This window comes from Pseudomonas sp. 05N431 (assembly GCF_056397005.1).
This window is the reverse complement of the sequence record NZ_JBFTMN010000002.1, coordinates 284,930-393,720: the sequence shown is the minus strand read 5'-3', so window position 1 is coordinate 393,720 and position 108,791 is coordinate 284,930. Positions and strand designations below refer to the sequence as shown.

Genomic DNA, 108,791 nt, shown 5'->3' with positions numbered 1-108,791 from the left:
AGATTGGCTTCTCTGTCCTGGAGAAGCCCTGCGCTTTTCGCGTGCACAGTGCGTATTACTTAACCCAGTCGAATATTCAGGCTTTGAGCATTCCCGGTACGGGCGGCGCTGATCAGCTGTTGGCGCGCACTGGAACTCAACGGGTTCAGCCAGCTTACAACGGTGTGACTGCGGCCCAGGCGCAAGGCTTCGCAAGCCAGTTGCTGGGCGCTTTGTGTTCCCCGTGGTTGTAGTAACAGAATGCGTTCACGGTTCAGGCCGGCATCTCGCAGCCAGGCTTGAGTCAGGCTGGCGGGTGGCGCGATCAGCGTCAGCCAGCGAGCGTCCTTGTCCTGGCTCAGCTCTCTGAGGATAGGGGCCAGAAGGTTCAGGCAGTTCCCGGCCGCACCACGCAATGACAGCTCACTGAATGCTTCGGGTTCGGCGCTCCAGGGTGTCTCGACCACGTCTTTGAGAATCGGCGCCAGCGGCTGAGCCATGAACGCTTCGAACAGCGGAAGTTGTGTGTGCTGTGGTGTGTGAGGGAACTGCATAACGCCTCCTTTAGCGGCGAATGACGCCGACACTCAAGCCTTCGATCACCAGGTCCTGATCTTTCAGGTTTACTTCGATCGGGGCAAACTCGGGGTTTTCGGCAATCAGCCAGACCTTGCTGCCGTCGCGCTTGAAGCGCTTGACGGTCACTTCGTCGCCGATCCGCGCAACCACGATCTGGCCGTTACGGGCTTCGCGCGTGGTGTGCACGGCGAGCAGGTCGCCGTCGAAAATCCCCACATCCTTCATGCTCATGCCGTGAACGCGCAACAAATAGTCGGCGCGTGGATGGAAGAAGGAAGGATTGATGTTGCAGGATTCTTCGATGTGCTGTTGAGCGAGAATCGGAGCGCCAGCAGCAACCCGGCCAATGATGGGCAGGGTGGACTCGTCGGCCTTGGCTTCGAAGCCCGGGATGCGAATGCCGCGCGAGGCGCCGGGGGTCATTTCGATTGCACCCTTGCGCGCCAGTGCCTTGAGGTGTTCTTCAGCTGCATTGGGCGACTTGAAGCCAAGCTCCAGGGCGATTTCTGCGCGGGTTGGCGGATAGCCGTTGTCTTCGAGGCAACGTTTGATAAAAGCCAGAATCTCAGCTTGGCGTGGCGTCAGTTTTAGCATGTCGATCGCTCTGTCTTTTTATACAGTGACTGGGATTATATACAGTGGAGTGGTCTTGGCAATCCTCCTTTTTTATCCGACCGCTGGACGGTCGGTTTACAGATCGCTTGCTCGCAGTCTGTAGGACTGGCTACAGCTCCCGACTTGTATGGTTAAATAGCTGACCGACCGTTCGCAAAACGAACAGGCAGGCTTGACAATGCCCAGGCTGAAACGTATGTTTCAAACAAGTGTTTGTCAGGCGGAGTAGCCATGGCCCAGTCGGAAACCGTTGAACGCATTCTCGATGCTGCCGAGCAATTGTTCGCGGAAAAAGGTTTTGCCGAAACTTCATTGCGGCTGATCACCAGCAAGGCTGGGGTCAATCTGGCGGCGGTGAATTATCATTTCGGCTCCAAGAAGGCCTTGATTCAAGCAGTCTTCTCGCGTTTTCTCGGACCTTTCTGCATCAGCCTCGATCGTGAGCTGGAGCGCCGTCAGGCCAAGCCGGACAGCAAGCCAAGCCTCGAAGAGCTGCTGGAAATCCTCGTCGAACAAGCCCTCGTCGTGCAGCCACGCAGCGGCAATGACTTGTCTATCTTCATGCGTCTGTTGGGGCTGGCATTCAGCCAGAGCCAGGGGCACTTGCGGCGTTACCTGGAAGACATGTACGGCAAGGTATTCCGTCGTTACATGTTGCTGGTCAATGAAGCCGCACCGCGTATTCCTCCTATCGAACTGTTCTGGCGCGTGCACTTCATGCTCGGCGCAGCGGCATTCAGCATGTCGGGGATCAAGGCCTTGCGCGCTATCGCCGAGACCGATTTCGGGGTGAACACCTCGATCGAGCAGGTGATGCGTCTGATGGTACCGTTCCTGGCTGCTGGAATGCGCGCAGAAACCGGCGTCACCGACGAGGCCATGGCGTCGGCCCAGTTGCGTCCTCGCAGCAAATCCGCACACGTCGCCGCCAAGGTTTAACGGCTCACGGGTGGGCGCGGCAGCTTACATCCGCTAAGCTAGCCGCCCATGCCGACTCCTGTTTCAGACCCGCTCCATTTCTCCTTTGTCGACCGCGATCCGCCGGGCATTGCCCTTGGCGGTGAAGTCGTGTGTCTGCGTCGGGCCGGGCTATTCAAAAATGCGCCGCGCGCGCTTTTCGTTATCAAGGAATTTTTATGACTGCTGGCCTGCAAGGCTCGTTGATGGTGGACGTCGCCGGTACCTGGCTGACGGCCGAAGATCGCCAACTGTTGCGTCAGCCCGAAGTGGGCGGCCTGATCATTTTTGCACGCAACATCGAGCATCCGCGCCAGGTCCGCGAGTTGAGTGCGTCGATTCGTGCGGTGCGCCCGGACCTGCTGTTGGCCGTGGATCAGGAAGGTGGCCGGGTGCAGCGCCTGCGTCAGGGCTTTGTGCGTCTGCCAGCCATGCGGGCGATTGCTGACAACCCGAACGCCGAATACCTGGCCGAGCAGTGTGGCTGGATCATGGCGACTGAAGTGTTGGCCGTCGGTCTCGACTTGAGCTTTGCCCCGGTGCTGGACCTCGATTACCAGCGCAGTGCCGTGGTCGGTACCCGTTCGTTCGAAGGCGACCCGGAACGTGCGGCCGTGCTGGCAGGCGCGTTCATTCGCGGCATGAACAGCGCCGGCATGGCGGCGACCGGCAAGCACTTCCCTGGCCATGGCTGGGCGGAGGCAGACTCGCACGTCGCGATTCCGAATGACGAGCGCAGTCTTGAGGAAATCCGCGCCAAGGACCTCGTGCCGTTCGCACGGTTGAGCAAGCAGCTGGCGGCGGTGATGCCGGCTCACGTGATCTACCCGCAGGTCGACTCGCAGCCGGCCGGCTTCTCGCGCCGCTGGTTGCAGGACATTCTGCGCGGTGAATTGCAGTTTGACGGGGTGATCTTCAGCGACGATCTGTCGATGGCCGGTGCCCATGTGGTCGGCGACGCTGCCAGCCGGATCGAAGCGGCACTGTCGGCCGGTTGCGACATGGGGCTGGTATGCAATGATCGCGCGGCCGCCGAGCTGGCCCTGAGCGCAGCTCAACGCCTGAAAGTCACACCGTCTGCACGCATTGCGCGGATGCGCAGCCAGTCGTTCGCCAGCACCGATTACCGGCAGGACCCACGTTGGCTTGTTGCCCTTGGCGCGCTCAAAGATGCCCAACTGATTGATTAAGGACTTTTTGCAATGACGGTTTACGCGATTATCGGTGGCACCGGCCTGACCCAGCTCGAAGGCTTGAGCATTCGCCAGTCATTGGCTCTGGACACGCCGTACGGCGCACCGTCGGCCGAGATCCAGGTCGGTGAATACGCCGGGCGTGAAGTACTGTTTCTCGCCCGTCACGGCCATCCGCACCGTTTTCCGCCGCATCAGGTGAATTACCGGGCCAACCTGTGGGCCTTGAAGCAGGCGGGCGCGCAGGCGATTCTGGCGGTCAACGCGGTCGGCGGTATTCATGCGGCCATGGGCACCGGGCATTTCTGCGTGCCTCATCAACTGATCGATTACACCAGCGGTCGCCAGCACACCTATTTTGCCGATGATCTGGAGCAGGTGACCCACATCGACTTCAGCTATCCCTACAGCGAACCATTGCGCAAGCAGCTGATTGCCGCCTTGGCGGCTGAAGGCTGTGCCTACAGCAGTCACGGTGTGTATGCCTGCACGCAGGGCCCACGCCTGGAAACTGTTGCCGAGATCGCCCGCCTGGAGCGTGATGGCTGCGATATCGTCGGCATGACCGGTATGCCGGAAGCAGCGTTGGCACGCGAACTGGAGCTGGATTACGCGTGTCTGGCGCTGGTGGTGAACCCGGCAGCAGGCAAGTCGACGGCGGTGATTACCATGGCGGAGATCGAACAGGCGCTGCATGACGGGATGGGCAAGGTGAAGTCGACATTGGCGCGAGTGCTTAAAGGTTAAGAATTCGTTGTATTGAGTCGACTCTTCGCGAGCAAGCCCGTTGTGCGGGCTTGCTCCGGGCGGCGATCCGGCGAAGAACGATAACGCGGCCCAATGTCTTACGCGTTATCCAGCTTCTTCTCATGCGCCGTCACTTGCTGGCACAACTCGATCATCTGCTCGCGCATCCAGCGGTTGGCCGGGTCCTGGTCGGTGCTTTCGTGCCAGTAGAGGTGGGTCTCCACCGGCGGCACATCATTGACCGGCAGATGAAAGGCGTGCAGGTCATGACGCCGGGCAAAACGCTCCGGCACGGTCATCACCATGTCGGTTTGCTGCAACACCTGGGAGGCCATCAGGTAATGCTGCGAGCGCAGGGCAATCTTGCGCTGGATGCCCATTTTACCCAAGGCCAGGTCGACATAACCCAGGCCGCTGCGGCGGCTGGAAATGTGTACATGGGTCTGTGACAGGTAGTCGTCGAGGGTGAATTTTTCCTTGCTCGCCATTGGATGGCCCTTACGCATGGCACACACGTAGCGATCTTCCATCAACTTGACGTGACGCACTTGCGGGTCGGTGTTGAGCGGTGCATCGACGGCAAAGTCCAGGCGGCCAGCGGCGAGTTCCTTGGTAGTCTCGCGGCGTTTGGACAGAAAACTCTCGATGATCACCGTCGGCGCCAGACGTCGCAGGCGCTGGAACAGCGGCGGCAGGATCACTGCCTCGGTGAGGTCTGTCATGCTGATGCGGTAGGTCTTGACCGCCTGCAAGGGGTTGAAAATCCGGCTTTCCTGTACCGATACCCGCAGCAACGACAGCGCGTTGCGCACCGGGCCGATGATGTTTTGCGCCATGGGCGTGGGCACCATGCCCTGCGCGGTACGCACGAACAACGGGTCGTTGAAAGTCTCGCGCAGACGGGCCAGAGCGTTCGACACCGCAGGCTGGGTAATGCCGACAATTTGCCCGGCGCGAGTCAGGTTGGCTTCGGTGTAGATCGCGTCAAAGACGATGAAAAGGTTGAGGTCGACCTTGCTCAGATTCATGGCGATTCGCTCTTGGCTCTTGTTATAGGGAGAGGGCTCGATCAGTCGATCATATATCGGTGATGAATGTTAATACACGCTGAGAATAGGCTAGGTAAATTATCAACGCTGATCTAGCATCAATTCATGACCTCAACAACGTCTTCAACACCTCGTCAAAAAAGGTAGCTACCCATGGATTTCGCCTATTCCCCCAAGGTCCAGGAACTGCGTGAACGCGTGACTGCGTTCATGGACGCGTACGTTTATCCTGCCGAAGCAGTGTTCGAACGTCAGGTCGCTGAAGGCGATCGCTGGCAGCCGACGGCAATCATGGAAGAGCTGAAAAACAAGGCCAAGGCTGAAGGCTTGTGGAATCTGTTTTTGCCGGAATCCGAATTGGGCGCCGGCCTGACCAACCTGGAATACGCGCCATTGGCGGAAATCATGGGCCGCTCCTTGCTCGGACCTGAGCCGTTCAACTGCTCGGCGCCAGACACCGGCAACATGGAAGTGTTGGTGCGCTACGCCAATGAAGAGCAAAAGCAACGCTGGCTGGAGCCGCTGCTGCGCGGCGAGATCCGCTCGGCGTTTGCCATGACCGAACCGGACGTGGCGTCCTCCGACGCCACCAACATGGCCGCCCGTGCGGTGCGTGATGGCGACGAGTGGGTGATCAACGGCAAGAAGTGGTGGACCTCCGGCGCATGTGATCCACGCTGCAAAATCCTGATTTTCATGGGCTTGAGCAATCCCGATGCACCGCGTCACCAGCAGCACTCGATGATTCTGGTGCCGGTGGATACTCCTGGCGTGAAGATTGTCCGTCCGCTGCCGGTGTTCGGTTACGACGATGCGCCTCACGGTCACGCCGAAGTGCTGTTCGAGAACGTCCGCGTACCTTATGAAAACGTGCTGCTGGGTGAGGGTCGTGGCTTCGAGATCGCCCAGGGGCGCCTTGGCCCAGGCCGGATTCACCACTGCATGCGCTCGATCGGCATGGCGGAGCGCGCACTGGAGTTGATGTGCAAGCGTTCGATCAACCGCACCGCCTTCGGTAAACCGCTGGCACGCTTGGGCGGCAATATCGACAAGATCGCCGACTCGCGGATGGAAATCGACATGGCGCGGCTGTTGACCCTCAAAGCGGCCTACATGATGGACACTGTGGGTAACAAAGTGGCGAAAAGCGAAATTGCCCAGATCAAGGTGGTGGCGCCGAACGTCGCCTTGAAGGTGATCGACCGGGCGATACAGATCCACGGTGGTGCGGGTGTCTCCAACGATTTCCCGCTGGCCTACATGTACGCCATGCAACGTACGTTGCGCCTCGCCGACGGCCCGGACGAAGTGCATCGCGCAGCGATCGGCAAGTTTGAAATCGGCAAATACGTGCCGAATGAAATGCTGCGCAGCGGGCACTAAGCTTCGGCGCTGTACCTCACCCGCAAACGCAGTATTGCTGTGTTTGCGGGTGAGTGCGTTTGCAATCACTCCTCACATCGACAGCGCTTTCACTTCGCGGCCAAACCGCTCCCGATACACCGACGGCGGCAGCCCGACCACGCTGCGAAACGCCACGCGGAAACTCTCCACCGAGCGGTAACCACATTGCAGTGCGATGGACTCGGTGTTGTGTGCGCTGCTTTCCAGCAGCTCTCGGGCGCGAGCCAGCCGTTGTTGTTGCAGCCAGGATTTTGGCGAGGCGCCGGTGGCTTCGCTGAACCGTCGTAAAAAAGTTCGCTCGCTCATGGCCGCTTGGCTCGCCAGTTCGCGCACGCCCAGCGGTTCATGCAGGCGTTCGCGGGCCCACTGCATGACGCGTGACAGATCACTGCGAGGTGTGCGGCTGACGGGGGCGGGAATGAACTGTGCCTGCCCGCCGGTGCGTTGCGGCGACATCACCAGCCGGCGTGCTACCGAGTTGGCGACCTGAGTGCCGAAGTCCCGTGCCACCAGGTGCAGGCAGGCATCAATGCCGGCGGCGCTGCCGGCGGAGGTGATCAGTTGTCCCGCATCGACATACAGCACGTCGGGGTCGACCAGAATGTTCGGGAAACGCTCGGCCAGTTCTTCGGTATAACGCCAGTGAGTCGTTGCGCTCAGCCCGTCGAGCAACCCCGTGGCTGCGAGTACAAACACCCCGGAGCAGATCGATAGCAGCCGCGCGCCTCGGGCATGGGCCTGGCGCAAGGCGCACAGTAGCGCTTCCGGCACCGGCTCACTGCGGTTTCGCCAGCCGGGGATGATGATGGTTCGCGCGGTGTCCAGCAGTTCCATGCCACCGTCCGCCAATACCTGAATGCCGCCCATGGCGCGCATCGGTCCCTGATCGACAGCGACGATCCGGTGTTCGTACCAGGGGAAGTCGAACTCTGGCCGCGCCAGTCCGAAAATCTCCACGGCGATCCCGAACTCGAAGGTGCAGAGACCGTCGTAGGCCAGAATCGCGACTAATCCGGGGTCGGTGTGCATTTGGCGGAAAATTCCCGGTGAGTGTCTTGTGCGCCACTGTAGCGGTATTGGCGAGTTGGATACAGTCCTCTCACGCCCACATACGCTTTGGAGAGCACCCATGACCAGTCTGGTTCGCGAAATTCCTGCCGCCCCATCCGCCGTTGCTCTGTTGCATTTCAGCAATCGCCTGACCTTTGAAACCGACTGTTCCGACGTCTTTGGCAGCCAGCAGGCCGGTGACGTGGACTTCGTTCTGGTGGATGTACGGGGGGCACTGGCGTTCGAGCGCGGTCATGTGCCGGGTGCGATTAACATTCCCGGGCGCTTGATCAGCGCTGAGGTACTGGCGGCTTACCCGAAAACCACGCTGTTCGTGGTGTATTGCGCCGGTCCGCACTGCAACGGCGCGAACAAGGCTGCGGTGAAGCTCGCGGCGCTGGAGTACCCGGTCAAGGAAATGATCGGCGGAGTGGCGGGGTGGCTGGATGAAGGCTTTGAGTTGAGCCGCACGGTTGAACGACCGGCCAGTGCGGCAATCGGATGCGAGTGCTGAGCCTTCGATGCCCCGTAGCAGCTGTCGAGCCCGCGAGGCTGCGTTCGAGGACGAAGTCCTCGTAAATCCTGATTCCGCGGTTTGCCTGGATGAGCGCATTACCTGATTCAACGACTGCTCCGCAGCCGAACGCAGCCTCGCAGGCTCGGCAGCTGCTACAGATTTTTTGCGTGCCACTCATCCAGCGTCGCCTGCAACCAGTCGAACACTTGGCGGTAAGCGGCGCTGTCCTCCTGATCGCGGGGCAAGGGCGATTCGTCGCCGAAGTGGGCGTTGAGCAGGGCTACCGACTCGGCGTTCCATTCCGGATGAAACTGCAATCCCACGCGCGTCGAGCCGACGGCGTACATCTGCTGCTCACACTGGGCGCTGCTGGCCAGCAAGCGGGCGTCTGGCGGCAGATCAATCGCATCCTCATGCCATTCCAATACGTTCAATGCGCGCCCATCGGCGAACGTAACCGTGGTCCAGCCAGTTTCGGTCCGGGCCATTCGCCGCACGTTTCCACCCAGGCTCAGGGCCAGCAATTGTGCGCCCAGGCAAATGGCGAACACCGGCGCACCTTGCGAGATGCTTGCCGCCAGCCACTTGCGCTCTTCTGCCAGCCACTGCGGACCTGCGTTGGCCTCGTAAGGCCCGCCCAGAATGATCACCGGCGCAGCGCCTGCGGGCGGAAGCTGGCCAAGGTCCGCGCGAAACACTTTCAGCGTCAGCCCCCGGGACTCGGCCCAATCGTCAATCGCACCCGGGCCTTCAGCGGGGTGGTGCTGGATCAGGTTCAACGAGGTCGATTGCTCGGACATGACGCGGCTCTCTGGTGGCGGAGGGGGATGGTCGGTTTTTTTCGTCGGAACGTGCGGCATCTTGACTGAAAACCAGGCGTTTCTGAAGGCCGTTGCAGCGCGTTGGCGCAGTCTATTACTGCGGGAAATACCTTGGCTTATTTTCTATAACTATTTGTCGCATAAACACAATTTGCATCCTGAGTGCGGCTCTAGACTGCCGGCCACTTCGATTTTTACCAGCCACAAGCTACTAATCGAGTGCTGCCAATAAGAGTCTCCGCACACAGGAGTTATAAATGAAGAAGCTAGTGATGTTCGGTGCTCTGGCACTGTCCGTGTTGTCCCTGTCGGCCGTAGCCGAGGATGCCAAACCGATCCGTCTGGGGATCGAAGCCGGCTACCCGCCGTTCTCGTTCAAGACCCCTGAAGGCAAGCTCAGCGGTTTTGACGTGGACATCGGCGACGCGCTGTGTGAGCAGATGAAAGTCAAATGTACCTGGGTCGAGCAAGAATTCGATGGCCTGATCCCGGCGCTCAAGGTCAAGAAGATCGACGCGATCCTGTCGTCCATGACCATCACCGACGACCGCAAGAAGAACGTCGACTTCACGATCAAGTACTACCACACCCCGGCACGTTTCGTGATGAAGGAAGGTACCGCCATCAAGGACCCGCTGACCGAACTCAAGGGCAAGAAAGTCGGTGTGCTGCGCGCCAGTACCCACGACCGCTTCGCCACTGAAGTGCTGGTGCCGGCCGGGATCAACCTGGTGCGCTACGGCTCCCAGCAGGAAGCCAACCTGGACATGACCTCCGGCCGCCTCGACGCGATGCTGGCTGACTCGGTCAACCTCGACGACGGCTTCCTGAAAACCGACGCCGGCAAAGGCTTCGCGTTCGTTGGCCCGGAATACGAAGACGCCAAGTACTTCGGCGGTGGTGCCGGTATTGCCGTGCGCAAAGGCGATAAAGAGCTGGCGGACAAATTCAACACCGCCATCAACGAAATCCGCGCCAACGGCAAGTACAAGCAAGTGCAGGACAAGTACTTCAAGTTCGACGTTTACGGCAAGTAATTTCACCGTTCAAAAAGGTGGCTACTGTTGATGCGGTGGCCACCTTTTTTATGCACCTTTGATTTACCCCGCCCGACACATTTCTGTAGGAGCCCGCCATGCAACGTATCGACCATCAACTGCCCTGGAGCCACCTCGGCACCGAGCGCAGCCTCAGCGTGTTTCGTTTTGGCGCGGGTTCGCGCAAGGTCTACATTCAGGCCAGCCTGCACGCCGATGAACTGCCGGGCATGCGCACGGCCTGGGAGCTGAAAAAACGTCTCACCGCACTCGAAGCCCAGGGCCAGCTCAACGGCGTTATCGAACTGGTGCCGGTGGCCAACCCGATTGGTCTGGATCAGCATCTGCAAAGCGCCCACATGGGCCGTTTCGAGCTGGGCAGCGGGAAGAATTTCAACCGGGCGTTCTACGAACTCAGCGGCCCGGTGGGGGAGTTGATCGGTTCGCAGTTGGGCAGTGACGCCGAGGCCAACATCGCGTTGATCCGTCAGACCATGGGTCAGGTCCTCGACCGGTTGCCGGCCCCGGCTTCGCAGTTGGAAACCTTGCATCGGTTGCTGTTGCGTCATGCCTGTGAAGCCGACATCACTCTGGATTTGCATTGCGATTTCGAGGCGGCCATCCATCTTTATGCGCTGCCGCAACACTGGCCGCGCTGGCAGTCCCTGGCGGCGCGGTTGAAGGCCGGTGTTGCGTTGTTGTGCGAAGACTCTGGAGGCAGCTCGTTCGATGAGTCCTGTTCGTCGCCGTGGTTGCGGCTGGCCAAGGCGTTTCCAGAGGCGTCGATTCCACCGGCCAACCTGGCGACGACGCTGGAATTGGGGAGCATGGGTGACACGCGGGTTGATCAGGCTCAGGCCAATTGCGAGGCGATCCTCGGGTTCCTGTCGGAGCAGGGTTTTATTGCCGGGCAGTGGCCGCAAGCGCCGGATGAGTGTTGTGAGGGGATGCCGCTCGAGGGGACCGAGTATCTGTTTGCACCGCATCACGGGGTGGTGAGTTTTCTGCGTGAGGCGGGGGAGTGGGTCGAGAAGGGCGATGCGTTGTTTGAGGTGGTCGATCCGTTGAGTGATCGAGTGACGGTGGTGTGTGCCGGGACCAGTGGGGTGTTGTTTGCGCTGGATCGCGGGCGGTATACGCAGCCGGGAATCTGGCAGGCGAAGGTGGCCGGACGTGAGGCGATTCGGGCGGGGAAATTGGTCAACGATTGAGTCTGGCCTCGCCGCCCCATCTCCTGTGGGAGCCGAGCTTGCTCGCGATGGCGGCCTGACAGCCGACTAATCTCCCACAGGTGTACACAGTTCACCCGTGGGGGCAGGCTTGCCTACGATGGCGGCTTGATAGCCGGCACAAAAAAGCCCCTGAATCTTTCGATTCAGGGGCTTTTTGATGTTGCTGTCTGGCTCCACGACCTGGACTCGAACCAGGGACCCAGTGATTAACAGTCACTTGCTCTACCAACTGAGCTATCGCGGAATGCGCCGTATGTTACTGATTAAAAAGGACAAGTCAAGCGCTAATTGCTCGAATGGCAGATTTTCAGGTGGGCGGTGATGATTCTGGAGGCGAGGAGGGGGTTGTCAGCCATTGGCGGTTACCAGAATCGTGGCAGAGGTCTACCATGGCCCCCCGGAAGTGGTTTCACGCGCTACCGGCCCTCAGCCGAAAAGGTACGCGTCATGACTCACCCATCACTGTTCACTGCTTCCCTGCTGCGCGAGGTGTTCGTATGAGCATTGCTCAGATCAGCCTGCCCAAAGGCGTCGGGCCGCATGCCGAGAAGCTCTTCGATGCGATCACTCAGGCGAGCACCGCTGATGAGCTGAATCGCGCTGGCGGCAAGGCTGAAGGGTTTGTGTTGGGGCTGGAAAGCACCAAGGCGATCAAAAGCCAGGTTGCCGAATCGTTGTATGTGGCTTATGACGATGCCGCCAGTCAGCGTTCGAGCGAACTGGCGGGCTGATCGACCTTAACCGCCGAAGGTGAAGGTGCCGAGCAGGAACTTGGCGTACAGCGACGTGGCGGCCAGTTGCACCAGCCACAGGGCCAGGCCGCCAAGAAATACGCCCAAGGCAACCTGCCATACCAGCCCGCTGCTGCGTTTGGTCTGGTTGCGTGGCACAAAGCGGTCCAGGTCCAGGTCGTCATCTCGGTCAGCGCGTAAGTCATCGTTTTTCATGTCGGTTCTCTAAAATATCGGAAATACGCAGTACGTGTGGGAGCGAGCCTGCTCGCGATAGCGTCATCCCAGGCGGCCTATTCATTGTGGCATCTAGCGCATCGCGAGCAGACGAACGTCGCCCGGCTGATCCCACATTTGATCTGTGTGCAGTCTAGAGTGCTCGTTCGCAGTGTTGATAATTATCTGCTCGCCAACGAAAAGGGGAAGCCAGACGGCTTCCCCTTTTCTGTCGCGCGTGTGGCTTAGATCACCTGAGCGATGGCCTTGGTCACTACGTCGATGTTGCTCTGGTTCAGTGTGGCAACGCAGATGCGGCCGGTGTCCAGGGCATAAATGCCGAACTCGTTGCGCAGACGGGTCACTTGCTCAACCGTCAGGCCCGAGTACGAGAACATGCCGCGTTGACGGCCGACGAAGCTGAAGTCCTGGTGAGGCGCGTTTTTCGCCAGCAGATCGACCATCTGCTGGCGCATGCCGCGAATGCGCAGACGCATTTCAGCCAGTTCCTGTTCCCATTGGGCGCGCAGTTCAGGGCTGTTCAGTACGGCCGCAACGATCGCTGCACCGTGGGTCGGCGGGTTGGAGTAGTTGGTGCGGATCACGCGTTTGACTTGCGACAGCACGCGAGCGCTTTCTTCTTTCGATTCGCTGACGATCGACAGTGCGCCAACACGTTCACCGTACAGCGAGAACGATTTGGAGAACGAGCTGGAAACGAAGAAGTTCAAGCCCGACTCGGCGAACAGGCGCACGGCAGCGGCGTCTTCGTCGATGCCGTCGCCAAAGCCCTGATAGGCCATGTCGAGGAACGGCACGTGGTTTTTTGCCTTGATCACGTCCAGCACGTTGTTCCAGTCTGCGGGGCTCAGGTCGACGCCAGTCGGGTTGTGGCAGCAGGCGTGCAGCACAACGATGGAGCCAGCCGGCAGGGCGTTCAGGTCTTCCAGCAGGCCGGCGCGGTTCACGTCGTGAGTCGCGGCGTCGTAGTAGCGATAGTTCTGAACCGGGAAGCCGGCGGTTTCGAACAGCGCGCGGTGGTTTTCCCAGCTTGGGTCGCTGATCGCAACGACGGCGTTCGGCAGCAGTTGCTTGAGGAAGTCAGCGCCGATTTTCAGTGCGCCGGTGCCGCCGACGGACTGGGCGGTGACAACCCGGCCAGCGGCTAGCAGTGGCGAGTCTTTGCCGAACAGCAGCTTTTGCACAGCCTGGTCGTAGGCCGCGATACCGTCGATCGGCAGGTAGCCACGGGAAGCGTGTTGAGCTGCGCGAATCGTCTCGGCTTCGACAACGGCTCGCAGGAGTGGAATTCGCCCCTCCTCGTTGCAGTAAACACCGACCCCCAGGTTGACCTTATTGGTACGGGCGTCAGCGTTGAATGCTTCGTTGAGGCCCAGGATTGGATCGCGTGGTGCCATTTCGACAGCGGAGAAGAGGCTCATTATTGCGGCGGCTCTGAATGGAATGTGGAGGGACGTGTGGCGCTCCAGCCGAATGCACTAGAGCGGTGCACAAACGGGGAGCTAGTATAGAGGCCTACGCCGGGCGCGGCGACAGGCGTTTCCGCTTTTCGGGCAGGTTTTTTCGGATTATTTTTTGCTCGTTAGCCTTATTGTCACGTCGATGGCGTAGGGGCATGTAGGACGTTTGCCTTGAAACTAGAGGTATTCGGCACCACATCAACGGTTATCATGATTTTTCCCTGCGACATTCGTCGTGAGCGGCCTTCACCGTTCTGGCGCGCCTGCCAGCGCCGGAATGAGCCGTTCCTTGGAAACCAATAGGTACGATATGTCTGAATTCCAGCTAGTCACCCGCTTCGAGCCCGCCGGCGATCAGCCGGAAGCCATCCGTCTGATGGTCGAGGGCATCGAGGCCGGGCTGGCGCACCAGACGTTGCTCGGTGTGACCGGTTCGGGCAAGACCTTCAGTATCGCCAACGTGATCGCCCAGGTGCAGCGACCGACGCTGGTGCTGGCGCCGAACAAGACCCTGGCCGCGCAACTGTACGGCGAGTTCAAGGCGTTCTTCCCGAACAACGCGGTGGAGTACTTCGTTTCCTACTACGACTACTACCAGCCCGAAGCCTACGTGCCGTCGTCCGATACCTTCATTGAGAAAGACGCCTCGATCAACGATCACATCGAGCAGATGCGACTGTCGGCGACCAAAGCGTTGCTGGAGCGCAAGGACGCGATCATCGTCACCACGGTGTCGTGCATCTACGGTCTGGGCAGTCCGGAAACCTATCTGAAAATGGTGCTGCACGTCGATCGCGGCGACAAGCTCGATCAGCGCGCCTTGCTGCGCCGTTTGGCCGACCTGCAATACACCCGCAATGACATGGATTTTGCTCGCGCGACCTTCCGTGTGCGCGGCGATGTGATTGATATCCACCCGGCGGAATCCGATTTTGAAGCGATCCGTATTGAGCTCTTCGATGATGAAGTGGAGAAGATCTCTGCCTTCGATCCGTTGACCGGCGAAGTGATCCGCCAGCTGCCGCGTTTCACCTTCTATCCGAAGAGCCACTACGTAACGCCGCGAGAAACCCTGCTGGGGGCCATCGAAGGGATCAAGGTCGAGTTGCAGGAGCGCCTGGAATACTTGCGCTCCAACAATAAACTGGTGGAAGCGCAACGGCTGGAGCAGCGCACCCGTTTTGACCTGGAGATGATCCTGGAGCTGGGTTACTGCAACGGTATCGAAAACTACTCGCGCTACCTCTCGGGCCGAGAGTCCGGTGAGCCGCCACCCACCTTGTTTGACTATCTACCCGCCGATGCCTTGCTGGTGATCGACGAATCCCACGTCAGCGTGCCGCAGGTCGGCGCGATGTATAAGGGCGACCGTTCGCGTAAAGAGACGCTGGTCGAGTACGGTTTCCGTCTGCCGTCGGCACTGGACAACCGGCCGATGCGTTTCGATGAATGGGAAAGTATCAGCCCGCAGACGATTTTCGTCTCGGCCACCCCGGGCAACTACGAAGCGGAACACGCCGGTCGAGTGATCGAGCAAGTGGTGCGGCCAACCGGTCTGGTCGACCCGCAAATTGAAATTCGTCCGGCGCTGACTCAGGTCGACGACTTGCTCTCGGAAATCACCAAGCGTGTGGCGCTGGAGGAGCGGGTACTGGTCACTACGTTGACCAAGCGCATGTCCGAAGACCTGACCGACTACCTCGCCGACCACGGTGTGCGAGTGCGTTATCTGCACTCGGACATTGATACCGTGGAGCGGGTCGAGATTATCCGCGATTTGCGCCTGGGTACTTTCGATGTGCTGGTGGGGATCAACCTGCTGCGTGAAGGCCTGGACATGCCTGAAGTGTCGCTGGTGGCGATTCTCGATGCCGACAAGGAGGGCTTCCTGCGCTCCGAGCGTTCGCTGATCCAGACCATCGGCCGTGCGGCGCGGAACCTCAATGGCCGGGCGATTCTGTATGCCGACCGGATCACCGGGTCGATGGAGCGGGCGATTGGCGAGACCGAGCGTCGTCGCGACAAACAAATCGCTTTCAATCTGGCCAATGGCATTACCCCCAAAGGTGTATTCAAGGACGTTGCCGACATCATGGAAGGCGCCACCGTGCCCGGCTCGCGCAGCAAGAAGCGCAAAGGCATGGCCAAGGCAGCCGAGGAAAGTGCCCGGTACGAAAACGAACTGCGTTCACCGAGCGAAATCGCCAAGCGCATTCGTCAACTGGAAGAGAAGATGTACCAGCTCGCCCGCGACCTGGAGTTCGAAGCCGCCGCGCAGACGCGCGACGAAATCACCAAGATGCGCGAACGGTTGTTGACCGTCTGATTCCCGGTGCCTGAAATGGCCTCATCGCGAGCAAGCTCGCTCCCACAGTTGATCGCGTTGTCCAGGCGTGCGCGGTCCAATGTGGGAGCGAGCTTGCTCGCGATAGGGGCGCCGCGGTCTCAATGCGCTTCGCCAGCCTTCAACCCGGGCGGCAACGCCTTGGTCAGCAGGATCGCCAGCATGCTCACCCCCAGCGCAATCCCGACAAAGTGAAACGCATCGTTGTAGGCCATGATCAAGGCTTGCTGATGGGTAATCTCACTGAGTTTGCCCAGCGCCGCCGTTTCGCTGCCAAATCGATCGATCATGCTCGCCATGCGCTCGGCCACCTGCGGGTTGGTCGGCACGATCGATTCGCGTAAATAGTCAAAGTAGGTCTTGGTTCGCGCATCCAGCAGGGTCGCGAGCAGGGCGATGCCAATCGCGCCGCCGAGGTTGCGCAGGATATTGAACAGGCTCGAAGCCGAGCCTGCATCCTGCGGCAGGATGTAGGCGGTGGCGATCAGCGAAATGGTCACCATGATCAGTGGTTGGCCCACCGCGCGGACGAGCTGGATCTGATTGAACTGTGGTCCGGCGAAGTCGGGGTTGAGTGCGCCCGAAAGAATGCTCGCCAAGCCAAACAGGCCGAAACCGAGCGTGCACAGCCACTTCGGCGAAACGAACTTCATCAACTTCGGCACCAGCGGAATCAGGAACAGCTGCGGCACGCCCATCCACATGATCACTTCGCCGATCTGCAAGGCGTTGTAGCTCTGGATCTGCGCCAGGTACAGCGGCAGCAGATAAATCGAGCCGTACAGCCCCACGCCCATGCCCAGGCTGGAAATACTCGATAAGCCAAAGTTGCGGTTGCGCAAGATGCCCAGATTGATCAGCGGATTGGGCTTGGACACTTGCACGATCACAAAGGTGATCAGGCTCAGCAGGGCGATGCAGCCCAGCGTCACGATAAGGTTCGACTCCAGCCAGTCCTTGCGATGGCCTTCCTCAAGAAATACCTGCAAGCACCCCAAGCCAACGCCCAGCGTGAGAATGCCCATGTAGTCGGTGCTTTTGAGCAATTCCCAGTGGGCTTCTTTTTTCTCCAGGCCATACATGAGGCCGGCGATCATGATCAGCCCCGGCGGGATGTTGATGTAGAAGATGTACTTCCAGCCCCAGTTTTCCGTCAGCCAGCCGCCGAGGGTCGGGCCGATGGAAGGCGCGAAGGTCGCGGTCATGGCGAACATCGCCATGCCTTTGGCGCGATGGTGTTCGGGGAGTTTGATCAGCGTCAGGGTGAACGCCAGCGGGATCAGTGCGCCGCCGGTGAAGCCCTGCAAGGCGCGGAACACGATCATGCTCTCCAGGCTCCAGGCCATCGAGCAGAGCAGGGAGGAGGCCAGAAAACCCAGCGAAACCCACACCGCCAGGCGTCGTGCCGAGAGCAGTTGCACCAGCCACGCGGTGAGCGGAATCATGATGATTTCCGCCACCAGGTACGAGGTGGAAATCCACGAGCCTTCTTCCAGGGTCGCTGACAGCGCGCCTTGAATGTCCTTGAGCGAGGCGTTGGTGATCTGGATGTCGAGCACCGCCATAAAGGCGCCGAGCATCACGCTCATCACTGCAATCCAGTCCCGCCGGGTCGGTTCGCCGACCGGGCGGATCAGTTGATCACCGGCCATCGCCAGGGTCTTTGATGTTGACTTTGACGGTGACCGACATGCCCGGGCGGATCTTGCCGTGCAGCGGGTTGTCGGCAGCAAACGTCAGTTTCACCGGAATCCGTTGCACCACTTTGGTGAAGTTGCCGGTGGCATTGTCCGGTGGCAGCAGGCTGAACTGCGCGCCCGAGGCGGCGAACAGGCTGTCGACCCGGGCTTCGATCGGTGTGTCGCTGTAGGCATCGAAGGTCAGTTCGGCTTTCTGGCCGGGTTGCATGTGGCCAATCTGGGTTTCCTTGAAGTTGGCCTGAATCCAGATGTCCTGGTCCGGGACGATCGACAGCAGGTAAGCGCCCGCCTGCACGTATTGGCCATTGCGGGCAGCACGCTGGCCGATCAGGCCGCTGATCGGTGCGTGAATCTCGCTACGGGTCAGGTTCAGTTGGGCCTGCGCCAGATCGGCTTTGGCGTTGGCGATTTGGGCGTCCAGGCGCTTGATCTCGGCCGTCAAGGCATTGACCTGCTGGCGCTGGCCCTGGGCATCAGCCTGGGCTTTGGCGACTTGCGAGCGAGCGATGCGGTTGTCGGCGGAGAGGGTGGTCACCCGTTCTTCCGAGACATAACCCGGTTTGCGCAGGGTTTGCGCGCGGGACAAATCGATTTGCGAGCGGCCGAGGGTGGCCTGGCTGGAGGCGACCTGAGCTTCGCTGGCGGCGATCAGGCTGGCTTGTTGGGTCAGTTTGCTCTGGGCTTGCAGGCGCTCGGCTTCGCGGGTGGCGAGGGTCGCGTTGGCGCGGTCGACGGCGAGATGAAAGTCATCGCCTTCGAGTTTGATCAGCAACTGGCCTTTTTCGACATGCTGGTTGTCCTGCACCAGCACTTCCTCGATGCGCGCGCCCAACTGGCTGGAGACGCGGGTGATTTCACCCTGGACATAAGCGTTATCGGTGCTTTCGTAAAACCGTCCCTTGAAGAACCATTCAGCGAAGAAGCCCCCGGCAACCAGCAGGACGATCAGCAGGAAAGTAAACAGGCGACGCTTGAGTTGGGCAGGCATGAGCAGACTGTAGTCGAGAAAGTGTAAGGAGATTTATCAGTACTCGAATCTGTCATATAGCCGATAAGCGGTAAATGCCACTTATTGATAATCAGCCATTGAGCGGTGCCAGAGCCTTTTGTAGCCCCAACGTTGGCTTAAATGCCCTGCTCACTGGAGCCGGGCGGGTAACGCCTGTTACCATTCGCCCTTTGTTTCATCTCCGCTTTTTATATTCTTTCGAGACATGCCATGACCACCGTCCGCACTCGCATCGCGCCATCGCCTACCGGCGATCCCCATGTCGGCACCGCTTACATCGCTTTGTTCAACTACTGCTTTGCCAAGCAGCATGGCGGTGAGTTCATCCTGCGGATTGAAGACACCGACCAATTGCGTTCGACCCGCGAGTCCGAACAGCAGATTTTCGATGCCTTGCGCTGGTTGGGCATCAACTGGAGCGAAGGCCCGGATGTAGGCGGCCCGCACGGTCCGTATCGCCAGAGCGAACGTGGCGACATCTATCAGAAGTACTGCCAGCAGCTGGTCGACCTGGGGCACGCGTTCCCGTGCTTCTGCACCGCTGAAGAGCTGGACCAGATGCGCGCCGAACAAATGGCCCGTGGCGAAACCCCGCGTTACGACGGCCGTGCGCTGTTGCTCTCCAAGGAAGAAGTGGCGCGTCGTCTGGCCGCTGGCGAGCCGCACGTCATCCGCATGAAGGTGCCGACCGAAGGCGTCTGCGTGGTGCCGGACATGTTGCGTGGCGACGTCGAGATCCCGTGGGATCGCATGGACATGCAAGTGTTGATGAAGACCGACGGCTTGCCGACCTACTTCCTCGCCAACGTGGTCGACGATCACCTGATGGGCATCACCCACGTATTGCGTGGTGAAGAGTGGCTGCCATCGGCGCCGAAGCTGATCCTGCTTTACGAGTACTTCGGCTGGGAGCAACCAGAGCTGTGCTACATGCCGCTGCTGCGTAACCCGGACAAGAGCAAGCTGTCCAAGCGCAAGAACCCGACCTCGGTCACGTTCTATGAGCGCATGGGCTTCATGCCGGAAGCGATGCTCAACTACCTCGGCCGCATGGGCTGGTCGATGCCGGACGAGCGCGAGAAGTTCTCGCTGCAGGAAATGGTCGACAACTTCGACCTGAAGCGCGTTTCCCTCGGCGGGCCGATTTTCGACATCGAGAAGCTGTCGTGGCTCAACGGCCAATGGCTGCGTGATCTGCCGGTGGAAGAGTTTGCCAGCCGCGTGCAGACCTGGGCGCTGAACTCTGAGTACATGATGAAGATCGCACCTCACGTGCAGGGTCGGGTTGAAACCTTCAGCCAGATCGCACCGTTGGCCGGATTCTTCTTCGCCGGTGGCATGACCCCGGATGCCAAGCTGTTCGAATCCAAGAAGCTCTCGGGCGATCAGGTTCGCCAGTTGATGCAGTTGATCCTGTGGAAGCTCGAAAGCCTGCGTCAGTGGGAGAAGGACAGCATCACGGCGACCATTCAGGCGGTGGTCGAATCCCTGGAGCTGAAATTGCGTGATGCCATGCCGCTGATGTTCGCGGCCATCACTGGCCAGGCCAGCTCGGTGTCGGTGCTGGATGCGATGGAAATCCTTGGTCCGGACCTGACGCGTTTCCGTCTGCGCCAGGCGATCGACTTGCTCGGTGGCGTGTCGAAGAAAGAAAACAAAGAATGGGAAAAGCTCCTGGGCGCTATCGCCTGAGGTGTTTGACCCCGTGCAGGAACCGCCGGAGGCTGCGATCTTTTGATCTTGCTCTTCGGCGTCACCCCCCATTTTTCGGGGGGAGGGCGGTAAGTGATTGTTATGGCGGCAAAAAATTTTGAAAATTGTTAAAAATAAGTTTGACAGCTTTCCGATGCGCCATTAAGATTCGCCCCGTCCTCAGCGATGAGGGGCTATAGCTCAGCTGGGAGAGCGCTTGCATGGCATGCAAGAGGTCGACGGTTCGATCCCGTCTAGCTCCACCAATTTACACTTCAAGGCCTGGCCACACCGGTCTTGAAGCGATCAACACTCAGCGTTGATCTGTTGTATAGAAGGGTTTGCGTCCCCTTCGTCTAGTGGCCTAGGACACCGCCCTTTCACGGCGGTAACAGGGGTTCGAGTCCCCTAGGGGACGCCAGTTTTACAGAAGTGATGTTGCAAGATGTCACTCCGCCGCGAGGCGAAAAATCCGGGGCTATAGCTCAGCTGGGAGAGCGCTTGCATGGCATGCAAGAGGTCAACGGTTCGATCCCGTTTAGCTCCACCAATTTTACAGTTCAAGGTATGGCCACACCGGCCTTGAATCGATCAGTACTCAGCGCTGATCAGTTGTATAGAAGGGTTTGCGTCCCCTTCGTCTAGTGGCCTAGGACACCGCCCTTTCACGGCGGTAACAGGGGTTCGAGTCCCCTAGGGGACGCCACGATTACCCGCTCTGCGGGATTTATAAGGGTCATTCAATTATTGAATGGCCCTTTTGTTTGTCTGGCGTTTGACCATTCCCCCATTCTCCCAAAACTGTTCTTCTGACCAACGGTCACATCAACGACTTGCGTAAAATTATTATGAGAATAATATTTTAATCGTAATATTCGGAGGCAACGATGAACGACAAAAAAGCTCAAACCCGTGAACGCATTCTCCAGGCCGCCAGCTCTGCACTGATCCAGCGCGGCCCGGCAGAGCCTAGCGTGGGTGAAGTGATGGGCGCTGCCGGCCTGACCGTCGGCGGCTTCTACGCCCACTTCGAAAGCAAGGACGCCATGATGCTGGAGGCCTTCACGCAATTGCTCGGCCAGCGTCGGGCGCTGATCGCCGAAATGGACCCCTCGCTGACCGGTGAAGAACGCCGGGCGCTGGTCGCTGCGTTTTACCTGTCACGCAAACACCGTGATTCCACCGAGCAAGCTTGCCCGATTCCGGCATCGATAGGCGAGCTGGGGCGTCTGCCGGATGACTTCCGTCAGGCCTTGAATGAACACATCGAGCTGATGGTCGCGCAGTTGGCCGCCAGCCCGGAAGACACCGACAAAGCGCTGGCTGACTTGGCGCTGATGGTCGGTGGTTTGGCCCTGGCGCGGGCGCTGGGAGCCGGTGAGTTGTCCGATCGATTGCTGCGTGCCGCCAAGTCGGCGGTGCTATGACCTGAAGCGCAAGCCTTTGGAGATGAGCGATGAGCACGTTAAGTTGGGTTCGTGGCGTTAACGGCACCTTGGGCTGGGTTGCACCGCAATGGGTGGCGAGCAAGATGCGTTCGGTGTTCATGACGCCGCGCGAGCTGCCTCTGCGTGATTGGGAAATGCCGCTGCTGGCGAAGTCCGAGCGGATCACCCTGCGCTTCGGCCTTTCAGCGTTGCGCTGGGGGCAGGGCCCGACGGTGCTGCTGATGCACGGCTGGGAAGGTCGGCCGACGCAATTCGCCAGCCTGATCACGGCGCTGGTAGACGCCGGCTACACCGTGGTCGCGCTGGATGGTCCGGCTCACGGTCGCTCGCCTGGCCGCGAGGCCAACGTTGTGCTTTTTGCTCGGGCGATGCTTGAGGCGGCGGCAGAGCTGCCTCCTTTGCAAGCGGTCATCGGCCACTCCATGGGCGGCGCCAGTGCGATGCTTGCCGTTCAATTGGGTTTGCGCACAGAAACCCTGGTCAGTATCGCCGCGCCGGCACGGATTCTCGCCGTATTGCGCGGTTTTGCCCGCCACGTTCGCATGCCACCCAAGGCGCGTTCGGCGTTTATCCGCAAGGTTGAACGGGATGTGGGTATCCAGGCTTCACGACTGGATGTCGCCCATTACCAGCTGGATATGCCGGGGCTGATCGTACACGCCGAAGACGACGTCTTTGTCTCGGTCAATGAATCGCAATTGATTCACGACGCCTGGTTTGACAGTCGTCTGTTGCGCCTGGAGGAGGGTGGGCATCAGCGGGTGCTGGCGGATCCGCGAGTGATCGAAGGCGTGCTGTCGCTGCTGTCCGGTCGTAGCTTGCAGGCGCGCCAATCGGCCTGATCATCCGTTACACTGCCCCGGTCGAATAATCTGACCGGGAGTGGGGCATGGGCTGGGATCGGGCAACGCCGTTTATCATTGACCTGCAGGTCGCTGCCGAGGACATCGATGGGCTGGGGCACGCCAATAACGCGGTGTACGTCACCTGGCTCGAGCGCTGCGCCTGGCGCCATTCGCAGCGCCTCGGGCTGGACCTGACCGAATATCGGCGATTGGACCGGGCGATGGCCGTGGTGCGTCACGAAATCGATTACCTGGCCGCTGCCTATGAGGGTGATGAGTTGCAGTTGGCGACCTGGATCGTCGACTGGGATCAGCGCCTGAAAATGACCCGGCACTTCCAGCTGAAACGCCCCAGCGATAACTCCACGCTGTTGCGGGCGCAAACCACGTTTGTCTGCATCGAGCTGTCCAGCGGCAAACCCAAGCGCATGCCGGCGGAATTCATCGAAGGCTACGGCCCTGCGTTGATCTAATGTGGGAGCGAGCTTGCTCGCGATGAACGATAACGCGGTGTGCTTGATAAACCGCGCCGCCTGAATCGCGAGCAAGCTCGCTCCCACAAGGGATCAGCGATGTTCTGCAGATTTCTCGTGCAATCCAGTAAACTGCCGCACGTTTTTCGTTGAGTGTTTTCCATGCAAATTGCTTTGGCGCCCATGGAGGGGTTGGTCGACAACATCCTGCGGGACGTGTTGACCCGTGTTGGCGGTATCGATTGGTGCGTGACCGAGTTCATTCGGATCAACGATCAACTGCTTACGCCTGCCTACTATCACAAATTCGGCCCTGAACTGCTGAACGGCGCCAAGACCGCTTCAGGCGTGCCGTTGCGCGTGCAATTGCTCGGTTCCGATCCGGTGTGCCTGGCAGAAAACGCGGCGCTGGCCTGTGAGCTGGGTTCGGAGGTGATCGACCTGAATTTCGGTTGCCCGGCCAAGACCGTGAACAAGTCCCGTGGTGGCGCGGTGCTGCTCAAAGAGCCAGAGCTGCTCAACGAAATCGTCGAACATGTGCGCCGCGCAGTGCCGGCGCATATCCCGGTGACGGCCAAGATGCGTTTGGGTTTTGACAGCCCCGACGGCGCTCTGGTCTGTGCCACGGCATTGGCTGAGGGCGGTGCTGCGCACATCGTCGTGCACGCACGGACCAAGACGGACGGCTACAAGCCGCCAGCGCATTGGGAATGGATTCCGCGGGTGCAGGAAGTGGTCAAGGTGCCAGTGTTCGCCAATGGCGATATCTGGAGCGTTGAAGACTGGCGCCGTTGCCGCGAAATCAGCGGCGTGGAAGACATCATGCTCGGTCGCGGCCTGGTGTCGCGCCCCGATCTGGCGCGGCAAATCGCTGCCGCACGGGCCGGTGAAGAGGTGGTCGAAATGACCTGGGCCGAGTTGCTGCCGCTGCTTCAGGACTTCTGGCTGCAAGCCAAGGCGCAGATGACGCCACGCCAGTCGCCGGGTCGCTTGAAGCAGTGGCTGGCGATGCTGACCCGCAATTATCCCGAAGCGGTTGAGCTGTTCACCGTCCTGCGTCGTGAGACTGAGCTGGATCAGGTCTCGCGCTTACTAGGTCTGCAGGCGTGCGAAGCAGCCTGAAACCTTTGTTGAAAAAAAACACAAAATAATCTCTTGAAATGCAATCAGCGGTCCTTATCTAAGGAGTACGCGATGCCGAATTCGGGTCGCGGAGACAAAAAACTTGCTGATTATTTTCAGGAGATTTGAATCATGAGTACTGCATTTTCCATGGCTCCACTGTTCCGTTCCTCGGTGGGCTTCGATCGTTTCAACGATCTGTTCGAGTCAGCGCTGCGCAATGAGCCAGGCAGCACCTATCCACCGTACAACGTCGAAAAACACGGCGACGACGAATACCGCATCGTCATCGCAGCCGCTGGCTTCCAGGAAGAAGACCTGGAGCTGCAAGTGGAGAAAGGTGTGCTGACCATCAGTGGCGGCAAACGTGACGCCAATGAAGCTGTCACCTATCTGTACCAAGGCATCGCCCAGCGCGCCTTCAAGCTGTCCTTCCGTCTGGCGGACCACATTGAAATCAAGTCCGCGGGCCTGAGCAACGGACTGTTGAACATCGACCTGCTGCGGGTCGTGCCGGAAGAAGCGAAAGCCAAGCGTATCCCGATCAACGGGACGCAAAAACCGGCTCTGGAACACTGAGTCATCGCGATGAGAAAGGGCGCCACTGGCGCCCTTTTTTGTGCCCGTCATTTGAGCAGTTTCAGGAAACCCTCCAGCGGCAACGGCTGGCTGTGCAAGTAGCCTTGATACAAGTGGCAGCCCAGCCCCTGCAAGAACTCGAGCTGTTCGGTGGTTTCGACACCTTCGGCAATTACCGTCAATTCAAGGCTGCGGGCCATGGCCACGATGGCGCGGATGATTTCCGCGTCGTTCGGATCGCTGGTCGCATCGCGGATGAACGACTGGTCGATCTTCAAGGTATCCACCGGCAGGCGCTTGAGGTAAGTCAGCGAGGAGTAGCCAGTACCAAAGTCGTCCATGGCGAAGCTGACGCCGAGTTTTTTCAGGCGGCGCATCTTGCTGATGGTGTCGTCCAGGTTCTGGATGACGATGCCTTCGGTGATCTCCAGCTTGAGCAGCGAGTACGGCAGTCCATGGTTGCTCAGGTTGTGTTCAATCCGTTCGACAAAGTCGTTCTGGCGAAATTGTCGTGGGCTGATGTTCACGCAAAGGCTGAAGTTCAGCGGGTCGATCAGGCCTCTATCGATCAATTGCCTGAAGGCCTGGCAGGCTTCATCGAGGATCCAGGTACCGACCTCAAGGATCAGCCCGCTGTCTTCCAGTACCTTGATGAATTCGGTGGGCGATTGCTCCCCCAACAGCGGATGACGCCAGCGCACCAGGGCTTCGGCACCGATAATGCGGTTGTCCTGGGCGTCCACTTGAGGCTGGTATTGCAGGCTGAACTCACCTCGCGTAAGGGCCAGGCGCAGGTCGGTTTCCATCCGCAGGCGTTCACTGGCCGCTTTTTGCATGGTGTTGTGGAACATCTGTGTGGCATTGCGTCCCGAATCCTTGGCTCGGTACAGGGCAATGTCGGCACGCTTGAGCAGGTCGGTCGGGGTTGAGCCGTGATCGGGGATCAAGGCCACGCCGATGCTCGGTGTGACTTGCAGGCGCTGACCGTCGAGGAACATCGGCTCGGACAGCAACTCGCGAATCGTGTCGGCGAGTTCGCGAACCTGTTCGCTGACCGCGTTGCGCGTCCCTTCCAGGCCGCTCAACAGCACCACAAACTCATCGCCACCCAGTCGCGCCACAGTGTCTTCCATTCGCACGCTGGCTTCGAGGCGCGCAGTGATGATTTTCAGCACGGTGTCGCCCACCGGGTGACCGAGCGAGTCGTTGATATGCTTGAAATGGTCGAGATCGAGGAACAGCAAGGCGCCGCGCAGGTTGTGGCGTTTCAGCAGGGCGATCTGCTGGCTCAGGCGATCCATCAGCAGGGCGCGGTTGGGCAGGTTGGTCAGTGGGTCGTGGTAGGCGAGGTGGCGGATCTGCGCTTCGGCGTTTTTCAGCAGGCTGACGTCCCGGGCGGTCATCAGCAGGCAGGCGGTTTCGTTGAGGGTGATGGGTTCGATCGAAACCTCGACGGTGAGAATTTCACCGCGCTTGTTGCGACCAAGCATTTCCTGGTGATGAACCCGGCCTTTGGCTTTCAACTCGGCCAGCAGGTTTGAGCGTTGTTTTTCTTCGGCCCAGATACCGACCTGATACACGGTTTTACCCACCACTTCATCGGCGTTGTAGCCGGTCAAGCGGCAGAAGCCGTCGTTGACCTCCAGGTAGCGTCCGCTGTCGCGCTCGGTGATGGTGATGGCGTCGGGGCTGGAGTGAAACGCCTTGGCGAATTTCTCTTCACTGGCCTTCAGTGCAGCCTCGGAGCGCTGTTGCTGGGTGATGTCGCGCAGAGTGGTCACGATGCATGGCTCGTTGCCGACGCTGATCTGACGGCTGGAAATCACGCAGGTCAGGGGTTGCCCGTCCTTGTGGTGAACGATGATTGCGACGTTGTTCAGCGCCTGTTCGCGGATCACCTGCTCAATGCGTTGCTGACGCTTCACCGAAGCGTCCCAGAGGCCAATCTCGTCGGCACTGCGGTTGATGACGTCGGTGGTGGTCCAGCCGAAGGTCTGAGTGAAGGCTGGGTTGATCTCGATGAACTGGCCGGTGTCCTGGCGCGTCACGCAGATCGGGTCCGGGCTGACCTGGAACAGGCTGGCGAATTTTTCTTCGGAGGTGATCAGGCGCTGCTCGCGCTCCACCTGGTCGGTGATGTCGAGCAACGTACCGGCCATGCGCAGAGGGGCGCCGGACTCATCGCGATAGAGCCGTGCACGGCTTTCCAGATAGCGCGAACTACCGTCGGCCAATTGCACGCGGTAGGTCAGCTGATAATTGCCGGCCGGACCTTCGCGGAGGCTGCGGTAGGCGTCGCGCATGCTGCCGCGTTCATCGTCGGGCACGCCTTCGAAAAACGCATCGAAGGGTTCGTGAAAGGGCACCGGGTCCAGGCCGTGCAGCTGTGCGGCGCGGGCCGAACCATAGAGCATGCCGCTGGGAATGTGCCAGTCCCAGGTGCCGAGTTGCGCTGAATCCAGGGCCAGGTCCAGGCGCTCCTGGCTGTCTTTGAGCGCTTGCTCGGCGAGTTTGCGTTCACTGGTGTCGAGGAAAGTGCTGAGCAGGTAGGCCTGGCCTTCGAGTTCAACTTTTTGCGCGCTGAGAATGCCGTCGTGGACCTGGCCGTTGCTGGCGCGAAACTGCACCTCCATGCTGACCAGCTCGCCCTTGGCCTTGGTTGCCTTGACCAGTTTGGCGCGTTGCTCCGGGTTCACCCAAAGGCCCAGTTCCAGTGTCGTGCGGCCGATCACGCTGTGCACGGGCCAGCCGAACAGGCTTTCGAAGTATTGATTGGCTTCGCTGATCAGGCCGTCCTCCTGACGGGTCAGCAACACCATGTTTGGACTTAGGTGAAATAGTGTTGCGAAACGTTTCTCCGAGCTGCTCAGGGCCTGTTCGCGCTGGCGTTGATGGGTGATCTCGCGGATCACCCCGATCATCCGTGGCCGGCCTTGTTTGTCCGGTATCAGGCTGCCGTTGATCTCCAGCCAGTGCAGGCTGCCGTCGGGCCAGCGGATCCGGTGATGCATCGCCTGTTCCAGCGGTGCGCCAGCGACCACAGCGTTAAAGGCCCGCAGCGTTTTTGCGCGATCCTCCGCCGGCAACAGATCCAGGTACTCCAGGTTGGCTGGCAGCGGCTGCCTTGGATCAAACCCGAACAGGGCCTGAGTTCCCCGCGACCAACTGATCAGCCCGCGTTCAATGTCCCAGTACCAGGCGCCCAAGCGTGCACCGTTCAAGGCGGCGAGCAGTTGTGGCGCGCTCTCCCAAATCTGCTCCGAGGTACGCGGGTCGAGCGCCTGAATGCGCGGCATTGAGGGCGTGCGTGAGCGAGTGCGGTCAGCAGATTTGGGCATGGGTAACAAGCCTTGGGCTGAATGGGGTGTTTGGCGCTGGGATTTTCAACCTTAAAGGATTAGCACAACTTAGCCGTGAGTCCGTGGCAAATCGATTTGTGCGTCCAACAAGGCCATGAAAGCCCGTGCAGCATTCGACAGCGTCCGTTCGGTGTGCACGATATAGCCTAGCTGGCGAGTGAGTTGTATGCCCGGTAAAGGAATGCGTGCCACTTGATCGTCGAGCATGGTGCGCGGCAACACGCTCCAGGCCAGGCCAATGGAAACCATCATCTTGATAGTTTCCAGATAGTTAGTGCTCATCGCGATGTTCGGCGTCAGCCCCTGGGCTTCGAATAGTCGTTGCACGATATGGTGGGTAAAGGTGTTGCCACCGGGGAAAACCGCCGGATGGCGGGCGATATCGGCCAGGCTGACTGCGCCGTTGCTGATCAGCGAGTGTTCCGGGGCCGCCACGAAATCCAGCGGGTCGTCCCATACCGGCGTGGCTTTCACTAGTGTATGCGGCTCGGGTGCCAGGGTAATTACCGCCAGTTCGGCGCGGCCGTGAAGTATTTCCTCGTAGGCGACTTCCGAATCGAGGAACTGAATATCCAGCGCGACCTCGGGATAGCGTCGTGTGAACGCCCGCAGCAAGGGCGGCAGGCGGTGCAGGCCAATGTGATGACTGGTCGCCAGTGTCAGGCGGCCAGTCACTTCGCCGGTCAGGTTGGTCAGCGCACGACGCGTGTCATCCAGCACATTCAGAATCTGATAGGCGCGCGGCAGCAGGGCGCGTCCGGCCTCGGTCAGGCCGACTTCCCGGCCCAGTCGATCAAACAGCCGCACCTTCAACTGCTGCTCCAGCCCGGCGATGCGTTTGCTGATGGCGGGCTGGGTCAGGTGCAGCCGTTCACCTGCGCCGGAGAAGCTGCCGGTCTCGGCGATGGCTATAAAAGCATTGAGGTTGGCCAGGTCCATGGTTGTATTCCAGTTGGTTATCCAAAGCATAAAAAATATGAATTTGAGTTATTTAATGTAACCCCATAGGATCGACCTCACAAGCCAAGGGGTTATTGAATCGCTTCAAGCCCGGGGCATAGAAACAAGCTGATGAGGAAACGTCTGATGGCCGGCAAAACGCTCTACGACAAGCTCTGGGATTCGCATTTGGTCAAGCAGCGCGACGATGGTTCGGCGCTGATCTACATCGATCGTCACATCATTCACGAAGTGACCTCGCCGCAAGCCTTCGAAGGTCTGCGTCTGGCCGGGCGCAAGCCGTGGCGCATCGATGCCAACATCGCGACCCCGGACCACAACGTACCGACGACTCCAGAGCGCAAGGGCGGCATTGCTGCCATTGCTGACGAAGTCTCGCGTTTGCAGGTTCAGACCCTCGATGACAACTGTGACGAATATGGCATCGTCGAATTCAAGATGAATGACGTGCGTCAAGGCATCGTCCACGTCATCGGCCCGGAGCAGGGCGCAACCTTGCCGGGCATGACCGTGGTCTGCGGTGACTCCCATACCTCGACCCACGGCGCGTTCGGCGCGTTGGCTCACGGTATCGGCACTTCCGAGGTCGAGCACGTGCTCGCTACCCAGTGCCTGGTCGCCAAGAAAATGAAGAACATGCTGGTCCGCGTCGAAGGCAAATTGCCGTTCGGCGTGACTGCCAAGGACATCGTCCTGGCTGTTATCGGCAAGATCGGCACCGCTGGCGGTAACGGCCACGCGATCGAATTTGCCGGTAGCGCGATTCGCGAGTTGTCGGTTGAAGGCCGCATGACCATCTGCAACATGTCCATCGAAGCCGGTGCGCGGGTTGGTTTGGTGGCTGCTGACGAAAAGACCGTTGCCTACGTCAAGGGTCGTCCGTTTGCACCGAAAGGCGCTGAGTGGGATATGGCTGTCGAAGCCTGGAAAGACCTGGTGTCCGATGCGGATGCCAAGTTCGACACCATCGTTGAACTCGACGCTGCGCAGATCAAGCCGCAAGTCAGCTGGGGTACGTCCCCGGAAATGGTCCTTGCCGTCGATCAGAACGTGCCGGACCCGGCTAAAGAGATGGATCTGGTCAAGCGCGACTCTATCGTCCGCGCCTTGAAGTACATGGGTTTGACCGCCAATCAGGCGATCACCGACATTCAACTGGACCGCGTGTTCATTGGCTCCTGCACCAACTCGCGGATCGAAGATTTGCGCGCTGCGGCGGTGATCGCCAAGGGCCGCAAAGTGGCTTCGACCATCAAGCAAGCCATTGTGGTGCCGGGTTCGGGCCTGGTGAAGGCGCAAGCCGAAGCTGAAGGGCTGGACAAGATTTTCCTCGAAGCCGGTTTCGAATGGCGTGAGCCGGGTTGCTCGATGTGCCTGGCAATGAACCCGGACCGTTTGGAGTCTGGTGAGCATTGCGCATCGACCTCCAACCGCAACTTCGAAGGCCGTCAGGGCGCCGGTGGCCGTACGCACCTGGTGAGCCCGGCAATGGCCGCCGCCGCCGCTGTCAACGGTCGTTTCGTCGACGTCCGTGAATTGATCTGAAGGAGCGCAGCATGAAAGCTTTTACCCAGCACACTGGTCTTGTCGCGCCTTTGGATCGTGCCAACGTCGACACCGACCAGATCATTCCCAAGCAGTTCTTGAAGTCGATCAAGCGCACCGGTTTCGGTCCGAACCTGTTCGATGAGTGGCGTTACCTGGATGTCGGGCAACCGTATCAGGACAACTCCAAGCGTCCGCTGAACAAGGACTTCGTACTCAACGCCGAGCGTTATCAAGGTGCCAGCGTGTTGCTCGCCCGGGAAAACTTCGGCTGCGGTTCGAGCCGCGAGCACGCGCCATGGGCCCTGGAAGAGTATGGTTTCCGCAGCATCATCGCGCCGAGCTACGCCGACATCTTCTTCAACAACAGCTTCAAGAACGGCTTGCTGCCGATCATTCTGAGCGACGCTGAAGTCGACGAGTTGTTTGCGCAAGTGGAAGCCAATCCGGGCTACCAATTGCAGATCGACTTGCAGGCCCAGACCGTGACCCGTCCTGACGGCAAGGTACTGAGCTTTGAAATCGATGCGTTCCGCAAACATTGCCTGCTCAACGGCCTGGACGATATCGGCCTGACCTTGCAGGACGGCGATGCGATTGCCGCGTTCGAAGCCAAGCACCGCGCGAGCCAGCCATGGTTGTTTCGCGACGCGTGATTGATCCGGCATTTCGGTAGGTAGTATTAGCCTCATCGCGAGCAAGCTCGCTCCCACATTGGATTTTCGGTGTTCACGAACCCCTGTGGGAGCGAGCTTGCTCGCGATGACGGCAGCCCAGACAACAAAAGACTCACCAAAAATGGAAGTCATCATGACCAGCACTGCCCAGCACAGCGACGTAGTACAAAAGCAATTCGGTGAACAGGCTGCCGCCTACCTGAGCAGCGCTGTACACGCCCAGGGCACCGAGTTTGCGCTGCTACAGGCTGAACTGGCAGGTCGCGGTGATGCACGAGTGCTGGACCTGGGCTGCGGCGCCGGTCATGTGAGTTTTCATGTGGCGTCGCTGGTGAAAGAAGTAGTGGCCTACGACCTGTCGCAGCAGATGCTTGACGTGGTGGCTGGCGCTGCGGTCGATCGTGGTCTGAACAACGTGACCACCGTGCTGGGGGCGGCGGAGCGCCTGCCGTTTGCCGAGGGTGAATTTGATTTCGTCTTCAGCCGTTATTCGGCGCACCATTGGAGCGACCTCGGCGTGGCCCTGCGCGAAGTGCGCCGGGTGCTCAAGCCGGGTGGGGTGGCTGCGTTCATTGATGTCTTGTCGCCGGGCAGTCCGTTGTTCGACACTTACCTGCAAAGTGTCGAGGTACTGCGCGACACCAGCCACGTGCGTGATTATTCCGCCGGGGAGTGGTTGCGTCAGGTCAGCGAGGCGGGGTTGCATACCCGTAGCACCACGCGCCAGCGGCTGCGCCTGGAGTACAACTCCTGGGTCGAGCGCATGCGTACGCCGCAAGCGCTGCGCGTGGCGATCCGCGAGTTGCAGCAGGCGATGGGCAATGAAGTTCGCGAGTATTTCGAGATTGAAGCCGATGGTTCGTTCAGCACCGATGTACTGGTGCTGATGGCTGAACGATAAGCGCCGAGCGCTGGAATTTTTCCGGGCGCGCCCATGAGCGCGCCGACTGATGACATGAGGAACGCATGAGCAAGCAGATTCTGATTCTCCCAGGTGACGGTATTGGCCCGGAAATCATGACCGAAGCGGTCAAGGTGCTGGAACTGGCCAATGACAAGTTCGCACTGGATTTCGAGCTGAGCCACGACGTGATCGGCGGCGCCGCCATCGACAAGCACGGCGTGCCGTTGGCCGACGAAACCCTGGCTCGCGCGCGTGCTGCCGATGCGGTGCTGCTGGGTGCGGTGGGCGGTCCGAAATGGGACACCATCGAGCGTGACATTCGTCCAGAGCGCGGCTTGCTGAAGATTCGTGCGCAACTGGGCCTGTTCGGCAACTTGCGCCCGGCGATCCTGTATCCGCAACTGGCTGAAGCGTCGAGCCTGAAAGCCGAAATCGTTGCGGGCCTGGATATCCTGATCGTCCGCGAACTGACCGGCGGTATCTATTTCGGCGCGCCACGTGGCGTACGCGAGCTGGAGAATGGCGAGCGTCAGGCTTACGACACCCTGCCATACAGCGAAAGCGAAATCCGCCGTATCGCCCGCGTCGGTTTCGACATGGCACGCGTACGCGGCAAGAAGCTCTGCTCGGTCGACAAGGCCAACGTTCTGGCGTCCAGCCAGCTGTGGCGCGAAATCGTCGAGCAAGTGGCCAAGGACTACCCGGATGTCGAACTGAGCCACATGTACGTCGACAACGCCGCCATGCAGCTGGTGCGTGCACCGAAGCAGTTCGACGTGATCGTCACCGACAACCTGTTCGGCGATATCCTGTCCGACGAAGCCTCGATGCTCACCGGTTCCATCGGCATGTTGCCGTCGGCCTCGCTGGATGCCAACAATAAAGGCATGTACGAGCCGTGCCACGGTTCGGCGCCGGACATCGCGGGCAAAGGCATCGCCAACCCGTTGGCGACGATTCTGTCGGTGTCGATGATGCTGCGTTACAGTTTCAACCAGGTTGCGGCCGCTGACGCCATTGAAAAGGCCGTCAGCCTGGTGTTGGACCAAGGGCTGCGCACAGGTGACATCTGGTCGCCGGGTTGCGCGAAAGTAGGTACGCAGGAAATGGGCGACGCAGTAGTCGCAGCGCTGCGGAATCTGTAATCTCTCTGGCCCCGCTTGCCGCTGATGCCGGCAAGCGAGCCCACTTTTTGTAAAAGGTGTAGTTGCGATGAAACGTGTAGGTCTGATCGGTTGGCGCGGTATGGTCGGTTCCGTGCTCATGCAGCGGATGCTGGAAGAGCAGGATTTCGATCTTATTGAGCCGGTGTTTTTCACCACTTCCAATGTCGGTGGCCAAGGCCCGTCCGTGGGTAAGGATATTGCTCCGCTCAAGGACGCTTACAGCATTGAAGAGCTGAAAACCCTCGACGTGATTCTGACCTGCCAGGGTGGCGACTACACCAGCGAAGTCTTCCCGAAACTGCGCGAAGCCGGCTGGCAGGGTTACTGGATCGACGCCGCTTCCAGCCTGCGCATGCAGGATGACGCGGTGATCGTTCTGGACCCGGTGAACCGCAAGGTCATCGACCAGCAACTCGACGCGGGCACCAAGAACTACATCGGCGGTAACTGCACCGTCAGCTTGATGCTGATGGGCCTGGGCGGTCTGTTCGAAGCCGGCCTGGTGGAGTGGATGAGCGCCATGACCTATCAGGCGGCCTCCGGTGGCGGCGCGCAGCACATGCGTGAACTGATCAAGCAAATGGGTGTGACCCACGGCGCTGTCGCCGATCAACTGGCCGATCCGGCCAGCGCGATCCTCGACATCGACCGTCGTGTCGCCGAAGCCATGCGCAGCGACGCGTACCCGACCGAAAACTTCGGCGTGCCATTGGCCGGCAGCCTGATCCCGTGGATCGACAAGGAACTGCCGAACGGTCAGAGCCGCGAAGAGTGGAAGGCCCAGGCCGAGACCAACAAGATCCTCGGTCGCTTCAAGAACCCGATCCCGGTGGACGGCATCTGCGTGCGCATCGGCGCCATGCGCTGCCACAGCCAGGCGCTGACCATCAAGCTGAACAAAGATGTGCCGATCGCCGATATCGAAGGGCTGATCAGCCAGCATAACCCGTGGGTCAAGCTGGTGCCGAACCAGCGCGAAATCAGTATGCAGGAGCTGAGCCCGACCAAGGTCACCGGCACCCTGAACGTACCGGTTGGCCGTCTGCGCAAGCTGAACATGGGATCCCAGTTCGTCGGTGCTTTCACCGTCGGCGACCAGCTGCTGTGGGGCGCGGCCGAACCGCTGCGTCGCATGCTGCGGATCCTGCTGGAGCGTTGATTCGCTGATGTAATGAATAAACCCGCATCTCGAAAGAGCTGCGGGTTTTTTTATGGTGGATGCTCTGAGAATTGTTGGGTGCCTGATCGGCCACCATCGCGAGCAAGCTCGCTCCTACATTGTTCACGCGGTCAGTGTGGGAGCGAGCTTGCTCGCGATGAGGCCAGGTCGACCAGCGCAAATCCTCTGCAGAATTGCCTGCATGCCAACCACCCGGTAAAGTGCCGCTCCCCCCGTTTCGCCTGAGGTAGATCCATGAGCCAGTCCTTTGATATCGCCGTCGTCGGCGCCACCGGTACTGTCGGCGAAACCCTCGTCCAGATTCTCGAAGAGCGCGACTTCCCGGTTGCCAACCTGCACCTGCTGGCCAGCAGTGAATCGGCAGGGCATTCGGTGCCGTTTCGCGGCAAGAACGTACGGGTGCGGGAAGTTGACGAATTTGATTTCAGCAAGGTCCAGTTGGTGTTCTTCGCCGCCGGCCCTGCGGTCACCCTGAGCTTTGCGCCGCGTGCCACGGCCGCCGGTTGCGCGCTGATCGATTTGTCTGGCGCCTTGCCGGCGGAGCAAGCGCCGCAGGTGGTGCCGGAAGCCAACAGCCAAATGCTGGACGGCTTGAAAAAACCGTTTCAGGTGAGCAGCCCAAGTGCATCGGCCACCACCCTGGCCGTGGTGCTGGCGCCGTTGCGCGAGTTGCTCGACTTGCAGCGAGTGACCGTCACTGCCAGCCTGGCCGTTTCCGCCCAGGGCCGCGAAGCGGTCAGCGAACTGGCCCGGCAGACGGCAGAGCTGTTGAATGTTCGCCCGCTGGAGCCGCGTTTCTTCGATCGGCAAATGGCCTTCAACCTGCTGGCACAAGTCGGCACGCCGGATGCTCAGGGCCATACGCTGCTGGAAAAACGCCTGGTTCGAGAGCTGCGCGAGGTCATGGCGCGGCCTTTATTAAAGATTTCTGTCACTTGCATTCAAGCCCCGGTGTTTTTCGGCGATAGCTTTAGCGTGACCTTGCAGTCAGCCAAGGCTGTCGACCTGGCGGCGGTGAATGCTGCACTTGAGGCGGCGCCGGGTGTCGAGCTGGTCGAGGCGGGCGATTACCCGACGCCGGTCGGCGATGCGGTAGGCCAGGATGTGGTCTACGTTGGTCGGGTTCGCAGCGGTATCGACGACCCGGCGGAACTTAACCTGTGGCTGACGTCAGATAACGTACGCAAAGGCGCTGCACTCAACGCGGTGCAGGTGGCTGAGTTGTTGATAAAAGACCTTGTGTAAAAGATACTTGGCAACAATTTGCAAATAGATTCTAGTCGTACAGGCCGCGAGGCCTGAATGCTGGAGGCGAGCCGCCATCAGGGGCTTCCAAGGGCATCAGTGAAATAAGCGCGCGCAGAGACTCTTCGAGGCTGCGCGCAATGCCTTACGGCAGCGGTATCAACACCTTCTCGCTTGCCGAGGAAAGTTCAACAAAGGATGAGGCTATGGTTCAAGTTCGCAAACTGGTGTTAGCAATAGCGGCCGCCTCGGCGCTGTCCTCCGGTATGGCGCATGCCCTCGGGCTTGGGGAATTGACCCTGAAGTCGACCCTGAACCAGCCCCTGGTAGCAGAAATCGAGTTGCTCGACGTCAAGGACCTCACCGCTGCCGAAGTGGTGCCGAGCCTGGCATCGCCCGACGATTTCGCCAAGGCCGGGGTTGATCGTCAGGCGTTCCTCAACGACCTGACATTCACGCCAGTGCTCAATGCCAGCGGTAAAAGCATCCTGCGGGTGACTTCAAGTCAGCCACTCTCCGAGCCGATGGTGAAATTCCTGGTTCAGGTGATGTGGCCAAGTGGCCGACTGCTGCGCGACTACAGCGTACTGCTCGATCCGTCCAAATTCTCGCCGCAGACGGCTGACGCTGCTGCGCAATCCGCACCGGCTCAAGCGCCGGCGATCAACGCGCCAGTGACTGGCGCGAGCAAGCCTGCGCAGCACGTCACGACGCCGCGCGACACCTTGTGGGAAATCGCCGCGAAGGCGCGCAATGGCGGCTCGATCCAGCAAACCATGCTGGCGATTCAGGCGCTGAACCCGGACGCCTTTATCGATGGCAACATCAACCGGCTGAAGACCGGTCAGGTCTTGCGCCTGCCGGACGCCACACAAAGCACCAGCCTGCCACAGCCTAAAGCCATTGCCGAAGTTGCTGCGCAGAACACGGCCTGGCGTCAGGGGCGTCGCTCGGTTCACCGGGTGCAGGCGCAACAGCTTGATGCAACCAAGCGCGGGCATGATGTGCTCGCGCCGCAGGGGACTGCCAAGGACCGCCTGAGCCTGGTCTCGGGCGAGCCTGGCAAAAAAGGTGGTAAAGGCGCAGCGGGCGATAGCAAGGCCATCGGCAACAAGCTGGCGGTAGCCCAGGAAGGCCTTGATACGACGCGTCGCGACAATGCCGAGCTGAAAAGCCGCATGACTGACTTGCAGAGTCAGTTGGACAAGCTCCAGCGCTTGATCGAGCTGAAGAATAATCAACTGGCCAAGCTGGAGGCGGAAGGCTCGGGCGCAGGTGCTGGTGCTGCTCAACCTTCGGCGCCGATTTCGGCTGATCTGGTTGCCCAGCCAGCGGCGGCGCCTGCCCCCGCGGTAGCGCCAGAGGCAACGCCGGCCGCAGTGCCTGCCGAGGCGCCGATTCAGGCAGTCCCGGCAGCGAGTGACGAGCAAAAGTACAACGAACTGCTGACCAATCCGATACTCCTGGGTCTGGTGGGTGGCGGTGCCGTGGTGGTGCTGTTGCTGCTGTTGTTGCTGGCGCGTCGGCGCAAGGCTCAACAGGAAGCCGAGAAGCACAAGCGCATGGCGAAGGCGCTGGCTGAAGAGTCGGACCTGACGGAAGACCTCGATCTGCCGGAAAGCAGCTTCGAAGGCCTCGAAGTGCCGCCGCCAGTCGTCAAGCTTGCAACGGCTCCAGCTCCAGCTCCAGTCGTGGAGCCGGTAGTAGTGACACCGCCGATTGCAGCGCCATTGGTCGCGCCGGCAGCCGAGCGTTCGGACGATGTCCTGGCGCAAGCCCAGTCGCACATCAATGCCGGGCGTCTGAATCAGGCAGCCAGCCTGCTTGAAGACGGTATCAAGCAAGAGCCGCAACGCAGCGACCTGCGCTTGAAGCTGATGGAAGTCTACGGCCAGCAGGGCGATCGCAGTGCTTTCGTGGCACAAGAGCGTCAGCTGGTTGCCAATGGCAAAAATCATGCTGACGTTGAACAGCTGAAAAACCGCTTCCCGGCGATGGTTGCCGTGGCAGCGGTTGGCGGCATCGCCGCCGCAGCGGTGGCTGCCGAACTGGATGCACAGTACGTCAAGGACCTGCTGCACGAGGAGCCCAAGGCGCCGGAACCTGAAGCGGCACCGGCCGATGATGACTTCGACAGCGCCTTCGACCTGAGTCTGGATGATCTGGAAGCAGCATCGCCAGCGTCCGTTACGCCAGAGTCGGCGCTGGATCTGGACGCTTTTCCGCTCGATGACGATCTGAGCTTCGAATCTGTTCTGCAACAGCAGACCGAAGCCAAGGACAGCCTGGATGATCTGTCGGATTTCGACCTTGATCTGGGTGGCGACGTACCGGGTTCGACCCTGGCCGACGACGAGTTCCTGCTCAACCTGGACGACGATCTGAAAGACCTGCCAGCAGTCGAGTCGCCGGCAGTCACTGAAGCGGCGCTTGATGATCTGGAGTTGCCGGCCGATTTCGATCTGTCCCTGGCAGATGAAATCGATGCTCACGCCAAGCCTGAGCCAGACGATTTCATGTCCGAACTGGACGACGTTAATGCTGAGCTGGATCGTTTGTCCGGTAGCCTGGAACATCCGCCTATCGCCGAGCCAAGCTTCACCGCTGAAGACGCGGCGGCGGGGATGGAGATGGAGATGGGTGAGCCCGATTTCGATTTCCTCTCGGGCACTGACGAAGTCGCGACCAAGCTGGATCTGGCGCAGGCTTACATCGACATGGGGGACAACGACGGCGCACGGGACATCCTCGGTGAGGTGCTCAGCGAGGGTAATGACGGTCAGAAGAACGAAGCCAAGGACATGTTGGCGCGTATGGCCTGATTGACCGGTAACGCATAACGAAAACGGCAGCCCATCGAGGCTGCCGTTTTTGTTTTCACGGTGAGCTGATGGCGTTTGTTGGAATGCCATCGCGAGCAGGCTCGCTCCCACATTGGATTTTCATTGAGGCTGTCAGGCCAGCAAATCCTCGTAAAACGCACCAAACGGTCGGGTAGGGTGGGCCAGCTGGATTTCGAGGATCCACAGTCCGACATTCGGGCAGGCTTCGAAATTGCCCAGATCCCCTGCGCGATAGATTGCATGGGGAAAGTCGCTGACCCTGTGACCCTTGATGTCCAGGTTCAACACCCAGCCCATGGCGGATGCCTGTTCTTCGGCGTAGCGATACAGTTCGGGGCCGGCGACCTGGTGGGTTCGCCAGTAATCGTGGACCTGATCGAACAGGGTTTTCGCGGCGGCTGCACAGGCAATCATTTCCGGGTCGTTGCCGGTAGTGAACGTGGCGCCGGAGTCGCCCTCGTGGCGATCCCACACAACGCCGAGGTCAATGAAGAAAATATCGTTTTCAGCCAGCACCGGATCGCCGCTCGAAGGCTGCTTGAAGGTTTTCAGGGTGTTCTCGCCGAAGCGGATCTTGGTCGGGTGCCAGATGCGGTCCATGCCCAGTTCGGTCAGTACTTCAAGCCCCATCACCAGGGCTTCGGACTCCAGCATGCCGGGTTTTATCCGGCGAGCCATTTCTTCGATGGCTTCCCAGGTCTTGCGTTTGGCGTGGAGCATTCCCTCCAGGCTGTAGGCCAATCCAACGGCTTCCTTTTGTATGGCGCTCATGTGTCAGGTCTCGTCAGGCTTTTGGTTTTCGTTATGTATTTGTCTATATAGCGAAACTGCGGCGGCGCATGCAAATGTCATATCGCTTATCGGGGCGCGAACAAAAAACACCATGAACATGGCGTCCCGGCCCTGCGGCCTTATAATGCACGCCTTTGCGTAGATCAGCAGGCTGTCATTCCTTGGCAAATATAGATAACCCGGCCGCCGAAATGGCGGCCGACGGCTTTTTCCGGATCGCGTTGGGCGTTGAATATAAAGGCTCGCGCTATCGCGGCTGGCAGCGTCAGGCGTCCGGTGTGGCCACCGTGCAGCAAATCCTCGAAACGGCGCTGTCGAAGGTCGCGGACTCGCCGGTGTCCTTGCACTGCGCGGGTCGCACCGACGCCGGCGTGCACGCCTGTGGTCAGGTGGTGCATTTCGATACTCAAGTCGACCGCTCGTTGAAGGCCTGGGTCATGGGCGCCAACATCAACTTGCCGCACGACATCAGTGTCAGTTGGGCCAAGGTCATGCCGGCGCATTTTCATGCGCGTTTCAAGGCGATTGCCCGGCGTTATCGGTATGTGATCTACAACGATCAGATCCGCCCGGCGCACCTCAACGAAGAGGTCACCTGGAATCACCGGCCGTTGGATGTCCAGCGCATGGCCGACGCGGCGCAGCATCTGATCGGTACCCACGACTTCAGCGCTTTTCGCGCCGGACAGTGCCAGGCCAAGTCGCCGATCAAGGAAATCCATCACCTGCGCGTCACCCGACACGGCAAGATGATTGTGCTGGATATCCGCGCCAGTGCGTTCCTGCATCACATGGTGCGCAATATCGCCGGTGTGCTGATGACCATCGGTGCCGGTGAGCGTCCGGTGGAATGGGCCAAGGAAGTGCTGGAAAGCCGGGTCCGCCGTACCGGTGGCGTCACGGCCCATCCATTCGGGCTGTACCTGGTGCAGGTCGAATATCGCGATGAGTTCGAGTTGCCCGAGCGTTACATCGGTCCGCACTTCCTGACCGGCTTCTCGGAACTTGACGGCTGACGCCCTCGAATGCATTTGCTACCATCCGGGACTTTCCCGGATTTGCCCTGAGGTTCAAACGACATGTCAGCCGTTCGCAGCAAAATTTGTGGGATTACCCGCATTGAAGATGCGTTGGCGGCGGTAGAGGCCGGGGCGGACGCAATCGGTTTGGTGTTCTATGCCAAAAGCCCACGGGCGGTGACGGTGCAGCAGGCCCGCGCGATCATCGCCGCGTTGCCGCCATTCGTGACCACGGTGGGCTTGTTCGTCAACGCCAGCCGTTGCGAGCTCGGAGAGATTCTCGACGCGGTGCCGCTGGACCTGTTGCAGTTCCACGGCGACGAAACTCCGGCCGATTGCGAGGGTTACCATCGGCCGTACATCAAGGCATTGCGGGTCAAGGCGGGCGACGACATCGCTGCCAGTTGCAATCTTTACGCTAAAGCCAGCGGCATTTTGCTCGATACCTATGTCGAAGGTGTTCCCGGTGGAACCGGCGAGGCCTTTGACTGGTCATTGATACCGCAAGGTTTGAGCAAGCCGATCATCCTTGCCGGCGGGCTGTCGGCGGCCAATGTAGCCGAGGCCATTGCCCGGGTTCACCCGTACGCGGTGGACGTCAGCGGTGGGGTAGAGCAGAGCAAGGGCATCAAGGATCACGCGAAGATTCGCGCGTTTATACAGGCAGTGCGCACTAGCGTGTAGTTGATGTGACGGCTGGCAGTCTGCCGCCGTCCATTGCACTGTACGAAACAGGTGTACTGCATAAGGCAGGCATGGCTGAGGGTTGTTGGGTTGTACGAAGGTCAGTCTTGCTGACCCGGCTATCCACCGATCATCGCCGCACACATGAATTTAGCTCAAGGGCATACGCGGGGCTGCGAACCAAAGCGTTCGGGCCGCCGGTACTGGAGAAAGAAAGCATGAGCAACTGGTTAGTAGACAAACTGATCCCTTCGATCATGCGTTCCGAGGTGAAGAAAAGCTCGGTGCCTGAAGGCCTGTGGCACAAGTGCCCGTCCTGCGAGGCGGTGTTGTATCGTCCAGAGCTGGAAAAGACCCTGGATGTTTGCCCCAAGTGCAACCACCACATGCGCATCGGCGCACGTGCACGGATCGACATCTTCCTTGACGCCGAAGGCCGTGCCGAACTGGGTGCTGACCTGGAGCCGGTTGACCGTCTGAAATTCCGCGACGGCAAGAAGTACAAGGATCGCCTGACTGCTGCGCAGAAGCAGACCGGCGAAAAAGACGCACTGATCTCCATGAGCGGTACCCTGCTGGGCATGCCGGTAGTGGTGTCGGCGTTCGAATTCTCCTTCATGGGCGGCTCGATGGGCGCGATCGTCGGCGAGCGCTTCGTGCGTGCGGCCAACTACGCGCTGGAAAACCGTTGCCCGATGATCTGCTTCGCCGCTTCCGGCGGTGCGCGGATGCAGGAAGCGCTGATCTCGTTGATGCAAATGGCCAAGACCTCCGCGGTACTGGCGCGTCTGCGCGAAGAAGGCATTCCGTTCATCTCCGTGCTGACCGACCCGGTCTACGGCGGTGTTTCCGCCAGTCTGGCGATGCTCGGCGACGTGATCGTCGGTGAGCCAAAAGCCCTGATCGGCTTCGCCGGTCCGCGCGTTATCGAGCAGACCGTTCGCGAAAAGCTGCCGGAAGGCTTCCAGCGCAGCGAATTCCTGTTGGAGCACGGTGCAATCGACATGATCATTGCGCGTCAGGAACTGCGCCCGCGTCTGGGTAACCTGCTGGCACAGCTGATGGGTCTGCCGACGCCTGAGTTCGTGGCTGCGCCCGTCGAGCCAATCGTGGTTCCGCCGGTGCCTGCAAACCTATGACCGAACGTACCCTTGGCGACTGGCTCGCCTACCTTGAGCAGTTGCATCCGTCAGCCATCGACATGGGGCTTGCGCGCTCGCAAGAGGTAGCCTCCCGGATGGGATTGGGCAAGCCGGCGCCTCGGGTGATCACGGTCACCGGCACCAATGGCAAGGGGTCTACCTGTGCGTTCGTGGCGTCATTGCTGCGGGCGCAAGGGCTCACGGTCGGTGTCTACAATTCTCCGCACCTGCTGCGTTACAACGAGCGGGTGCAGATCAATGGCGTCGAAGCCACTGATGCGCAGTTGTGCGAAGCCTTTGCGGCAATCGAAGCCGGGCGCGGTGAAATTTCCCTGACGTACTTCGAGGTGGGCACTCTGGCGGCGTTCTGGCTGTTTCAGCGTGCTGATCTGGATGCGGTGGTGCTGGAAGTCGGCCTCGGCGGACGTCTGGATACCGTCAATCTGGTGGATGCCGATGTCGCGCTGGTCACCAGCATTGGTGTTGATCACGCCGATTATCTCGGCAATACCCGCGAATCCGTTGCCTTCGAAAAGGCTGGCATCTTCCGTCAGGGCGCGCCTGCGCTCTGTGGTGACCTCAATCCGCCTCAGCCTTTGCTGGATAAAGTGCGCGAGCTCAATTGCCCGTTCTTCCTGCGGGGGCGTGATTTTGATTTGGGCGTTACCGAGCAGAACTGGCAGTGGCGGGGTGTCGATCCACAAGGGCGTGCGATAGAGCTGCATGACTTGCCGCTGCTTGATCTGCCGATGGAAAACGCCGCGCTGGCGTTGCAGGCTTATGCGCTGCTGGGTTTGCCATGGCAGGCCGAGCAAATTGCCGCTGCATTGAAAGCGACGACAGTGGTCGGGCGTCTGGATCGCCGCCAGTTCAACTGGCACGGCAAGCGCCTGAACCTGATGCTGGATGTGGGGCATAACCCGCATGCGGCCGAGTATCTGGCTCAGCGTTTGGCTCGCCGGCCAATAGCAGGTCGACGGTTGGCGGTGTTTGGTTTGTTGGCTGACAAGGATCTCGATGGAGTTGTCGGCGAATTGAGTGGTAGTGTCCAGCATTGGGCTGTCGCCCCGCTTGATTCTGCACGCGCGCGTCCGGTTGCGGATTTGCAGGTTGCGTTGCAGAACCTTGGGGCGTCGGTAGCATCCTATGCAAGTGTCGCGGATGCCCTGGAAGGGCAATGTGCGCTGGCAACGGCGGAAGACGAAATTCTGCTGTTCGGATCATTTTATTGTGTTGCCGAGGCCCTCGAATGGTTGGCTCGGCGCTCCACGGAGGAAGCTGCACATGGCTTTGCTGGATAACGCGTACAAGCAGCGAATGGTTGGGGCTCTGGTTCTGGTGGCATTGGCGGTGATTTTCTTGCCAATGCTGTTTTCCCGGGAAGATGAGCAGCGTCAGGTGGTGGTTCATGCCCCGGCTGCACCTCAAGCCCCGGCAATGCCGCAGGTACAGATCGAGCCCGTGGTAGTGCCGGAGCCGCAAGCGTTGCCGCAGGAGCCGGTTCCAGGCGATGACGAGATTGCTGCCGAGAAAGCCCCTTCCAAGCCGGTTGCCCCCAGCGCTCCTGTCGCACCAGCTCCGGTTGTCGCCAAGCCTGTAGCGCCGGCTCCTGCCGCCAAACCGGCACCGGCACCGGCGCAACCGATCGCGGCGGCGCCGAGCAAGCCTGATACCAGTCAGAGTCGCGTCGATGCCAATGGCCTGTCGGTCAGTTGGTCGGTGCAGTTGGCCAGCCTGTCGAGCCGTGAAAGCGCCGAAAGCTTGCAGAAAACCCTGCGCAGCCAGGGTTACAACGCCTACATCCGTACCGCCGATGGCAAGAACCGGGTGTTTGTCGGTCCGTTGATCGAGCGTGCAGAGGCCGATCGCCTGCGTGACCTGTTGGGCCGGCAGCAGAACCTCAAGGGTTTTGTCGTTCGCTTCCAGCCTGAGCGCGGCTAACTGACTGATTTCAAATGCACTTGCAATCGCAGCTTACCGACAGCCATGGGCTCTGCTAAAATGCGCCGCCTTATCCGTCTGTAGGCTGCACTGTGCCATTTACCTGGGTTGACTGGGCGATCGTCGCGATCGTCGCCATCTCCGCTTTGATCAGTCTGAGCCGCGGCTTCGTCAAGGAAGCCTTGTCGCTGCTGACCTGGATCATCGCAGGAGCCGTTGCCTGGATGTTCGGTGGCTCACTGTCCACGTACCTCACCGGATACATCGAAACACCGTCGGCTCGCGTGATCGCGGGCTGTGCCATCATCTTTGTCGCCACCTTAATAGTGGGCGCAATGATCAATTACCTTATCAGTGAACTGGTTCGCGTCACCGGCCTGTCCGGGACCGACCGTTTTCTTGGCATGGCCTTCGGCGCGGCGCGTGGCGCGCTGCTGGTGGTCACCGCCGTCGGGCTCTTGAGTCTGGGCCCGGTACAGCAGGATAAGTGGTGGCAGGAGTCAAGGCTCGTGCCACAATTTCTATTGGTTGCAGACTGGTCCAAAAACCTCATATTAGGGTGGAGCAGTCAGTGGCTGGCCAGCGGTATCAGCGTACCCGCTGACATACCGTTCAAGGAGCATCTCTTGCCGACGGCCAAAACGCCGCAGTGAGATGTGTTCAGTTCAGTTTCATTAAGTAGGGGTTGCGTCGCATGTGTGGCATCGTCGGTATCGTCGGTAAGTCGAACGTCAATCAGGCGCTGTATGACGCGCTAACCGTCCTCCAGCACCGCGGCCAGGACGCTGCCGGTATCGTGACCAGCCATGATGGCCGGTTATTCCTGCGCAAGGACAACGGTCTGGTTCGTGACGTGTTTCATCAGCGTCACATGCAGCGCCTGGTCGGTCACATGGGCATTGGCCATGTGCGTTATCCGACTGCAGGCAGCTCGACTTCGGCCGAAGCTCAACCGTTTTACGTCAACTCGCCGTATGGCATCACCCTGGCGCACAACGGTAACCTGACCAACGTTGAACAGCTGGCCAAGGAGATTTACGAATCTGACCTGCGCCACGTCAACACCAACTCCGATTCGGAAGTGCTGCTCAACGTGTTCGCTCACGAGCTGGCCCAGCGCGGCAAGTTGCAGCCAACCGAAGAAGACGTGTTTGCGGCCGTCACCGACGTGCACAACCGTTGCGTGGGTGGTTACGCGGTCGTGGCCATGGTGACCGGTTACGGCATCGTAGGTTTCCGTGACCCGCACGGCATTCGCCCGATCGTTTTCGGCCAGCGTCATACCGACGAAGGCGTCGAGTACATGATCGCCTCCGAAAGCGTTTCCCTGGACGTGCTCGGTTTCACCCTGATTCGCGACCTCGCGCCGGGCGAAGCGGTCTACATCACTGAAGACGGCAAGCTGCACACCCGTCAGTGCGCGACCAACCCATCGCTGACTCCATGCATCTTCGAGCACGTCTACCTGGCGCGTCCGGATTCGATCATCGACGGCGTTTCGGTTTACAAGGCTCGCCTGCGCATGGGTGAGAAGCTGGCCGAGAAGATTCTGCGCGAGCGTCCGGATCACGACATCGACGTGGTCATCCCGATTCCGGATACCAGCCGCACTGCGGCGCTGGAGCTGGCGAACCACCTGGGCGTGAAGTTCCGCGAAGGCTTCGTGAAGAACCGCTACATCGGCCGGACCTTCATCATGCCGGGCCAGGCTGCACGGAAAAAATCCGTACGCCAGAAGCTCAACGCCATCGAGCTGGAATTCCGCGGCAAGAACGTGATGCTGGTGGACGACTCGATCGTTCGCGGCACCACCTGCAAGCAGATCATCCAGATGGCACGCGAAGCCGGCGCCAAAAACGTCTACTTCTGCTCGGCAGCGCCGGCCGTGCGTTACCCGAACGTGTACGGCATCGACATGCCGAGCGCCCACGAGCTGATCGCCCACAATCGTACGACTCAGGACGTGGCTGATCTGATCGGCGCTGACTGGCTCATCTATCAGGACCTGCCTGACTTGATCGAAGCGGTCGGTGGCGGCAAGATCAAGATCGAGAACTTCGATTGTGCGGTGTTCGACGGCAAGTACGTCACCGGTGACGTCGACGAGGCTTACCTGAACAAGATCGAGCAGGCACGTAACGATGCCTCCAAGGTCAAGACGCAGGCAGTCAGTGCGATCATCGATCTGTACAACAACTGAGTTTCTACCGGCCCTGAGGGGCCGGTTTTGTATCTACCCATAAAGAACAAGGCAAGGAGTGACAGCATGAGTCAGGAGTGGGATGCCGGTCGGCTGGACAGCGACCTCGATGGCGTAGCGTTCGATACCCTGGCCGTACGCGCCGGTCAGCACCGTACGCCGGAAGGCGAACACGGTGATCCGATGTTCTTCACTTCAAGCTACGTGTTCCGTACCGCTGCCGATGCGGCGGCACGCTTCGCTGGCGAAGTGCCGGGCAACGTTTACTCGCGCTACACCAACCCGACCGTTCGCTCGTTCGAAGAGCGGATTGCCGCTCTTGAAGGTGCCGAGCAGGCGGTGGCGACGGCCACTGGCATGGCGGCAATCCTTGCGGTGGTGATGAGCCTGTGCAGCGCTGGCGATCATGTGCTGGTCTCGCGCAGCGTGTTCGGCTCGACCATCAGCCTGTTCGAAAAGTACTTCAAGCGTTTTGGCATCGAAGTCGATTACGTGCCTCTGGCTGAGCTGTCCGGCTGGGACGCGGCGATCAAGGCCAACACCAAATTGCTGTTCGTCGAATCGCCGTCCAATCCTTTGGCCGAGTTGGTGGACATTGCTGCGTTGTCGAAAATCGCTCACGCCAAGGGCGCGATGCTGGTGGTCGACAACTGCTTCTGCACGCCAGCCTTGCAGCAGCCGCTGAAGCTCGGTGCGGACGTGGTCGTGCATTCGGCTACCAAGTTCATCGACGGCCAGGGCCGTTGCATGGGCGGCGTAGTGGCCGGTCGTAGCGAGCAGATGAAAGAAATCGTCGGCTTCCTGCGTACTGCCGGGCCGACCTTGAGCCCGTTCAACGCCTGGATCTTCCTCAAGGGGCTGGAGACGTTGAGCCTGCGCATGAAGGCGCACTGCGCCAATGCTCAGCAGTTGGCCGAGTGGCTGGAGCAGCAGGACGGCATCGAGAAAGTCCATTACGCCGGCCTCAAGAGCCATCCGCAGCATGAATTGGCCCAGCGTCAGCAGAAAGGTTTTGGTGCCGTGGTGAGTTTCGAGGTCAAGGGTGGCAAAGAGGGCGCCTGGCGCTTTATCGATGCCACGCGCTTGATTTCGATCACCGCCAACCTCGGCGACAGCAAGACCACTATCACCCATCCGAGCACCACCTCTCACGGTCGCCTGGCGCCGCAAGAGCGTGAGGCGGCGGGGATTCGCGACAGCTTGATCCGCATTGCGGTCGGCCTGGAAGATGTGGCTGACCTGCAAGCGGATCTGGCGCGCGGGCTGGCTGCCTTGTGATCGAGTTGTCCACGCCTGCAAGTGGCACTAATGGCCGTGTTGCACTGGTCACCGGTGCTGCGCGCGGCATCGGTCTGGGGATTGCCGCCTGGCTGGTCAGCGAAGGCTGGCAGGTGGTGCTGACCGATCTGGATCGGGTGCGCGGCTCGAAGGTTGCCAAGGTGTTGGGTGACAACGCCTGCTTCATTAGCATGGACGTGGCCGATGAGCAGCAGGTAGCGCAGGGCGTCGCCGAGGTGCTCGGGCAGTTCGGGCGCATCGACGCGCTGGTGTGCAATGCGGCTGTCGCCGATCCGCACAACATCACGCTGGAAAGCCTCGATCTGGCGTACTGGAATCGGGTGCTGGCAGTGAACCTCAGCGGGCCCATGCTGCTGGCCAAGCACTGTGCGCCTTATCTGCGTGCTCACAGCGGCGCCATCGTCAATCTGGCCTCGACCCGGGCGGCGCAGTCGGAGCCGGATACCGAGGCTTACGCGGCGAGCAAGGGTGGTTTGCTGGCATTGACTCACGCCTTGGCCATCAGCCTGGGGCCGGAGATTCGGGTCAATGCGGTCAGTCCCGGCTGGATCGATACGCGTGATCCGGCAGCGCGACGTGCCGAACCGCTGAGCGATGCAGATCATGCTCAGCATCCGGCGGGCAGGGTGGGGACGGTCGAGGATGTGGCGGCGATGGTGGCCTGGCTGCTGTCGAAGAATGCCGGGTTTGTCACGGGCCAGGAGTTTGTGGTCGACGGTGGCATGACCAAGAAAATGATTTATAGCGATTAACCGAGGTGCCGGGGCAGGGCTGGAGACGGCTTGAGGTTGGGGGTGTCACTGATTGGCGCCCAGGGAGATGACATGATTTTGTCTTTTTCAGAAAAACTTCAAGCAGGCTATTGACTTAGCTTCGGTATCTGCGTAAATTTCGCGGCCTCAGAGAAGCAAAGGGTGATTAGCTCAGCTGGGAGAGCGTCTGCCTTACAAGCAGAATGTCGGCGGTTCGATCCCGTCATCACCCACCACTTCTTGAGTCTTGCGAAAGCAGGAAGGAAGCTGTAAAAAGCCTCCACCGACGCGCAGCGGTAGTTCAGTCGGTTAGAATACCGGCCTGTCACGCCGGGGGTCGCGGGTTCGAGTCCCGTCCGCTGCGCCATATTTTCCAGATCGGGTTTTCCCGGTTTGAGATTGAAAAGCCTGCAAGCTCTTCAGTCCGACAAAGGTTCACACAGACGCAAGTCTGAGCGATACGCAGCGGTAGTTCAGTCGGTTAGAATACCGGCCTGTCACGCCGGGGGTCGCGGGTTCGAGTCCCGTCCGCTGCGCCATATCTGCCTCAAGGCCCACTGAACGCCTTGAAGCACGAAGAGAGCCACTGGCTACTTCGAATCGATAGCAAAGACCCTGGTCGAAAGACCGGGGTTTTTTGTTTCTGGAATTTGGCTTTCGCTATTTCAAGGTGGCGCTTGAGTTCAGTTCCAAAAAAACCGCCAGTTGGCGGTTTTTTTGTGAGCGCGATCAATCAGAAATCGAACTTGTCTCTCAGGCCGTAATACCAGGCGCCTAGCGCCGCAAACGGTGTACGCAACAACTGGCCGCCGGGGAAAGGGTAGTGCGGCAGGTCGGCAAAGGCATCAAAGCGCTCTGCCTGACCGCGCAAGGCTTCGGCCAGGACTTTGCCTGCCAGGTGCGTGTAAGTCACACCATGGCCGCTACAGCCCTGGGAGTAATAGATGTTGTCACCCAGGCGTCCGACCTGCGGCAGGCGCGACAAGGTCAGCAGGAAGTTGCCGGTCCAGGCGTAATCGATCTTCACATCCTTGAGTTGCGGGAAGGCTTTGAGCATCTTCGGTCGAATGATCGCTTCGATGTTGGCCGGATCCCGGGCGCCGTACACCACGCCGCCACCGAAGATCAGGCGCTTGTCGCCAGAAAGGCGATAGTAGTCGAGCAAGTAGTTGCAGTCCTCGACACAGTAATCCTGAGGCAACAGGCTCTTTGCCAGCTCATCGCCCAAGGGTTCGGTGGTGATCACCTGGGTGCCGCACGGCATTGATTTGGCGGCCAGCTCTGGAACCAGATTGCCCAAGTAGGCGTTGCCGGCGACGATGATGAACTTGGCCCTCACCTTGCCTTGAGGCGTATGCACCACCGGATTAGCGCCACGCTCGATGCGTACGGCGGGTGACTGTTCGTAAATCGTCCCGCCCAGCGACTCGACAGCAGCGGCTTCACCCAGGGCCAGGTTGAGCGGGTGGATGTGGCCGCCACTCATGTCGAGCATGCCGCCCACGTATTGATCGCAAGCGACGACTTCGCGAATGTGGCGCTTGTCCAGGAGTTCCAGCTGAGTGTGGCCGTAGCGCTCCCACAGGCGCTTCTGCGACTCCAGATGGCCCATCTGTTTGTTGGTGATCGCTGCAAACACGCCGCCGTCTTTCAGGTCGCACTGGATCTGGTATCTGGCCACGCGGTCACGAATGATCTTGCCGCCTTCGAAGGCCATCTGACCGAGCATTTGCGCTTGCTTGGGGCCAACGCTGCGTTCGATCACGTCGATATCGCGGCTGTAACTGTTAACGATCTGGCCACCGTTGCGGCCCGAGGCGCCGAAGCCGACTTTGGCTGCCTCCAGGACCGTCACCCGAAACCCGCTCTCCAGCAGAAACAGTGCGCTGGACAGGCCGGTATAGCCCGCACCGATAACGCAGACATCGGTCTCTACATCATCCTGCAGCAATGGGCGCGATGGGGCGGCGTTGGCCGACGCGGCGTAATAGGATTCCGGATAAGGGATGTTCGCCATCCTGCAGCCTCTGTTTAATATATTTTACGAGTGCGCCGATCCTACCTGAGTTAAAAATCGACTACCAGCTACCCGGAATATCTTCTTTGCCGTACCAAAATTAAATATTTTGCATATTCATAGGGTTAGGTGAAAAAAAGGTGTTGACACCCCTCCGGAATTCCGTAGAATGCCGCCTCACAGCAGGCACGTAGCTCAGTTGGTTAGAGCACCACCTTGACATGGTGGGGGTCGTTGGTTCGAGTCCAATCGCGCCTACCAAACAAAATCCGCTCTGCTGGGCGGTCTAGAAGGGCTCACCGAAAGGTGGGCCCTTTTTTGTTGCCTGCGATTGGGCAAACTTTGGGAATACTTTGGGCAAACGACCACCGCGCTACACCTTTAGGTCTGCCTTCACCTTCATGTAAACCACCGTTTCATCACCGTGCCCTGCCTGGTAGTGCTCGGTCATCTTCACATCTGCGTGGCCCATCAAAGCCTGAATGTACTCCTGTGCAAAGCCCTGCTGCTCATACAACCACGCGCCGAGTGCACGGATCTCGTGGAAGGTGGGGCGCTCACCGGCCGGCACGTCTTCATAGGCCTTTGAATCGTCCCGCGCTTGGGCGAAAGACTTGGTCAGGTAGTCCGCCGTCACCGCGTTCCAATTCAACTTAGCGTCGAGTTGAGTCCGCTTGCGTGCCTTCGGTGAGTAGTGGATCAGGTACGGGCAGACGACCGGCGACTTCATGCATTCCATGATGACTTCCCGTAGCGCCTGGCTCATGACAATCTCCAGATGCACTGGCTTCCCATAGTTCTGCGTCTTCCCGGGCGACACTTTGATGGTGTTCTGCTCGAGGTCCACGGCTGATTTCGGCCATATCACAATGTCTTCCCGCCGCTGAAGGCTCAGCAATCCCAACCGGATGGCGCGTTTCAGCCAGATCGGCGTCCCCACGTACTCCAGAATCGTGTTCAGCCCCTCGACAGTGTGGCGCTGGCGCTTCTTCTCGGCTTCCTTCTTGACCAGCGTCAGCTCGGCGGAGTTGCGATCGCACAGGCCCTTGGCCACGGCGAAAGCGAACACCTGGACTAGCAGGCCCCGGTGCTTCGTGTAGGCGTTGTTCTCGAAACCATCCAGGTACTCAGCCACCGTAAGCACATCCAGTTGCCCCATCATCAGGTCGCCAAGGTCTTCGCGGTAACGGGCCAACTTGAATTTGATTTCCTTCAGGGTGCTGGCGGCATAGGTCTTAGTGGTCAGCCATTCTTTCTCGAATCGCTCCAGGCAGCCGCTGAACTTCGGTGCAGCGTCACCGGTGAGCATGGCCAGCATACAGCCCAAGCCTGAAGCTGGCGGGGTGCCCATCACCATCGCTGTCGTGGCCGTAGTTGTCCTTCAGCAGTTCATCAAGGCTGTCGTAATCCCAGGAGCCGTTTTCACCAGTGAGCGACCACTTCTCTCGGGTTTCGGGCGCCTCATAGTCCGGTATCAAATTCGCCGCCGCGATCGGCAATGCCGCCTTGAACTGCTTGAGGTAGTCGCCCGACGTTGAGCCCCTGCAATTGACCAGGCAATCATCATCAATCGGCGCGCCCTCATCCTCGGGCTCGCCTGATGGCTCGCCAGGCACCATGAAGAACTCGCGCTCCACGGCGTGCAGCAGATCGGCAAAACGCTTGGTATTTTCGATGTTGACCAATAGGGTCGACAGTTCATGGTTGGAGCTGAGGCCGAACACGTTGTAGATGCTGGCCAGTTCTGGCTTATGTTTGGGCATGACTTCGTCCTTGCCGCTATACCGGCTGATTTAGTGGCTTTTTGGGGTGGTTATGCGAATATCCGCCGCAATTTTTCTAAGGAGCGGATATGAAATGGTCTGAGGTTTTAAGCGTGGTTAGCTCAGTGGCATCAATTACTGGCATGTCACTTCTGACCGCGAATGCGATGTTCGAAGGCTTGAATATAAGGCAAGTTGCATGGGCGGTAGCCGCCACCCTAATCGTTGTGTTAGTGGGGCTCGGGTGCATCTTTGGTGCAGTTCAAGCAGTTCTTTGGGGTGATCGGAAGTGTTACTTCGGTCAGCTCCGCTTTGTGTACTGGTGCTTTTCAGGTGCATTTTTCATTTTTATTTCAGCCATTCTACTAATAGGCTGCTCGTACATCCTTAGCGACGCATTGGCTATCCGGTTCCCATGACGTATACCTTGGGTGTTGGTCCCGCCGGTGTGGGGCGTCCTATATCGGGTCATGCCCGGGCGGTGGAGAGAGTTGTGTTGGAGGTTTATAGGTCTGTGTTCTGCATTTCCGAGTGGGAAAGTCCCCACGGAGAAAATGTATGGCGAAACTTACGGAGTGGGTGGTCTTGCTCAGCGCGGCAATCACGCTGATCAATGAAATCCTTCGATACCTGAATCCTTAACCAGTAACGAGAACGGAAAATAAGAGGCGATACGATGAGCCTTCTCTGAAGCGGGAAGGCTCATGCCGGAGACTTACATCGGTCAGGCTTCAATCTGTCGCAAGATCCGAATCCCGAGCCAGCGAACCACGATTACGGCTTTGGAATTACCGATCGCCTTGTAGCGCGGGCCGTCTGGACATTCGGATGCAGGCTTGCCGCGCCAGGGGATCAGCGTGTAGTTGTCGGTCATGCCTTGGAGACGTTCGCACTCAATGAGTGTGAGGCGGCGCAACTGCTGGCCGGCAACCAGCATGCCGTGCTCGTCCTGGTCGTACACCTCCTGGACGCAGAAGGTTTCCGACGCAAAGTCGTTACGGACGCCATGGGCATTGAGCGAGCCCGCCCGAAACAAGGATTCCGAATTCTCGCCACCGAAGGCCGGAACACCCGCCAACACGCTCACTGCGGGCCCTTCCTCGCCTTCGCAGTTCGGGCAGCCCCATTCGCCTAGCTCGTCGGTGAACAGGTAGCTGCATCCACATTGGAGCGCAGGACCGAATGGAGCGTGTCCGGCAACGTCTTGCCCCTCGCCTCTACGCGGCGCAGTATCCCGGCGCACGCCTTCTCGCTCAAAAAGTACCTCGGTGGGATCGAATCCGTCTCGAGCACTTGCGACAACGAACACACGACGGCGTCGTTGGGCCAGGCCGAAATATTGGGCGTCCAGGACCCGCCATGCGATTGTTCTTTTGGGTCCATACACACAACCAGCGTCTGGCCATTTCTTCCCTGAAGGCTGCAATTCGCAGTCTTCCCCAGCAAGCGTGCCAAGAAAGCATCCGAAGGCGTTCCCTTTGTCACTGAGGACACCGGGGACGTTTTCCCAAACGACAACGGAGGCGGGCTCACCTCGGCTGGCGCGAACATAGTCAGTTGCATCTGCAAGCTCCACGTATTTGATGGTGAGGGCGCCGCGCGGGTCGGTGAGGCCCTGGCGCATGCCGGCGACACTAAAGGCCTGGCACGGAGTTCCGCCGACGAGGATGTCCGGCGCGGCGATCTTGCCGGCCAGCACCTGGGCACCGAGTCGGGTCATGTCGCCAAGGTTCGGCGTATTGGGGTAGTGATGAGCCAGTACCGCGCTGGGGAAGGGCTCGATCTCGGCGAACCAGGCTGCCTGCATGCCCAGTGGATGCCAAGCCATGGTCGCAGCCTCGATGCCAGAGCAAACAGAACCGTATTGAATGGGCATGGGATATCTCGCGGGAAATTAGAGAGTTCGGCATACTCGTCACTCGATCAGGGGAGGGTAGAGGCTGTGACCAAGGACAAGGTGATCTGGGGTGGATGCATTGGTCTCTTTTTGGCCGGAGGTTTGTTCACGCATGCCTTTGCAGGTGCGCCGCCGGCTGAGGGTGTGAAGCTTGTAGATTGGTTCGCGATCCTGTCTGCCGTTGCTACTGCAATAGCAGCATTTGCTGCATGGAGAGCCGCGAGCGCCGCACAAAAGCAATCATTCGATACTGCAATATCGATAAGAAGACAAACACACAAAATGCATGTTGAGTCATTTAATGAATGGCTAGATGGCATGGAGTCTGAGTTCGGTATTAAGTTTTTTCGGCGATATGAGCTGTATGAAACTATGTTTCCGTGTAATAGAAATCCGGCACTTGAATTCAGTGAGGTAGGTAATTCAGAAATACAGTCCTGGCAACGGTCTTTTGCAAAGCTCGCCGATCTATCATGCAATCCAATACAACCAAGTAGACGTGAAGTAGAAAGGTGGATAGGAGATTTCATGTGGTTGGCAGGGTGTATGAAGTATACATTCTTGAGTGTCAGCGAAGTTCAAGTGTATTTAGATAACCGAATACCTTCTGGAATATCCTTCGATAATTACAAGCGCGTCCTGCCAGTCATGGGGATGGTGTTAAACGGGCTTTTAAAGTTTGCGTTCATCAATGGAAGGTCTAGCGATCGTGGAATGTCGGCCGAGTTCGAATTCGCCTTCTCAGATTTCATTGAATCGATATTGAATGACTCTTGGCATCAGCACGCTTACAGATCCTTCGCTTGATAGGTACCTGTGCCGGTTTACGGCTTGTAGCAGATATCCTTAGGCTGGCGTGATTCGTTGAAGTGGGCTATCGGTTTATGTTCGATGCAGCCTGACGGGAGACTGACATGAGATTGCAAAGCGATATCGATGCACTCGCGGCGATCGAGGAAGACGCCCGAGCGATGCTGAAGCGAATAGGAACTCCCGACGACAGGCAGAAGCTTGAGGTCGTTATTTGCTTGCGGCAGATAATATAGCTTGCCACCTACAGGCAGGCGATTGACCTATTTACAGACCATTCAGCGTAATAGGTGAGGGTGGGTCAGGCCGCCGCAGTCGACTCTGGCGAATAGTCCATCCAGGAGATCTTTGTGGGCGACTTTTTCCGCACATCGTTCTGCGGCAGCTTCACCTTCGCTCTGATGATGACGTCGCGGCAGCGCCCCAGTTTGCGAAGGCGCTCGGCGTAGTCGGCGGCGTACTGCGAGGCATCGAACATGCTGCTGAGCTGGGCGATGCGCTTGCCGTCCATGATCTTGACGACACGATCCTCGACCGCCTGGAGCCACTGGCTCATCGAGAGCTCAATCCGGCGGCCATCCTTGATTTTGAAGTCGCGGACTTTCCTTTTCGCCTCCTCGCGGGCGAAGTGCTCATTCATTCCGAATACAGCAAATGTGCTCATGGCATCACTCCAGGCGGTCGAGCGCTTTCTGCAGCAGCGCATTCAGTGAAAGCTCCCGGTCTTCCGGGTCCATGGCTCGCTTGATCCACGTACAGGCCTCTGCCGCATCGTCCTGCAGGGTGTTCAGTTCGTTGGCGTCGTCATCAATCTGGCTTTCGAGGCGCCGGACGTCCTCGCGCAACTCTTCACGCTCTGCGCTCGGGTCGATGCTCTGCGCGGTGAGGCGCCGAGTCAGTTCGGCGGCGACCGCCGGATCGAGCGCCGCGTAGTGCAGGCACTCTTCGTCGCTCAAAGCATTTGCTGGAATGCTCATAGGTTATCTCCAGTCAGGCGCCTGCCTCGCCGGCTGGCGTTATTCGTTGAAGTGGGGTATTGATGAATGCTCAGGAAGGCGATGTGCCATCCTGGTAGGCATGGAGCGATCAGATGGAGCAGTTAAGAGCGGAGTTTTCCCAAGCGATTCTCGATGCCATTCGTGAGTGCCACGAATTCGGCTACCACCCGACAAAATGGGAGTCGATGAATCGAGCACAACATCCCGTTGAGGCGTCGATAAGGCTCGTTCAATCACCTGATTTTCAGGAGGGGTTTCAGAAGCTACTGCGCGAGAACAAAGAGCATCTCACCGTTGAAGCCATAATGCTCAGGCCGAAATTTTCTTCACTGTTCAACGAGCAACTTCTGCAAGCAGCAAGATGGCGCCTTCAAACGGCTAATCGCTAACGCGCACGGCGCTCTGAATAACCAGCAGTTGAAGGCGCCATCGTGATTTGCTCCGTCCGTCGAAGCCAGCGAACAGGTTGATTGATGTTGTCATTAGGCAGACCTACTGTTGCTGTCGAAATTTTTTATGGTGAGGTCATATGTTTGAGGCAATGTTTAAGGCTAAAGTTAATGAGTTAAGGTCATTGTTTTTAGCGACTGCTGGTATTGAACATAACGGTGAAAAGGGAGGGTTTAGAGAAGCGTTCGTGAAAAGCCTGCTAAACCAATTCCTTCCCGTTCAGTTCGGGGTTGGATCGGGAGTGGTGGTGGATATTCACGGTTGTCAGAGTCCTCAAGTCGATATTGTTATTTATGATAAACGAAGACTTCCCCCGATTTTTGAGCGGGACGGCAGTGGTGTGTACCCTATTGACTCTGTTGTCCGAGTTATTGAAGTGAAAAGTATCGTTGACTCATCTGCCATGAATCAGTTCTCGAAACTGGTTGCATCATTCGATCCGACCAATGAAATGGGCTTGAAGTTAGCTAGTCATTTAACGGAAAGGGGGGCGGACGAGTTTTACCCCGTTTGCGCTATGTTTGGTTTTACGAAGAAGATCCCTCATCTGGGGGAGGCTTGTTTCAAAGATGAATTTATTTCGAGGAATGACGCTCTAGTTTATATTGACACCGGCGATTTGTGGGGGGTGAAATATGAGAAAGATCTTTCTGGTATTGACAAGTACGCCGGTAAATTTATGACGTGTGAAGATCTCGATTTTGCTGTTCGTATGTTTTTAGCGGTGCTTCTTGATAAGATTGAGGCTACTGCCAGTTCAAGAAGTGAGTTCGACCCTTTAAAATGGCTGGTATTCGCTAAGTGATTTAGATTTATTTAAATGGCTCGTGGGTAGGTGCTGGTGGGCAACGCGGGAGGGTTAGGCGGCTTTGCGCTGCTGCTCTTCCTCGGCCATGGCCCACCTCTTCGGTTTCGCTAGCCGGCAAACCCAGCCAGGTTGGCCGGCGCCACGCACTGGCCATCTTGTTGATCCGCCTCATGAGGGGGCGGCGAACTTGAAGTTGTTTTCCTGAGCAATCAGCTGCACACACTTGATGTGCATCTTCAGCGCCTTGGCTGCCTCGGCGGCGGTCTTCCTGCTTCGGCTGCAACCGATCTGTGTCCGCCGTTCGGCCCGCGCGCTGAAGCGTGTGACGGCATGCTGGCACGGTAGGCGGCGCGGTCTTCGATGTCCCGGCCATCCCAGCTCTTGCCCATGAACCGAATTCCGTAGGGCGGATCGGTCACGACGCTGTCGACTGAGTTGTCCGGCATCTGCTGCATCAGCTCATGGAGGAACACGCGCCCGACTTGACCCAGCGCATGCTCAAAGAATTATCGGCATCACCGACGACGGCGACCGGGGACTGATTGCTCTGGCTGCGTGTCAAGCGTATGCAATGGATGTTTCTGCAAATTGGGTTTTTTACAAGTATTGATTTCTTTAAATGTCAGCGCTTAGGGTGGTCGACTTAGTGCTGCGAGTGTGGCGTATGTACTAAATAGACTTTCGTAATAGGTGAACAGTACTAGGGCTCTCGCCCAATTTATGTTGGGCGAGAGTCTTGCTGCCTAATAGTCATCCAGTTTATTCGATGTTGAGTGTTGGATCCCACATGCAGCATCCAACGACTTTGTTAAATCTGTCGATGATAATAAAGGACCATGTGTATATTACGGTGCCTCTGGCTCCTGCAGTAGCCTCCCATGCATTTATAGTGATCATCTGTGGGATTGGTGGTCCGTCTGGGTTATTGGGATTAAGCGATGATACGTTGTCAGTGATTGGCGTTAGTCTAGGCTGGTCAATAATTCCAGGGGGGTTGGAACTAAGAATTTTGAATTTATCTAGTATCACCGCAGTGCCGAGGTTCCTTGAGATGTCTGTTGCGCGCCATCGAATGACATCGCCAACTCCTACTGGGAGATATAGGTTGCCTGTTCCTTGATGTTGAAGTCCGTTGCTAAACTTGGCAGTCATGTGGATTGTTTTTTGGGCTAAATCGTAGCTCAGCATAGTTGGTTGGTTGCGGTTAGTGCTGATGTCCGGGTGTCCCTTTTCGTTGTAGTATTGAATGATGGTGTCTACATCTATCACGGTTAGTACATCAACAATAATTCCCATTATGACTTTCCTTTGTCTGGGTTAGAGGGGTGCGATGAATTAAATGCTCAGCGGATTGGCTTTTGTTAAGCAGTTTTCGAGTTGAACTATAGGCCAAAGGTTTAGGGGGTCAAATAATTATCTTAAATATTTGTAGGCAAGAGATGAGCGGTAGCCCAGTATGGGTTGAATAGGTGTTTTTGTTATTGCAAAGGGTTATATTTTATTATTTCAATATTCAGTTTTGGCTTAAAGGTACGGTGCGGAGTTTTGGACTTTGTCAGCTCTGATATTGCTATCAATACACATAAACACGCCAATGGTGCACTTACCCACGGGGCGATCAATTCAGCATACAGCCCTGAATATTCCAATATCCTCGAACGGCCTGCCTTGCTACGTCACCATTTGTTCACATTCGCGCGCCTCCACAAAGCTGATGGGGATTCTGGACGAGATCAATCAACGATGGGGCAGGGGAACGCTTCGTTCGGCCAGCGTGCCGAGCAATCCGGACTGGGGGATGCGGCGCGAAATGATGAGTCAGAGCTACACGACCAGGCTCGATCAGTTGTGGAAGGTGTCTTGTGTTTGAAGGGGATGTGTTCGGTTGGCAGAACGCCGGAGAAAGGAGGAACTACTGTAGGAATATACAACGCTAAGTTATTGATTCTTATAGGGTGATGTGGTTGTTTTGTACCTCGTGAAAAATAATAGTTTTTCCTTAGGTATCAACAACTTGCATAGGTCTAGGGGTCACCTTGACATGGTGGGGGTCGTTGGTTCGAGTCCAATCGTGCCTACCAAACAAAATCCGCTCTGCTGGGCGGTCTAGAAGGGCTCACCTAAAGGTGGGCCCTTTTTTGTTGTCTTGGGTTTCATGCAGAGCGTTCACAAAATATAGGCTTCGTTCACACTGGGCAATGTGAACGCCAGAAAGAAGGGCTAGTTAGCTTGATTCACAAATGCTTCGAACTGGGGGTAGCTCACTGGTTGCTTGTTATGAAGAAATATCTTGGACGTATCGCGAAACGCGATTGCTGGTGTTCTGATGTGATCCTTCACCTTCTTGCGAAGATCTTTGAGTCGGCTATTGCCTCTAATGGCAACAAGGTTGCCCAGAATGGTTTCGGTCATGGCGGACTTCGCTTTCCCAGAAAAATGCTTGATCACGAAAACGGCAAACTCACGGTAAAACCATTCAGTACAAAGGAAGCTCTTGTACTGTTCTCCAAGTTCGCCCATGGCTGCATTCAGGTCGTCGGTCGCCATAATCATTCGGTAGAACGCCGTCATTTCGTCGTCGAGATTGCCGGCCTGCACAGAGGTGTCTGACCCTAAGACAAAGTGAAAGGGGCACGGTTGATCGATTCGCACCAACTTCGTAATCTCAAATCCATGGCAAGAAGCCAGCACCAAACCTGTGTTGTTCCCGCTGGCTGTGTTGATCCCTGACACCAGACGCAACAGGGTTTGCCAGCCAACGTACTCGCCGCTACGGGCGAGAAATAATCCCTTCTCTGCGTCCCCGTGACATTCGAAATGCAGAACCGGCTTGGTGATGCCTGTCTTGCAATCTACCTCAACCATCTTGAGGACTGCGTAAAGCTCTTTGGCGTCGTACACGCGGTATCGAGTGCAGTAACCGGGTCTATGGATTGTGGCGGAGAAGTCGTTCACTGTTTCTTCAAGCCAGCGCCCGTTCTGCTTCTCATCGTCGCTGAGACCGTCAAAGATCACCAAGACGTTGTTCGTGAACGAAGATATGAAGGTGAGATCCGACATGTAATAGCACCGTGCCGTTAGCTGAGAGGTGGTTCAAGCTGGCAACCTTTCTGTGGCATGTCCAGCGGCTTTTAGTGAGGTGTCACCACCTGTCTTCAGTAGCTGGAGCAGCACCGTCTTGCCAGATACTGTGCGCGCGTACGCCGGTGGCTCTGAGCTCTAGAGGTAAGCTGTGACGTAGTGGCTGATTGCCAAGGTGGGCTGTAAGCTCTGGCGACTACTCACAGGGAACTCATCATGAAGGCATGGGTGACAGCGTTTTCGGCAGCGATCCTGGCGTTGATTCAGATTGATGCGTCAGCACGAGAGCTTATGATTTTCGCTCCTGCGCATGCCTATGTATTTTCCATCGACAAGCCTGAGAAGATTGTAGAAGTTATCAAGGGATTCAATCGGTCCCTACACGACACCAACACGCCGGGTTCTGTGGATCAGTGCAGCATGATTGTTGATCTGCCCAAGGCAGCCGGAGGTAGAGGTGACAGCTATGGGGCTATCTGTAATCACGAGGACGGTAAGGCAGTAACGCCCGTTTTCCTCTGTAACGATGATTTGGTGGGGAATTTTTGGATTACGAAGGGCTTCACGGATACAGTCGAGTGGAAAGTACAAGCGATCTACGATCACTGTTTTGGCGGGTGACGTCATGGCTGCGTGCCAATGCGTGCGGTAAGCTTCGACGATCACACTCAAGGATTTCATCATGAAGGCATGGATGGCGTCGGTTGCACTGTTGGCTCTGGCAGGATGTGCCAATCACCCCATGGACTGTGCAACAGGGCTCATTGCGTGGGATGACTGCCTGCCGGGGACCAAGGGTTACGCAATTCGGCAAGAAAGCCTGAAGAACCTTGCGGTTGCCGAAGGGCATCAGGCGAGCAACGATGATGCTGAATGCCAGTCATTCGGCGCTCAGCCGGGTACGGATACATATGTGAACTGCCGTATCCAATTGAAGAAGATTGCCACTGACCAGCAAATGCAAAACTCGGATCAGAAGCAACGTGCTGCTCAGGCGCTCTTACTGAACCTGCAGAATCAGCAGAATCAACAACAAAAGGCGTATGTGATACCTGTCCAGCAACCAGCTGCACTACCAAAGCAAACACACTGCACTTCGACCGCTTACGGTCAGACAGTCGACACCAACTGTTACTGACAGGGCACACATCAGGAAATCACCATGAAAGCAGGGATAGCGGCAGCGGTTGCGCTGGTGGCGGCGATGGGATGCGGTCAGGCCATGGCTGACGGGAATCAGCTACTCAAGCATTGTCAGGTAGCCGTCAGGAACATGGACGCTGGAGTTAGCGGGAATTACGACACGGGTATGTGCTTCGGGATGGTCCAAGGTGTGACGGAATCGATACTAATCCTTAACGACAGCCTGACAAAAGATTTCAAGCTCTGCCTACCAGTTGGCTCCGAGGGTGTCAGCCGTGGGCAGTCAGTGAAGATCGTTACCAAGTTCTTGAAAGACAATCCTAAGCTACTCAACGAGCACGACTCGCTGCTAATCATGATGGCGTACAAGCAAGCCTACCCCTGCAAGAGCCAATCAAAACAGCTTTCCACAGCGCCATGCCCCCCGCTCCAGGTCAAGAGTGTGACGTGATGGCAAGGTGCCCAAAGAGTCGCTAAGATCAACCAATCACTTTCAAGGGTATCGACATGAAAGCAGGGATAGCGGCAGCGATTGCATTTGTTGGGATCTCCATTTCATCGGCTGCCAGTGCCGACTGGAGTACCTCCACTGAAGACGATATCTTCTCAGGTGGCAAGAAAGCGATGCTTCTCGGCAACATTAGCCCGAACCAAATGGTGGCATTCGACTGCGATTCGGAGGGGCTCTCCCTCGCACTCTTGCAGAAAGAAAAATGGCCGAGCGAGCGAACCAGCTCAGCGTGGAAGCTTCTCATCAAAGTAGACAAAGGTGAGATTCATCACTTCACGGCAGAGAGCGCCAAACGTAATGACGATTACGCTCAGTACGTCACTCACGAGAAAGAGGAAATCCTCAAGGTTTTAGCTGACCTTCGTGAGGCGAAGTCGGTGATTCAACTTGGAATCCAGTCGGAAGAGTTTGACTCTAAATGGTCTGGAACCGTGTCCGCAGGTGGATCTACACGAGAAACAGACAAATTCACACAAGCATGCAAACTGAAGTGAGTAGACCGGCAGCGGCTGACCGACATCAAGCCAGGACCTAAGCCAGCCCGAGAAGATGGTGAGGACGATAGAAGGCGTCACGTAAACCCACCAAACAAACCGAAACATACAACGCTCCCGATACACAAACCTACCAAGCAGTAAGTCGAGACCTGCTGTACGCGGTGGGGCTGCCAAATGTGTTGCACCAATCTGAACTGGGCGCGCTCCACTGCTTGAAGATTTCGCCTCAAACTCGCGTTTGGCACAGAAACCTCAGTAGTGAGCGCCTTCACCGTTTTGAGCTTGTCCTCGTTTCCACCGCGGTGCTACATATCCACGTCAGCATTTGCCTTCGCAAATGGCTGAGTTCGAAGCCTTCAAGGGGGGTAGCATAAGAGTCGCAAGTGAGGCGAATACACTGGATTGAACAGAGCCTTAAGACGGTACCGAGGGTGGCAGCATGACCCAGGTTCGGCGTTTCACAATCAACACCGCGGGCCGCGACTTTGCCGTGGGTGATATTCACGGCCATTTCACCAGGCTTCAGGCGGCACTTGATGCTGTCGGCTTCAACCCCGCAACCGATCGACTCTTCAGTGTTGGCGATATGGTTGACCGCGGCCCCGAATCTACCGACGTTGATGTGTGGCTGGCCAAGCCGTGGTTCTTTGCCGTGCAGGGCAATCATGAGCAAATGGCGGTCGATGGCCATCGGCTCAGCCATAAAGGCCAGGCCAGTTACCTGCACATAATCAACGGTGGTGCGTGGCTGTACGCTCTATCCGGCGCTGAGCAGGCCTTCTATGTCGATCTGTTCGCCGAGCTGCCTATCGCAATTGAAGTAATGACGTCTATAGGGCCGGTGGGAATCGTGCATGCCGATTGCCCGTTCGATGATTGGGCGCAAATGCTTGGCGCCCTTGAGCGGGAGCAAGGTGCAATGCAGCGTAGTGTGCAAACTATCTGCCAGTGGTCGCGTTCTCGCATTACCAGCGAAAACGCTACTGGTGTCAGTGGCATCAGGGCCGTGATCGTTGGCCACACGGTGGTCCTTCAGCCTGCGGTGCTGGGCAATGTCTATCACATCGACACTGGCGGCTGGATGGGCGGCCATTTCACGCTGATTGATCTGGCTACTCTCGAGTGGATGCCGACGGTCAATCCAGAAATGTGCAGCCAGTGAGTGTAGGGGTAGCTCAGGAGGTTGTGTACTCGAGATACAGCCTTTCGAGAGCCTCTTGGTACTTGTCTCCCGTTAAAGACTTTTTCAGGGCTTCCACGACTTCGAGTGCTGAAGCTGCAGCCAGGGCTTCGTTATCTCCCCGGCTTGCGGCACGTTGTCGTGCTGCCGCAATGATTGCATCTTCAGTGGTTTGCATAGTGTTGCCCTCGAAGGACTCAGTCTCACTGATGCCGACAATCCACCACTAATTCTACCTCCGAGATCTGCCATGACAACCAGGCCGACTGACTGCGATGCAATCGAGCGCGGCTGCCGATCGGGATTGCTCTCACGCTAAAGATGGCTTTGGCCTGCGTATGCGACAATTCATTCGTCCACCAAATCATGGAGCGTATACACATGGTGCAACTGCTTGCGATCTCAGGAAGTCTTCGCGCAGCCTCTTCAAACTCAGCGCTACTGCGTGCTGCCGAGAGACTCAGTCCTCAGGGGATGTCGATCAGGCACTACCTGGAGGTGGGTCAATTACCTCATTTCGATCCGGATCTGGCTGACGATCCTCCGCAGATCGTCGCAGAGTTGCGTGGGATTATTGCCGAGGCAGACGGCATTCTAATTTCGTGCCCTGAGTACGCTCGTGGAATTCCGGGCTCGTTCAAGAATGCACTGGATTGGCTCGTGGCCAGTCAGGAGTTCCCCGGTAAGCCGGTAGCACTTTTCAACGCATCGCCGCGGGCGAGTCACGCCCAAGCGGCGCTAAGGCTGGTGTTGGAAACGATGTCCGCGATTATTGTCGAGCCCGCCTCGATAACAGTCGACTTGCTGGCTAAAGGAATGGATGAGGCAGATATCGCAGCGAACCCACAGATCAGTCAACAAATCGTTTCGGCCTTGGGCACACTCAAAAATCAAATTGAGGGTGGTCTTTCTGGAGCTGTTCCTGTTTGAAATCGAATGTTTTTGGTTGATTGCCGATGCTCGGGATTGGCAGCCTGCCTGGAGCGAGAATCGGTTGTTGGGGCGGCGTGCGCCAACTGCCAACTCAAGTGCGGCATGTGCGTGGTTCGGGCGTAAAATAGCTGGGCTACCTCATCAAAAGGAGCCGCATATGAACTCCGACCAAATGAACAGACGTACGGCTGGAGAAAGAGTCGTTTGGGATCAGTATTTTTGTGCTGCGCTGATAGCCGAAAGCAATCTCACGGCGCCGACGATAGGGGGCTCGAAGTCGAGTCACGATGAGTGGCAGAGTCTATTGGTCGACAGGGCCAGGATTCTTGCTGACAAGATGATGGAACACCGGCAATAAACTGAGCCCAGCCATCGCGCTGGGCTCTTCACATGCGTCGGGTAACGACCATCACACAGGCGAAAAAAAACCCGCAGGTGGGCGGGCTTTTGATCGATAGGGGCGTTGATCCTTCAACTGATGCAAGTGTGCTCTGCGGCTCAAGCCCAATCAACTGAATGGCGACGAAACGCCGGAATAAAACAGAGTTGTCTGCCCGTTTGATCGCGACCAATTGAAGGCGGGGCAAGATGCTTGTTTGTCTTGTCGGCGAAGCGAGGCATTTTCGGCTACTACTGACAGGCCGATTATTTTTCGTCTTGAATGGGGAGCAATTCGATGCTGGTTCAATGGTTTCTCGCCGCGGTCCATCTCTTGGCTTATGGCCTGGCGCTCTGGGGAGTTCTGACGCGTGGTATGGCTTTTCGTCGAGTTACCTCGGAGGGTGCGGGGGCTCGCAGTGTTTTGCTGGCAGATAACTTTTGGGGGATCTCTGCACTGATTCTTCTGGTTACCGGCGGGATCCGTGCCTTTGGCGGGTACGAAAAGGGGGCGGACTATTACCTGCATCAACCGCTGTTCCATCTGAAAGTGACTTTATTCGTCATCATCCTGCTGCTTGAGATTGCACCGATGGTGGTCTTGATCAAGTGGCGGATCGCTTTGAGTCGAGGTGCGCCGATTGATGTCGGGCGTGTCGGTCTCTTTGCGCGGATCAGTCATATCGAGGCACTGTTGATTATCCTGATGGTCGTGGCCGCGACAGGCATGGCGCGAGGTGTGACGTTTGGATAGTCGGCTAACGTTGCTGAGCTATGGATTGGAGCGTCCAGGCCGGCTGTGAGGTTTTCACCGGGCTGAATCCGAAGCGTCTGACAGCAAGGTTCATGGCTATGCCGTTAGTATCGGCATCACCGGCGGGGGTGTCGGTGCTGCGCCGTTGTCATGGAGACGGGAGGGGGAGGGCGCGCAGAATCTTTAGCCAGCCGTTGCCGTGAGAGAAAGGGCTGGCTACTGATTGCTGACGGGCTCAGGGGGTTTCGCGCTTGTCCGGCGCAGTAAGGCCCGCCTGAATACGTTGGTAGATTTCTTCGCGATGCACCGCAACGTCTTTCGGGGCATTGATGCCGATTCTGACCTGCTGGCCGCTAACGCCCAGAATGGTGATGGTGATGTCATCACCGATGTTTATGCTTTCACCGACTTTGCGGGTGAGTATCAGCATGATCTTCTCCTTGATAGCTTTGTAGGGCACCTGACTCAGACAATGCAGATGTCGGTAGTACCTATAGATTAGTGCTAAGTGTCACGGTTTGGGTGCCTCTTTCTGACGTGCAGACGCTGCATTAATTCCCAAGGTGCGACTATACAGAGGCGAGAAACATCATTCTCGTTGTTTTGAGGCCTGTTTACCGGGTCGCGGGGCATTCCCGGGTGATAAAATCCTGGCTTTTGGCATTCAGAGGGGAAGGTTGTGCGCAAATTGGCGTTGGTGGTCGCGGTATTGGCGTTGACCGGATGTGGTCAGGAAAAGGCCGCGGAGTCGAAAAAACCTCAGGCACCGGTTGTTTCTGCGCCCGCTGTGGCAGCTGCCCCGCAATGGGATGTTCTGGTTCAGGGCGAGACCGTGCAGGCGATCAGCGATCTCACTGGCTGGCTGATCGAACACAGTTTTGTTTCCTACGTGGTCACGCAAGACGGTAAGCAGAGGGTGCTGGTCGGGCCGTTCAACTCGAAAGCCGAAGCCGAGGCAAGGCAGGTCGAGCTGACTACGGCACTGGCCAAGGCGAAGAAGATGAATATTGAATCAATGGTCATCGAGCACAGCACGGCTCAGTGATTGACTCCGCCTGATTAACCACAAGCCTTCATGTCGACGGGGCCGACGAACTCATTGCCGCGCCCCATCACACACGCGACGCGCTGATTGCGTTGGCGCTCCCAGCTTTGTGCCGGGTAAGTCTTGTTCCAGGCTTCGTACAGTTGCCGATCCTGCTTGGACAGTCGCAAACCGTATTGCTTGCTCATGTAGAAGTAAGTGCGAGCGATCATCCCGCGAATGGATGGGCGGGGCATGACCTTCCTGGCCTTGAAGTCGATCTGCGTCAGGCACGAACCGTATTGCCCGGATTGCACGGGGAGCCAGCCGAAGCTGAAATTGCTGCGGTCCCCGTTGACCTCGCCGATGCTTGGCACCAGATTGTGCAGATCGGCTTCGGCGCGCTGATAGGTCGAGTCGTGGCGTGTGCAGTTCTGGCGACCGCCCTGTTGCCAGCACTGGCGTTGGTGACCGATTTGCCATGCCGGAACGATGTGCTCCCATTCGATACGTGCTGCGCGCTTGGCGTTTTTACGCGGCACGTAACCGCAGGCTTTGAGGTCGACCCGATTGCCCGTGTATTTGCAGCCACAGTAGAACTCGGTGGACTGTGGGGCGTAGAGTGTCCAGGCGACCTTTTTCGCTTCGTTGAAAGTGCGAGGCGCATCGGCCTGAGCACTGACGACAACGAAGAGCAACAACAGCAAAGCAAAACAGCGAACAATCATTGACTCAGTCTTCCTTCGGCACAACCCAGAAAATCTGCACGCCGCCATCGTCGCGATAAGCGAGGGTGACGTTGTCGTTCTCGGCGATTTCCTCGAGCAAGCGTTCCCATTCCTCTACCGGCTCGTCGGGGAGGCGGAAGATCAGGGCAGCCTTGGCTTTTTGGGCGGTCGGGGAGTTGATGATTTTTTGAACGCGCAAACCGAGTCGTTCGTAAGAGCCTGGAGGGTTGGTCGCTGCTGAAGAGGTCGTGGCCACAGGGTGCTCCTTATTAAGCTGTACGTGCATACAGTATTTAACTGTAGGCAATTTCGCAACTGCTTAAAATTCAAGAAAATCCTCTGACAGCGAATTTTTCCGTTTGCTGTAAACCGATTGGTGATTATTCAGAAGTAACGGCAGGGAAGGCGCGAGGTAGATCACTCGCCCGAACGGGCGAGTGGAGGGGCAAGCGTCCGACCGGATCAGGCCGGACGCAATCAATCAGTATTCCCAGAACATCCGTTGCAGCTCTTTGCTGTCCGACGTCTTGGTCAGTGCGACCATCGTCAGGATGCGGGCTTTTTGCGGGTTCAGGTCATGCGCAACAACCCAGTCATACTTGTCGTCTGGCTGTTCGGCGTTGCGCAGGACAAAGCCGCCGGCATTGACGTGGGAAGAACGAATGATCTGCACGCCATCCTTGCGCAGTGCTTGCAAGGTCGGGACGACACGCGAAGACACCGAGCCATTGCCGGTGCCGGCATGGATGATGGCTTTGGCGCCAGATTGGGCCAGGGCCTTGTAAGCAGTGCCGTCGACATTGCCATAGGAATAGGCGATTTCGACGTCAGGCAGGCTCTTGATGGTTTTGATGTCGAACTCCGAATCCATGGTGTGACGCTTGGCTGGCATGCGGAACCAGTAGGATTTGCCTTCGACTACCATGCCCAATGGGCCCCACGCGCTTTTGAACGCTTCAGTCTTGATGTTGATCATTTTGCTGACATCACGACCCGACTGGATCTCATCGTTCATGGTGACCAGCACGCCTTTGCCGCGAGCATCTTTGCTGCCGGCTACGGCAACGGCGTTGTACAGGTTGAGCATGCCGTCAGCCGACATCGCGGTGCCTGGGCGCATCGAGCCGACAACGACGATTGGCTTGTCGGTTTTTTCCACCAGGTTCAGGAAGTAGGCGGTCTCTTCCAGGGTGTCGGTGCCGTGAGTGATAACGATGCCATCGACGTCTTTGCTGTCGGCCAGTTCGGCCACGCGGCGGCCCAGTTGCAGCAGGTTTTCGTTGGTGATGCTTTCGGAGGCGATTTGCATCACTTGCTCGCCGCGAACATTGGCCAGTTGGCTCAGTTCAGGGATGCCGGCGATCAACTGCTCGATCCCGACTTTTGCGGCCTGGTACGTAGCACTGTTGGCCGAGCTGGCGCCAGCACCTGCAATCGTGCCGCCTGTAGCCAGGACGACCACGTTTGCCAGTTTCTGTTTGGTTTCGACTTCTTTTGCTTGCAGTGCAGTGGGGAGGAGCAGCAGGAGGGCCAAAGCGCCCGGAATAAAGGTGTTAAAGGCAGATTTCATTGTTTTCTCTCTAGTAGTGATGACGGTGCTGATGCAGGTTCATCTAGAAACACCCCAAGCAGATCTGTATGCCGGGGTACCCAGTAAGAGCAGGATCTGTACCAGTCATACTTTGGATTGAAAATTTTTTTAACCTTATGATTTATATCAATTTATTGTTTGGTTTTGATGGTGATCGAGGCGATTGTCGTCCGGGTTTCCGAATATGTGTAAGGGAAGTGTTCGGTTGCCCGATATCTCCTACAACGCAAATCTAGGATTCCCACATTTTCGACAGGGCATTAGTGCTAAAGAAAATGGTTCAGGGGTCGATGATCCTTTCAGGATCATTTTTTGTGCAGGAGCTTATATGTCCATTTCAGTTGGTTTTCCAAACGCGGGCGGCATCACAATTGCCGGTAAATCGCTCGCTACAATCAACGCATTTAACGATGCGGCGACAGACGCCGCGACGCAACTGGCGGGTGGCAAGGAAGGTGACAGCAAGCAAGTCAGGACAGGCCCGGTAGGGCAAAACCCGGGCGCGGAGACCCAGGCGGATGACGGTGGTAACCAAAGCATCACGGTGAAGATGCTGCTCAAACGCATGAAGGAACTGCAAGAACAATTGCGTCAGCAACAACAGCAACTGGAGGCTGCCCAAGCGGCGTCATATCCGACGCCGGAAGCCAAGACCACCGCGGTCATGGCGATTCAGGGGCAGATCGCTCAAACCAACGGTGCGCTGATGGAGGTGAGCAGCAGCCTGGTCAAGGAGCTGGGCAAGGGGGCCAATAGCGGTTCGGTGGTCAACACCACGGCATAATCGACATTGCCGTTTTTTTCGCCAACCAGATCACAAGACGGCTTTTTCTGGCCGTTGACAAATGTCAGCAGGGTTCGCATAGTTCGGTCTACGCAAACGTTTGCGCGAGCCGGTCGACGGTTTGATCCCAGTTGGCCGGCGATCCTCGTTCCCACGTATCAGAGCGCTGGTGAACGGATTTGAAGCGTATGCATAAGCGTTGCTCACAATAATCATAAGATCGGAGTGAACTCATGAAGCTGCCATTCGCTGGACGTCTTCTCGCTGTCGCTATGCTGGCTGCCGCATCCACCGTTTTGCCCCTCTCTTCGGCCTTCGCCGACACTGAAAAACCTAAAGTCGCGCTGGTCATGAAGTCACTGGCCAACGAGTTCTTCCTGACCATGGAAGACGGCGCCAAGGATTACCAGAAAGAACATCCTGCCGATTTCGAGCTGATCTCCAACGGGATCAAGGACGAAACGGACACGGCTGGCCAGACGCGCATCGTCGAGCAAATGATTCTGGCCAAGGTCAATGCGCTGGTCATTGCGCCAGCTGACTCCAAGGCTATGGTTCCGGTGATCAAGAAAGCTATCGATGCCGGTATCACTGTGATCAACATCGACAATCAGCTGGACCCGGCCGTCGTCAAAAGCAAGAACATGACCGTACCGTTCGTAGGCCCGGATAACCGCAAAGGCGCGCGTCTGGTCGGCGAGTACCTGGCCAAACAGCTGAAGGCCGGTGACGAAGTCGGCATCATCGAAGGTGTTTCCACCACCACCAATGCCCAGGCTCGCACCGCTGGCTTCAAGGATGCAATGGAAGCGGCGCAGATCAAGGTCGTCTCGTTGCAGTCCGGTGACTGGGAAATCGATAAAGGCAACAAGGTTGCCGCCTCGATACTCAGCGAGTACCCGGAAACCAAGGCCCTGCTGGCGGGTAACGACAGCATGGCGGTCGGTGCCGTTTCGGCGGTGCGCGCAGCAGGCAAGGCGGGCAAGGTGCAAGTGGTCGGTTACGACAATATCAATGCCATCAAACCAATGCTCAAGGACGGCCGCGTATTGGCGACTGCCGATCAGTTTGCCGCCAAGCAAGCAGTGTTTGGCATTGAAACCGCACTGAAAATACTCAAGGGCGAGAAGGTCGACAGTGGCACCAATGGCGTAATCGAAACTCCGGTTGAGCTGGTTACCAAGTAGTCATTCTGGCGACACAACGGCGCTCGCTCGGAAGGGCGAGCGCATGGAGAGTTTTTTATGTCAGTTTGTGCCCCGAACGCAGTCCTTTCGGTCAGCGGTGTCGGCAAGACGTATGCGCAACCGGTGTTGACCGGCATTGACCTGACGCTGATGCGTGGTGAAGTGCTGGCGTTGACCGGCGAGAACGGTGCTGGCAAAAGCACGCTGTCGAAAATCATTGGCGGGCTAGTCACTCCGACCACCGGTCAAATGCAATTCCAGGGACGCGATTACCGTCCTGGCAGCCGAACCCAGGCTGAAGAGCTGGGCATACGCATGGTCATGCAGGAGCTCAATCTGCTGCCGACCTTGTCTGTCGCGGAAAACCTGTTTCTCGATAACCTGCCCAGCAATGGCGGATGGATTAGCCGCAAGCAACTGCGCAAAGCGGCAATCGCCGCGATGGCTCAGGTCGGGCTCGATGCGATCGATCCGGACACGCTGGTCGGTGAGCTGGGGATCGGTCATCAGCAAATGGTCGAGATCGCGCGCAACCTGATCGGCGACTGCCATGTACTGATTCTCGATGAGCCGACGGCGATGTTGACGGCTCGCGAAGTCGAGATGCTCTTCGAGCAAATCACCCGCCTGCAAGCCCGTGGCGTGGCGATCATTTACATTTCCCATCGGCTGGAAGAGCTGGCGCGGGTTGCTCAGCGCATCGCGGTATTGCGTGACGGCAATCTGGTCTGCGTCGAGCCGATGGCCAACTACAACAGCGAGCAACTGGTTAATCTGATGGTCGGCCGCGAGTTGGGCGAGCACATCGATCTGGGCCCTCGACACATCGGTGCACCGGCGCTGACCGTCAAAGGACTGAGTCGTTCGGACAAGGTTCGCGATGTGTCTTTCGAGGTGCGCAGCGGCGAGATTTTCGGAATATCCGGTTTGATCGGGGCAGGGCGTACGGAGCTGCTGCGGCTGATCTTCGGTGCCGATGCGGCAGACAGTGGCACGGTCGCGCTGGGTTCGCCGGCGCAAGTGGTGAGCATTCGTTCGCCCGCCGATGCGGTCGGTCACGGCATTGCCCTGATCACCGAGGATCGCAAAGGCGAAGGCCTGCTACTGACTCAGTCGATCAGCGCCAACATCGCCCTGGGCAATATGCCGATGATCTCCAGTGGTGGCATTGTGAATGCGGGTGACGAGATGGCGCTGGCGCAGCGTCAGATCGATGCCATGCGCATTCGCAGTTCCAGTCCTGCGCAACTGGTTAGCGAGCTGTCGGGTGGCAATCAACAGAAGGTGGTGATCGGCCGCTGGCTTGAGCGCGAGTGTTCGGTGCTGTTGTTCGATGAGCCGACTCGCGGTATCGATGTCGGTGCCAAGTTCGATATTTATGCGTTGCTCGGCGAGTTGACGCGCCAGGGCAAGGCGCTGGTGGTGGTGTCCAGCGATCTGCGCGAGCTGATGTTGATTTGCGACCGTATTGGCGTGTTGTCGGCCGGACGCTTGATCGACACCTTCGAACGCGACAGCTGGACTCAGGATGATTTGCTTGCCGCCGCTTTTGCCGGCTACCAAAAACGTGATGCGTTGCTCCATGAAGCGGCGCCTAGGGATCTCCCATGAAAACTGCAATGTCTGCTGGCAAACCCGTAGTGTCTGCTGGCAAGCGTAGTGGCAATTTTTACGGCCTCGGTACCTACCTTGGCCTGGCCGGTGCCTTGCTGGCGATGATTGCGCTGTTCTCGGTCTTGAGCAGCCATTTCCTCTCTTATGACACTTTCAGCACGCTGGCCAACCAGATCCCGGACCTGATGGTGCTCGCAGTCGGCATGACGTTCGTGTTGATCATCGGCGGCATCGACCTTTCGGTGGGTTCGGTACTGGCCTTGGCGGGCTCGACCGTCAGCGTGGCAATCCTCGGCTGGGGTTGGAGCGTCTTGCCGGCAGCGCTGCTGGGCATGGCCGCTGCCGCAGCGGCCGGGACCATCACCGGTTCAATCACTGTGGCCTGGCGCATCCCGTCATTCATTGTTTCGCTGGGTGTGCTGGAGATGGCTCGCGGCGTTGCCTATCAGATGACAGGCTCGCGCACGGCCTACATCGGTGATGCCTTTGCCTGGCTGTCCAATCCGATTGCCTTGGGTATTTCACCGTCATTCATTATCGCGTTGCTGGTTATCTTCATCGCCCAGGCGGTGTTGACCCGTACCGTGTTCGGTCGCTACCTGATCGGTATCGGCACCAACGAGGAAGCTGTGCGTCTGGCGGGTATCAACCCAAAACCCTACAAGATTCTGGTGTTCAGCCTGATGGGGTTGCTGGCGGGTATTGCCGCGCTGTTCCAGATTTCGCGTCTGGAAGCGGCGGACCCGAATGCCGGTTCCGGCCTGGAGCTGCAAGTCATCGCTGCCGTGGTGATCGGTGGCACCAGCCTGATGGGCGGTCGTGGCTCGGTGATCAGCACCTTCTTCGGTGTCTTGATCATTTCTGTACTGGCTGCCGGGTTGGCGCAAATCGGCGCGACCGAACCGACCAAACGTATCATCACCGGCGCAGTGATCGTGGTTGCAGTGGTGTTGGACACCTACCGCAGCCAACGTGCAAGTCGACGGAGCTGAATCATGGCAACGATCAAGGATGTAGCAGCGCTCGCGGGGATCTCCTACACCACGGTTTCCCACGTGGTAAACAAGACCCGGCCGGTCAGTGAAGAAGCTCGGCTCAAGGTCGAGGCCGCGATCAAAAGCCTGGACTACGTGCCCAGTGCCGTGGCGCGCTCGCTCAAAGCAAAAACCACCGCGACCATCGGTCTGCTGGTGCCCAACAGCCTCAACCCGTACTTCGCGGAGTTGGCCCGTGGTATCGAAGATTACTGCGAGCGTAATGGCTATTGCGTGATCCTCTGCAACTCCGACGACAACCCGGACAAGCAGCGCAGTTACCTGCGCGTGCTGTTGGAAAAACGCATTGACGGGCTGATTGTCGCGTCCGCTGGCGGCGATAGCGGGTTGGCGCAAGGGCTAGCGGGCGTGCGTACGCCGATGGTGATCGTCGACCGTGGGTTGGAGGGGCTCGATGCGGACATGGTGCGCATCGATCATGAATACGGCGCTTATCTTGCGACCCGGCATTTGCTCGAACTGGGCCATCGCGACATCGCCACCATCGGCGGTCCGGCACATACCAGCGTGGCGCAGATGCGTCTGGCAGGTTACTGCCGGGCCTTGCAAGAGGCAGGCGTCGAAGTGCCGAAAGAGCGGATGCTCGAAAGTGATTTCACCAGCACCGGTGGTTACAGCGCGGCGACAATATTGCTGGAAAAGAACCCGCCCAGCGCAATTTTTGCCGGCAACGACATGATCGGTATCGGCGTACTGCGGGCCGCCGCCGAGCGCAATGTCCGGGTGCCCAGCGAGCTGTCGGTCATCGGTTTCGACGATATTCAGATGAGCCGTTATGTCTATCCAGCGCTGACCACCGTCGGCCAGTCGATCCTGCAGCTTGGCGAAATGGCTGCGGAGGTCCTGTTGCGACGGATCGCGACCCCTGAACTGGCGACCGATCAGCGGATCGTGAGGCCCAGCATTGTCATGCGAGAGTCGACCGCGCCGCTGGCCGGCGTATTCGACCAATACCGCTGAAGCGAATTGATGAGTAGGGATGTATGCCAGCAAAAGTAGTGGTTGTAGGCAGTCTGAACATGGACCTGGTAACCCGCGCCCAGCGGTTGCCGCATGCAGGAGAAACGCTGCATGGCGAGTCGTTTGCCACCGTGTCGGGCGGCAAGGGCGCTAATCAGGCGGTCGCGTCTGCCCGACTGGGTGCGCAGGTGTCGATGATCGGCTGCGTGGGTGACGATGCTTATGGCGAGCAGTTGCGCGCTGCGCTGCTGGCAGAACAGATCGATTGTCAGGCGCTGACATCGGTCGAGGGTTCCAGCGGCGTGGCGCTGATCGTGGTCGATGACAACAGCCAGAATGCGATTGTCATCGTTGCGGGTGCCAACGGTCAGCTGACACCTGGCATGGTCGCGGGGTTCGATACGGTGCTTGCGGCGGCCGACGTGATCATCTGTCAGCTGGAAGTGCCGATGCACACGGTTGGTTATGTTCTCAAGCGTGGTCGTGAGCTGGGCAAGACGGTGATCCTGAATCCGGCGCCGGCAACGAGCCCATTGCCGGCCGACTGGTATTCGTCAGTCGATTACCTGATCCCCAATGAAAGCGAAGCTTCGGCCCTGAGCGGTTTGCCGGTGGACTCTCTGGAGAGCGCCGAGCTGGCCGCGAGCCGATTGATCGCCGCCGGTGCCGGCAAGGTCATCATCACGTTGGGGCCCCTGGGTTCATTGTTCGCCAACGGACAGAGTGTTGAACATTTTCCGGCACCCAAGGTCAAGGCAGTCGACACCACCGCGGCTGGCGACACCTTTGTCGGCGGTTTTGCCGCGGCCCTGGCCGCTGGCAAAAGCGAAGTCGAGGCCATTCGTTTTGGTCAGGTCGCCGCCGCCTTGTCGGTGACGCGGGCCGGTGCGCAACCCTCGATTCCTTCCTTGTCAGACGTACAGGCCTTTAAAGCATCATGAAAAAAACACCCTTGCTCAATATCGCGTTGTCACGGCTGATTGCCTCTCTGGGCCATGGCGACATGGTCGTGATTGGCGATGCCGGTCTGCCGGTGCCGCCCGGGGTTGAGTTGATCGACCTGGCATTGACCCAGGGCATTCCGGATTTTGTCAGTACCTTGCGCGTCGTGCTCAGTGAGATGCAGGTGGAAAGCCATGTGCTGGCCGAAGAAATCCTGCTCAAGCAGCCGCCGGCGCTGCAGGCGATCGACGAGTTGACGGCCAATGCCGCGATGGGCCAGCGGCGGTTGCTGAGTCATGACGAGTTCAAGCTCCTTAGCCGACAGGCGCGGGCGATTGTTCGTACGGGCGAATGTCAGCCGTACTGCAACATCGTGCTGGTCGCTGGAGTGACTTTCTAGTCCGCCATATCCCGATTTGATTTACCCACGCACAAGGAGTGCGCTATGCACCGCTATGCTCAAAGACTGCATCACCTGATCCGGAGTCTGCTGCTTTTGTCCTTGCTCACCGCTACAGGCGCCCACGCGGCGGAAAAGATTGATCTGATCATCGACACCGATCCGGGTGCCGATGACGTCGTTGCGCTGCTGTTTGCCCTGGCGTCGCCCGAAGAACTGAACATTCGCGCATTGACCACCGTCGCCGGTAACGTGCGCCTGGACAAAACCTCGCGTAATGCGCGGCTGGCCCGCGAGTGGGCTGGGCGCGAAGAGGTGCCGGTCTATGCGGGTGCACCGAAACCGCTGATGCGCACGCCAATCTATGCCGAGAACATTCATGGCAAGGAAGGCCTGTCGGGTGTCACGGTGCACGAGCCGAAGAAAGGTCTGGCCAAAGGCGATGCGGTCAGTTATCTGATTGACACGTTGCGCGCGGCCAGGCCTCACAGCATCACTATCGCAATGCTCGGGCCGCAGACCAACCTGGCGCTGGCATTAATTCAGGATCCGGAAATCACCCAAGGCATCAAGGAAGTGGTGATCATGGGTGGTGCGCATTTCAACGGCGGCAACATTACCCCGGTGGCCGAGTTCAATCTGTTCGCTGATCCGCATGCCGCTGAAGTGGTCCTCAAGAGCGGTGTCAAGCTGACCTATTTGCCGCTGGACGTCACCCACAAGATCCTGACCAGTGATGCTCGTCTGAAGCAGATTGCCGCGCTGAACAATAACGCCAGCAAGCTGGTGGGCGATATTCTCAACGAATACGTCAAAGGCGACATGGAACACTACGGTATTCCAGGTGGCCCGGTGCATGACGCTACGGTGATCGCGTACCTGCTCAAGCCGGAACTGTTTACCGGTCGTGCGGTGAACGTGGTCGTCGACAGTCGCGAAGGGCCGACCTTTGGCCAGACCATCGTTGACTGGTACGACGGCCTGAAAGCTCCGAAGAACGCCTTCTGGGTCGCGAACGGCGATGCACAGGGCTTCTTTGACTTGCTGACGGCGCGTCTCGCCCGTCTCAAGTAAGTCATACCCCCGCAGGTGCCAGCCTGCGGGGTTTTACTCCCTTTACGTGTGGGCGGCGCCCATGTCGTCGATGGGGTACTTCTCGAATACCTGTTCGATGAACTGTTGAGCGGCTTTCGTGCCCAGGTCCTTGACCAGCAGGTCTATGCCAATGATTGCCAGCTCTTCCGGGGTGCTGGGGCTGTAAGAGCTGTGGCCTTGGGGCCAGCTGACTTTGATGTCGGCGTCGATGGTCACGGTGGTCATGAGTGTCTCGCGAGGTCGGGAAGTCTGTCTGTCGAGTTAACCACCTTGCGCAGCTTTTGGCACTCCGACTTAGGCGTGAACGGAGGGCTATGCGACACTTGGGCTTTGTAGATTTCAAGGACAGCGCTGTGCAGATTGATTTGAATACCCCGGACGGCTTGACGCTAGAGGCAGTGCGCCAGCTGCTGGCGTCTGCCAGCGACGATACGCACACCCAGTTACGGGTCACCAAGTCAGGGATTGCCTACATTTCGTCAGGTGTTGTCGGCGGAACGGATATCGACGGGCTGCTGTTTCGCCTTGAGACGTGGGCCAAGGGCTCCGGGTATGTAGGCATGGTTGCCGCCAGTGATGAGGTCTGGGTCATGCAGATATTCAACGCATTGAAGCAGAACTGGCCGAAGCCACCCTTTGATTACATCGATATCTACTGAGCCTGCTCATATTCAGTCACGATTGCGCACTGAACAGCAGGTGATAGCTCAGGCAAACTTGCGTGTTTGACGGCTTTGAAGGCGGGGGGATGGTACTGACCATGAAACCAAACGCCCAAACGACTGTCGCACGAATGCAGTTCAACTATTGAAAAGGAGGCGTCATGCCTTGGAAGCTCGCGTCATTGGGTACTTTGCTGGTCGCCGGCATGTTGGCGGGTTGCAGCAGTACCTCCGAGTCGGCAAAAAGCCCTGTGGTGGCCGAGGCTGGTAGCGGCCGTTGTGAGGCAAAGGCTGCTGAATTCACCGTTGGCCAAAAGGCTTCGCCAGAATTGCTGGAGCAGGCCCGCACGCGTTCCGGGTCGCAGACTGCACGAGTTCTCAGGCCGAACGACATGATCACTCTGGAATACCGTTCGGATCGTTTGAACCTCAACACCGACGCCAGCCTGATCATTACCCGCGTCAACTGCGGCTGATCGCTTCAGGCTTTTGTTGCGTCCATAAAAAACCCCGTCACATGGACGGGGTTTTTTTAGTGCGCCAGGAAATTACTCTGGGCGAACTTGTGCAGCTTGCATACCCTTTTGGCCTTTCTCAGCCACGAAGGAAACGGTTTGGCCTTCTTTCAGGCTTTTGAAACCGTCGCTTTCGATAGCTTTGAAGTGTACGAACAGGTCGTCACCGCCACCTTGAGGAGTGATGAAGCCGAAGCCTTTTTCATCGTTGAACCATTTAACGGTGCCGGTTTGGCGATTAGACATGGTGTATCTCCAAGAAACATATATTTTCAGTAGTGCTGTGCTGCTCAGGCCAACTGGGCACACCGGAGTATCATAGTCGAAATGTTCGATTTGGGAGCCCCCCGGACGTGCTGTTTGCCTTCGTATCGTCTGTTCTTTGTCACTGTATATGGCTGGAAGCCCCGGTTTAAAAGGGTTTCAGCCAGATACACGCCCTGTAAAAAAAGCTGTAAAAGCTGCGTAATTTGTCTGAAATAGTGGCTTTTCAGCTGTTTTTTACTCGCCAGGGCCGGTGTTTTTAGCCCTGCGGCAGCTTATTTAACGACTCTGCAGGCCGCAATGGCGTCCAGCGCCTTGGTTCGCAGCTCCGCACTCGGCTGTTTTGTCTTGCTCATCAGCTCGCTGATTTCGGCAGTCGTAAACTTCTCGTTCAGCTTGTCCGCGCCACAGGCACAATGTTGTTCGGCTGTTTTCTGGTCGACGCTCTGACTGGCGGCACCAACGCAGTCCTTCATATAGCTTTCGCGAACCCCGGCAGGCCAGGCAGCCTGCGCGCTCAGCGGGAGCAGCATGATCAGTGGGGAGGCAAGGGCGATAAGGCGGATAAGACGCATAGCTGGAACTCCATGAGGTCGATAATGTGTGGCGATTCTCAGCCTATTTGAGGTGGGCCGTACATCTCAAGTTCACTTTTTTGATGCAAAAGCCCTGAATTCAGCGTTGGCCAAACAAGGTCGCGGCGACGACCGTTCATCTGTGCTAGGATCCAGCGCTTGGGTATTTTCAGGCTCTGGACGATCTGTTCGCCAGTAGCGGCCAATACCCGAATAACCCTGATTTGATCTCCAGTCACTCTGGTTCGGTTTCCGGTTGGCCGCAAGGCTCCTGCCGCTGTAAGGCAGGCGTTCATTATTGAATGGCCTGGACTGAATCGCGTACTGGCTGCTCATCCCAACCCACGTGACCTTTGGTAGGGGTCACCACTAGGAGAGGAGGCGCCATGCCCACTATTACTCTTCCCGACGGCAGTCAACGTTCCTTCGATCATCCGGTTTCCGTAGCCGAGGTCGCGGCCTCCATTGGTGCCGGTCTGGCCAAGGCCACCGTGGCCGGCAAGGTCAACGGCAAACTGGTTGACGCCAGCGATGTCATCGACAGCGACGCGACCCTGCAAATCATCACGCCCAAGGATGAAGAGGGGGTGGAGATCATTCGCCACTCTTGCGCTCACCTGATTGGCCACGCGGTCAAGCAGCTGTACCCGACGGCGAAAATGGTGATCGGTCCGGTCATCGATGAAGGCTTCTATTACGACATCGCCTACGAGCGTCCTTTTACTCCGGACGACCTGGCGGCGATCGAGCAGCGCATGCACCTGCTGATCGAAAAAGATTACGACGTCATCAAGAAAGTCACTCCGCGTGCCGAAGTGATCGACGTGTTCACCAGTCGCGGCGAAGACTACAAACTGCGCCTGGTCGAAGACATGCCGAACGAGCAGGCCATGGGCCTGTACTATCACGAAGAATACGTCGACATGTGCCGCGGTCCGCACGTGCCGAACACCCGCTTCCTGAAATCCTTCAAGCTGACCAAGCTGTCCGGTGCCTACTGGCGCGGCGATGCCAAAAACGAGCAGTTGCAGCGCGTTTACGGCACTGCCTGGGCTGACAAGAAGCAACTGGCGGCTTACATCCAGCGTATCGAAGAAGCTGAAAAGCGCGACCATCGCAAGATCGGCAAGCGTCTCGGCCTGTTCCATACCCAGGAAGAAGCGCCGGGCATGGTTTTCTGGCACCCGAACGGCTGGACCCTGTACCAGGTACTCGAGCAGTACATGCGCCAGGTTCAGCGTGAAAACGGCTACCTGGAGATCAAGACTCCGCAAGTGGTTGACCGTAGCCTGTGGGAGAAATCCGGGCACTGGGCCAACTACGCCGAGAACATGTTCACCACGCAGTCGGAAAGCCGCGACTACGCGATCAAGCCAATGAACTGCCCTTGCCACGTGCAAGTGTTCAATCAGGGCCTGAAAAGCTACCGCGAACTGCCGATGCGTCTGGCCGAATTCGGTGCTTGCCACCGTAACGAGCCGTCCGGTGCGCTGCACGGCATCATGCGCGTGCGCGGGTTCACCCAGGATGATGCGCACATCTTCTGTACTGAAGAGCAGATGCAGGCCGAATCCGCTGCGTTCATCAAGCTGACCATGGATGTCTACGCCGATTTCGGCTTTACCGACGTCGAAATGAAGCTGTCCACTCGTCCGGAAAAACGCGTCGGCTCCGATGAGCTTTGGGATCGCGCAGAATCGGCGCTGGCCTCAGCCCTTGATAGTGCGGGCCTGCCGTACGATCTGCAGCCAGGCGAGGGTGCTTTCTACGGTCCGAAAATCGAGTTCTCGCTAAAAGATTGCCTCGGTCGTGTCTGGCAATGTGGTACCTTGCAGCTCGATTTTAACCTGCCGATCCGTCTGGGAGCCGAATACGTCTCCGAAGACAACAGTCGCAAGCACCCGGTAATGTTGCACCGGGCGATCCTGGGTTCCTTCGAGCGTTTCGTCGGGATTCTGATCGAGCATTACGAGGGCGCGTTCCCTGCGTGGCTGGCTCCGACTCAGGCAGTGATCATGAATATCACTGATAAACAGGCAGATTTTGCCGCTGAAGTTGAAAAAACTCTCAATCAAAGCGGTTTTCGTGCCAAGTCTGACTTGAGAAATGAAAAGATCGGCTTTAAAATCCGCGAGCATACTTTGCTCAAGGTTCCCTATCTCTTGGTTATTGGAGATCGGGAAGTCGAGATGCAGACTGTCGCTGTGCGTACTCGTGAAGGTGCTGACCTGGGCTCGATGCCCGTCGCCCAGTTCGCTGAGTTCCTCGCGCAAGCGGTTTCCCGGCGTGGTCGCCCAGATTCGGAGTAATTATTATTAAGCGTGAAATGAGACAAGATAAACGAGCTGCACCGAAAGCCCCGATCAACGAGAATATCTCGGCACGCGAGGTTCGGTTAATTGGCGCTGACGGCGAGCAGATTGGCATCGTCTCGATTGATGAAGCGCTTCGTATTGCTGAAGAAGCCAAGCTTGATCTGGTAGAAATCTCCGCAGACGCAGTCCCACCGGTTTGCCGTGTGATGGACTACGGCAAATCGATCTTCGAAAAGAAGAAGCAGATTGCTGCGGCGAAGAAAAACCAGAAGCAGATTCAGGTTAAAGAAATCAAGTTTCGTCCAGGGACGGAGGAAGGGGATTACCAGGTAAAACTGCGCAACCTGGTACGTTTCCTGAGTGACGGGGACAGGGCCAAGGTATCCTTGCGATTCCGCGGCCGTGAGATGGCCCACCAGGAGCTGGGGATGGAACTCCTCAAGCGGGTTGAAGGTGACCTGCTCGAGTACGGTTCGGTCGAACAGCATCCTAAGATGGAAGGACGCCAGCTGATCATGGTCATCGCCCCGAAAAAGAAGAAGTAATCAACAGGGCACGGCAGGCCTTGCGATTATGTTTATCAACTGAATGCGGAGTATCCGAACATGCCAAAGATGAAAACTAAAAGTGGTGCTGCTAAGCGGTTTCTGAAAACTGCTAACGGTATCAAGCACAAGCACGCTTTCAAGAGCCACATCCTGACCAAAATGTCGACCAAGCGTAAGCGTCAACTGCGCGGTAGCAGCTTGCTGCATCCGTCTGACGTGGCAAAAGTCGAGCGCATGCTGCGCCTTCGTTAATTTTTGGTTAAGAATAGAGGAAGTAACTCATGGCTCGTGTAAAGCGTGGCGTCATTGCCCGTAAACGTCACAAAAAAATTCTGAAACTTGCTAAAGGCTACTACGGCGCTCGCTCGCGCGTATTCCGTGTTGCCAAGCAAGCGGTAATCAAGGCAGGCCAATACGCCTACCGTGACCGTCGTCAGAAAAAACGTCAGTTCCGCGCTCTGTGGATCGCTCGTATCAACGCTGGTGCACGTATCAACGGTCTGTCCTACAGCCGTTTCATCGCCGGCCTGAAAAAAGCGTCCATCGAGATCGACCGTAAGGTTCTGGCTGATCTGGCAGTGAACGAAAAAGCGGCGTTTGCTGCGATTGTCGAGAAAGCTAAAGCCACCTTGGCTTAAGTACCCCCGACAGTCACCCGGCCTCACCTCTGTGGGGCCAGGTGTTAAACGTCATAAATAGGGGAAGAGCCTTCAAGCTCTTCCCCTATTTTGTATCTGGAGTCTGTACATGGAAAACCTGGATGCGCTGGTCTCTCAAGCACTAGAGGCTGTGCAAAGCGCTGAAGATATCAATGCCCTGGAGCAAATCCGGGTTCACTACCTTGGCAAAAAGGGCGAATTGACTCAGGTGATGAAGACCCTGGGGAATTTGCCGGCAGAAGAGCGTCCGCAAGTCGGCGCCCTGATTAACGTTGCCAAGGAGCGTGTCACAGAGGTTCTCAATGCGCGCAAGGCACTGTTTGAAGAGGCCGATCTGGCCGCCAAACTGTCCGCCGAGTCCATTGACGTGACCCTGCCTGGCCGTGGTCAGACCTCGGGTGGTCTGCATCCGGTTACTCGCACTCTGGAACGTATCGAACAGTTTTTCACCCATATCGGCTACGGCATCGCCGAAGGCCCTGAGGTCGAAGACGACTATCACAACTTCGAGGCGCTCAACATCCCAGGCCATCACCCGGCCCGGTCGATGCATGACACCTTCTATTTCAATGCCAACATGTTGCTGCGCACCCATACCTCGCCGGTACAGGTCCGCACCATGGAATCGAAACAGCCGCCGATCCGCATCGTCTGCCCAGGCCGTGTGTACCGCAGCGACTCCGATATCACCCACTCGCCGATGTTCCACCAGGTCGAAGGCTTGCTGGTCGACCGCGACATCAACTTCGCTGACCTGAAAGGGACCATCGAAGAGTTCCTGCGCGTGTTCTTCGAAAAAGAACTGGCAGTGCGTTTCCGCCCTTCGTATTTCCCGTTCACCGAGCCGTCCGCCGAAGTCGACATGGAATGCGTGATGTGCAGCGGTAAAGGTTGCCGCGTCTGCAAGCAGACTGGCTGGCTGGAAGTGATGGGCTGCGGCATGGTTCACCCGAACGTGCTGCGCATGTCCGGGATCGACCCGGAAGAGTTTTCGGGCTTTGCCTTCGGCATGGGCGTTGAACGTCTGGCCATGCTGCGTTACGGCGTGAACGACTTGCGTCTGTTCTTCGACAACGACTTGCGGTTCCTCGCGCAATTTCGCTAGTCGTAACGAATTCTTAGGAGAGCAGGATGAAATTCAGTGAACAATGGCTGCGCGGCTGGGTAAGCCCGCAGGTAAGTCGCGACGAGCTGGTTGCTCGTCTGTCGATGGCCGGTCTTGAGGTCGATAGCGTTACTCCGGCCGCCGGTGAATTCAGTGGCGTGGTCGTGGGCGAGGTGCTGAGCACCGAGCAGCACCCGGACGCCGACAAGCTGCGTGTTTGCCAGGTCAGCAATGGCGCTGAGACCTTCCAGGTAGTTTGCGGTGCGCCAAACGTGCGCCCGGGCCTGAAGATCCCGTTCGCCATGATCGGTGCCGAACTGCCAGGCGACTTCAAAATCAAGAAAGCCAAGCTGCGTGGCGTTGAGTCCAACGGCATGCTGTGCTCGCAAGCCGAACTGCAAATCGGTGAAGGTAACGATGGCCTGATGGAATTGCCGGCCGATGCGCCGGTCGGTCAGGACATTCGTGAATACCTGAGCCTGGACGACGCCAGCATCGAGGTCGACCTGACCCCGAATCGCGGTGATTGCCTGTCCCTGGCCGGCCTGGCCCGTGAAGTCGGTGCGCTCTACGCTGCCGAAGTCACACGCCCGGTCGTTGCCAGTGTTCCAGCCGCGCACGATGAAGTGCGTTCGGTTGAGGTTCTGGCGCCTGCTGCTTGCCCGCGTTACCTGGGCCGCGTGATCCGTAACGTCGACCTGTCCAAGCCTACGCCGCTGTGGATGGTCGAGCGTCTGCGTCGCGCTGACGTGCGCAGCATCGACGCTGCCGTCGACATCACCAACTACGTGATGCTGGAACTGGGTCAACCGCTGCACGCTTTCGATCTTGCCGAAATCAATGGCGGCATTCGCGTGCGCATGGCCGAAGAAGGCGAGAAGCTGGTGCTGCTCGACGGTCAGGAAGTCAGCCTGCGTAGCGATACGCTGGTGATTGCCGACCATTCCCGTGCCCTGGCGATTGCCGGCGTGATGGGTGGCGAGCACAGCGGTGTATCCGCGACCACTCGCGATGTGTTCCTGGAAAGCGCGTTCTTCGATCAGATCGCCGTTGCTGGCAAGGCTCGTTCCTACGGCCTGCACACCGACGCCTCGCACCGCTACGAGCGTGGCGTGGACTGGCAGCTGGCCCGTGAAGCCATGGAGCGCGCCACCGGCCTGCTGCTGGAAATCACTGGCGGCGAAGCAGGTCCGATCATCGAAACCGTCAGCGAGCAGCACCTGCCGTCGATTGCTCCGGTCACTCTGCGTGCCCAGCGCATCACCCAGATGCTGGGTATGGAAATGGATTCAGCCGAAGTCGAGCGTCTGCTCAGTGCCTTGGGTCTGAAGATTTCCGCGGATGGGGCAGGGCAGTGGCGCGTTGAAGTGCCAAGCCATCGCTTCGATATCAGCCTGGAAGTCGACCTGATCGAAGAGCTGGCCCGTCTGTACGGTTACAACCGTCTGCCGGTTCGCTACCCGCAAGCCCGTCTGGCACCGCAAGCCAAGGCTGAAGCGCGTAGCGATCTGCCTGAACTGCGCCGCCTGCTGGTGGCTCGTGGTTATCAGGAAGCGATCACCTACAGCTTCATCGATCCGAAGCAGTTCGAACTGTTCAACCCGGGCGTCGAGCCTCTATTGCTGGCCAACCCGATCTCCAACGACATGGCTGCCATGCGTTCGTCGCTGTGGCCGGGTCTGGTCAAGGCGCTTCAGCACAACCTGAATCGCCAACAGGACCGCGTCCGTCTGTTCGAAAGTGGCCTGCGCTTCGTCGGTCAGCTGGAAGGCCTGAAGCAAGAGCCGATGCTGGCCGGTGTGGTCTGCGGCGGCCGTCTACCGGAAGGCTGGGCCCAAGGTCGCGATACCGTGGACTTCTTCGACGTCAAAGCCGATGTGGAAGCGGTGTTGGGCTTTGCCGGTGCTCTGGATTCGTTCAAATTCGTACCAGGCAGCCACCCTGCGTTGCACCCGGGTCAAACCGCGCGCATCGAGCGTGAAGGTCGCGTAGTCGGCTACATCGGCGCTATCCACCCTGAATTGTCGAAAACCCTCGGTCTCGACCGTCCGGTCTTCGTTTTCGAGCTGGTGCTGGCCGAAGTGGCGTTGGGCAAAATGCCTAAATTCAGCGAGTTGTCGCGCTTTCCTGAAGTGCGTCGTGACCTTGCGCTGCTGGCAGACAAAGACGTTGCAGCCAGTGCCGTACTGGAAGTAATCCGTGAAAATGCAGGCGAATGGCTGACGGACCTCAGGCTATTTGACGTGTATCAGGGTAAAGGTATTGATCCGCATAGAAAAAGCCTTGCAGTTGGCTTGACCTGGCAGCATCCATCGCGCACTCTTAATGACGATGAGGTGAATACCACGACGCAAAACATCCTCACCTCGCTCGAACAAAGGTTGAACGCCACGTTAAGGAAGTGACGTATGGGGGCTTTGACGAAAGCTGAGATGGCGGAACGTCTGTATGAAGAGCTGGGCCTGAACAAGCGGGAGGCCAAGGAATTGGTCGAACTGTTTTTTGAAGAAATCAGGCACGCTCTTGAAGACAACGAACAGGTGAAGTTGTCCGGTTTCGGCAACTTCGACCTTCGTGACAAACGCCAGCGGCCTGGCCGCAATCCGAAAACGGGAGAAGAAATCCCGATCACGGCTCGCCGTGTGGTCACCTTTCGTCCAGGGCAGAAGTTGAAGGCCCGAGTTGAGGCTTATGCTGGAACCAAGTCATAACGACGAGCTTCCCGTCATCCCAGGCAAACGCTACTTCACCATTGGTGAAGTCAGCGAGCTTTGTGCGGTAAAACCGCACGTGCTGCGCTACTGGGAGCAGGAGTTTCCTCAACTCAACCCCGTCAAGCGCCGCGGAAATCGCCGGTATTATCAGCGCCAGGATGTGCTGATGATCCGGCAGATCCGCGCGTTGCTCTACGACCAGGGGTTCACCATCGGCGGAGCGCGTCTGCGCCTTTCCGGCGATGAAGCCAAAGACGACACCACCCAATACAAGCAAATGATCCGCCAGATGATCGCTGAGCTCGAAGATGTTCTGGTGGTACTCAAGAAATAAATTCCTGCTTTTAAATACTTCCAGTTTTCAAAAGCTTGCGATATATTCTTGAGCGTTCCTCGAGATGAGGAACAGGTTTCACGCCTAGTCGGGGCGTAGCGCAGTCCGGTAGCGCACTAGCATGGGGTGCTAGGGGTCGAGTGTTCGAATCACTCCGTCCCGACCATATTTTTCAATGACTTAGCCGCTTTCGAGCGGCTTTGTCGTTTCTGCCATAGTGACTTTTCGAGTGACCTTGGCCTTTTCCTTTACGCTTCTCTCCTTTTCAGGATCGTCAGCGCTCGTGCGCGCGAGTCGGTTGCAAGCGTCTACCGAAAGAATGCTTGAGGTCGTGAATGCGGATCCGCAAGAATCCGCCATGCGCTGGCCTTAAGTACTTTTCCTGCCACTTCTTTGCTGCCCTGACCCGCGCCTTCTTCCAGGCCGAGGCATTCATGCGGTGCAGTTCCTGTTCGTAGTGGCGATTTAATGGTGCTAAATTTCTCTTCGGCAGCATCCTCCCTGAGCCAAGAAGGGCGCATCGTTCAATCGAAACCAGCATCCAGACGAGGATTACAGCTTCGCCGAGATCCAGGAGCAGCAGCTTGCAATTCTGGGTAATGTGTTCTGGTGGGGGATGTTTGCGTGCTGAGTGGCTTGCAGCGTGACAATTGAGGAAAGGAGCTCCGATGAAAAAGTTACTGATTGCGGGCTTGATCGCATTCATCGCCATTGCGATTTACACGCAGATAAGCCTATTCGTAGTGCCACCCATCGGCGCGTTGCCTGAGGGACGTACTGTAATCATGCTGAGACTGAACAAGACCAATTTCGTCGACAGCCCAGACGCCATGTGCGATCGGATGCAGGGCGGCGTCAGCTTATTGTGTCGAGGCATGATCATGGCCGCTGTAGTGGAAAAGACCAAAATCATCCTCCGCCTGCCCTATTCAGACTGGCTCTACTTGATATCAACAGATGGTAAGAGGTTTTCTCGGTAGTCTTTTGTAGGTCACCATGGCACCCAACAAACCTAGCAAAGAGCTGCGCCGCGACTTGAAAGCTGCCACGTTCGACATCGAGGAGGCCGTCTCGGAGGTTTCAGGCAGACAAAACAACGCAGGTGCACAGAGCTTCTGGAGGCCATGACGACGATCGAGAAGCTGCATGAGCAAGCTGATCGGCTGACTGCTTATGCTGATGAGGTGAGGGTGGGAAGGATTGTCAGATCCAAGCCGGAATAGATCGCGATCCTGAGTCATGTGTTTTGGCGGGGAATGTTGGTGTGCTAACAATTGAAAGACAGAGCAATGCCCTGCAGAAGGGTTACTGAATGCCGAAGAAAAAGCCGGAAAGTAAAGCAGCAGCTACCGCTGCTGAAATTGAGCGCTCTATTCAGGCCCTGAACAAAATGGCTGAACGCCTTTGGGGTGATGGCCGAGAAGCTGAGGCGAAAGCCCTCCTCGATGCCTTAGATGCGTTAAACAGGGCGCTTGATCGGATCAGGATTGGAGAGAGCCGCAGGGTTGCGACACTTCACTGAGAGATGTACGAGTCAGCTGGCCGCCGAGTTGTAGGCTGGTTAAATTGAAGGAGCGACGGCAGACATCTATGGGATTTCTTGAACTTTTATCCGACCTTCTCAGCGTCCTCGGCAATATTCAGCCTTACGAAAAACCTCGCAGGGTCTTCACGCGGGGATTTGTCGCATTCTGCGTTATGGTTGTGGTGCTTGAGCTGATGACGCTGAGCCAGTTCTATGGGCAGCCTGGGTGGTGCTTTGGCTTATGCGGATGAGGTGAAGGCGGGAAGGATTGTGCGGGGGAAGATTGAATAGATAGCCTAACCAAGAAGCCCTGCAAGTTTACGCTTGCAGGGCTTTTCTCGTTTTAGCCCCAGGGGAGCATGATCCATTGAAGTTCGGATTGATCTACGCTTAATGCTCTACAGAGAGGGTTGCGTGTCATGAGCGAAGATCGAGTGGTTGCGCTTGAGATAGCGCTTAAAACGGTAATGGCCGTCGCTGGGCGACAAGGCGTGGAAGCCGACGAGCTGTGCAGGAAGTCAATCGGCGCAATAATTGGCGACTCTGAGTTTAATTGGGTCAAGCCCGACCATGCTGAAGACGCCATCGCCGAGATTGAAATGGCTCAAGCTGCCATTGCGCACCTGTCTCTACCCTCGGCGAAATAAGCGGGTGCGGATCACGGCCGGCGTTGCGGCGTAAACGGATGGGGGACTGTGAGGTGGCTTCCCGGTTTTACTTGGGAGCCAAATCGCCGTACCAGTAAGCAGCCGTGACGCCGCCATCCATCAGAAAGTCGCTGCCTGTAATGAATGTGCCCTCAGGCCCCATGAGCAGTGCGCCTAAGGCGCCCACTTCGTCTGGCGTTCCACCGCGTCCTGCCGCGCTCTGGTCAATCATGCGCCGGTAGCCTTCGCCACGTGGGCCGCTCAGTTCGTCCCGCGCCAATGGTGTAAAGATGATGCCGGGGCTGATCGTATTGACTCGCGCGCCGCGTTTGCCCCAGCGCACAGCTTCTGCCATGACTCGCAACGAGTTCCCGCGCTTGGATATCTGGTAAGCGTTCAAAGGGTCGGTGACCTGATCGGCTTGAAGCATCCGGAGCGCGAGCAGATCGTCCGCTGGAGTTGTCGCCAACGCTTTGTTTTGTTCGGTACTCAACGCGGGCAAGCGGTGGCCGGATTGTGAAGCGATGACGATCGCGGAGCCGCCTTCGGCGATGACATTGCCGAACTCTTCAAGCACGACTGCCGTTCCATACAAATCAACCCGCAAAATGGTTGCTGCTGGCGCTTGAGACGGCGAAACACCAGCGGCGTGGATGACGCCGGTGATCTCTCCGATGGCCGTTGCGGTCTGCACCAGCGCCTGAACCGACTCGCGAGAGGAGACATCCACGATGGCCGTGGTGACCTCGAATCCTGCGTCAAGCAAGACCTTTGCCGCGGCATCGGCGTTTTCCTGTCGCAGGTCTGCCAGCAAGACGTGCTTACCGGCACTGACTCTGCGGGCAATGGCTTGGCCGATCGAACCGGCGCCAATAACGACAATCACTTTTGAAAGATTTTTCATGAGCATATCCCTCGTCAGGCTTGAGTTGACTCATCCGGTTGATCGCTTTTGCATGCAATCGTAGGCCATGATTTTCAGCCCGGAGTGGGCAGCTTGCCTGCACGCATCGCCGCAATGACTCCGCCATCGATCAGCAGATCACTTCCCGTCACGAAGCCTGCATCAGGCCCAAGAAGATAAGCAGCGGCAATCGCGACTTCCTCAGGCGGCGCCATGCGCTTGGCTGGGGAGGCTGCAATCATTGCTCTATAGCCGTCACCAATGGGGGAGTTGAGTTCGTGTTGCGCCAGTGGCGTTGCAATGATCCCAGGGCTCATTGAATTGACCCGGGCTCCACGCTCGCCCCAACTCACCGCTGCCGCCTGTACGCGAAGGTTGTTGGCACGTTTGGCCATCATGTAAGCCACCATGGAGTTAGGAACCGCATCCGCAGAAAGGAACGGGAGCTCGAGCAGTTCGTCCGCGGGCGTGAAAGCCAGCGCATGATCTTGCTCTGGAGTGAGGGCTGGCATCATATGGGCCGCCATGCTCGAGATAATGAGGCCAGCGCCGCCAGGCGCAATGACGCGCTCGAACTCTTCGAAGACGACGGCAGAACCATACAGATCGACTGCCAAAACACGGTCTGCAGGCGCCATGTTTGGCGATACACCCGCCGTATTGACCACCTGGACAACGCTGCCCAAAGCTGCCGCTGCGTCTGCCAGTGCCTTGACTGACGCTCTGGACGATACATCCACGAGACGCGTCTCGACGGTGTAGCTCGCACCCCGTAGAGTGTCGGCGGCGGCCTGTAAAGCCTGTTCATTGAAATCGGCGAGCAATAAAGTTTTGCCAAAACTCTGCCTGCGAGCAATGGCGAGGCCAATTCCACCGGCGCCGATTACGACAACAATCTCATTCTTCATAATGATTTCCTTCGGCTCTAGCCAATTAATGAACGGCGTCTATCCAGCGGTATCGCCTTGAATACGTTGCGCGGCATGCGAGGCGCGCTCATCGCAGCCACTGTTTAAACGCAGTTCTTTAGAAAGTGGTGTAGCGGGCACTCGCGATCATCCATACACCTTCATGCTTCTCGAGTACTAAAACGAACCTCAATCTCCAGAGCGCAGTCATGCCGTTAATGCTGGCGTTGAAAATGCCGCGACCTTGCACTGTGGAGCATTTTCCCTTGACGCTGACTTCAAGCGAATTCTGTTCCAGTTCTATTCGGTGATAGTTGAAGTCTCCCGACCAAACAAGATCAAGCCATTCGTGCTTTGGTTGAACGTAACCGGTGATATGCACCAGTGAGAAATCCGGTTCGAGCAAGCGATCAAGATCAGACGAACGAGCCTCTACCATGGCAGTGTGATAGGCGTTCAGGATTTCAATAATCTCTGAGCTTTCGTCAGCGTGCTCCATGGAACTCAACATGTATTTATCCTGTGAGCATTTAATAAAAAGTGCGTGTGATCCTGGATCGCTATGCCCGACAGCACGCCCTCAATGGTGCCGGACTCACCAGTCGCGGGAAGTACGGCTGTCCAATATAGAACGAGAGCATCCACATGATTAGATGCTAGGATCTGCATGAACTTATACTTTGAGATAATAAATGGATCGATCTGAACTCGGCGATCTGGCCGTTTTTCTGGTCGTGGCGCAGGAGCTGAGCTTCACTCGCGCAGCCGCACGACTCGCTACGTCACAGTCTTCGGTCAGTCAGACCATCCGCCGGCTCGAAGCACGCCTGGGCGTCAGATTGCTCGCCCGCACCACCCGGAGTATGGCCACGACGGAGGCGGGAGAGCGGTTACTGGAAACCGTACGACCCGCCTTTGGCAACATTGAAGCCAAACTGAGCGAGCTGAGTGAAATGCGCCAGAAACCGGCCGGCAGCGTTCGCATCACCGCGAGCAAGCACGCGGCTGAAGGTATCCTCTGGCCCACGGTTTCACGTCTGTTACTCGAGTATCCGGACATCAAGGTAGAGATATCCACCGATGCGGCATTAACAGACATCGTCACTGATCGCTTCGATGCTGGAGTGCGACTGGGTGAACAGATCGATCGGGACATGATTGCCGTACGGATCGGTCCTGACCTGCGAATGATCGTCGTCGGATCGCCGTCGTACCTGGCGCGCAGTCCAGCGATCAAGATGCCCCATGACCTGACTCGTCACGCGTGCATCAACGTGCGTTTGCCTTCATCGGGAGCTCTCTACGTTTGGGAGTTCCATAAGGAAGGACGTGACTTGAATGTACGGGTTGATGGCCCGTTGACGTTCAACAACATGCGCCTGGCGCAACAAGCGGCGGTAGAAGGTTTCGGCCTGGCATTTATATTTGAGGACGTTGCGCAGGAACAATTGCGATCCGGTCAGCTTGTTCAGGTGCTTGATGAGTGGTGCCCATTTTTTGCGGGATACCATCTTTATTTCCCCAGCCGACGTCAGCAGTCTCCCGCGTTTACATTATTGGTTGAGGCATTGCGCAAGAACGTCGATGCATCATTTTCGGGTACAAAATGGTGTCCGGCCTGAGCAACTTGGCCATGCGATGCTGCGGCATGAGAAGTTCGTTTTTCTACAGGACACCGCTGGCATCGGTTTGACGTTGCACACTCTTCAGGCCAGTCGGTGCGACTCGAAGCTGATCGACAGGCTTTCAGCGCGGTCGGGATGCGGCGCAAACGGACGGGGGCGGCGGGGTGGCTTCCCGGTTTTACCTGGGGGCCAAATCGCCGTACCAGTAAGCAGCCGTGACGCCGCCATCCATCAGAAAGTCGCTGCCTGTAATGAAGGCACCATGAGCAGTGCGCCCAAGGCGCCCACTTCATCTGGCGTTCCTCCGCGCCCTGCCGCGCTCAGGTCAATCATGCGCCGGTAGCCTTCGCCACGTGGGCCGCTCAGTTCGTCCCGCGCCAGTGGGGTAAAGATGATGCCGGGGCTGATCGTATTGACTCGCGCGCCGCGTTTGCCCCAGCGCACAGCTTCTGCCATGACTCGCAATGAGTTTCCGCGCTTGGAGATCTGGTACGCATTGTAGACGGTGGGCGTGCTCTCACTGGTACCGGTAGTTGTTGGGTGAGAAGCCGCTAACCTTGCGAAAGAAACGGGAAAATGGCTCGAGGGACGAGGTTGCTGCAGGGGCGATCCGCTGCCCATGCAGCAACAATTTCAGGACGGGGCACTACGCCCGGTTTCCGGTCACCGGGCCGATGTTCAGGTTCGCGCTGCGCTCACTTCGCCAGTGGTCGTGGCGTTATTGCGGACAGCCTGATACAGCAGGCTGGACACCATGAACCCAAGAATGGCCAATACGCTCATCAAACTGAAGACGTAGTTGTAGCCTTGCTGGCCGGGGAAATGGTCGAGGATTGCGCCATAGATGACGTAAGCGAACATGCCAGGCGCATAGCCGATTAGACAACCAATACCGAAGGCTGAACCGGTGATGTGCTGGGGGATACCGACTTCACCCATGGGCGCCCAGAACACGCCGCGCATGGAGAACACGATGAGCGCGAAAGAGAGGGTGGCCGCCATGCCCGCATAGATGAAACCGTGGCTTTTCGGGATGAGCATGATCACGGCCATCAGCGGCAGCAACGCCAGGAACGCCCATTTCAGATAGCGACTGGTGCTCTTGAATTGCTTGTCGGCAATGAAGCCTCCGGCAGGCCCGCCGAGGATCTTGAGAAAGTACTGATTGATGATGCCGTAAGCGCCCACCAGTGCCACGGGCAGTTCGTACATGTCCTTGAGGTAGGGAATGAAATAGGTCAGGCCGCAGTAGACGATGTAGACCATGAACACGTTGAGGCTGACCAGCCAGATACCCGGGACCTTGATGGCCTCGAGCAGGTTCGACAGACCGTTCTTCGGCTTGGCGGTCGACTGCGCGGTGCCGCCCTTGAGCAGGAACCAGGTCAGGGTGCCGGCAAGAATGTCGATGACCGAGTAAAACAGGATCGCCGATTTCAGACCGGTCTCACCGGAACCCATGGCGACGAAGACGCCCAGCGCAGAAAAGGCGACCAGGGTATCAATGACGCCACGTCCACCTTCCAGAAGACCGAACAACCGTCCCTGTTCCTGATCGTCACCCAGATTGCGGATGGCCTTGAGCAGTGAAGGCCAAAAGATGCAATCGGCGCAGACGGCCAACAGGCTGAACACGATCAGCAGGTTGCTGAAGGGCGGGAAGGTCGCAAGGTAAAGCCCCAGGCTACCGGTGCCGAGCAGGCCGATGGGAATCAGCTTGCGTGTGTCGTATCGGTCCGCCAGCAGGCCGCCGACGACAAACAGCGCGGTGGCGATAATGGCGTTGGCGCTCAGCAGCAAGCCGATTTCAGTATGGGTCAATCCCATGAACGTTTGCATCGGCACATAGAAGGCGTCCTTGAGGTTCGCCAGCTTGTAGATGGTGCCGCCACCGAGGATGAGAATCAGGAATCTGAGCCATTTGGCCTTGTCACGAGTTGTCATTATTGTTCTCCAGGCGTAATCGGGTAGTAACGTCAGGTTCAGGCGTTTGCGCGGTTATCCAGGGTCAGTTCGGCCAGGGTCCGGAACTCGGCCAGCAGGCCTCGTACATAGGCGACCTGGTTGTTCGCCCAGCGGTGTTCGTCGGCCAGCATTCGCTCCAGCGAGTAGCCGGTTGGCAGCGGCGTTTCACTCATTTCCCGGTATGCAATGAACGGGTCGGCGGCCTCGAAGGTCTGGCGGAATGCCGGGGCGACGTAGTGGTTTTCCTGCTCAAGGATGAATGCGATCACTTGCGGGGTTGATTCGCCGAGCATCAGCAGTTCGAACAACATGCGGGCGCTGGGCAGGTCGTCTTCTTCGCAGCCCTGCAGTACGCCGTAATGGCCGAAGCCGTTTTGCTCGGGGACGATGCGCACGCCCTTGAGGTGGGTCTGGCGTATGTGCGGCGCCAGGGTACGGAGCGCCGGAAGGGGCTGTTCGCAGGCGTTGATCATGTTGCCGAAGTCGAACAAGGCATGCAGTCGAGGGTGGTTGAGGCGGTTGAGCAGGTGCGCGATTTCGGCGCTCTTGAGTTCTTCATGCTGCTCGAAGTCGAAGAACAGATCGTGCTCGTCAGCTTGCTGCGCGAGGTAATGCAGGTCTGATTCGATCACGTCCATGACCCGTGACAGCGTTCCCTCGTAGCGTGAGTAAACACGAATGTTGCGGACCCCGAGGGTATTGGCAATGCCGATAACCTGATCGACATCTTTTTTCAATGTGCTGCTGATTTCCAGGTGCACATCCAGTCCGAGCGCATTGGCCTTCTCGGCAAACGCCCGAAGTTGCGCGGGTGTCATTTGACTCAGGCTGTTTTCCTCGCCGTCGAGCAAGTGCAGGCTCAGCCCCTGCAGCTCGTGACGATAGGCGAAGTCCAGCAGGTCGGCAGGTGTGACACGGCCATGGGTGAGGTTGGTCAGCAAGGGGTAGGCATGGGCAAACAGGCGCACTTGCTCAAGTCGGTCGAGCAGCTGGCGGGCCAGTGCTTCAGTCAGTGCGGGAGGTGCTCCGGCCTCGGCAGCCTTGTGGCTGAGCAAGGCATGGAATCGTTCCTGGATCTTATTGTTCATTCGAGTCATTCCTGATTCAGACGCCGGGTCTGCCGGCGCAGCCTTTATCGCGCCAGTCAGGAACTCTCGATAGATCCATTATCAGTTAAATCATAAGACCACTTGCCTTGCCTCAAGTGGCCTGCTGCAGGTAGCCCATCTCGGACAAAGCCTGGGCCAGTGCTTCGACGCGCTCCTCGGCCTGGTTTTCAGGCGTGCCGGCAAAGCCGATCAACAGGGCCGGTGGCAGGACATGTTCAAGGCAGTAGTCGCTCAGGGCATACGTGTGGATGTTGTGCCGGGCCAGTTCCTTGGCGATGGCGTCGTCATCAAGCTCTGCCGGCAGCCAGGCGATCAGGTGCATGCCGGCTTCCACCGGGGTGATCTTGAAGAAACCGCCCAGCCGTTGTTGCAGCTGCTCGACCAGTGCTTTCTGGCGAGCCTGGTACAGCGCACGCATGCGGCGGATGTGCCCAAGGAAGTGGCCTTCGCGCATGAAGTCTGCCGTCACGGCCTGGAGCAGCGTGGGCGGGCTGCGATCCATGACCGCTCGCAAGGTACAGAAGGGTTCGATCAAGGCCTGCGGCAATATCACGTAACCCAGTCGTAGCGACGGGAAGAGCACTTTGCTGAACGTTCCGACATAGATCACCCGAGCCCATTGGTCCATGGCATAGAGCGCAGGCAGGGGGCGGCCGTTGTAGTGAAACTCACTGTCGCAATCGTCCTCGATGATCCAGCTCTGGTTGTGCGCGGCCCAGTCGATCAGTTCCTGGCGCCGCGCATAACTCATGGTGACGCCCAACGGATGCTGGCGAGACGGTGTGGTAAACACCAAGCGGGCATCAGGGCACTGAGCCAGGCCTTGCTGGATGTCGATCCCCTGTTCGTCGATACGCAACGGGACCACCAGACCTCCCTGGGCCTGGAGCGCGATTCGCGCCGCGATATGCCCTGGATCTTCCATCCACACGCTGTCCTGTGGATTGAGCAACAGCATGCCCAGCAGGTTAAAGGCTTGCTGGGCGCCGGAAACGATGACCACCTGCTCGGCACTGCAGTCGATGCCACGGGCATCAAAGACGTATTCGGCAATTGCCTTGCGTAGAGCCAGCAAGCCTTGCAGTTCGCCATAGCCGAGCATGGCCTTGGTCGGCTTGTGCAGGTGGCGGTTCATCAGGCGCTTCCAGATGTGTTGCGGGAACGCGTCGTAAGTGCTGTGACTGGGCAGGAACGAGGTAGGGCTTGCCGGATCCCAGTCGGCATAGCTAACCCCGCGAAAATGATCGCTGCGCAACGACAGCATGGACTGGCTCAGATCGGACAGACGGGGAGGCTGGCGCTGCCGCTCATCGTCGGCCACTCCGCGGTTTTCCCACTCATTGCCGACATAGGTACCGGCCCCGGTCCGTGATGCCAGAAAACCTTCGGCGATCAGTTGATCGAAGGCATTGAGGATGGTGATTCGCGACAGCGCGAGCTCTTTGCTCAAGGTCCGGGTTGACGGCAGGCGCACGCCCCCTTGAATTCTTCCACTGAGAACCTGTTGGCGAATCTGCAAATAGAGTTGGCGGTACAGGGGTATTGAGCTGGCACGGTCCAGCTCAATACCCGACAGCAGCAAACCTGCAGGGGATTTCATGACTTGCTCGTCTGGATGGGGAGTGGTTTGACCTGGAACACCGTCAGGCACCTGAGTGAGCAAGGGTATCGGGAGGCACTGGGTAAGTCATCCATCACAGGCGTTGATGCCGCGCCCCCGGGCCGCTGTCACGAAATGAAAAGCCATTGTCGTCCGATGAGAAGCGGCCCGCCAGGCTGCGTCCTAGAGTCCAATCAACGCAAATCGACGCAGCACGCCAACCTTGCAGACTGGAGAATAAGAAAACATGGCCAAAGCCGTACGCTTCTACGAAACCGGTGGTCCCGACGTTCTTCGCTATGAAGAGGTCGAAGTCGGCGAACCCGGTCCAGGCCAGGTCCGTCTTCGTCATGTAGCGGTTGGCCTGAACTATGCCGACACCTACTTTCGCAATGGCACCTACCCGATCCCGATGCCCAGCGGCATGGGGGTTGAAGCTTCCGGTGTGGTCCAGGCCATCGGCGAGGGGGTTACCAACGTACAGGTGGGTGATCGCGTCACCTACACCGGGTTTCTCAATACATTGGGGGCCTACAGCACCGAGCGTCTGATTCCGGCCGCGCCGCTGATCAAGCTGCCGGAAACCATCAGTTTCGAGACCGCCGCAGCCATGACCATGCGCGGCCTGACATCGTCGTACCTGATGCGGCGCATTTACGATTTCAAGGCTGGCGACAGTATTTTGCTGCACGCTGCTGCCGGTGGTGTGGGCCTGATTGTTTCGCAGTGGGCCAAGCTGCTCGGCCTGACGGTCATCGGCACCGTGTCCACCGAGGTCAAGGGCGAAGTCGCCCGGGCTCATGGCTGCGATCATGTGATCAATTACAGCCATGAAGACGTCGCCCAGCGCGTTCGCGAATTGACTGACGGTGTCGGGGTCAACGTGGTGTTCGACAGTGTCGGCAAGAATACTTTCATGGGCTCCCTGGATTCGCTCAAGCGCCGCGGCCTGATGGTGTGCGTCGGCACGGCGTCGGGCCCGATCCCGGCTTTCGATCCAGTAATGCTGGCGATGAAAGGTTCGCTGTTCATGACCCGCCCGGCTCTGGCGGACTACATCGCCGACCCCGCGGAAAAAGCCGCCTTGGCGGGTGAACTGTTCGAGCTCGTCGGCAGCGGTCGAATCAAGATCGAGATCAACCAGCACTATGCCTTGCAGGACGCCGTGCAGGCCCATCGCGACCTGGAGTCGCGCAAGACCACGGGCTCATCAATCTTCGTCATTTAAGGGAATCGCCCTCCATGAAAGTCGAACAATTGACCTGCAGCATTGGTGCGGAACTGCTCGGCGTGAACCTTGCGGATGCGGTCCACGACGACGGTCTTTTTGCCGAGATTCGTGCTCAGCTACTCAAGCATCGGGTGGTGTTCCTGCGCGATCAGGAGATCAGTCGCGCCGAGCACGTGGCCTTCGCCCGTCGCTTCGGCGAGCTGGAGGATCATCCAGTGGCCGGCAGTGACCCGGATCATCCAGGCCTGGTGCGCATCTACAAAAGCCCGGACCAGCCGATGGACCGCTACGAAAATGCCTGGCACACCGATGCGACCTGGCGCGAAGCACCGCCGATGGGCTGTGTGCTGCGTTGCGTGGAATGCCCGCCCGTGGGCGGCGACACCATGTGGGCCAACATGGTGGAGGCCTACGCGCGCTTGCCGGAAGACGTAAAGGCGAAGATCACCGACCTGCGTGCGCGCCACAGCATTGAAGCGAGCTTTGGTGCCGCCATGCCGATCGAAAAGCGCCTGGCGCTCAAGGCCATGTACCCGGATGCGGAGCACCCGGTGGTGCGTACCCACCCGGAAACCGGGGAGAAGGTGCTGTTCGTCAATGCCTTTACCACCCACTTGAGTAACTACCACACCCCTGAGCGGGTACGTTTTGGCCAGGACGCCAACCCCGGCGCGAGCGAGTTGCTGCGCTACCTGATCAGCCAGGCCTACATCCCCGAGTATCAGGTGCGCTGGCACTGGAAACCCAACAGCATCGCCATCTGGGACAACCGCAGTACCCAGCACTACGCCGTCATGGATTACCCGCCGTGCCATCGCAAGATGGAGCGAGCCGGGATCATCGGCGACAAGACTTTCTGATCGACCGTCTCTGCATTCGTACTTGCTACAGGCTTGCCCGGCACGTCCCCGGCGTGGGCGCACAACCATAATAAAAGGAGTAACTCATGCAATTCTTCGACGATTCCCTGCACCCGGAAAACATGGAAAAAGTGGTCATCACCGTGGCCCCGTATGGCCCTGAGTGGATGCCGGAAGACTTTCCAGAAGACATCCCGCTGACCATGGATGAGCAAGTGCAGAAGGCGGTCGATTGCTATGAGGCCGGTGCCACGGTGTTGCACCTGCATGTGCGCGAACTGGACGGCAAGGGTTCCAAGCGCCTGTCCAAGTTCAACGAGTTGATCGCCGGTGTACGCGAAGCCGTACCGGACATGATCATCCAGGTCGGTGGTTCGATTTCCTTTGCGCCCGAAAGCGATGGCGAAGCCGCCAAGTGGCTGTCTGACGATACGCGCCACATGCTGGCTGAGCTGACGCCAAAACCGGATCAGGTCACGGTGGCGATCAACACTACCCAGATGAACATCATGGAGCTGCTGTATCCGGAATATCTGGAAGGCACATCCTTGGCCAACCCGGCCTATCAGGCGGCCTACAGCGAGATGACCGTGCCGGCAGGCCCGGCCTGGGTCGCTGAGCACTTGCGGCGGCTGATGGCGGCGGGTGTGCAGCCGCATTTCCAGCTGACCGGCATGCATGCGATGGAGACCCTGGAACGCCTGGTGCGCAAGGGCGTGTACATGGGGCCGTTGAACCTGACCTGGATCGGCATCGGCGGCGGTTTCGATGGCCCCAATCCGTTCAACTTCTTCAACTTTGTCCACCGTGCGCCGGACGGCTGCACCTTGACCGCCGAATCGCTGTTGAAGAACGTGCTGCCGTTCAATGTCATGGCACTGTCCATGGGGCTGCACCCACGTGTAGGTATTGAAGACACGATCATTGATCAGAAGGGCAAGCGTTTCAGCTCCGTGCAGCAGATCGAGCAAACCGTGCGTGTCGCCCATGAGCTGGGGCGCGAAATCGCCACCGGCAAAGAAGCCCGCGAGATCTACCGCATCGGTGTGCAGTACCAGAGCATCGAAGAAACCCTGTTGGCCAACGGTATGGCCCCCAACCGCAAGGCTGGCCAGAAAGGTGTGCCGCAACGCGGCTGACCGGCAGCGGAGCGGGAGGTCGGTGCCTCTCGCTCGCTGCATTGCAACACGCTCGATAACAATAAATACAACAATGTTTCGAGGAGGCTGCATGGCCTTTCACCCAATCGCCGCGGACGATGACGACGCCAGTGGCGTCGGTATTGCGCGCAAATATGCCTGGATTGTCTTTGCACTGACGTTCGGCCTGTTGATTTCCGATTACATGTCGCGTCAGGTGCTGAACGCGGTGTTCCCGATGCTCAAGGGCGAGTGGGCCCTGAGCGACGGCCAGCTCGGTCTGCTCAGTGGCGTTGTCGCCTTGATGGTGGGGTTGCTGACATTTCCCCTGTCGTTGCTGGCGGATCGCTTCGGTCGGGTTAAGAGCCTGGCGTTGATGGCTCTGCTGTGGAGTCTGGCCACGCTGGGTTGCGCGTTGGCGCAGGACTACCAGCAGATGTTCATTGCCCGGTTCATGGTGGGTGTCGGCGAAGCGGCTTACGGCAGCGTCGGCATCGCGGTAGTGATTTCGGTCTTTCCCAAACACATGCGCGCAACGCTGGCCAGTGCCTTCATGGCGGGTGGCATGTTCGGCTCGGTGCTGGGTATGGCGCTGGGCGGTGTCATCGCGGCCAAATTGGGCTGGCGCTGGTCGTTCGCCGGCATGGCGTTGTTCGGCCTGCTGCTCGCTGTGCTTTACCCGATCATCGTCAAGGAAGCGCGCATCGCCCCGCAACGCGCGGCTCAAGCGGCGAACAAGGCGGCAGCAGCCGTCAAGCGACCGCTGAGTACGCTGTGTTCCAGCCCTTCAGTGATCGCGGCCTATATCGGCAGCGGCTTGCAACTGTTCGTCGGCGGCACCGTGATTGTGTGGATGCCCAGCTACCTCAATCGTTATTACGCCATGGGAACGGACAAGGCCGGCGGTGTCGCGGCGATCATCGTGCTGTGCAGCGGTGCGGGGATGATTCTGTGCGGCATGCTCAGCGACCGGCTGTGTCGGCACTCGCCGGAGCGCAAGGTCGCCCTGGCCATCGCTTATTGCCTGGGCAGTTGCCTGTTGCTGTCGGCGGCGTTCGCCTTGCCGGCGGGGCCTGTGCAATTGGCGCTGATTTGCCTGGGCATGCTGATTGCCGCCGGCACGACCGGGCCTGCCGGGGCGATGGTTGCCAACCTGACCCACCATTCGGTCCACGGCACGGCCTTCGCCACGCTGACCCTGGCCAACAACATGCTCGGTCTGGCCCCGGGGCCGTTCATCACCGGCAGGGTGTCCGACCTCATCGGTTTGCAGGCTGCTTTTCAATGGGTGCCACTGGTCAGCATCGCGGCAGCGGCGGTGTTCTTTTATGCCAAGTGTCATTACCGGAAGGATATCGCCCGGCTTGCGGGTGAGCGGGTCAACGATTCGATTAGTGAAGCTGTGTTAGAGGTGAAGGTGTGAGCGGTCGTTTACGGATTGATGTGTTCTTCGATTTCATCTGCCCCTGGTGCCTGATCGGCAAGCGCCAACTGGAGCACGCGCAGGACCTGCTGCGTATCCAGCAACCGGGTGTGGAAATCACTACGGTGTGGCATGGGGTGCAGTTGTTGCCACAACTGCCAGTACAGGGTGAGCCCTTCGCTGAGTTCTATCGTAAGCGCCTGGGCAGTACCGAAGCTGTGAGCCTGCGCCAGGCTCAGGTGCGGCAGGCCGCGATGGCGGTGGGCGTGCCCATCGACCTGAGCCGCATCGCCACCATGCCCAATACCGCTGATGCTCATCGCTTGCTGGAGCGTGCCACTGTGCTGGGCAGTACGGCGCAGCGTGATGTCTTGCTTGAGCGTCTGTTCGCTGCCTACTTCCAGTACGGCGAGGATCTGGGTTGTCATGAAACCTTGATCGCCATCGCCCAAGCGTGTGGCTTCGACGCAGGCGCCGTGGCTGGCTGTCTGCAAGGCGACGGTGATCCTTTCGTCGGCAACGAGGCAGGCGCTGGCAGCGGTGTGCCGAGTTTTCAATTCGACCGTCGTCTGACGGTGGTGGGCGCACAGCCTGCCGAGGTGTTGCTTGGTGCCATGGGCGAAGCCTTGCTCGATAGCCATCGCTCACGGCTGCCAGCATGAGTCGGCGTGTACCCGTACCTGCCGGAAAACTCCCGCAGGCGGGTGGCCGTGCGCTGGTTGAATTCGAGGGCAAAAGCCTGGCGCTGTTCAACGTCGAGGGCGATCTGTTTGCCATCGACGACAGTTGCCCGCATCAGGGTGCCTCGCTGTGCGGCGGGCGCCTTGAGGGGAGGGTGATTCAATGCGGCGCCCATGGTCTGCGCTTCGATCTGCGCAGCGGCTACTTGCTCAATTCAACCCAACTCAAAGTCGCCAGCTACCCGGTCGAGATCGTCGACGGCCAGGCATTCATCGTCATTGTTTCCGAGGAGTCCGCGCCATGAGCGTCATCGCTCTCACCCATATCCATAGCCGAACGCGCGAATTGGCGCCGGGGTTCATCGTCAGTCTGATCGTTGCGGCGGCAGCCTCCTTTCTGTCCGAGCACTACGGTGCGCCGGTGATGCTGTTTGCCTTGCTGTTGGGCATGGCGCTCAACTTCCTGGCCAGTGACGGCGCGTGCAAGGCCGGCATCGAGTTCACCGCCCGCACTGTGTTGCGTGTTGGTGTGGCTCTGTTGGGGATGCGCATCACACTGGAGCAGATTGCCGCGCTGGGCTGGAAGCCTTTTGCTCTGGTGGTGATTCTGGTGGTGGTGACGATCGGCGTGTCGGTGGTTGCGGCCAAGGCGCTGGGTTTTCAGCGTTTGTTCGGCATGCTCACCGGTGGCGCAACCGCGATCTGCGGCGCCTCGGCCGCGCTGGCGCTGGCGGCAGCGTTGCCCAATCATCCGCAGAAAGAGCGCGCCACACTGTTCACCGTCATCGGGGTGTCGGCACTGTCCACCACGGCGATGATCCTGTATCCGATGATTGCCAACTGGCTGTCGTTGTCACCGCAAGTGGCCGGCGTGTTTCTGGGCGCGACCATCCATGATGTCGCCCAAGTGGTCGGTGCTGGTTACAGCATGTCCACCGAGACCGGCGACACGGCCACGGTGGTCAAGTTGATGCGGGTTGCGATGCTGCTGCCGGTCATCGTCTGTGCGGCAATGGTCACCCGCATGCAGGGTGCCGATAGGACAGGCACGCGGCCGCCGCTGCTGCCGTGGTTCGCCGTCGGTTTTCTGCTGCTGGCCTGTATCAACAGCACGGGATGGGTGGCCCCGGCGGTGCAGGGCTCGGTCAACGAACTGTCGCGCTGGAGCCTGGTGGTTTCCATCAGCGCGTTGGGTATGAAGACCCAGCTCAAGGAGCTGGCCGCCGTCGGCATCAAGCCGATCCTGCTGATGGTGGGGGAGACGGTGTTTCTCGCGCTCCTGGTGCTGTTGTTGCTGCACTGGGGGCTCTAAGCCCGTTAAGAAATACTGCCTGCGGCGCACCTCCCGTAGCAGCTGGCGAAGCCTGCGTTCGGCTGCGTAGCAGTCGTGAGTTCAAACGATAAGGTGCTTCAGGAATACCGCGCACTCAGTTTTTACGACTGCTGCGCAGCCGAACGCAGGCTTCGCCAGCTGCTACAGGGGCTGCGCTGTGTTGGCTTCTCGGCGCAGTGAGGCTCTCGACCGGTGTCATGAACACCGGTTCTTTCGCGGCGACTGTGCCAGCAGTTGCCGTTTTTTTTGCTTGAAATTCCAGTGTCTATTTCTGGCGGTTCAGGGTTCTGTGGAGCCGGGCAGGGAGGTCGGGTTCATTGGTGCTTTGGCCGCCTGTTTTTGTGAACTGCGCCACGCGGCGGGCGGCATGCCGAACTGGGTGATGAACCAGCGTGTGAAGGAGCTCGCCATGGAGTAGCCGAGCATGTCGGCGATCCGGCCGAGCGAGTAATTCGGGTTTTCCAGGTAGCGCAGCACCAGGTCGCGGCGTACGTCGTTGATCAGGTCGTTGAAGGCGCAGCCGTCGTCTTTGAGGCGGCGCTGCAGGGTCCGAACGTTCATGCCCTGGGTCTGGGCGATCTGTTCGATGGTGGCGCGTCCCATCGGCAACAGCAGGTAGATGGCTTTGCGCACCTCGAACAGCATCGACGGTCCTTCGTGGCTCAGCAGCGAGTCGAGGTAGCTCTGGGCGTAGCGAGCCATGGCCGGATCGGCATGGGGGTTGGTCATGTCGAGGCTGGCATCGGAACAGACAATGCCGTTGAACTCGCTGCCGAACTCCAGGTTGCAGCCGAACAGGCGACGATGCAGTTGCAGGTTGTCGGGAGGCTGGTGCGTGAAGTTGACGCTGTAGGGATGCCAGTGTGTGCCGAGCAGAGCGGCGCACAGACGGAACATCACGCCGATTGCCAGCTCGGTGGCCTGTCGGCTGGGCATCGGTGATTCGGTGACCACCTCTTCGCGAATGATCACCATCTTGCCGGCCTCTTCAATGAAGATGGCCAGCGAATCGTTCATCAGATGACGGTAGTGCACCACGACTTGAAAAGCATCACGCAGCGTACGTTGGTGGCTGAGCAGCAGGCTGACCACACCGAAGTCCGAGAGCTGGCGCGATTCGGCCATGCTCAGGCCGAAGCTCTGGCAGCCGCTGGCGGCGGCCGACTCTTCCAGCAGACGCACGGCGGCATCGATGGGAATACGGTGTTCAGGGGCCTGCAATTGGGCCTTGCTCAGGCCGACGGCCGCCAGTAAATCGCGCGGGTTGAACCCCAGGTACTGACTGACCTCCAGGTAGTTGGTCAAGACGGCGGCGCGAACAAGCTTGGTCATGCGAAGGTCTTTCCTGGGCAGATTCCGATGGAAATGAGCGTGGCGACTATATCCAGCACGTCATCAATTGAACAGTTGTGACGTCATTGATGGCGCTCATCCGGTTCTGTCCGCAATGACGGTCGCCGCATGGATCAATCGACGCTCACCCATTGATTACACGGACCTGCAGTGTTTTTTGATCAGCGGCCGCGCCACGCCAACGCCTGGAAATCTGTCATCAAAAGAAAAGTCACTGACGCCGAATGAAAAGCGCCACGGGTAGGCGCTCTTTAATGTCGACACTACAAAAAGCTTCTGGCGACAGAGCCGGTCGAGTCATCGAGAAAGCGAAGGTGTTGAAGTGGACAAACTGCAAACTGCCGCAACCGTTCTGATCGTACCGGGCCTGCGCGAGCACGTTGCCGAACATTGGCAAACGCTGCTTGAGGCCCGCCTGAGCAAGGTGCGCAGTGTGCCGCCGCTTGAAACTGACAAGCTCGACTGCTGCAAGCGGGTCCAGGCGATCCAGCAGGAACTTACGCAGATCGAAGGGCCGGTGATTCTGGTGGCCCACAGTGCCGGTGTGTTGATGGTCGCGCACTGGGCTGCTCGACACAGTCGCCCGATCAAGGGCGCGCTGCTGGCCGCGCCACCGGATCTCGATGCCAGTTGGCCGTCAGGCTACCCATCCGCTGAAACGCTGCGTACTCATGGTTGGGCGCCTTTACCCCAAGGCCCGCTGCCGTTCCGCAGCCTGGTGGCCGGCAGCACCAACGATCACCTTGCCAGCCTGGATGCCGTCACTCGCATGGCGAAAGGCTGGGGTGCCGAACTGCGCAATCTGGGCGCAGTGGGGCATCTCAATCCGGCTGCTGGCTATGGCCGCTGGCCGCAAGCCGAAGCACTCATCCTGGAGTTGGACCGCTAGTTCAGGCGCCGGTTGGCCGCAGGCCTTCGGCAATTGCCCTCATTCCTGAAAAACGCAAACCACTGGAACAAGCGGTTGCGTGAGGGCGGCTGCGCTTAAAACAACTACAAAAAAGCGGAGACAACGCAATGCACAACAATAAGAAGCGTCTCGGGTTCACACCCTCGCGTTACAGCGTGTTGGCCTCGACCATTCTGGCCGCCGCCATGCCGGCCGCGCATGCGGTTGAACTCGATACGGGTAACCCGGACTGGACCGCGCGTTTTGATAACACCGTCAAATACAACTACGGCGTACGCACCGAAAACGCCGACAAGCGCATGTTGGGGACGCCGAACAACAACGATGGCGACTACAACTTCCGCAAGGCCCGAACCAACATCACCAACCGTATTGACCTGTTGACCGAGATGGATGTGGTCTACAAGAACAGCATGGGCTTTCGCCTTAGTGCCGCCAGTTGGTACGACAAGGCGTATGAGAACACCGGTTCGAACGCCAATCCGTTCGTCAACGGCAACGACGCCAAGTCGGGTCTGGTCGCCAACGACCCACGCCTTGCTGCGGTCACCGGTGACAATGTCGGCAATGGCAGCCCGCACCTGAGCAACTACGCGCAGCGTTACTACACCGGTCCTTCCGGCGAAATCCTCGATGCCTTCGTGTTCTATAGCACCGAAGTGGGCGAGGAGTCGCTGTTGAGCGTCAAGGCCGGTCAGCACAACGTGTTCTGGGGTGAAACCATCCTCAACCCGGTGCATTCGATCAGCTATGGCCAGTCCGGCCTGGACCTGGCCAAACTGGCGGCCTCGCCCGGCACCGAAGCCAAAGAACTGTTTGTTCCGCGTAATCAGCTGTCGATGTCGTTCACCGTCAATCCCGAGTTGACGGTGGGTGCCCAGTACTTCCTGGATTGGAATGCTGCTCGCCTGCCGGAGGCCGGTACCTATTATGGCGGTTCCGATCTGGTGGGGTTCGGCGCGCAGTCGTTCCTGCTGGGCAACACCAATGCCGTGGTGCCCGGCAGTCCTCTGGGTTGCGGGCTGGCGCCTTGCAACGGGCTGACCAACGTGCGTCGTGGTCACGACCTGACGCCGGATAAAAGCGGAGACTGGGGCGTGATGGCCAAGTGGTCGCCCGCCTGGCTGGACGGTACGCTCGGCTTCTATTACCGCAAGACCTCGGACATTTTGCCTCAAGCCTGGTTGAACGCCACGGGGATCAGCTCGGCCAATCCCAACGGGACTCCGCCAGCGGGCATGGTGCCGGCGGTCGTTAATACGCTGAACTCGCTGAGCACCAGCACCTATCAATTGGCTTATGCCGACAATATCCACATCTTCGGTCTGAGCCTGTCGAAAGAGATAGGCGGCGTCAGTGTCGGCTCCGACCTGAACATCCGTCACAACATGCCGCTGGCCAGTATCCCGGCCATTCTCAGTACCACCGGACCGCTGGGGTTGGGCGCCGGTCTGGGTCTGTTGCCGGCTCGTACGGCGCAGACCGGTATTGTCTATGACGCACCGGACAAGGGCGACAGCATGAGTGCCACCGGTGACACGCTGCACTGGACACTCAACGGCCTGATGACCTTGCCCAAGACGCCAGTGTTCGATTCGGCGACCCTGCTCACCGAGCTGTATTACAGCAACCTGCTCAAGCTCGATAGCAAGAATCAGGCGCTCTACAAGGGCAACAGCAGCTACCGCGGCGTCGATGCACCGACCCGGGACAACTGGGGCATTGCAGCCAACTTCACGCCGACCTGGTACCAGGTCTTCCCGGGTGTCGACTTGAACATGCCGATGTCCATCAACGTGGGGCTTGCCGGCGTTTCACCGGTATCCGGTGGCGGTGCCAAAGACACCGGCAACTATGCGGTCGGCGTCGGTGCCGTTGTGTACAACAAATACTTTGTCGACCTGAAGTACGTGGATTCCTTCGGCAAGACCGACAAGTGTGACGTCAGCGGCGTAAGTACCGGCGCGGCCAATGCCGGCAGCGGTGATGGCTCCACACCGAACGCCTTCAGCGGCAACGAAAACTACGCGTGTTTTGGCGGTGGCTACTCGGCCTTTTCCGGTGGTGGTGCAACCACCGCAGACCGTGGCGCGGTTTACCTGACGATGAAAACCACCTTTTGATTCACGAATGGCTTAGTCACCTGAGCAGGAGAATAACAACATGAAATTCGTGCGTACTTTGCTGGGCGTTTCCCTGGCCATGGCGGTTGCCGCTCAGGCACAGGCCGCTGTATCGACTCAGGAAGCCGCCAGGCTGGGCAGCAGCCTGACTCTGGTCGGGGCTGAAAAAGCCGGGAATGCCGAGGGTTCCATTCCTGCCTATTCGGGTGGCTTGACCACGCCGCCGGCCAGTTTCAAAACCGGTGACAGTATGCGCCCGGACCCTTTTGCCGACGAAAAACCACTGTTGGTGATCGACGGCAAAAACGTCGACCAGTACAAGGGCCAACTCACGGCGACCACCGTGGAACTGGCCAAGCGTTTCCCCACTTTCCACGTCAATGTCTATCCAACCCACCGTACCGTCGCACTGCCCAAGGCCGTGCTGGACAATGGCGTGAAAAATGCCACCGGCGCCAAGTCCCTCGAAGGCGGATTGGCGATCGACAACGTGCTGCCAGGTGTTCCGTTTCCGATCCCGCAGTCGGGCAACGAGGCGATGTGGAACTTCCTGCTGCGTTATCAGGGGGTCAGCATCAACTCCAAGTACGACTCGTGGAACGTCGACTCCGCGGGAGTGCCGAGCCTGGCAACCACC

General features: G+C 58.3%; 112 protein-coding genes, 10 tRNA genes and 5 pseudogenes (1 of these 127 cut by a window edge). 88 read left to right on the top strand and 39 right to left on the bottom strand.

What is annotated here, in order from left to right; all coding sequences use genetic code 11:
- Window positions 1-59: 59 nt before the first annotated feature.
- Window positions 60-533 (bottom strand): SOS-induced cell division inhibitor SulA, encoded by a 474-nt coding sequence (gene sulA, locus AC1DIG_RS04890; RefSeq protein WP_477766371.1) that lies wholly within the window; start codon window positions 531-533, stop codon window positions 60-62.
- A gap of 10 nt (window positions 534-543) precedes the next feature.
- On the bottom strand, window positions 544-1,152 hold the full coding sequence (gene lexA / locus AC1DIG_RS04885) for a transcriptional repressor LexA (RefSeq protein WP_019692743.1): 609 nt from the start codon (window positions 1,150-1,152) through the stop codon (window positions 544-546).
- A 252-nt stretch (window positions 1,153-1,404) separates the two neighbouring features.
- Between lexA and psrA the strand changes: the two genes are divergently transcribed.
- The 4 genes from psrA to AC1DIG_RS04865 are packed head-to-tail and all read left to right on the top strand — an operon-like array spanning window position 1,405 to window position 4,070.
- Window positions 1,405-2,112, top strand: coding sequence for a transcriptional regulator PsrA (gene psrA / locus AC1DIG_RS04880; protein WP_477766370.1), 708 nt, complete (start codon window positions 1,405-1,407; stop codon window positions 2,110-2,112).
- Between the two features lie 48 nt (window positions 2,113-2,160).
- Window positions 2,161-2,313, top strand: coding sequence for a hypothetical protein (locus tag AC1DIG_RS04875; protein WP_477766369.1), 153 nt, complete (start codon window positions 2,161-2,163; stop codon window positions 2,311-2,313).
- Between the two features lie 8 nt (window positions 2,314-2,321).
- Window positions 2,322-3,320, top strand: coding sequence for a beta-N-acetylhexosaminidase (gene nagZ / locus AC1DIG_RS04870; protein ID WP_477766472.1), 999 nt, complete (start codon window positions 2,322-2,324; stop codon window positions 3,318-3,320).
- Window positions 3,321-3,332: 12 nt separating this feature from the next.
- Window positions 3,333-4,070, top strand: coding sequence for an S-methyl-5'-thioinosine phosphorylase (locus AC1DIG_RS04865; RefSeq protein WP_477766368.1), 738 nt, complete (start codon window positions 3,333-3,335; stop codon window positions 4,068-4,070).
- Window positions 4,071-4,168: 98 nt separating this feature from the next.
- Here AC1DIG_RS04865 and AC1DIG_RS04860 read toward each other — a convergent pair whose 3' ends face one another.
- A complete protein-coding gene (locus tag AC1DIG_RS04860; protein ID WP_477766367.1) occupies window positions 4,169-5,098 on the bottom strand; it encodes a LysR family transcriptional regulator in 930 nt (309 codons plus the stop codon).
- A 174-nt stretch (window positions 5,099-5,272) separates the two neighbouring features.
- On the opposite strand from AC1DIG_RS04860, the gene AC1DIG_RS04855 reads away from it, so the two are divergent.
- Complete coding sequence (locus AC1DIG_RS04855) at window positions 5,273-6,502, top strand: acyl-CoA dehydrogenase (protein WP_054596576.1); 1,230 nt, start codon at window positions 5,273-5,275, stop codon at window positions 6,500-6,502.
- A 72-nt stretch (window positions 6,503-6,574) separates the two neighbouring features.
- Here AC1DIG_RS04855 and ftrA read toward each other — a convergent pair whose 3' ends face one another.
- Window positions 6,575-7,552: a transcriptional regulator FtrA gene (gene ftrA / locus AC1DIG_RS04850; protein ID WP_477766366.1), complete on the bottom strand. Its 978-nt coding sequence runs from the start codon at window positions 7,550-7,552 to the stop codon at window positions 6,575-6,577.
- 100 nt (window positions 7,553-7,652) lie between these two features.
- Between ftrA and AC1DIG_RS04845 the strand changes: the two genes are divergently transcribed.
- The gene (locus AC1DIG_RS04845; protein ID WP_477766365.1) at window positions 7,653-8,087 is read left to right on the top strand and encodes a rhodanese-like domain-containing protein; all 435 of its coding nucleotides are present in this window, start codon (window positions 7,653-7,655) and stop codon (window positions 8,085-8,087) included.
- Window positions 8,088-8,242: 155 nt separating this feature from the next.
- Here the strand turns inward: AC1DIG_RS04845 and AC1DIG_RS04840 are convergent, their stop codons facing one another.
- The gene (locus tag AC1DIG_RS04840) at window positions 8,243-8,890 is read right to left on the bottom strand and encodes a type 1 glutamine amidotransferase (protein ID WP_477766364.1); all 648 of its coding nucleotides are present in this window, start codon (window positions 8,888-8,890) and stop codon (window positions 8,243-8,245) included.
- 278 nt (window positions 8,891-9,168) lie between these two features.
- Between AC1DIG_RS04840 and AC1DIG_RS04835 the strand changes: the two genes are divergently transcribed.
- Both AC1DIG_RS04835 and AC1DIG_RS04830 read left to right on the top strand, forming a co-directional pair.
- The gene (locus tag AC1DIG_RS04835; protein ID WP_477766363.1) at window positions 9,169-9,948 is read left to right on the top strand and encodes an ABC transporter substrate-binding protein; all 780 of its coding nucleotides are present in this window, start codon (window positions 9,169-9,171) and stop codon (window positions 9,946-9,948) included.
- Window positions 9,949-10,046: 98 nt separating this feature from the next.
- A complete protein-coding gene (locus AC1DIG_RS04830) occupies window positions 10,047-11,159 on the top strand; it encodes a succinylglutamate desuccinylase/aspartoacylase family protein (protein WP_477766362.1) in 1,113 nt (370 codons plus the stop codon).
- Between the two features lie 189 nt (window positions 11,160-11,348).
- Here the strand turns inward: AC1DIG_RS04830 and AC1DIG_RS04825 are convergent.
- Window positions 11,349-11,424, bottom strand: a tRNA-Asn gene (locus tag AC1DIG_RS04825).
- 253 nt (window positions 11,425-11,677) lie between these two features.
- Here AC1DIG_RS04825 and AC1DIG_RS04820 point away from each other — a divergent pair.
- Window positions 11,678-11,911 carry a hypothetical protein gene (locus tag AC1DIG_RS04820; protein ID WP_095079262.1) on the top strand — a complete coding sequence of 78 codons (234 nt, stop codon included), beginning with the start codon at window positions 11,678-11,680 and terminating at the stop codon, window positions 11,909-11,911.
- Between the two features lie 6 nt (window positions 11,912-11,917).
- Here AC1DIG_RS04820 and AC1DIG_RS04815 read toward each other — a convergent pair whose 3' ends face one another.
- Entirely contained in the window at window positions 11,918-12,127 is a 210-nt protein-coding gene (locus AC1DIG_RS04815; protein WP_054596606.1) for a hypothetical protein, read from the bottom strand.
- 245 nt (window positions 12,128-12,372) lie between these two features.
- Complete coding sequence (locus AC1DIG_RS04810; RefSeq protein WP_123584748.1) at window positions 12,373-13,569, bottom strand: amino acid aminotransferase; 1,197 nt, start codon at window positions 13,567-13,569, stop codon at window positions 12,373-12,375.
- Between the two features lie 349 nt (window positions 13,570-13,918).
- Between AC1DIG_RS04810 and uvrB the strand changes: the two genes are divergently transcribed.
- Entirely contained in the window at window positions 13,919-15,934 is a 2,016-nt protein-coding gene (gene uvrB / locus AC1DIG_RS04805; protein ID WP_477766361.1) for an excinuclease ABC subunit UvrB, read from the top strand.
- A 119-nt stretch (window positions 15,935-16,053) separates the two neighbouring features.
- On the opposite strand, the gene AC1DIG_RS04800 is transcribed toward uvrB, so the two are convergent.
- Together AC1DIG_RS04800 and AC1DIG_RS04795 are read right to left on the bottom strand one after the other, a co-directional pair.
- The gene (locus AC1DIG_RS04800) at window positions 16,054-17,604 is read right to left on the bottom strand and encodes an MDR family MFS transporter (RefSeq protein WP_477766360.1); all 1,551 of its coding nucleotides are present in this window, start codon (window positions 17,602-17,604) and stop codon (window positions 16,054-16,056) included.
- Complete coding sequence (locus AC1DIG_RS04795; RefSeq protein ID WP_477766359.1) at window positions 17,594-18,640, bottom strand: HlyD family secretion protein; 1,047 nt, start codon at window positions 18,638-18,640, stop codon at window positions 17,594-17,596. The genes AC1DIG_RS04800 and AC1DIG_RS04795 overlap by 11 nt, the downstream gene beginning before the upstream one ends.
- A 231-nt stretch (window positions 18,641-18,871) precedes the next feature.
- Between AC1DIG_RS04795 and gltX the strand changes: the two genes are divergently transcribed.
- The 10 genes from gltX (at window position 18,872) to AC1DIG_RS04745 (ending at window position 24,820) form a co-directional block, all read left to right on the top strand.
- Entirely contained in the window at window positions 18,872-20,353 is a 1,482-nt protein-coding gene (gene gltX, locus AC1DIG_RS04790) for a glutamate--tRNA ligase (protein WP_477766358.1), read from the top strand.
- Window positions 20,354-20,543: 190 nt separating this feature from the next.
- A tRNA-Ala gene (locus tag AC1DIG_RS04785) sits at window positions 20,544-20,619 on the top strand.
- Between the two features lie 79 nt (window positions 20,620-20,698).
- Window positions 20,699-20,774 (top strand) — tRNA-Glu (locus AC1DIG_RS04780).
- A gap of 53 nt (window positions 20,775-20,827) precedes the next feature.
- Window positions 20,828-20,903: transfer RNA gene (locus AC1DIG_RS04775), tRNA-Ala, on the top strand.
- A gap of 80 nt (window positions 20,904-20,983) precedes the next feature.
- Window positions 20,984-21,059: transfer RNA gene (locus AC1DIG_RS04770), tRNA-Glu, on the top strand.
- Window positions 21,060-21,240: 181 nt separating this feature from the next.
- Window positions 21,241-21,780 (top strand): TetR/AcrR family transcriptional regulator, encoded by a 540-nt coding sequence (locus AC1DIG_RS04765; RefSeq protein ID WP_477766357.1) that lies wholly within the window; start codon window positions 21,241-21,243, stop codon window positions 21,778-21,780.
- 29 nt (window positions 21,781-21,809) lie between these two features.
- Entirely contained in the window at window positions 21,810-22,643 is an 834-nt protein-coding gene (locus AC1DIG_RS04760) for an alpha/beta fold hydrolase (RefSeq protein ID WP_427530987.1), read from the top strand.
- A gap of 47 nt (window positions 22,644-22,690) precedes the next feature.
- Window positions 22,691-23,119: an acyl-CoA thioesterase gene (locus AC1DIG_RS04755; protein ID WP_477766356.1), complete on the top strand. Its 429-nt coding sequence runs from the start codon at window positions 22,691-22,693 to the stop codon at window positions 23,117-23,119.
- 162 nt (window positions 23,120-23,281) lie between these two features.
- Window positions 23,282-24,241, top strand: coding sequence for a tRNA dihydrouridine synthase (locus AC1DIG_RS04750; RefSeq protein ID WP_054596614.1), 960 nt, complete (start codon window positions 23,282-23,284; stop codon window positions 24,239-24,241).
- A 132-nt stretch (window positions 24,242-24,373) separates the two neighbouring features.
- Complete coding sequence (locus AC1DIG_RS04745) at window positions 24,374-24,820, top strand: Hsp20 family protein (protein WP_477766355.1); 447 nt, start codon at window positions 24,374-24,376, stop codon at window positions 24,818-24,820.
- A gap of 47 nt (window positions 24,821-24,867) precedes the next feature.
- Here the strand turns inward: AC1DIG_RS04745 and AC1DIG_RS04740 are convergent, their stop codons facing one another.
- Both AC1DIG_RS04740 and AC1DIG_RS04735 read right to left on the bottom strand, forming a co-directional pair.
- Window positions 24,868-28,158 carry a PAS domain S-box protein gene (locus AC1DIG_RS04740; RefSeq protein WP_477766354.1) on the bottom strand — a complete coding sequence of 1,097 codons (3,291 nt, stop codon included), beginning with the start codon at window positions 28,156-28,158 and terminating at the stop codon, window positions 24,868-24,870.
- 69 nt (window positions 28,159-28,227) lie between these two features.
- Complete coding sequence (locus AC1DIG_RS04735; protein WP_477766353.1) at window positions 28,228-29,118, bottom strand: LysR family transcriptional regulator; 891 nt, start codon at window positions 29,116-29,118, stop codon at window positions 28,228-28,230.
- A 147-nt stretch (window positions 29,119-29,265) separates the two neighbouring features.
- On the opposite strand from AC1DIG_RS04735, the gene leuC reads away from it, so the two are divergent.
- From leuC to AC1DIG_RS04700, 7 genes are all read left to right on the top strand, one after another.
- Complete coding sequence (leuC, locus tag AC1DIG_RS04730; protein WP_427544095.1) at window positions 29,266-30,684, top strand: 3-isopropylmalate dehydratase large subunit; 1,419 nt, start codon at window positions 29,266-29,268, stop codon at window positions 30,682-30,684.
- Window positions 30,685-30,695: 11 nt separating this feature from the next.
- Window positions 30,696-31,340, top strand: coding sequence for a 3-isopropylmalate dehydratase small subunit (leuD, locus tag AC1DIG_RS04725; RefSeq protein WP_216744584.1), 645 nt, complete (start codon window positions 30,696-30,698; stop codon window positions 31,338-31,340).
- A gap of 154 nt (window positions 31,341-31,494) precedes the next feature.
- Window positions 31,495-32,262, top strand: coding sequence for a class I SAM-dependent methyltransferase (locus tag AC1DIG_RS04720; RefSeq protein WP_477766352.1), 768 nt, complete (start codon window positions 31,495-31,497; stop codon window positions 32,260-32,262).
- A 65-nt stretch (window positions 32,263-32,327) separates the two neighbouring features.
- Window positions 32,328-33,410 carry a 3-isopropylmalate dehydrogenase gene (gene leuB / locus AC1DIG_RS04715; protein WP_401119237.1) on the top strand — a complete coding sequence of 361 codons (1,083 nt, stop codon included), beginning with the start codon at window positions 32,328-32,330 and terminating at the stop codon, window positions 33,408-33,410.
- A 67-nt stretch (window positions 33,411-33,477) separates the two neighbouring features.
- The gene (gene asd / locus AC1DIG_RS04710; protein WP_477766351.1) at window positions 33,478-34,590 is read left to right on the top strand and encodes an aspartate-semialdehyde dehydrogenase; all 1,113 of its coding nucleotides are present in this window, start codon (window positions 33,478-33,480) and stop codon (window positions 34,588-34,590) included.
- Window positions 34,591-34,845: 255 nt separating this feature from the next.
- Window positions 34,846-35,856, top strand: a complete 1,011-nt coding sequence (locus AC1DIG_RS04705; protein WP_477766350.1) for an aspartate-semialdehyde dehydrogenase — start codon at window positions 34,846-34,848, stop codon at window positions 35,854-35,856.
- A 206-nt stretch (window positions 35,857-36,062) separates the two neighbouring features.
- Entirely contained in the window at window positions 36,063-38,678 is a 2,616-nt protein-coding gene (locus AC1DIG_RS04700) for a motility hub landmark protein FimV (protein WP_477766349.1), read from the top strand.
- Window positions 38,679-38,810: 132 nt separating this feature from the next.
- Here AC1DIG_RS04700 and AC1DIG_RS04695 read toward each other — a convergent pair whose 3' ends face one another.
- Entirely contained in the window at window positions 38,811-39,470 is a 660-nt protein-coding gene (locus AC1DIG_RS04695; protein ID WP_477766348.1) for a M24 family metallopeptidase, read from the bottom strand.
- Between the two features lie 212 nt (window positions 39,471-39,682).
- Between AC1DIG_RS04695 and truA the strand changes: the two genes are divergently transcribed.
- The 12 genes from truA (at window position 39,683) to AC1DIG_RS04635 (ending at window position 49,067) form a co-directional block, all read left to right on the top strand.
- Entirely contained in the window at window positions 39,683-40,507 is an 825-nt protein-coding gene (gene truA, locus AC1DIG_RS04690; protein ID WP_477766471.1) for a tRNA pseudouridine(38-40) synthase TruA, read from the top strand.
- A 63-nt stretch (window positions 40,508-40,570) separates the two neighbouring features.
- Window positions 40,571-41,194 (top strand): phosphoribosylanthranilate isomerase, encoded by a 624-nt coding sequence (locus AC1DIG_RS04685; protein WP_477766347.1) that lies wholly within the window; start codon window positions 40,571-40,573, stop codon window positions 41,192-41,194.
- A 218-nt stretch (window positions 41,195-41,412) separates the two neighbouring features.
- A complete protein-coding gene (gene accD, locus AC1DIG_RS04680) occupies window positions 41,413-42,333 on the top strand; it encodes an acetyl-CoA carboxylase, carboxyltransferase subunit beta (protein WP_054596628.1) in 921 nt (306 codons plus the stop codon).
- Window positions 42,330-43,637: a bifunctional tetrahydrofolate synthase/dihydrofolate synthase gene (gene folC, locus AC1DIG_RS04675; protein WP_477766346.1), complete on the top strand. Its 1,308-nt coding sequence runs from the start codon at window positions 42,330-42,332 to the stop codon at window positions 43,635-43,637. The genes accD and folC overlap by 4 nt, the downstream gene beginning before the upstream one ends.
- Window positions 43,621-44,277 carry an SPOR domain-containing protein gene (locus AC1DIG_RS04670; RefSeq protein WP_477766345.1) on the top strand — a complete coding sequence of 219 codons (657 nt, stop codon included), beginning with the start codon at window positions 43,621-43,623 and terminating at the stop codon, window positions 44,275-44,277. Before folC ends, AC1DIG_RS04670 begins: the two co-directional genes overlap by 17 nt.
- Before the next feature lie 92 nt (window positions 44,278-44,369).
- Window positions 44,370-44,930, top strand: a complete 561-nt coding sequence (locus AC1DIG_RS04665; RefSeq protein ID WP_477766344.1) for a CvpA family protein — start codon at window positions 44,370-44,372, stop codon at window positions 44,928-44,930.
- Window positions 44,931-44,971: 41 nt separating this feature from the next.
- Complete coding sequence (purF, locus tag AC1DIG_RS04660; RefSeq protein WP_019692664.1) at window positions 44,972-46,477, top strand: amidophosphoribosyltransferase; 1,506 nt, start codon at window positions 44,972-44,974, stop codon at window positions 46,475-46,477.
- Window positions 46,478-46,543: 66 nt separating this feature from the next.
- On the top strand, window positions 46,544-47,755 hold the full coding sequence (locus AC1DIG_RS04655; protein ID WP_477766343.1) for an O-succinylhomoserine sulfhydrylase: 1,212 nt from the start codon (window positions 46,544-46,546) through the stop codon (window positions 47,753-47,755).
- Entirely contained in the window at window positions 47,752-48,528 is a 777-nt protein-coding gene (locus AC1DIG_RS04650; protein ID WP_477766342.1) for an SDR family oxidoreductase, read from the top strand. Before AC1DIG_RS04655 ends, AC1DIG_RS04650 begins: the two co-directional genes overlap by 4 nt.
- A 160-nt stretch (window positions 48,529-48,688) precedes the next feature.
- A tRNA-Val gene (locus AC1DIG_RS04645) sits at window positions 48,689-48,764 on the top strand.
- A 54-nt stretch (window positions 48,765-48,818) separates the two neighbouring features.
- Window positions 48,819-48,895 (top strand) — tRNA-Asp (locus tag AC1DIG_RS04640).
- A gap of 95 nt (window positions 48,896-48,990) precedes the next feature.
- Window positions 48,991-49,067: transfer RNA gene (locus AC1DIG_RS04635), tRNA-Asp, on the top strand.
- 194 nt (window positions 49,068-49,261) lie between these two features.
- Here AC1DIG_RS04635 and AC1DIG_RS04630 read toward each other — a convergent pair.
- Window positions 49,262-50,545: an NAD(P)/FAD-dependent oxidoreductase gene (locus AC1DIG_RS04630; RefSeq protein WP_477766341.1), complete on the bottom strand. Its 1,284-nt coding sequence runs from the start codon at window positions 50,543-50,545 to the stop codon at window positions 49,262-49,264.
- 184 nt (window positions 50,546-50,729) lie between these two features.
- Between AC1DIG_RS04630 and AC1DIG_RS04625 the strand changes: the two genes are divergently transcribed.
- Window positions 50,730-50,806: transfer RNA gene (locus AC1DIG_RS04625), tRNA-Val, on the top strand.
- A gap of 112 nt (window positions 50,807-50,918) precedes the next feature.
- Here the strand turns inward: AC1DIG_RS04625 and AC1DIG_RS04620 are convergent.
- On the bottom strand, window positions 50,919-51,863 hold the full coding sequence (locus AC1DIG_RS04620; RefSeq protein ID WP_477766340.1) for a tyrosine-type recombinase/integrase: 945 nt from the start codon (window positions 51,861-51,863) through the stop codon (window positions 50,919-50,921).
- Window positions 51,841-52,308, bottom strand: a complete 468-nt coding sequence (locus AC1DIG_RS04615) for a hypothetical protein (RefSeq protein ID WP_477766339.1) — start codon at window positions 52,306-52,308, stop codon at window positions 51,841-51,843. Before AC1DIG_RS04615 ends, AC1DIG_RS04620 begins: the two co-directional genes overlap by 23 nt.
- Before the next feature lie 89 nt (window positions 52,309-52,397).
- Between AC1DIG_RS04615 and AC1DIG_RS04610 the strand changes: the two genes are divergently transcribed.
- Window positions 52,398-52,727 carry a hypothetical protein gene (locus tag AC1DIG_RS04610; protein ID WP_477766338.1) on the top strand — a complete coding sequence of 110 codons (330 nt, stop codon included), beginning with the start codon at window positions 52,398-52,400 and terminating at the stop codon, window positions 52,725-52,727.
- Window positions 52,728-53,032: 305 nt separating this feature from the next.
- On the opposite strand, the gene AC1DIG_RS04605 is transcribed toward AC1DIG_RS04610, so the two are convergent.
- Window positions 53,033-54,184, bottom strand: a complete 1,152-nt coding sequence (locus AC1DIG_RS04605) for a DNA cytosine methyltransferase (RefSeq protein WP_477766337.1) — start codon at window positions 54,182-54,184, stop codon at window positions 53,033-53,035.
- A gap of 66 nt (window positions 54,185-54,250) precedes the next feature.
- Here AC1DIG_RS04605 and AC1DIG_RS04600 point away from each other — a divergent pair, with 66 nt between their 5' ends.
- Window positions 54,251-55,012 (top strand): hypothetical protein, encoded by a 762-nt coding sequence (locus AC1DIG_RS04600; protein ID WP_477766336.1) that lies wholly within the window; start codon window positions 54,251-54,253, stop codon window positions 55,010-55,012.
- A 304-nt stretch (window positions 55,013-55,316) separates the two neighbouring features.
- Here AC1DIG_RS04600 and AC1DIG_RS04595 read toward each other — a convergent pair whose 3' ends face one another.
- Both AC1DIG_RS04595 and AC1DIG_RS04590 read right to left on the bottom strand, forming a co-directional pair.
- Window positions 55,317-55,679, bottom strand: a complete 363-nt coding sequence (locus AC1DIG_RS04595; protein ID WP_477766335.1) for a hypothetical protein — start codon at window positions 55,677-55,679, stop codon at window positions 55,317-55,319.
- 4 nt (window positions 55,680-55,683) lie between these two features.
- On the bottom strand, window positions 55,684-55,992 hold the full coding sequence (locus tag AC1DIG_RS04590; RefSeq protein ID WP_477766334.1) for a hypothetical protein: 309 nt from the start codon (window positions 55,990-55,992) through the stop codon (window positions 55,684-55,686).
- A gap of 113 nt (window positions 55,993-56,105) precedes the next feature.
- Between AC1DIG_RS04590 and AC1DIG_RS04585 the strand changes: the two genes are divergently transcribed.
- On the top strand, window positions 56,106-56,402 hold the full coding sequence (locus tag AC1DIG_RS04585) for a hypothetical protein (RefSeq protein ID WP_477766333.1): 297 nt from the start codon (window positions 56,106-56,108) through the stop codon (window positions 56,400-56,402).
- A gap of 140 nt (window positions 56,403-56,542) precedes the next feature.
- Window positions 56,543-57,268, top strand: coding sequence for a DUF6602 domain-containing protein (locus AC1DIG_RS04580; protein WP_477766332.1), 726 nt, complete (start codon window positions 56,543-56,545; stop codon window positions 57,266-57,268).
- 266 nt (window positions 57,269-57,534) lie between these two features.
- Here AC1DIG_RS04580 and AC1DIG_RS04575 read toward each other — a convergent pair.
- Both AC1DIG_RS04575 and AC1DIG_RS04570 read right to left on the bottom strand, forming a co-directional pair.
- A pseudogene (locus AC1DIG_RS04575) lies at window positions 57,535-57,726 on the bottom strand (site-specific DNA-methyltransferase); the annotation flags it as partial.
- Between the two features lie 304 nt (window positions 57,727-58,030).
- A complete protein-coding gene (locus AC1DIG_RS04570) occupies window positions 58,031-58,567 on the bottom strand; it encodes an AidA/PixA family protein (RefSeq protein WP_477766331.1) in 537 nt (178 codons plus the stop codon).
- Window positions 58,568-58,979: 412 nt separating this feature from the next.
- Here AC1DIG_RS04570 and AC1DIG_RS04565 point away from each other — a divergent pair.
- A pseudogene (locus AC1DIG_RS04565) lies at window positions 58,980-59,141 on the top strand (DUF4113 domain-containing protein); the annotation flags it as partial.
- Between the two features lie 350 nt (window positions 59,142-59,491).
- On the opposite strand, the gene AC1DIG_RS04560 reads toward AC1DIG_RS04565, so the two are convergent.
- A complete protein-coding gene (locus tag AC1DIG_RS04560) occupies window positions 59,492-60,331 on the bottom strand; it encodes a hypothetical protein (protein WP_477766330.1) in 840 nt (279 codons plus the stop codon).
- A gap of 237 nt (window positions 60,332-60,568) precedes the next feature.
- Here AC1DIG_RS04560 and AC1DIG_RS04555 point away from each other — a divergent pair, with 237 nt between their 5' ends.
- The 5 genes from AC1DIG_RS04555 to AC1DIG_RS04535 all read left to right on the top strand — a co-directional run bounded on the left by AC1DIG_RS04555 (window position 60,569) and on the right by AC1DIG_RS04535 (window position 63,665).
- A complete protein-coding gene (locus AC1DIG_RS04555; protein WP_477766329.1) occupies window positions 60,569-60,973 on the top strand; it encodes a hypothetical protein in 405 nt (134 codons plus the stop codon).
- A 61-nt stretch (window positions 60,974-61,034) separates the two neighbouring features.
- Window positions 61,035-61,490: a hypothetical protein gene (locus AC1DIG_RS04550; protein WP_477766328.1), complete on the top strand. Its 456-nt coding sequence runs from the start codon at window positions 61,035-61,037 to the stop codon at window positions 61,488-61,490.
- Window positions 61,491-61,514: 24 nt separating this feature from the next.
- Complete coding sequence (locus AC1DIG_RS04545) at window positions 61,515-61,946, top strand: Rap1a/Tai family immunity protein (protein ID WP_477766327.1); 432 nt, start codon at window positions 61,515-61,517, stop codon at window positions 61,944-61,946.
- A 56-nt stretch (window positions 61,947-62,002) separates the two neighbouring features.
- Entirely contained in the window at window positions 62,003-62,500 is a 498-nt protein-coding gene (locus tag AC1DIG_RS04540) for a hypothetical protein (protein ID WP_477766326.1), read from the top strand.
- 442 nt (window positions 62,501-62,942) lie between these two features.
- Window positions 62,943-63,665: a metallophosphoesterase gene (locus AC1DIG_RS04535; RefSeq protein WP_477766325.1), complete on the top strand. Its 723-nt coding sequence runs from the start codon at window positions 62,943-62,945 to the stop codon at window positions 63,663-63,665.
- 13 nt (window positions 63,666-63,678) lie between these two features.
- On the opposite strand, the gene AC1DIG_RS04530 is transcribed toward AC1DIG_RS04535, so the two are convergent.
- Window positions 63,679-63,861: a hypothetical protein gene (locus tag AC1DIG_RS04530; protein WP_477766324.1), complete on the bottom strand. Its 183-nt coding sequence runs from the start codon at window positions 63,859-63,861 to the stop codon at window positions 63,679-63,681.
- A 203-nt stretch (window positions 63,862-64,064) separates the two neighbouring features.
- Here AC1DIG_RS04530 and AC1DIG_RS04525 point away from each other — a divergent pair, with 203 nt between their 5' ends.
- The 3 genes from AC1DIG_RS04525 (at window position 64,065) to AC1DIG_RS04515 (ending at window position 65,748) form a co-directional block, all read left to right on the top strand.
- Window positions 64,065-64,613 carry an NADPH-dependent FMN reductase gene (locus tag AC1DIG_RS04525; RefSeq protein ID WP_477766323.1) on the top strand — a complete coding sequence of 183 codons (549 nt, stop codon included), beginning with the start codon at window positions 64,065-64,067 and terminating at the stop codon, window positions 64,611-64,613.
- A 160-nt stretch (window positions 64,614-64,773) separates the two neighbouring features.
- Window positions 64,774-64,974, top strand: coding sequence for a hypothetical protein (locus AC1DIG_RS04520; RefSeq protein ID WP_054596642.1), 201 nt, complete (start codon window positions 64,774-64,776; stop codon window positions 64,972-64,974).
- Between the two features lie 318 nt (window positions 64,975-65,292).
- Window positions 65,293-65,748 (top strand): DUF2214 family protein, encoded by a 456-nt coding sequence (locus AC1DIG_RS04515; protein WP_477766322.1) that lies wholly within the window; start codon window positions 65,293-65,295, stop codon window positions 65,746-65,748.
- A gap of 235 nt (window positions 65,749-65,983) precedes the next feature.
- Here AC1DIG_RS04515 and csrA read toward each other — a convergent pair whose 3' ends face one another.
- Window positions 65,984-66,178 carry a carbon storage regulator CsrA gene (gene csrA / locus AC1DIG_RS04510; RefSeq protein ID WP_007920550.1) on the bottom strand — a complete coding sequence of 65 codons (195 nt, stop codon included), beginning with the start codon at window positions 66,176-66,178 and terminating at the stop codon, window positions 65,984-65,986.
- Between the two features lie 249 nt (window positions 66,179-66,427).
- On the opposite strand from csrA, the gene AC1DIG_RS04505 reads away from it, so the two are divergent.
- Window positions 66,428-66,793, top strand: a complete 366-nt coding sequence (locus tag AC1DIG_RS04505) for an SPOR domain-containing protein (RefSeq protein WP_477766321.1) — start codon at window positions 66,428-66,430, stop codon at window positions 66,791-66,793.
- Between the two features lie 14 nt (window positions 66,794-66,807).
- On the opposite strand, the gene AC1DIG_RS04500 is transcribed toward AC1DIG_RS04505, so the two are convergent.
- From AC1DIG_RS04500 to AC1DIG_RS04490, 3 genes are all read right to left on the bottom strand, one after another.
- Entirely contained in the window at window positions 66,808-67,500 is a 693-nt protein-coding gene (locus tag AC1DIG_RS04500) for an endonuclease (RefSeq protein ID WP_477766320.1), read from the bottom strand.
- Window positions 67,501-67,504: 4 nt separating this feature from the next.
- The gene (locus tag AC1DIG_RS04495; protein WP_477766319.1) at window positions 67,505-67,786 is read right to left on the bottom strand and encodes a DUF1654 domain-containing protein; all 282 of its coding nucleotides are present in this window, start codon (window positions 67,784-67,786) and stop codon (window positions 67,505-67,507) included.
- A 195-nt stretch (window positions 67,787-67,981) separates the two neighbouring features.
- The gene (locus tag AC1DIG_RS04490) at window positions 67,982-69,070 is read right to left on the bottom strand and encodes an asparaginase (RefSeq protein WP_477766318.1); all 1,089 of its coding nucleotides are present in this window, start codon (window positions 69,068-69,070) and stop codon (window positions 67,982-67,984) included.
- Between the two features lie 349 nt (window positions 69,071-69,419).
- Here AC1DIG_RS04490 and AC1DIG_RS04485 point away from each other — a divergent pair, with 349 nt between their 5' ends.
- From AC1DIG_RS04485 to AC1DIG_RS04450, 8 genes are all read left to right on the top strand, one after another.
- Window positions 69,420-69,875 (top strand): hypothetical protein, encoded by a 456-nt coding sequence (locus AC1DIG_RS04485; protein WP_477766470.1) that lies wholly within the window; start codon window positions 69,420-69,422, stop codon window positions 69,873-69,875.
- Between the two features lie 233 nt (window positions 69,876-70,108).
- Window positions 70,109-71,062 carry a substrate-binding domain-containing protein gene (locus tag AC1DIG_RS04480; protein WP_477766317.1) on the top strand — a complete coding sequence of 318 codons (954 nt, stop codon included), beginning with the start codon at window positions 70,109-70,111 and terminating at the stop codon, window positions 71,060-71,062.
- A gap of 57 nt (window positions 71,063-71,119) precedes the next feature.
- A complete protein-coding gene (locus AC1DIG_RS04475; protein ID WP_477766316.1) occupies window positions 71,120-72,673 on the top strand; it encodes a sugar ABC transporter ATP-binding protein in 1,554 nt (517 codons plus the stop codon).
- Entirely contained in the window at window positions 72,670-73,668 is a 999-nt protein-coding gene (locus AC1DIG_RS04470) for an ABC transporter permease (protein WP_477766315.1), read from the top strand. The genes AC1DIG_RS04475 and AC1DIG_RS04470 overlap by 4 nt, the downstream gene beginning before the upstream one ends.
- Before the next feature lie 3 nt (window positions 73,669-73,671).
- Window positions 73,672-74,691: a LacI family DNA-binding transcriptional regulator gene (locus AC1DIG_RS04465; RefSeq protein ID WP_477766314.1), complete on the top strand. Its 1,020-nt coding sequence runs from the start codon at window positions 73,672-73,674 to the stop codon at window positions 74,689-74,691.
- A 23-nt stretch (window positions 74,692-74,714) separates the two neighbouring features.
- Window positions 74,715-75,632, top strand: a complete 918-nt coding sequence (rbsK, locus tag AC1DIG_RS04460; RefSeq protein ID WP_477766313.1) for a ribokinase — start codon at window positions 74,715-74,717, stop codon at window positions 75,630-75,632.
- Window positions 75,629-76,033, top strand: coding sequence for a D-ribose pyranase (gene rbsD / locus AC1DIG_RS04455; protein ID WP_477766312.1), 405 nt, complete (start codon window positions 75,629-75,631; stop codon window positions 76,031-76,033). The genes rbsK and rbsD overlap by 4 nt, the downstream gene beginning before the upstream one ends.
- 45 nt (window positions 76,034-76,078) lie before the next feature.
- Window positions 76,079-77,107, top strand: a complete 1,029-nt coding sequence (locus AC1DIG_RS04450; RefSeq protein ID WP_477766311.1) for a nucleoside hydrolase — start codon at window positions 76,079-76,081, stop codon at window positions 77,105-77,107.
- A 42-nt stretch (window positions 77,108-77,149) separates the two neighbouring features.
- On the opposite strand, the gene AC1DIG_RS04445 is transcribed toward AC1DIG_RS04450, so the two are convergent.
- Window positions 77,150-77,353, bottom strand: a complete 204-nt coding sequence (locus tag AC1DIG_RS04445; RefSeq protein WP_054596657.1) for a hypothetical protein — start codon at window positions 77,351-77,353, stop codon at window positions 77,150-77,152.
- Between the two features lie 128 nt (window positions 77,354-77,481).
- Here AC1DIG_RS04445 and AC1DIG_RS04440 point away from each other — a divergent pair, with 128 nt between their 5' ends.
- Together AC1DIG_RS04440 and AC1DIG_RS04435 are read left to right on the top strand one after the other, a co-directional pair.
- Window positions 77,482-77,787, top strand: a complete 306-nt coding sequence (locus tag AC1DIG_RS04440; RefSeq protein ID WP_054598288.1) for a hypothetical protein — start codon at window positions 77,482-77,484, stop codon at window positions 77,785-77,787.
- Between the two features lie 164 nt (window positions 77,788-77,951).
- Entirely contained in the window at window positions 77,952-78,266 is a 315-nt protein-coding gene (locus tag AC1DIG_RS04435) for an I78 family peptidase inhibitor (RefSeq protein WP_477766310.1), read from the top strand.
- 72 nt (window positions 78,267-78,338) lie between these two features.
- Here the strand turns inward: AC1DIG_RS04435 and AC1DIG_RS04430 are convergent, their stop codons facing one another.
- Both AC1DIG_RS04430 and AC1DIG_RS04425 read right to left on the bottom strand, forming a co-directional pair.
- Window positions 78,339-78,551, bottom strand: coding sequence for a cold-shock protein (locus AC1DIG_RS04430; RefSeq protein ID WP_003179963.1), 213 nt, complete (start codon window positions 78,549-78,551; stop codon window positions 78,339-78,341).
- Window positions 78,552-78,844: 293 nt separating this feature from the next.
- Complete coding sequence (locus AC1DIG_RS04425; protein WP_145021239.1) at window positions 78,845-79,144, bottom strand: hypothetical protein; 300 nt, start codon at window positions 79,142-79,144, stop codon at window positions 78,845-78,847.
- Window positions 79,145-79,530: 386 nt separating this feature from the next.
- On the opposite strand from AC1DIG_RS04425, the gene thrS reads away from it, so the two are divergent.
- The 9 genes from thrS (at window position 79,531) to AC1DIG_RS04380 (ending at window position 86,985) form a co-directional block, all read left to right on the top strand.
- Window positions 79,531-81,453 (top strand): threonine--tRNA ligase, encoded by a 1,923-nt coding sequence (thrS, locus tag AC1DIG_RS04420; RefSeq protein ID WP_019692640.1) that lies wholly within the window; start codon window positions 79,531-79,533, stop codon window positions 81,451-81,453.
- Entirely contained in the window at window positions 81,453-82,004 is a 552-nt protein-coding gene (infC, locus tag AC1DIG_RS04415) for a translation initiation factor IF-3 (protein ID WP_169843736.1), read from the top strand. The genes thrS and infC overlap by 1 nt, the downstream gene beginning before the upstream one ends.
- Before the next feature lie 60 nt (window positions 82,005-82,064).
- Window positions 82,065-82,259: a 50S ribosomal protein L35 gene (rpmI, locus tag AC1DIG_RS04410; RefSeq protein ID WP_002553160.1), complete on the top strand. Its 195-nt coding sequence runs from the start codon at window positions 82,065-82,067 to the stop codon at window positions 82,257-82,259.
- A 29-nt stretch (window positions 82,260-82,288) separates the two neighbouring features.
- On the top strand, window positions 82,289-82,645 hold the full coding sequence (gene rplT, locus AC1DIG_RS04405; RefSeq protein ID WP_007905879.1) for a 50S ribosomal protein L20: 357 nt from the start codon (window positions 82,289-82,291) through the stop codon (window positions 82,643-82,645).
- A 109-nt stretch (window positions 82,646-82,754) separates the two neighbouring features.
- Entirely contained in the window at window positions 82,755-83,771 is a 1,017-nt protein-coding gene (pheS, locus tag AC1DIG_RS04400; protein ID WP_007905876.1) for a phenylalanine--tRNA ligase subunit alpha, read from the top strand.
- Between the two features lie 26 nt (window positions 83,772-83,797).
- Window positions 83,798-86,176: a phenylalanine--tRNA ligase subunit beta gene (pheT, locus tag AC1DIG_RS04395; protein ID WP_477766309.1), complete on the top strand. Its 2,379-nt coding sequence runs from the start codon at window positions 83,798-83,800 to the stop codon at window positions 86,174-86,176.
- A gap of 3 nt (window positions 86,177-86,179) precedes the next feature.
- Window positions 86,180-86,482, top strand: coding sequence for an integration host factor subunit alpha (gene ihfA, locus AC1DIG_RS04390; protein ID WP_002553164.1), 303 nt, complete (start codon window positions 86,180-86,182; stop codon window positions 86,480-86,482).
- Window positions 86,463-86,819 carry a MerR family transcriptional regulator gene (locus AC1DIG_RS04385; RefSeq protein ID WP_003179985.1) on the top strand — a complete coding sequence of 119 codons (357 nt, stop codon included), beginning with the start codon at window positions 86,463-86,465 and terminating at the stop codon, window positions 86,817-86,819. The genes ihfA and AC1DIG_RS04385 overlap by 20 nt, the downstream gene beginning before the upstream one ends.
- An 89-nt stretch (window positions 86,820-86,908) precedes the next feature.
- Window positions 86,909-86,985: transfer RNA gene (locus tag AC1DIG_RS04380), tRNA-Pro, on the top strand.
- 132 nt (window positions 86,986-87,117) lie between these two features.
- Here AC1DIG_RS04380 and AC1DIG_RS04375 read toward each other — a convergent pair.
- Window positions 87,118-87,264 (bottom strand): annotated as a pseudogene (locus tag AC1DIG_RS04375) (tyrosine-type recombinase/integrase); the annotation flags it as partial.
- A 75-nt stretch (window positions 87,265-87,339) separates the two neighbouring features.
- On the opposite strand from AC1DIG_RS04375, the pseudogene AC1DIG_RS04370 reads away from it, so the two are divergent.
- From AC1DIG_RS04370 to AC1DIG_RS04355, 4 genes and pseudogenes are all read left to right on the top strand, one after another.
- Window positions 87,340-87,450: pseudogene (locus tag AC1DIG_RS04370) on the top strand (XRE family transcriptional regulator); the annotation flags it as partial.
- A 37-nt stretch (window positions 87,451-87,487) separates the two neighbouring features.
- Entirely contained in the window at window positions 87,488-87,799 is a 312-nt protein-coding gene (locus AC1DIG_RS04365; RefSeq protein WP_477766308.1) for a hypothetical protein, read from the top strand.
- 332 nt (window positions 87,800-88,131) lie between these two features.
- A complete protein-coding gene (locus AC1DIG_RS04360) occupies window positions 88,132-88,341 on the top strand; it encodes a hypothetical protein (protein WP_477766307.1) in 210 nt (69 codons plus the stop codon).
- A 422-nt stretch (window positions 88,342-88,763) separates the two neighbouring features.
- Complete coding sequence (locus AC1DIG_RS04355; protein WP_477766306.1) at window positions 88,764-88,991, top strand: hypothetical protein; 228 nt, start codon at window positions 88,764-88,766, stop codon at window positions 88,989-88,991.
- Between the two features lie 67 nt (window positions 88,992-89,058).
- On the opposite strand, the gene AC1DIG_RS04350 is transcribed toward AC1DIG_RS04355, so the two are convergent.
- The 3 genes from AC1DIG_RS04350 to AC1DIG_RS04340 all read right to left on the bottom strand — a co-directional run bounded on the left by AC1DIG_RS04350 (window position 89,059) and on the right by AC1DIG_RS04340 (window position 91,314).
- Window positions 89,059-89,895, bottom strand: coding sequence for an SDR family oxidoreductase (locus AC1DIG_RS04350; protein WP_477766305.1), 837 nt, complete (start codon window positions 89,893-89,895; stop codon window positions 89,059-89,061).
- A 74-nt stretch (window positions 89,896-89,969) separates the two neighbouring features.
- The gene (locus AC1DIG_RS04345; RefSeq protein ID WP_477766304.1) at window positions 89,970-90,803 is read right to left on the bottom strand and encodes an SDR family oxidoreductase; all 834 of its coding nucleotides are present in this window, start codon (window positions 90,801-90,803) and stop codon (window positions 89,970-89,972) included.
- A gap of 118 nt (window positions 90,804-90,921) precedes the next feature.
- Window positions 90,922-91,314: a nuclear transport factor 2 family protein gene (locus tag AC1DIG_RS04340; protein ID WP_477766303.1), complete on the bottom strand. Its 393-nt coding sequence runs from the start codon at window positions 91,312-91,314 to the stop codon at window positions 90,922-90,924.
- 181 nt (window positions 91,315-91,495) lie between these two features.
- On the opposite strand from AC1DIG_RS04340, the gene AC1DIG_RS04335 reads away from it, so the two are divergent.
- Window positions 91,496-92,425 (top strand): LysR family transcriptional regulator, encoded by a 930-nt coding sequence (locus tag AC1DIG_RS04335; RefSeq protein WP_477766302.1) that lies wholly within the window; start codon window positions 91,496-91,498, stop codon window positions 92,423-92,425.
- Window positions 92,426-92,606: 181 nt separating this feature from the next.
- On the opposite strand, the pseudogene AC1DIG_RS04330 reads toward AC1DIG_RS04335, so the two are convergent.
- The 4 genes and pseudogenes from AC1DIG_RS04330 to pdxR all read right to left on the bottom strand — a co-directional run.
- Window positions 92,607-92,926: pseudogene (locus tag AC1DIG_RS04330) on the bottom strand (SDR family oxidoreductase); the annotation flags it as partial.
- 180 nt (window positions 92,927-93,106) lie between these two features.
- Window positions 93,107-94,372 carry an MFS transporter gene (locus AC1DIG_RS04325; protein ID WP_477766301.1) on the bottom strand — a complete coding sequence of 422 codons (1,266 nt, stop codon included), beginning with the start codon at window positions 94,370-94,372 and terminating at the stop codon, window positions 93,107-93,109.
- A 38-nt stretch (window positions 94,373-94,410) separates the two neighbouring features.
- On the bottom strand, window positions 94,411-95,481 hold the full coding sequence (locus AC1DIG_RS04320) for a sugar phosphate isomerase/epimerase family protein (RefSeq protein WP_477766300.1): 1,071 nt from the start codon (window positions 95,479-95,481) through the stop codon (window positions 94,411-94,413).
- Window positions 95,482-95,593: 112 nt separating this feature from the next.
- On the bottom strand, window positions 95,594-97,102 hold the full coding sequence (gene pdxR, locus AC1DIG_RS04315; RefSeq protein ID WP_477766299.1) for a MocR-like pyridoxine biosynthesis transcription factor PdxR: 1,509 nt from the start codon (window positions 97,100-97,102) through the stop codon (window positions 95,594-95,596).
- A gap of 247 nt (window positions 97,103-97,349) precedes the next feature.
- Between pdxR and AC1DIG_RS04310 the strand changes: the two genes are divergently transcribed.
- From AC1DIG_RS04310 to AC1DIG_RS04280, 7 genes are all read left to right on the top strand, one after another.
- Window positions 97,350-98,330 carry a quinone oxidoreductase family protein gene (locus AC1DIG_RS04310; protein ID WP_477766298.1) on the top strand — a complete coding sequence of 327 codons (981 nt, stop codon included), beginning with the start codon at window positions 97,350-97,352 and terminating at the stop codon, window positions 98,328-98,330.
- Between the two features lie 14 nt (window positions 98,331-98,344).
- Window positions 98,345-99,193, top strand: a complete 849-nt coding sequence (locus AC1DIG_RS04305; protein WP_477766297.1) for a TauD/TfdA dioxygenase family protein — start codon at window positions 98,345-98,347, stop codon at window positions 99,191-99,193.
- Between the two features lie 86 nt (window positions 99,194-99,279).
- Window positions 99,280-100,332 (top strand): beta-keto acid cleavage family enzyme, encoded by a 1,053-nt coding sequence (locus AC1DIG_RS04300; RefSeq protein ID WP_019691073.1) that lies wholly within the window; start codon window positions 99,280-99,282, stop codon window positions 100,330-100,332.
- 91 nt (window positions 100,333-100,423) lie between these two features.
- Complete coding sequence (locus tag AC1DIG_RS04295) at window positions 100,424-101,755, top strand: MFS transporter (RefSeq protein WP_477766296.1); 1,332 nt, start codon at window positions 100,424-100,426, stop codon at window positions 101,753-101,755.
- Window positions 101,752-102,417: a DsbA family oxidoreductase gene (locus tag AC1DIG_RS04290; protein WP_477766295.1), complete on the top strand. Its 666-nt coding sequence runs from the start codon at window positions 101,752-101,754 to the stop codon at window positions 102,415-102,417. Before AC1DIG_RS04295 ends, AC1DIG_RS04290 begins: the two co-directional genes overlap by 4 nt.
- A complete protein-coding gene (locus tag AC1DIG_RS04285; protein WP_477766294.1) occupies window positions 102,414-102,740 on the top strand; it encodes a Rieske (2Fe-2S) protein in 327 nt (108 codons plus the stop codon). The genes AC1DIG_RS04290 and AC1DIG_RS04285 overlap by 4 nt, the downstream gene beginning before the upstream one ends.
- The gene (locus tag AC1DIG_RS04280; RefSeq protein ID WP_477766293.1) at window positions 102,737-103,747 is read left to right on the top strand and encodes a YeiH family protein; all 1,011 of its coding nucleotides are present in this window, start codon (window positions 102,737-102,739) and stop codon (window positions 103,745-103,747) included. Before AC1DIG_RS04285 ends, AC1DIG_RS04280 begins: the two co-directional genes overlap by 4 nt.
- Window positions 103,748-104,047: 300 nt before the next feature.
- Here the strand turns inward: AC1DIG_RS04280 and AC1DIG_RS04275 are convergent, their stop codons facing one another.
- Window positions 104,048-105,100: an AraC family transcriptional regulator gene (locus AC1DIG_RS04275; RefSeq protein ID WP_477766292.1), complete on the bottom strand. Its 1,053-nt coding sequence runs from the start codon at window positions 105,098-105,100 to the stop codon at window positions 104,048-104,050.
- Between the two features lie 343 nt (window positions 105,101-105,443).
- Here AC1DIG_RS04275 and AC1DIG_RS04270 point away from each other — a divergent pair, with 343 nt between their 5' ends.
- From AC1DIG_RS04270 to AC1DIG_RS04260, 3 genes are all read left to right on the top strand, one after another.
- Window positions 105,444-106,010 carry an RBBP9/YdeN family alpha/beta hydrolase gene (locus AC1DIG_RS04270; RefSeq protein ID WP_477766291.1) on the top strand — a complete coding sequence of 189 codons (567 nt, stop codon included), beginning with the start codon at window positions 105,444-105,446 and terminating at the stop codon, window positions 106,008-106,010.
- Between the two features lie 128 nt (window positions 106,011-106,138).
- The gene (locus tag AC1DIG_RS04265; protein WP_477766290.1) at window positions 106,139-108,154 is read left to right on the top strand and encodes a DUF1302 domain-containing protein; all 2,016 of its coding nucleotides are present in this window, start codon (window positions 106,139-106,141) and stop codon (window positions 108,152-108,154) included.
- Between the two features lie 40 nt (window positions 108,155-108,194).
- Window positions 108,195-108,791: the 5' portion of a DUF1329 domain-containing protein gene (locus AC1DIG_RS04260; protein WP_477766289.1), read on the top strand. Its footprint extends 762 nt past the window's final position; the window shows 597 of its 1,359 coding nt (coding positions 1-597); its start codon is at window positions 108,195-108,197; the stop codon falls past the right edge of the window.

Excerpts from the sequence above, each read along its gene's own strand:
- sulA (WP_477766371.1), bottom strand. The coding sequence starts at position 533 with ATGCAGTTCCCTCACACACCACAGCACACACAACTTCCGCTGTTCGAA.
- lexA (WP_019692743.1), bottom strand. The coding sequence starts at position 1,152 with ATGCTAAAACTGACGCCACGCCAAGCTGAGATTCTGGCTTTTATCAAA.
- psrA (WP_477766370.1), top strand. The coding sequence starts at position 1,405 with ATGGCCCAGTCGGAAACCGTTGAACGCATTCTCGATGCTGCCGAGCAA.
- AC1DIG_RS04875 (WP_477766369.1), top strand. The coding sequence starts at position 2,161 with ATGCCGACTCCTGTTTCAGACCCGCTCCATTTCTCCTTTGTCGACCGC.
- AC1DIG_RS04865 (WP_477766368.1), top strand. The coding sequence starts at position 3,333 with ATGACGGTTTACGCGATTATCGGTGGCACCGGCCTGACCCAGCTCGAA.
- AC1DIG_RS04860 (WP_477766367.1), bottom strand. The coding sequence starts at position 5,098 with ATGAATCTGAGCAAGGTCGACCTCAACCTTTTCATCGTCTTTGACGCG.
- AC1DIG_RS04855 (WP_054596576.1), top strand. The coding sequence starts at position 5,273 with ATGGATTTCGCCTATTCCCCCAAGGTCCAGGAACTGCGTGAACGCGTG.
- ftrA (WP_477766366.1), bottom strand. The coding sequence starts at position 7,552 with ATGCACACCGACCCCGGATTAGTCGCGATTCTGGCCTACGACGGTCTC.
- AC1DIG_RS04845 (WP_477766365.1), top strand. The coding sequence starts at position 7,653 with ATGACCAGTCTGGTTCGCGAAATTCCTGCCGCCCCATCCGCCGTTGCT.
- AC1DIG_RS04840 (WP_477766364.1), bottom strand. The coding sequence starts at position 8,890 with ATGTCCGAGCAATCGACCTCGTTGAACCTGATCCAGCACCACCCCGCT.
- AC1DIG_RS04835 (WP_477766363.1), top strand. The coding sequence starts at position 9,169 with ATGAAGAAGCTAGTGATGTTCGGTGCTCTGGCACTGTCCGTGTTGTCC.
- AC1DIG_RS04830 (WP_477766362.1), top strand. The coding sequence starts at position 10,047 with ATGCAACGTATCGACCATCAACTGCCCTGGAGCCACCTCGGCACCGAG.
- AC1DIG_RS04820 (WP_095079262.1), top strand. The coding sequence starts at position 11,678 with ATGAGCATTGCTCAGATCAGCCTGCCCAAAGGCGTCGGGCCGCATGCC.
- AC1DIG_RS04815 (WP_054596606.1), bottom strand. The coding sequence starts at position 12,127 with ATGAAAAACGATGACTTACGCGCTGACCGAGATGACGACCTGGACCTG.
- AC1DIG_RS04810 (WP_123584748.1), bottom strand. The coding sequence starts at position 13,569 with ATGAGCCTCTTCTCCGCTGTCGAAATGGCACCACGCGATCCAATCCTG.
- uvrB (WP_477766361.1), top strand. The coding sequence starts at position 13,919 with ATGTCTGAATTCCAGCTAGTCACCCGCTTCGAGCCCGCCGGCGATCAG.
- AC1DIG_RS04800 (WP_477766360.1), bottom strand. The coding sequence starts at position 17,604 with ATGGCCGGTGATCAACTGATCCGCCCGGTCGGCGAACCGACCCGGCGG.
- AC1DIG_RS04795 (WP_477766359.1), bottom strand. The coding sequence starts at position 18,640 with ATGCCTGCCCAACTCAAGCGTCGCCTGTTTACTTTCCTGCTGATCGTC.
- gltX (WP_477766358.1), top strand. The coding sequence starts at position 18,872 with ATGACCACCGTCCGCACTCGCATCGCGCCATCGCCTACCGGCGATCCC.
- AC1DIG_RS04765 (WP_477766357.1), top strand. The coding sequence starts at position 21,241 with ATGAACGACAAAAAAGCTCAAACCCGTGAACGCATTCTCCAGGCCGCC.
- AC1DIG_RS04760 (WP_427530987.1), top strand. The coding sequence starts at position 21,810 with ATGAGCACGTTAAGTTGGGTTCGTGGCGTTAACGGCACCTTGGGCTGG.
- AC1DIG_RS04755 (WP_477766356.1), top strand. The coding sequence starts at position 22,691 with ATGGGCTGGGATCGGGCAACGCCGTTTATCATTGACCTGCAGGTCGCT.
- AC1DIG_RS04750 (WP_054596614.1), top strand. The coding sequence starts at position 23,282 with ATGCAAATTGCTTTGGCGCCCATGGAGGGGTTGGTCGACAACATCCTG.
- AC1DIG_RS04745 (WP_477766355.1), top strand. The coding sequence starts at position 24,374 with ATGAGTACTGCATTTTCCATGGCTCCACTGTTCCGTTCCTCGGTGGGC.
- AC1DIG_RS04740 (WP_477766354.1), bottom strand. The coding sequence starts at position 28,158 with ATGCCCAAATCTGCTGACCGCACTCGCTCACGCACGCCCTCAATGCCG.
- AC1DIG_RS04735 (WP_477766353.1), bottom strand. The coding sequence starts at position 29,118 with ATGGACCTGGCCAACCTCAATGCTTTTATAGCCATCGCCGAGACCGGC.
- leuC (WP_427544095.1), top strand. The coding sequence starts at position 29,266 with ATGGCCGGCAAAACGCTCTACGACAAGCTCTGGGATTCGCATTTGGTC.
- leuD (WP_216744584.1), top strand. The coding sequence starts at position 30,696 with ATGAAAGCTTTTACCCAGCACACTGGTCTTGTCGCGCCTTTGGATCGT.
- AC1DIG_RS04720 (WP_477766352.1), top strand. The coding sequence starts at position 31,495 with ATGACCAGCACTGCCCAGCACAGCGACGTAGTACAAAAGCAATTCGGT.
- leuB (WP_401119237.1), top strand. The coding sequence starts at position 32,328 with ATGAGCAAGCAGATTCTGATTCTCCCAGGTGACGGTATTGGCCCGGAA.
- asd (WP_477766351.1), top strand. The coding sequence starts at position 33,478 with ATGAAACGTGTAGGTCTGATCGGTTGGCGCGGTATGGTCGGTTCCGTG.
- AC1DIG_RS04705 (WP_477766350.1), top strand. The coding sequence starts at position 34,846 with ATGAGCCAGTCCTTTGATATCGCCGTCGTCGGCGCCACCGGTACTGTC.
- AC1DIG_RS04700 (WP_477766349.1), top strand. The coding sequence starts at position 36,063 with ATGGTTCAAGTTCGCAAACTGGTGTTAGCAATAGCGGCCGCCTCGGCG.
- AC1DIG_RS04695 (WP_477766348.1), bottom strand. The coding sequence starts at position 39,470 with ATGAGCGCCATACAAAAGGAAGCCGTTGGATTGGCCTACAGCCTGGAG.
- truA (WP_477766471.1), top strand. The coding sequence starts at position 39,683 with ATGGCGGCCGACGGCTTTTTCCGGATCGCGTTGGGCGTTGAATATAAA.
- AC1DIG_RS04685 (WP_477766347.1), top strand. The coding sequence starts at position 40,571 with ATGTCAGCCGTTCGCAGCAAAATTTGTGGGATTACCCGCATTGAAGAT.
- accD (WP_054596628.1), top strand. The coding sequence starts at position 41,413 with ATGAGCAACTGGTTAGTAGACAAACTGATCCCTTCGATCATGCGTTCC.
- folC (WP_477766346.1), top strand. The coding sequence starts at position 42,330 with ATGACCGAACGTACCCTTGGCGACTGGCTCGCCTACCTTGAGCAGTTG.
- AC1DIG_RS04670 (WP_477766345.1), top strand. The coding sequence starts at position 43,621 with ATGGCTTTGCTGGATAACGCGTACAAGCAGCGAATGGTTGGGGCTCTG.
- purF (WP_019692664.1), top strand. The coding sequence starts at position 44,972 with ATGTGTGGCATCGTCGGTATCGTCGGTAAGTCGAACGTCAATCAGGCG.
- AC1DIG_RS04655 (WP_477766343.1), top strand. The coding sequence starts at position 46,544 with ATGAGTCAGGAGTGGGATGCCGGTCGGCTGGACAGCGACCTCGATGGC.
- AC1DIG_RS04630 (WP_477766341.1), bottom strand. The coding sequence starts at position 50,545 with ATGGCGAACATCCCTTATCCGGAATCCTATTACGCCGCGTCGGCCAAC.
- AC1DIG_RS04620 (WP_477766340.1), bottom strand. The coding sequence starts at position 51,863 with ATGCTGGCCATGCTCACCGGTGACGCTGCACCGAAGTTCAGCGGCTGC.
- AC1DIG_RS04615 (WP_477766339.1), bottom strand. The coding sequence starts at position 52,308 with ATGCCCAAACATAAGCCAGAACTGGCCAGCATCTACAACGTGTTCGGC.
- AC1DIG_RS04610 (WP_477766338.1), top strand. The coding sequence starts at position 52,398 with ATGAAATGGTCTGAGGTTTTAAGCGTGGTTAGCTCAGTGGCATCAATT.
- AC1DIG_RS04605 (WP_477766337.1), bottom strand. The coding sequence starts at position 54,184 with ATGCCCATTCAATACGGTTCTGTTTGCTCTGGCATCGAGGCTGCGACC.
- AC1DIG_RS04595 (WP_477766335.1), bottom strand. The coding sequence starts at position 55,679 with ATGAGCACATTTGCTGTATTCGGAATGAATGAGCACTTCGCCCGCGAG.
- AC1DIG_RS04590 (WP_477766334.1), bottom strand. The coding sequence starts at position 55,992 with ATGAGCATTCCAGCAAATGCTTTGAGCGACGAAGAGTGCCTGCACTAC.
- AC1DIG_RS04585 (WP_477766333.1), top strand. The coding sequence starts at position 56,106 with ATGGAGCAGTTAAGAGCGGAGTTTTCCCAAGCGATTCTCGATGCCATT.
- AC1DIG_RS04580 (WP_477766332.1), top strand. The coding sequence starts at position 56,543 with ATGTTTGAGGCAATGTTTAAGGCTAAAGTTAATGAGTTAAGGTCATTG.
- AC1DIG_RS04570 (WP_477766331.1), bottom strand. The coding sequence starts at position 58,567 with ATGGGAATTATTGTTGATGTACTAACCGTGATAGATGTAGACACCATC.
- AC1DIG_RS04560 (WP_477766330.1), bottom strand. The coding sequence starts at position 60,331 with ATGTCGGATCTCACCTTCATATCTTCGTTCACGAACAACGTCTTGGTG.
- AC1DIG_RS04555 (WP_477766329.1), top strand. The coding sequence starts at position 60,569 with ATGAAGGCATGGGTGACAGCGTTTTCGGCAGCGATCCTGGCGTTGATT.
- AC1DIG_RS04550 (WP_477766328.1), top strand. The coding sequence starts at position 61,035 with ATGAAGGCATGGATGGCGTCGGTTGCACTGTTGGCTCTGGCAGGATGT.
- AC1DIG_RS04545 (WP_477766327.1), top strand. The coding sequence starts at position 61,515 with ATGAAAGCAGGGATAGCGGCAGCGGTTGCGCTGGTGGCGGCGATGGGA.
- AC1DIG_RS04540 (WP_477766326.1), top strand. The coding sequence starts at position 62,003 with ATGAAAGCAGGGATAGCGGCAGCGATTGCATTTGTTGGGATCTCCATT.
- AC1DIG_RS04535 (WP_477766325.1), top strand. The coding sequence starts at position 62,943 with ATGACCCAGGTTCGGCGTTTCACAATCAACACCGCGGGCCGCGACTTT.
- AC1DIG_RS04530 (WP_477766324.1), bottom strand. The coding sequence starts at position 63,861 with ATGCAAACCACTGAAGATGCAATCATTGCGGCAGCACGACAACGTGCC.
- AC1DIG_RS04525 (WP_477766323.1), top strand. The coding sequence starts at position 64,065 with ATGGTGCAACTGCTTGCGATCTCAGGAAGTCTTCGCGCAGCCTCTTCA.
- AC1DIG_RS04520 (WP_054596642.1), top strand. The coding sequence starts at position 64,774 with ATGAACTCCGACCAAATGAACAGACGTACGGCTGGAGAAAGAGTCGTT.
- AC1DIG_RS04515 (WP_477766322.1), top strand. The coding sequence starts at position 65,293 with ATGCTGGTTCAATGGTTTCTCGCCGCGGTCCATCTCTTGGCTTATGGC.
- csrA (WP_007920550.1), bottom strand. The coding sequence starts at position 66,178 with ATGCTGATACTCACCCGCAAAGTCGGTGAAAGCATAAACATCGGTGAT.
- AC1DIG_RS04500 (WP_477766320.1), bottom strand. The coding sequence starts at position 67,500 with ATGATTGTTCGCTGTTTTGCTTTGCTGTTGTTGCTCTTCGTTGTCGTC.
- AC1DIG_RS04495 (WP_477766319.1), bottom strand. The coding sequence starts at position 67,786 with ATGCACGTACAGCTTAATAAGGAGCACCCTGTGGCCACGACCTCTTCA.
- AC1DIG_RS04490 (WP_477766318.1), bottom strand. The coding sequence starts at position 69,070 with ATGAAATCTGCCTTTAACACCTTTATTCCGGGCGCTTTGGCCCTCCTG.
- AC1DIG_RS04485 (WP_477766470.1), top strand. The coding sequence starts at position 69,420 with ATGTCCATTTCAGTTGGTTTTCCAAACGCGGGCGGCATCACAATTGCC.
- AC1DIG_RS04480 (WP_477766317.1), top strand. The coding sequence starts at position 70,109 with ATGAAGCTGCCATTCGCTGGACGTCTTCTCGCTGTCGCTATGCTGGCT.
- AC1DIG_RS04475 (WP_477766316.1), top strand. The coding sequence starts at position 71,120 with ATGTCAGTTTGTGCCCCGAACGCAGTCCTTTCGGTCAGCGGTGTCGGC.
- AC1DIG_RS04470 (WP_477766315.1), top strand. The coding sequence starts at position 72,670 with ATGAAAACTGCAATGTCTGCTGGCAAACCCGTAGTGTCTGCTGGCAAG.
- AC1DIG_RS04465 (WP_477766314.1), top strand. The coding sequence starts at position 73,672 with ATGGCAACGATCAAGGATGTAGCAGCGCTCGCGGGGATCTCCTACACC.
- rbsK (WP_477766313.1), top strand. The coding sequence starts at position 74,715 with ATGCCAGCAAAAGTAGTGGTTGTAGGCAGTCTGAACATGGACCTGGTA.
- rbsD (WP_477766312.1), top strand. The coding sequence starts at position 75,629 with ATGAAAAAAACACCCTTGCTCAATATCGCGTTGTCACGGCTGATTGCC.
- AC1DIG_RS04450 (WP_477766311.1), top strand. The coding sequence starts at position 76,079 with ATGCACCGCTATGCTCAAAGACTGCATCACCTGATCCGGAGTCTGCTG.
- AC1DIG_RS04445 (WP_054596657.1), bottom strand. The coding sequence starts at position 77,353 with ATGACCACCGTGACCATCGACGCCGACATCAAAGTCAGCTGGCCCCAA.
- AC1DIG_RS04435 (WP_477766310.1), top strand. The coding sequence starts at position 77,952 with ATGCCTTGGAAGCTCGCGTCATTGGGTACTTTGCTGGTCGCCGGCATG.
- AC1DIG_RS04430 (WP_003179963.1), bottom strand. The coding sequence starts at position 78,551 with ATGTCTAATCGCCAAACCGGCACCGTTAAATGGTTCAACGATGAAAAA.
- AC1DIG_RS04425 (WP_145021239.1), bottom strand. The coding sequence starts at position 79,144 with ATGCGTCTTATCCGCCTTATCGCCCTTGCCTCCCCACTGATCATGCTG.
- thrS (WP_019692640.1), top strand. The coding sequence starts at position 79,531 with ATGCCCACTATTACTCTTCCCGACGGCAGTCAACGTTCCTTCGATCAT.
- rpmI (WP_002553160.1), top strand. The coding sequence starts at position 82,065 with ATGCCAAAGATGAAAACTAAAAGTGGTGCTGCTAAGCGGTTTCTGAAA.
- rplT (WP_007905879.1), top strand. The coding sequence starts at position 82,289 with ATGGCTCGTGTAAAGCGTGGCGTCATTGCCCGTAAACGTCACAAAAAA.
- pheS (WP_007905876.1), top strand. The coding sequence starts at position 82,755 with ATGGAAAACCTGGATGCGCTGGTCTCTCAAGCACTAGAGGCTGTGCAA.
- pheT (WP_477766309.1), top strand. The coding sequence starts at position 83,798 with ATGAAATTCAGTGAACAATGGCTGCGCGGCTGGGTAAGCCCGCAGGTA.
- ihfA (WP_002553164.1), top strand. The coding sequence starts at position 86,180 with ATGGGGGCTTTGACGAAAGCTGAGATGGCGGAACGTCTGTATGAAGAG.
- AC1DIG_RS04385 (WP_003179985.1), top strand. The coding sequence starts at position 86,463 with ATGCTGGAACCAAGTCATAACGACGAGCTTCCCGTCATCCCAGGCAAA.
- AC1DIG_RS04365 (WP_477766308.1), top strand. The coding sequence starts at position 87,488 with ATGAAAAAGTTACTGATTGCGGGCTTGATCGCATTCATCGCCATTGCG.
- AC1DIG_RS04360 (WP_477766307.1), top strand. The coding sequence starts at position 88,132 with ATGCCGAAGAAAAAGCCGGAAAGTAAAGCAGCAGCTACCGCTGCTGAA.
- AC1DIG_RS04355 (WP_477766306.1), top strand. The coding sequence starts at position 88,764 with ATGAGCGAAGATCGAGTGGTTGCGCTTGAGATAGCGCTTAAAACGGTA.
- AC1DIG_RS04350 (WP_477766305.1), bottom strand. The coding sequence starts at position 89,895 with ATGAAAAATCTTTCAAAAGTGATTGTCGTTATTGGCGCCGGTTCGATC.
- AC1DIG_RS04345 (WP_477766304.1), bottom strand. The coding sequence starts at position 90,803 with ATGAAGAATGAGATTGTTGTCGTAATCGGCGCCGGTGGAATTGGCCTC.
- AC1DIG_RS04340 (WP_477766303.1), bottom strand. The coding sequence starts at position 91,314 with ATGTTGAGTTCCATGGAGCACGCTGACGAAAGCTCAGAGATTATTGAA.
- AC1DIG_RS04335 (WP_477766302.1), top strand. The coding sequence starts at position 91,496 with ATGGATCGATCTGAACTCGGCGATCTGGCCGTTTTTCTGGTCGTGGCG.
- AC1DIG_RS04325 (WP_477766301.1), bottom strand. The coding sequence starts at position 94,372 with ATGACAACTCGTGACAAGGCCAAATGGCTCAGATTCCTGATTCTCATC.
- AC1DIG_RS04320 (WP_477766300.1), bottom strand. The coding sequence starts at position 95,481 with ATGAACAATAAGATCCAGGAACGATTCCATGCCTTGCTCAGCCACAAG.
- pdxR (WP_477766299.1), bottom strand. The coding sequence starts at position 97,102 with ATGAAATCCCCTGCAGGTTTGCTGCTGTCGGGTATTGAGCTGGACCGT.
- AC1DIG_RS04310 (WP_477766298.1), top strand. The coding sequence starts at position 97,350 with ATGGCCAAAGCCGTACGCTTCTACGAAACCGGTGGTCCCGACGTTCTT.
- AC1DIG_RS04305 (WP_477766297.1), top strand. The coding sequence starts at position 98,345 with ATGAAAGTCGAACAATTGACCTGCAGCATTGGTGCGGAACTGCTCGGC.
- AC1DIG_RS04300 (WP_019691073.1), top strand. The coding sequence starts at position 99,280 with ATGCAATTCTTCGACGATTCCCTGCACCCGGAAAACATGGAAAAAGTG.
- AC1DIG_RS04295 (WP_477766296.1), top strand. The coding sequence starts at position 100,424 with ATGGCCTTTCACCCAATCGCCGCGGACGATGACGACGCCAGTGGCGTC.
- AC1DIG_RS04285 (WP_477766294.1), top strand. The coding sequence starts at position 102,414 with ATGAGTCGGCGTGTACCCGTACCTGCCGGAAAACTCCCGCAGGCGGGT.
- AC1DIG_RS04280 (WP_477766293.1), top strand. The coding sequence starts at position 102,737 with ATGAGCGTCATCGCTCTCACCCATATCCATAGCCGAACGCGCGAATTG.
- AC1DIG_RS04275 (WP_477766292.1), bottom strand. The coding sequence starts at position 105,100 with ATGACCAAGCTTGTTCGCGCCGCCGTCTTGACCAACTACCTGGAGGTC.
- AC1DIG_RS04265 (WP_477766290.1), top strand. The coding sequence starts at position 106,139 with ATGCACAACAATAAGAAGCGTCTCGGGTTCACACCCTCGCGTTACAGC.